The sequence below is a fragment of the Pedobacter sp. UC225_61 genome (assembly GCF_044452285.1).
Taxonomy (GTDB): domain Bacteria; phylum Bacteroidota; class Bacteroidia; order Sphingobacteriales; family Sphingobacteriaceae; genus Pedobacter.
In genome coordinates, this window is record NZ_JBIOAL010000001.1 from 3114261 (window position 1) to 3229603 (window position 115343).

Here is a 115343-nt window from a genome sequence, read left to right on the forward strand (position 1 = left end):
TTATCAAAAATAAAATTTTCAATGAAAATTAAGTTCGTACTATTTGTTCTAATCACTTTATCATTTAGTGCTTCTGCATGTGATATTTGTGGTTGTTTTATGGGCCTAACTCCTTACGATAACCAAAGTAGCGTTGGTTTATTATACCGTTATCGCTCATTTAGCGGTTATCAAGGACAAAATCATTATACATTTCCTACTGGAAGTAAATTCCTTTTTCCAAAAAATGATAGAACTGCTTCTTTAACAGAGCATAACGGTAATCCGAACGATTATGAATTATACCGAACTATAGAAATAAGAGGTCGATATTTTGTACATAAACGCATTGAACTAAACGCAATTATTGCTTATAATTCAAATAGTGAGCGCTACAATGGCAATACTTCTTCTATTTCTGGAGTTGGAGATATTAACTTATATGCTGGTTATCATTTAATTAGAAAATTAGATCAGTCCACTTTTAATCAACGTTTAATTGTTGGTGCAGGTTTAAAATTACCTAGCGGCAAGAATGATTTAAAAACTACATCTGGCATTCGATATTCTGCATTAATGCAACCAGGCACAGGAAGTACCGATGGTTTTGTATATGCTAATTATTTAATAGGTTATAGAAAATTTGGCTTAAGCATAAATAGTTCTTACAAATTTAACGGAGAAAATAATGAACAAGAAGGCATTGCAAATAGCAACACGACATTTTTAAATCTTTTTTACACTCAAAAAATTAGTAAAGATTGGCAGGTTACTCCTTCTGTTCAGTTTTTTTATGAAAAGTCGGCTGGAGAAACTTATAAAGGTGTAAAAACTGGTGAGCATGAAATGAATAATTTAATGGCTGGTATTGGTGCAGATTTATACTATAAAAACATTGCCTTAAATATCGGAATTCAGAAGAATGCGTGGGAAGCTGAAACAGACCATCCACAAAGTGCCGCCAAAATATACTTAGGTGTAACTTACAATATCAATCAATTGTATTATTTATTAAAATCTTAACAAATACATTAGCATACGTTAAACATTATTTTGTGTTTAGCGTATGTTTGTAATCAAATTCAATCATCATGATAAAATTTAAAAACATCGGTAGTATTTTAGCTGTATTATTTTTAACAATCAGTTTTACTGCCTGTACAAACGAAAAAAAGTTACCAATTTATGGTCAACGAGAAGCCAAAATAATTAAAGATAAAGATGGAACTGAAAGAGTAGATACGATTTATCAAACTATTCCTGCATTTAAATTTTTAAATCAAGATAGCACATACATTACGCAGGATATGTTTAAAGGAAAAATTTACGTAGCCGATTTCTTTTTTACTTCTTGCACTACTATTTGCCCCACCATGCATAGAAATTTAAAAACTGTGTATGAGCAATATAAAGGTAATCCTGATATCTTATTCTTATCACACACTATTGATTTTAAATACGATAAACCATCGGTATTAAAAAAATATGCTCAAAAATTAGGTGTAGATGTACCGCAATGGCAATTTGTATACGGTGGTAAAGATGAAATTTATAATTTAGCTGAAAAGAGTTATCTAACTGTTGTTAAAGAAGATAGTACAGCAACGGATGGTTATATACACCAAGGTTGGTTGGTTTTAATTGATAAAGAAAAAAGAATGCGTGGTGCTTATGATGGCACTAAAACCGAAGAAGTAGAAAAATTGAAAAAAGACATCGTAACTTTATTGGCTGAAGAAAAGAAATAATGCGCAAAATCATTTTACCTGTAGTTTTTTCATTCGCGATTTGTTCTATTATTTACTCTTGCCAAGATGCAAGTGAAATGGAACAAGCAAAATACATGACAGGCGGTAAAGATCTGTATATCGCTAATTGTCAGAATTGCCATGGTGCAAATGGTGAAGGTTTGGGAGAATTAGCTCCTCCCTTAACTGATAGTACGTTTTTGAAAGAAAATAAAGCACAATTAGCTTGCATTATTAAAAATGGTTCAAATAAAGGCGTTTTAATTAATGGGAAAAACTATCAAGGCAAAATGCCAGCATTTTCTAAATTACATGATATAGATTTAGCTCAGGTGATTGTATATGTCACTAATTCTTTTGGTAATAAACAAGGAATGTATACATATGAGCAAGTTGCTAAAGATTTAGCGAGTTGTAAATAACCTTGAGATTAAAGTCAGAAATCCAAAGTCTACTTAGTCAATCAATACTTAATACTGTACTGTAGACTTTGGACTTTTTTTAAGCGTTCAGCTTAAAAAAACTATCTTTGTGAAAAATACAAGCTGTTCTATCGCTGTTCTGCGTAAGTAGAAGAGAGGAAAGTCCGGGCAACATAGAGCATCTCGCTTCCTAACGGGAAGGCATTTGGGATTGAAGACCTGAATGACAGAAAGTGCCACAGAAAATATACCGCTCTAACGTGTTGGAGTAAGGGTGAAAACGTGAGGTAAGAGCTCACGAACTCGTTAAGCGATTAACGTTTTGGTAAACCTCGGGAGTTGAAAGACCAAATAGGCTAACGCATGTAGGGCTGCTCGCTCGATGTTAGTGGGTAGGTCGTTAGAGATAAATGGCAACGTTTATAGTAGATTAATGGTAGAATTCCGATTATCGGAAACAGAACCCGGCTTACAGGCTTGTATTTTTTTCTTTTTTATGGCTGAAAAATTTCAATAGCTGCATAAATTTCAACGATATAAATCTTATTGCATGAAAAGTTACATTTTTTTTGCGCTTAAGAAAAGTAGCACTGAAACCAAAGAGAAAATACCTTTGTTTTTTTAAATGATTAATCGCTCAAACTTTTAACTTGCTTTATGGTTTATAGCTTAACTAATTGTATAAAAAACTATACATTAAACAAAAAACGATATATTAGCACTCTATTTAAAAAACTGAATACCCTATGGCAAAATTGCTGATTATAGATGATGAGAGAGCGATAAGAAGCACGTTACGTGAGATTTTAGAATATGAAAGTTATGAAGTTGATGACATTGATAATGGTATTGATGGATTAGATTTGATTAAGAAGAACAACTACGATTTGGTATTGTGCGATATCAAAATGAATAAAATGGATGGTATGGAAGTGCTTGAGAATGCACTTATCTTAAAACCGGATCTTCCTTTTATTATGATATCTGGTCATGGGACCGTAGAAACTGCCATTGAGGCTAGTAAAAAAGGTGCATTTGATTTTGTTTCTAAACCACCAGATTTAAATAGGTTATTAATTACCGTTCGTAATGCATTAGATCGCGGAACGTTAGTTACTGAAACCAAAGTTTTAAAACGTAGAGTAAGTAAAACACGCCATATTTTAGGTGAATCGGATAGTATTACTAAAATTAAGGAAACAATTGAACGCGTTGCTCCTACTGAAGCTCGTGTGTTGGTTACCGGTGCAAATGGTAGTGGTAAAGAATTGGTTGCTCGATGGATTCATGAAAAATCGAACAGAGCTGATAGTCCTTTAATAGAAGTTAACTGTGCTGCTATTCCATCAGAATTAATTGAAAGTGAACTTTTTGGTCACGAAAAAGGCTCGTTTACATCAGCTGTTAAACAACGTATAGGAAAATTTGAATTGGCTAATGGGGGAACGTTGTTTTTAGATGAAATTGGTGACATGAGCCTTTCTGCTCAAGCAAAAGTACTTCGTGCTTTACAAGAACATAAAATTACGCGTGTTGGTGGCGAAAAAGAGTTAGATGTAAATGTTCGTGTAATTGCTGCAACAAATAAAGATTTAATGAAGGAAATTGAGGATGGAAATTTTAGGATGGACCTTTATCACCGATTAAATGTTATTAATATTCACGTACCTCATTTAACAGAACGTACAGATGACATACCAGAAATTGCACAAAACTTTTTAGAGGAAATTTGTGGAGATTACGGAATGCCTGTTAAGAAGATTAGCGATGGAGCGATGAATGCTTTAAAAGCGTTACCATGGACAGGAAATGTACGTGAATTACATAACATGATTGAACGTTTAATTATTTTGAGTGATAAAATAATAACCGAAAATGATGTGATTGCATTTGCAAATCCTTCGGGTGGGACAAATATTGGCGCTGCTAGCAGTAATGATGTAGCCGCTACAAATGGAGGAACGGCTTTGAACTATGAAAAATTCTCAAATTTTCAGGATTATAAAGATTATGCTGAAAAAGAGTTTATCAAATTTAAATTGGAAAAAAATAACTGGAATGTTTCTAAAACTGCTGATGATATAGAAATTCAACGCAGTCATTTGTATAGTAAAATTGAAAAATTCGGTTTAAAAAGAGCCGAATAAATAACTAATTTTTAGGCTGTAAGTTTTAATCTAAAGCTACAGCCTAATTTTATATTCTTATTTTCTCTTCGCAATTAACTGTCTACCTCGAACTAAAACTTTTTTGCGTTGTCTTGTAAGTGATAAATTGGCAGTCACTTCTTTGTCTTTTACTAAGTGCTGGTTATAAGCAGCTAGGATATCTTTTTGAGAAATTAATCCAATAATTTCATTGGTTATCACTGAAACAACAGGTGCATACTCTTGTTTATTCAAAAACAAAACTTCTAAAGCTCTTTTAAGTGTATCAACGTTGTTGATGAAGGGTAAATTTCTTTTAACACTCCCAGCTATAGTTTCTTGTAGATCGAGCTTTTTTGCAGTCAGATTTTGAATATTTAAAACACCGTCAAAGGATCCTTTTGCATCTTTAACCAAAAAATGATTTTGTTTAATGTGTATATCTTTAATCCTATCCAATACTTGTAAGATGGTATCTTTAGTGTTTAACACAAATTCATCCTTTTTAATAATTTGCTCTACATTTATTTTACTCAACACATCTGGCTCGTAAGAATCTGGAGTGATAATTCCTCTTCTGGCAATTTTTTCCGTCATTATTGTATTTTCCATAAAGAAAAAAGAAACTAAATATGAACCTGTACAAGCCCCCAATAAAGGTAACAGTGCGTTCGATTGCATGGTAGCTTCTAATGCAAAAGTAATACTGGTTAGGTATGCTCGTGATGCTCCTGCAAACATTGCCGACATGCCAATTAAGGCTGCCATTGGAATATTGATACCAGCATTAGGAAATACTGTTAAAATTAAACTTCCTAAAATTGCTCCAGCGGCACCACCTATGGTTAATAACGGAGCTAAAGTGCCTCCAGAAGTTCCACTTCCTAATGCAATTGACCAAGAAAGAAATTTAAAAAAACATAAACTCACCATTAAGATTAGCGTTGTTTTTCCAGATAGCATGGTTGTAATGTTATCGTAACCGACACCAAGTGTATGTGGCGAAAAGTAACCGATTATCCCTACCGCAATACCTCCAACAGCTGGCCACCATACCCAATGAATAGGAATTTTTTCAAAAGTATCTTCTATAAAGTATACAATTTTGGTTAGACCAATGGAGATAAACCCGATGATAATACCTACCAAACTGTAGATACCTAAAGCTAGGTTAGATGGTACTACTAGATCAGGCATTGAAAATACTGGCCCGGATTCAAATAATAAATGATGTCCGGCTGCTCCAGTAATACATGCCAATGCTACCGGCAATATTGCCTTTGGCGAGAACTCAAATAATAAAAGTTCAATTGCTAAAAAAATCGCAGCGATTGGGGTTCCAAAGACTGCAGACATACCTGCTGTTGCTCCAGCTGCTAATATTATTTTACGTTCGTTTGAATTTATTTTAAATAACTGGCCTAATGTAGAGCCTAAAGCGCCACCTGTTGCAATGATTGGTCCTTCTGCGCCAAAAGGTCCACCTGTTCCTATAGCAATAGCGGATGAAAGTGGTTTTAAAATTGTAATTGAAGGTTTAATTTTACTTTGATTAACTAAAATTTGTTCCATCGCTTCAGGAATACCATGGCCTCTAATTGCCTTTGAACCATAAAGCGCCATAAACCCAACCATTATTCCACCAATTATTGGGATAACAATTACCCATAATCCTAGATTATTATCTGCAGGACTATGAAAATTACCACTAAATTCACCATAGAAAGATAAGTTAGTTACGAGATTAATTAAGTAAATTAAAAACTTAGCAATTAGACTGATAAATACGGCAACTAAAATAGATAGTGCCGCAATTTTAAGTAGGCTTTTTTTGGCAATAAAAGAACGTTTAGACTCGAATACTTTATTTTCTAAATTGCCTAATCCGGTGGAAATCGGAATGCCCACATTGTTTTTGTGTTTCATAAACTAGGGTGATTATACACCTTTATAGATGTATTAACTATTTTGCAAAAGTAGAAAATGAAAAGCATTATTGCAATATAAAAACATTGTTTATACAATAAAATTAAATTATTAAAATATATAATGATTAATATTATATTGCTAATGTAATAAAATATGAATAATCATAATACTAAATTTTAATGATTAATATTGCATTTTAATATACCGAAATGAAATTGAGCTCTACAAAATGTAATCAAAGTACATGTTTTTTATGTCAGTCTGTTCTAAAAGGCTGGCAACCACTTATAAGTTTGAACAAGAAGAACTTTGAATTTAAAAAGGGGCAACAAATTTTTAAGGAAGGTGATCCTGTAAAAGGTATATACTTTATTTACGATGGTAAAGTAAAGGTGCATAAATATTGGGATGAAGAAAAAGAATTCATTGTTCGATTTGCTAATAAAGGAGATATTTTAGGTCATTTAGGACTCGGTACAGAAAATTTTTATCCAGTTTCTGCTACCGCATTAGAGAAAGTTATAGTTTGTTATTTAGAAATGGATTTTTTCGAATCCACTTTAGAAGTGAATACTAAATTGACGTATAATTTAATGCGATTTTTTGCCAACGAACTACAAAATACTGATCGGAGAATGAGAGATCTAGCACATATGTCCGTTAAAGCTCGTATTGCTCAATCTTTTATTTCTTTAAAAAATCAATTTGGAAAAGACGAAAATGACTTCATTAACCTAGAAATTACTAGGCAAGATTTATCTGCCTTTTCTGGTGTTTCTTATGAAACCTTTTTTAAAGTGATGGTAGAATTAAACGAGCAAAATGGCGTCTTAGCAATTGATAAACGCTATAAAATTATCGATGAAAACCTTTTATTAAAAATTATTCAAGATGATCAACAAAAGCAAGTGGCAAAAAGAAAATTGAAGTAGAACTAACTTTTAGACTAGGCATCAAATTTATCTAAAAGCTTCAAAAGTGTAGTAAAATCCTTCGGATAAGGTGCTTCAATATGAATATCTTGCTCATCCAAACCTTTGAAAGTGATTTCTTTAGCATGAAGTGCAAAACGTTTCATAATCGGTTGTTCCTCTTCATCTTTGGCTAAACGGTACCCTTTTTTAATGGCTGATAAAAAAACTGGTTTACCTTTATACATATGATCGCCACAAATAGCTGCACGTTGTGTAGCAAGGTGAATACGAATTTGGTGCATTCTTCCTGTAACTGGTTTACATTCTACCAAAGTATAATGCTTGTAATTTTTTATAGAATTGAAATATGTTTCAGCTCGTTTACCTTCCGCTCTATCAATTGTTACGTTTTTATTTCCGTCGTTTAATATCGGCAAGTCAACAAATAAATTATCAAATTGATATTGTCCATCCACCACTGCGTGATAAATCTTTTTAACCTTTCTTCTTTCAAATTGCATAGATAAATTACGGTATGCTTCAGGATTTTTAGCAATAACAATGGCTCCTGAGGTTTCTTTATCTAATCGATGACAAACTTGTGCATCGGCTGAATATTGTTTAGCTAAACGCAAGATATTCACTTCACCAGCTGCACCACGTTCATCTAAAGAAGCAACAAAAGGAGGTTTGTTTACTACGATATAATCATCGCTTTCAAAAATAATAAGGTCTTTAAAATTTGGGTATTTCACTCTGTGTTATTAAGTATGCTGCAAAAGTACGAAAAAAGCAACAAGGTCTTAGTGAAACACCAAGACCTTGTTAATATTTAGGTAAATGAAATATGAATTTTATTAGGAAAGTTCGAATTTATAGCCTACTCCTTTTACAGTAGCAACATAGTTTTCACCCAGTTTTTCACGTAGTTTACGAATATGTACGTCAATAGTACGATTGGTTACCACAACCGAATCCTCCCAGATATTTTTAAGAATAGATTCTCTAGTGTAAACTTTACCTGGTTTTGAAGCTAAAAGGTATAATAATTCAAATTCTTTTTTGGCTAAAACTACCTTCTCTCCATTTTGAAAAACCAAATATGCTTCTCTATCAATTACCAAATCGCCAATTTCAACTTTGTTATCAGAAACTTCTTCACCGCTCGAATTTCTACGAAGAATTGCATTAATTCGACTTACCAAAGCTCTTGGTTTAATTGGTTTTGCGATATAATCATCGGCACCTACGTTAAAGCCTGCTATTTCAGAGTATTCTTCACTTCTAGCTGTTAAAAAAACCATGAAGGTATTTTTAAACTCTGGAATAGCTCTCATTAAACGGCAAGCTTCAATTCCATCCATCTTAGGCATCATAATGTCTAAAATTATTAAATCTGGATGAACTTTCTTTGCAACCGAAATTCCATCTTGACCATTACTTGCTAAAAATACTTGATAACCCTCTTTTTTTAAGTTGTACTCAATCAGCTCTAAAATATCTGGTTCATCATCAACAATTAATATTTTTTGTTTCGCTGTACTCATCGCTTGTTTATTTGTTACGAAAGTAAGTATACTATTGCACTATTGAGTTAAAATGAAGTTAACAAATTGTTAAAACACGTAATAATTTTAACATGAAATTAGGTTTAAGGTAAGGTTTTGTTTAAGAAACTATCCAATTCCTCTCCCCTTAAATTTCTAGCTATAATTTTTCCATTGGGATCTAAAAGAAATGATGCAGGGATAGCTTCTACTTGATATAACCTAACTGTTGGCCCTTCAAAATCAGCTAATTCACTTGCATGATTCCATGTTAAGCCATCTTGTTGAATAGCCTGAGCCCAGGCGGCTTTATCTTTATCTAAGGAAATACCTAAAATTGTGAAATTTCTATTTTTAAATTTATTGTATGCTTTAACTACATTAGGATTTTCATTTCTGCATGGTCCGCACCACGAAGCCCAAAAATCTATCAGCACATATTTGCCTTTAAAGTCTTTTAAACTAATCGTTTTTCCATCAATTGAATTCATGCTAAAATCTGGCGCCTGTTGCCCAATTTGCACCGCTTTTAATTTAGAAACTTTTTCAACAAAGGTTTTTACAGCTGGATTTTTCTTCAAATCCTCATCAACTTTTTCTGCATAATTCACCATAGCTGCTTCATTTCCTGTCGGATTAACCAAGCTAATTGCATAAAAACTTACTAGTGATTTTGTATTGTCGTTTGCAAATTTGATCACCGCACCATTTAAATCCTGAATAGCTTTCATGTATTTAGGTGTAATTTCTTGAACTAATGCTTCTCTACTATCAGGATTTGCGGCTACTTTTTGTTCAAAATCATTTTTAATGGTTTCTATTTTTGCAGAATAGGAACTTTTCAACGTATTAAATTCTTCCAATTTAACAGCATCTTCAGCGCCTTTTACCTTATATTCATGATTTTTATTTGCTAAATCTGCATTAAAAATGATTTCGTCGCCATTTTTAGCAATAACCATATATTCATTCGCACCAATATTAATACGGTAAAAATCAGCTTCTGGAGAAACCCTTGAAAACTTAAATTCTCCTTTTTCAGATAAAATGGTAGAATCTAAAACAACCATATTACTGCTTGCCATTCCATATAGGTAAACTTTCTTTTCTGTTCCAGGATTTTCAATTTTCCCGTCAATCGTAAATTTCGTTTTGTCTTTACATGCTGTTGCTAATACCACAACCAAACATAAAATATAGCTTAACCTTTTCATATTTATTTTAATTTTTCTATTATTAAATCACTTATTTTCTTAGCATCCGCTTTGCCTTTTGCTAGTTTCATCACCTCGCCAACAAACAAACCTAAAACGCCTTTTTTACCTAATTTGTATGATTCTACTTGAGGTTTGTACTTGGTTAAAATTTCATCAATAAATTCGTTAATCGCATCATCGTCCTCAACTATTAATAAATTTAATTCTGTGGCTAAGTTTTCAACTGTTTTATCTTGGTTAGCAACTAAAGAAGGTAAAAGTTGCTGTAGTGCATTTTGCTGACTTATTTTTTTATTGTCTACTAAATTAATTACCTCGGCCAATTGATGAGGTTCCAATTTATAAGTTGCAATACTAATTCCTTGATCATTTAATAGCGCTCTTATTGGGCCTAAAAGCCAATTTATCAGGCTCTTTTGATTGTTTACACTCGTCTTTGCTACATTAAAATAACTAAACAGATCTGCATCCTCTCCCAACATAATCGCCTCTGTTTTGTTAATACCAATTTCTGCAACTAACTGTTTAGCAATTTCTTTAGGTAAGGTTGGCATAGCAGATTTTATTTCAGCTAACCATTCATCAGAAATAGAAATAGGTTGTAAATCGGGATCTGGAAAATAGCGGTAATCATTTGCCTCTTCTTTAGTACGCATTGGCGATGTTGTTCCTTTATCTGCATCAAAATTCAATGTACTCTGAATAATTTTTCCACCGTTTTCTATCACTTCTATTTGTCTATGAAATTCAAACTCCATCGCTCTACGTACGTTTCTTATAGAGTTTAAGTTTTTTACCTCGCAACGTGTTCCAAATTGCGTAGATTCCTTTTCTCGTATCGAAATATTGGCATCACAACGCAAAGACCCTTCTTCCATATTTCCATCGCTCACGTTTAAGTGGCGTACTAATTGTCTAATTTCAGTAAGCAAAGCCGATGCTTCTTCTGCACTGCGAATATCTGGTTCTGTTACAATTTCAATTAGTGGAACTCCAGCTCTATTTAAATCTACGTAAGAATATTTCTCATCTTGATCGTGCAAACTTTTACCAGCATCTTCTTCTAAGTGAATTCTATTGATGCCAATTCGTTTTTCTTCGCCATTGGCTAATACCACATCTAAATATCCATTTTTACAAATTGGACTATTATCTTGTGTAATTTGATATCCCTTTGGTAAATCTGCATAAAAGTAATTTTTACGATCAAAAAAGTTATACTGATTGATTTCACAATTTAAAGCTAATCCAATTCTTATCGCTTTTGCTACTACTTCTTTATTTAATTTGGGCAATGCACCAGGCAAAGCCAGTGAAACAGCCGAAATATGTTCATTGGGTTTAGCACCAAAAGTGGCACTATCAGAAGAAAATATTTTTGATTGTGTATTTAACTGTACATGTATTTCTAATCCAGAAACCAATTCGTAAGCTACACTTTCAGTTGCAGTTTTTGTACTCATTAATGGGCAATATCTATTAAAATGGTCATTTAATGTGCCTCAAATATATGCAAATATGTATCAATTCTATTGCTAAAGGGCAACAATCTACTTATGGCATAAAATTGGATTTGATATAAATACACGCAAAAATTTTAAAACTATGAAAAAGTTAATCCTTGTAGCTGTGTTAGGAATTGTAGCAGCTACTTATCAACCCGCAAAAGCCCAAGTTAGTGTTAGTTTAAACATTGGAACTCCTACTTATTATGGATATAATTCTTATTATACTCCGCCTAGAGAAGTAGTGTATGTAGAAAGACATCACAATTACTACCCAAAAAGAAATGTAGTAGTGTACAGGCCGCAACCTATAGTATATCGTTCTTATTATACCAATTACAGACCAGCACGCAGATATTATTCTGTTAAACAAGTGAATTATAAACAGTATAATAAATTTAAAGGTCATTCAAAAGGTCACGGAAGAGGAAGACATTAATTTCACAATCTAAATAACATAAAATGAAAAAGTTAATTTTAATAGCACTGCTAGGTGTGGTATCGCTAGTTCAAAATAATGCAAATGCACAAGTTAGTCTGAACGTTAATATTGGATCTCAACCATTATGGGGACCAGTGGGATACGATCATGTTGATTATTACTATTTACCAGATGTAGAAAGTTATTATTCTGTACCTAAACGTCAATTTGTTTATTTGGATAATGGAAATTGGGTTTTTAACAATTCGTTACCAGCTAGATATGGCAATTATAATTTATACAATGGCTATAAAGTAGTGGTTAATGGAGATAGACCATATTTAAATTATAAGAATGATAAAGTTAAATATGTAAAGTATAAAAACTGGGGAGGTAAACAGCTAGTCATCAAAAATAGTAATGATAGAAAATACTATGTTGTAAAAGGCCATCCGCATGGAATGCCTCCTGGACAAGCTAAAAAAATATATAGTGGTAAGGGAAATAATGGAAATGGAAAAGCCCATGGTAAAGGGAAACACTAATTAATTTCCACAAAAAAAAAGCCTCGATCAAATGATCGAGGCTTTTTTATAATATAGTATCTAAAGTATAAAATCCTTTGCTTTTTCTAGTACACTAGCCATACCTGCAATATTCTTTCCTCCTGCTGTTGCATAAAATGGTTGACCACCGCCTCCACCTTGAATTTCTTTACCCAGTTCGCGTACAATTTTTGCAGCGTTAAGGTTTTCTGAAACAATATTTTCAGAAATCATCACTGTAATTCCAGGTTTCTCATCTATTAAAGTTGTGAATACTAAATATAAATCAGGCACAAGAGCTTTTACTTCAAAAGATAAATTTTTAACAGCTTCTGCATTCGGTAAATCAACTTGTGTTGCAATAAAATTGATTCCATTAATATTTTCAGCTTTGTCAACGATAGCTTGTTTCATATCACCAGCTTTAGATAAAATGCTTTTTTCTACTTCTTTTTTTAGTTTCGCATTTTCATCTAATAAAGCTTGTACCGCAAGGCTAATATTCTGATTTCCTTTTAGTAAACCTCTTAACTGATTTAACTCTTTGCTTAGGTTCACGATAAATTGTTCTGCTTTTTCTGCCGTAATGGCTTCGATACGACGAACACCTGCAGCTACAGCACTTTCAGAAACAATTTTGAAATAACCAATTTGTCCAGTTGCTTTAACGTGTGTACCACCGCACAATTCTTTAGAGAAATGATCATCAAAAGTAATTACACGAACAAAATCACCATATTTTTCTCCAAATAAAGCGGTTACACCTGAATTAATCGCTTCATCATAAGGCACATTACGTTGTTCTTTTAGATGAATATTTTCTCTAATTTTCTGATTAACGATATGCTCAATTTGAGTCAAATCTTCTTCACTAATTTTTGCAAAGTGAGAAAAATCGAAACGTAAATTATCTGAATTAACTAAACTTCCTTTTTGATTTACATGATTACCCAATACTTTCTTTAAAGCTGCATGTAATAAGTGAGTTGCAGAATGATTATCTTCTGTTAAAACTCTTTTGTCTTCATCAATTACTGCCCAAAATTTACCATCTAAATCCGTTGGCAACGTATCTGTGTAATGAACAATTACACCATTCTCTTTTTTAGTATCGGTTATTTCTACCCAAAACTGACGGCTATGATCTTCTAAACGGCCAACATCTCCTACCTGTCCACCACTTTCTGCATAAAAAGGTGTTTTGCGTAAAACGATTTGATATTGTTCTTTCCCTTTTGCACTTACTTTACGATATTTTAAAATCTCTGTTTCAATCTCTGTTAGATCGTAACCAACAAATTCAGTATCATTATCATGATTTACGATTATCCAATCTCCAGTATCAATTGCAGTAGCAGCACGAGAACGATTTTTTTGTTCAGCCAAAGCAGAATTAAAACCCTCCATATTAACAGTTAGGCCTTTTTCACGAGCCATCAACTCTGTTAAGTCTATTGGAAAACCGAAAGTATCATATAATTCAAAGGCAAAATTTCCATCAATTACATCCTTTGCTTCATACTTCTCAAAACGCTGAATACCTGTTGCTAAAGTTCTTAGAAAGGAAACCTCTTCTTCCAATACTACTTTTTGAACAAAATCTTTTTGTAAATACAATTCATCGAAAACACCTTTAAATTGTTCCGCTAAAACCGGCACTAATTGATTTAAGAATGGTTCTTTTAAGTTTAAAAATGTATAAGCATAACGTACAGCACGGCGTAGAATACGACGAATTACATACCCAGCTTTATTATTTGAAGGTAATTGTCCATCTGCAATTACAAAGGAAATTGCTCTAATGTGATCGGCCATTACACGCATTGCGACAGCTTCGTTCCAGCCTTTATCACCCTGTTCAGCATTGCTACAATATTCAAATCCAGATTTTTCGGAAATAAACTGAATTAATGGTTGGAAAACATCTGAATCATAATTTGAAGTTTTACCTTGTAAAACACGCACCAAACGTTCAAATCCCATTCCTGTATCTACATGTTGTGCAGGTAAAGGTTTTAAAGAACCATCCTTTACTCTGTTAAACTGCATGAATACATTGTTCCAAATTTCAATTACTTGAGGATGGTCCGCATTTACCAAATCTTTTCCACTAGACGCATTTCTCTCTGCTAATGGTCTACAATCCACATGGATTTCAGAACAAGGCCCACATGGCCCTGTATCGCCCATTTCCCAGAAATTGTCCTTTTTATTTCCTAGAATAATTCGGTCTTCATCTACAAACTGTTTCCACAACTCAAAAGCTTCAGTATCTCTTGGTAAACCTTCTTTTTCATCTCCCTCAAAAATAGAAACGTACAATTGATCTTTCGGAATTTTATAAACTTCAGTTAATAATTCCCAACTCCAAGCTATGGCTTCTTTTTTAAAATAATCACCAAAACTCCAATTACCTAACATCTCAAACATGGTATGGTGATAGGTGTCAATTCCTACTTCTTCCAAATCGTTATGCTTGCCTGAAACACGTAAACAACGTTGTGTATCAGCCACACGAGGATATTTAATTGCAGCTTCGCCCAAAAACAAATCTTTAAATTGATTCATTCCCGCATTGGTAAACATTAAAGTAGGGTCGTTTTTAACCACTATTGGCGCCGATGGTACAATGTGATGCTGTTTACTTCTGAAAAAATCTAAATAGGTTTGTCTTATTTCTTTTGCTGTCATTCTGTGTAGAAAATTTGGAAGAACAAAATTAAAATTTTATTGCGGTATTCTACTAAAATCCCTTTACATTTGTTGAACACTTTAAGTAAAAGCTGCAAACAATTCATAATCAGATTAAAACATGCCATACAAAGACAGGGATATTAACAAAATGTATTATACTATGGGCGAGGTTACCGAAATGTTTGGCGTAAACGCCTCACAAATTAGGTTTTATGAAAAGGAATTTGATGTATTACAGCCAAAGAAAAATAAGAAAGGAAATCGTCTTTTTACTCCTGAAGATATCGAAAACTTAAAGATTATTTTTCACCTTGTAGATGATAAAGGCTTTACACTAAAAGGTGCAAAAGACCATTTAAAAAACAACAATAGTGAAGTTAAAGAAAATCAAAAAGTTATTGCTTCGTTAGAAAAATTGAAAGATTTTTTATTAAAATTAAACCAAGAAATTTAATTCTTGGTTTAATTAGACTTGTATTTTAGTCTCTTGCACTTAGAATAGTCATTTTATTAGTATTAACTATTGCATTATTTGCATAAAATTGATTGCTTTTAAAGATCAAATTCATGTTAAGATTTACTTCATTATTGTTTGAAAGAGAAGCTAAAGCAAAATTTGGCTCTTTATGATATTCACTTAATTTTATTGATTTACGACCAGTCAATGTAATGCTTTCGTCGCTATTCATTACAAAACTAAATTCTAAATCAGTTCTACTCGTTACACCCCCAATATTTAAAATCCCAACTGCATGAATCATTTTCATCATTGGTAAAATCATTACATGAGTAAGTTTAAAACTTATCTCATCTTTATTCACTTTTTGGTTTGAGTTGCCTGAAGTGTTAGCAATGGGTAAAGCAAGTTCGAAAGAATTAATTTCATCTAACACACCATCTTTAACTATAAAATTACCTTCAGCAACCAACGTAGTTAATACATTCTGATTTGAATCAACTGATATCTTTATCTGCGAATCTCCTTCAACTTTGTAAGGAGTTTGTGCTTTTACACTTTGTGTAAATAGTAAACCTGTTAAAACAAGGAAAAATAAAGTAATGCTTTTGTAACTGGTTACATTTGATGCGGCATTGTAGTAGTTCTTCATCTCTTTAATGTTAAGTAATAAGTTTTCAATTGTGTTAGTTTTGAACAGAAGAAAAATGAAATTTATATTTTTCCTATGCCATAAATCTAATATACCGTAAATATTTTATTAATTCACAAATTTAAATTGAAATATTTTCTTAAAAAATTTCAATTTAAGCTAAAAACAAACCAAATTAGCTCATTATAAGTAAATTATAAAAAATAAAAATGTTGAAAAATATTTTAAAATTAAAAAAATAAATAAATCAATTTACATAGACTGCGTGGCATTAATTACCCAAAATGGGGAAATTAAATCTAAAATAGGGGAAATTTATCCACATAAAATTAATGCAAAATTAACTTAAACAACAAATGCGTAGAATTATTCTACGCATTTGTAATTATTTAAATATCGACTTAGTTATTAATGTTTTGTAGTGTCAGGACGTTTTGTTGTATCTGGGATAACTTTGGTGGAATCACGCATTAGACTATCTCTACTTGCGCTATCAATTGCTGTCGAATCCATTGTTCCATTACTATTTTTACTTGAACTGCATCCTGCTATTGCCATACCAGCAACCACAAGGACTAATAAGAATTTCAATTTCATTGTTTTTTATTAAGGTTAAATGTTTACTGCGTCAATTTTTACTCAATGACCATATAGTAAATATCTTTTTAGTAAAAAAAGTTTTAACATTTTAAAAAAAAACAAACTAATAGCCTGTTAATAAAGCATTTGAAGTACTTTCTAGATTAGTAGCATAAAATCTACGCTCTATAAATTTCCCTATATCTTCGATAAATTCATTAGACATTTCTCTTCCACCAATTTGCTCCCAACCGTTGGTTACTTTTTTTATAGTTCCAACTAATTGTTCGCCAATGCAAATACAAAAAACATCATTTACGTCAATTTGTAATAAGGTATAGAGGTACGGGAGCTGATTTTCGAACAATTCGCATAAATAATCAATTTTCACCATGGTACACTGTAAATTAATTTTCCATTGAATAACCTATTTATCAATAACCCAAATCTGATTTAATTGTTTGTAAAACGATTCAAAATTATCTACTCTACTCCTTTTACCAACATAGGCAAAGTATAAATAGAATTACCTGCAGTGATAAATAATATATTTCTCTTTTTTCCGCCAAAGCAGAGGTTAGATGTACGTGCAGTAGAAATATTGATGTATGCTATTTGTGTTCCTTCTTTATTAAAAACAGTCACACCGTTTCCTGTTAAATAAATATTACCTTGCTCATCTAAAGTCATTCCATCTGAACCTTGATTAATAAGCAATATTTTATTTTTTAATGTGCCATCTGGCTGAATAGTATATTGATATGTTTTACCAGCTTTTGCATCCGCAACATAAAGTAATTTACCATTTGAAGTTCCAACTATCCCATTAGGTCTTTGTAAATTATCTTCAACAATTTTTATAGTAGATTCTTTAGCAGTTTTATGGGGCAAATAATATACTTTTTCACCAACAATCGATGGAGCTTTTCTTATCCAATAATTTCTTTGATAATATGGATCAGTAAAGTAAATGCCACCTTTTTTATCTATCCATAAATCATTTGGCCCATTTAAATCATTTTCTTTATCATTCTTATAAACGGATGTCGGTATCGCATTTTTATCGAACGATAAGATTTGAAAATTTTCATCTGCACAAGCAAGTAAATTTCCTTTTTTATCGAAATAAGTACCATTAGCTCTTCCTGCTTTATCTGTAAAGAGTGTTAGTTTCCCATTTACACTATACTTCCAAATGGTGTTGTTAGGTTGGTCGGTGAAAAATACATTTCCTTTTTTATCTACTGATGCGCCTTCTGTAAATTTAAATTGAGATGAAATTAGTTTTAAGCTATCTGGATTAAATAATGGTTTATTAACATTTTGCGCATGTACTATAAATGGGAATAATAAACAAACCAAAAAGAGCTTAATAAAGAAACTAAAACTTATCCTTTCCATGTACCGCTTTTCTTTAAATAACGAATGGAAAGGTAATAAATAGCCAATACAATTGCAGCAGCAATGCCGATTTTATTTCTTAATTCTTCATCACCCTGTGTTAATTGTGGATAATAAAAAAGTAGAATTATTATAATACCTGCCAACCAAACGGTTTGCGTATTGTATTCTTTAATTAGCCATCTTTTTCCATTAAATGCCATATTATTTATGGTTTTTCCAAGACCATTAAAGTTTATCCACCATCGGTTTACACGAGCACAGTAGGCATTAAATTGTTCGCCGAATTTTTTTCTTAAAAAGTTTTCTTCTGCAAATACAATTGCTTGATAAATAAACAAAAACAGAGGAATAAATATAATAATGAACAATAGGGAATTAATTAAAATGCCTACACCAACTAGCATTAATATATTGCCCACATATAATGGATTACGACAATGGTTAAAAAATCCTTCGACTACTAAATGATCTGCATAAACATTTTTATCTTTTCCACCCCTAACGATATAAGCTAAAGCAATGGCAATACCTCGAATTAATTGTCCTAAAATAGTAATGAACAACCCTATAATTAAAGGGTATAGATAATAATTTGGCCCAAATGTGCTTTCTTTAAACAGTTGTGGAGAAGGAATAAACAAAGCGAGGTATAAGAAAATAAATAAGAAATTCCTGTACTTAAAAAAGAAGTTACCGATTGCGATCATTTTAGTTTTTTACTGCGATAAAGCCTGTGAAATTATACCATTTAAAAAAGGTTTCGGTATGCGGAAAACCTGCTTCTTTAAGCATTTTAAAGTTTTCACTCAGCTTATACGGGATTAACACATTTTCTAAAGCTTCTCTTTTTTGTGAAATTTCCATTTCACTATAGTTATTACGACGTTTATAATCGTAATAGTACTTAATAAAATTTCTGTTAAAGAGACTATCTTCTGCCAATATTTTCTCTGAAATGATCAATACTCCTCCAGGTACCAAGCCATTATATATTCTCTTTAATAGCTTTTCACGGAAAATAGGACGAACAAATTGTAACGTTAAACATAATATAACCACAGACGCATTTTCGATTTTAATATCTTCATGTAAATCGGCCTGCACTAGTTCATAGTTTCTTTTAAAATCTGCTTGTTTTAGTTTAACATCACATTTTTTTAGCATTTCTGCTGAATCATCTACCCCAATAAACTTTATATTTTCGGCTACATAAGGATTTAGTCCAATCATGGTTGTACCTGTTGAACATCCTAAGTCTATTACATTTGTATTTGGCAATGCATGTTCTATTGCTAATTCTATAATCATCCGTTGTATTTCGTTATAGAAAGGCACTGAACGTTCTACCATGTCATCAAAAGCATTGGCAACTGTAGCGCCGAACTTGAAATCCGATGGCTTTTTTATTTCCTCTTTAAAAACATTATCTAGGCTATCCTTTTTATCCATCAGTATATTAATGAGTATTACTCGTTTGCAGTAAATCTAACCATGTTTTATGGTAAAACTTATTGGCAACATAAATGGTTAAATTATGTTAACTTTCATTTAACACTCAAGGCATTCAGTTTGTTCTTGAGTTTTTATTTTAGGTTATCAAGGATGAAATTTTTAATTGATAACCTATTGCGATAATTTAGAAGGAATTGAAAAGCTTAACTCTGCTTAAACACATTAATTGATGAAGTTTTCCAAGGGATATAGTTTAATAAAGCACAAATGTTTGCAACTTCTGCCTCAACAAAGCTAGGCACATCGTTTACAATTCTCCAGCGGATGGTATATTTTGGATTATAACTTATATAAATTACAATATCTTCAGATAAGGGCTTAAGTGAAGTAAAACTTTTTAAATGAACGTTTTGTAATTCAGCGGCTAAACGAATTAATCGTTCCTTCATTACTTTAGCTAAAGAAGCGTTGTGATTAAATTCATCAAATATAGCAAGGACAGTAACATTCATATCAGGACAATAAAAATACTATTATTTTTAGCAAATGTAGTTAAATATTTTTATCGAACTACAAGAAAATGTCAAAAATTAATCAGAATGATAAGTTTTTGGGTTCAATCTTATTATTCGTAATTTCAAAAAAACTACAGTTACGTATACTTAAACTCCATCCCTATCCAAAAATTACATTAACTTCTTTATTTAAAATAAGTCTAAATAAAATTTGTGTTTTTAAATTCTCATTCTATCTTTGCGGTAATTTAGAATTAATCCAAATAAATACATGCTTAAATTATTTACAAAATCTCTCAGTTTACTTGCTCTTTCTATTTTTCTTTTTGGAGTAGTAAAAGCACAAAATAAAGTAGGAACAGTAACAGGAACAATAAAAACAAGCGATGGTTTGCCTGTAGCTTATGCAAGTGTTGGATTAAAAAACACTAGTAAAGTTTCTCAAACTAATGAAAATGGTATTTTCTCAATCAAGAATGTAGCACCTGGAAATTATATCATTAAAATTTCTGCAGTAGGCTTAGTTTCTCAAGAGAAAGCAGTTGTTGTAACCGAAGGACAAGTGACCGAAATAAATTTTACAACTACAGAATCAGCCTCTCAATTAGCCGAAGTAGCTGTTACAGGTTATAAAACTCCCAATAAAAAACCAGTAAACTTAGGTAAAATTGCTATCGCACCCATTGATTTACCTCAATCTGTTCAGATTATTGGAAATCAAATAATTACTGATCAACAAGCTAATCGGTTAAGTGATGTCTTAAAGAACGTAAATGGCGTGGCTTATGGTGAGAATCGTGGTTCGGTAAGTGGTGAAACTTTTTTTGCGAGGGGATACAGTTTAGGTACTAATAATGTATTTAAAAATGGCGCTCGTGCAAACAGTGGTGGTATGCCAGAAGCTAGCACATTAGAATCCGTTGAAGTATTAAAAGGTAGTGCGGCTTTATTATATGGTGGCGTTACTGGTGGTGCAGTTGTAAACCTAGTTACTAAAAAACCGAAATTCGAATATGGTGGCGAAGTAGCTATGCGTAGTGGTAGTTATGATTTTTACAAACCAACCGGTGACATTTATGGTCCTATTACAAAAAACTTAGCTTTTCGTGTGATTGGTACTTTTGAAGATGCTGGTAGTTTTAGAAAAAACGTAAATACAAAAAGGACCTATGTAAATCCATCTTTATTATATAAAATAGGCGAAAAAACAGATATTTTGCTTCAAGGAGATTACTTAAAAAGTGACTACACTCCTGATTTTGGTATCGGTTCTATAGATAATAAAATTGTTAACATTGGTAGAAGTACTTATTTGAATGCGCCAGGAGCTTATAACAAAACGAATACGACTACTACTCAATTAAATGTAAATCATAAATTTAATGACAACTGGAAATTAAATGTAATTGCTGGTTTACAGTCCTACAATAGAAATTATTATAGTGCTGAGCGTCCTTTTGCAAATGCTGCAGGAGTTGCTGCAAGAAATCTTACTCGTTCTAAAACAGAAGAATTCACCTACAATCAGCAGATTAACTTAAATGGTAAATTTAAAACGGGTAGCATTATACATTCCTTATTAATTGGTGCTGATGCAGATCAATCTAGAGTAACTTCAAATGCTTTTGCTTACCCAGGTGGTGTTACTACTTATAATTATGGTAATATTAATTTGTTAAATCCTACTAGTTTTAATAATACAGCAGCTTTACCAGCAACAACTGCCATTTCTGAAATATTTGCTCCGGTTTACCGTATGGGAACTTTTGTACAAGATTTAGTTTCTTTAACAGAACAATTTAAAGTATTAGCAGGAGTTCGTTATACTTTCCAAAAAACACCTAGAACTATAACTACTTCATATATTACAGGCGCTAAGACTCTAAGTAATAATATTATTGGAAAATCTAAAGTTGAAACTGCTTTTTCTCCAAAATTTGGATTGATTTATCAACCCTTAAAAACAACTTCACTTTACGTAAGTTATGCAAGTAATTTTATCTCTAATACTGGAATGGATATTTATAGCGCACCATTAGATCCTTCAATCGTTGATCAATATGAAGCTGGTATTAAAAATGATTTATTAGGAGGTAAGTTATCTGCAAACTTAACTGTATACAGAATTACCAATAATAAATTTGCACAACAGGCCTTACTTAAAGCTGATGGCACACCAAATGGCGACACAAATGTTAAAGAATTAAGTGGAAAAACTTCAAGTGATGGTATTGAGTTTGATTTAACAGGAACAATTGTTAAAGGCTTAAACTTCATTGCAGGTTATAGCTACAATTACATCCGTTATACAAAAACATTAGATAAAACAACAATTACTGTGGGTACAACTACCACAACAATTGGTGGTATTGTGGAAGGACAGCGCTTGGTTGGTTCTACCAAAAACACAGCAAATGGAACCTTATTCTATACCTTTCAAAATGGTGGTGTTAAAGGTTTAAAACTAGGTGCGTCTGTTTATTATACTGGCAAACGCAATGGTGGCTATAACGATAGTAAAACCGGAACTCCGAGTAGATTAATTCCTTTAAATGATTTTACAACATTCGATTTATCTGCAGGTTATGCATGGAGAAAACTTTCTTTATTAGGTAAAGTCTCAAACATTACAAATGAGCTAAATTATTTTGTTCATGAGAATTATAGCGTAAACCCTATCCCACCTCGTCAGTTTATAACTACACTTTCTTACAAGTTCTAAATTATACACTAAAAAGCCCCGACCATTTTGAATGGTCGGGGCTTTTTTATTTAATTAAATTAATACAGAAAAAACCAATCATAAATCCTAAAAATTAGCTCGAATTATCCAAATATTCAGCAATATTGGCATTAATATGAAAGATAATATAATTATGCTGTATATTTAATTGACCAATTATAAACCACTGTACTAACATGAAACCTCAATTATTAAAAGTTTCAACTGGCCCTGCCCAGTCATTTAGCGTAAGAAGAGATTTAGTTCCTTACATGAATAATAAATGGCATTATCATCCAGAAGTAGAACTAATCCATTTAAAAAAAGGTGTCGGGACTCAATTTATAGGCGATAGCATTAAAGGCTTTCGCTCAGGCGACATTGTTTTAGTAGGCGCACATCTAGCCCATTATTGGAGATTTGACGACATGTACTTCAATGATCAATCGAAAGCTTGTGCCGATGTAAGAGTTGCGCATTTTAGCGAAAACTTTTGGGGTGATCAATTTTTAAATCTTCCAGAAAATAAAGCTATTAAATCATTATTAGAGAATAGCAGAAGAGGTTTACAAGTAAACGGCAAAGTGAAAATTAAAGTTGCCGATTTACTAGAGCAAATGTTAACCGCGGAAGGAACTCAGCGCATTGTTTTACTAATAGAAGCACTTTCCCTTATTGCCAACTGCAATCAAACGGTAAAACTATCTTCTATTGGATTTAAACAAGATTACGACGAATCAGAAAATATCCGCATTAATGCCATTTACGATTATACCTTAAGTAATTTTAGAAGAAAAATTCATTTAGAAGAAATCGCGAATGTGGCAGTAATTAGTCCAAATTCTTTCTGCAGATATTTTAAATCTAAAACACGTAAAACCTATTCAAGATTTTTAACAGAAATTAAAGTAGGTCATGCCTGCAAGCTGTTAATGGAAAACAAATTAAACATTAAGCAATTGTGCTACGAAAGTGGTTTTAACAATTTGGCGAGCTTCCATAAATATTTTAAAATAACTACTGGTAAAAGCCCTTTAAACTATCAAAAAGAATTTATTTCACATCACAGCAATTAATAGAGATAAAAAATTCTTTTAATTGCTCTAAATCCTAGCTCTTGCCATTTTTATGAAGGTTGCCCTTTTTATTCCGTGTTATGTAGATCAGTTTTATCCGCAAGTTGCTATTGCTACTTTAGAGCTATTAGAGAATTTAGGTATTGATGTAAGTTATCCAACTTCACAAACGTGTTGCGGACAACCAATGGCTAATTCTGGTTTTGAGCATTTAGCTGGCGGATGCAATTCACTTTTTGTTAAAAATTTTAGCGGTTTCGATTATATCGTTGCACCATCTGGTAGTTGCGTTTTACATATTAGGGAACACCTTCACGATGACGACGAGCCTGGATTAGCTAAACAAATTGCAGAAAGAACTTACGAACTAACTTCTTTTTTAACTGATGTATTAAAAATAGATACATTAAAAAGTAGTTTTCCTCATAAAGTTGGAATGCACCAAAGTTGCCACGGACAACGAGGTTTAAAACTTTCACAGATGACTGAACTAAACGCTCCTGATTTTTCGAAGCCAGGACAACTTTTAAATTTGGTGAAAGATATAGAATTAGTAGAATTAGATCGTAAAGATGAATGCTGTGGTTTTGGTGGTACTTTCTGTGTAGCTGAAGAAGCTGTTTCTGTTAAAATGGGAAAAGATCGAGTAAATGATCATGCTAAACACAATGTAGAATACATTACAGGAGTAGATATGTCGTGTTTAATGCACATGGAAGGAATTTTAAATCGACAACAAAGTCCTATCAAAATTATTCATATTGCTGAAATTTTAAACGGAGTGAAAGCATGAAAATTCTAGATCATGCTGAAAGAGCGGACATCTTTAACGAAGATGAAAAGAGAGTAGATTGGCACGATGAAACTCTATGGTGGATTAGACAAAAAAGAGATAAATCTGCACATCAAATTCCAGAATGGGAAAATTTGCGCAATGCAGCATCAGCCATTAAATCAAATACCCTTTCTAATTTATATGACTATTTACTAGAGTTTGAAAAAAATGCATTGCAAAATGGCGTAATCATACATTGGGCTGAAGATGCAAAAAAACACAATGAAATTGTGTATCGTCTATTAAAAGAAAAAGGCATCAATAAAATGGTGAAGAGTAAGTCGATGTTGACTGAAGAATGCCATTTAAATGAATACTTAGAACACCAAGGAATAGAAGTAATTGATTCTGATTTGGGAGAACGCATTGTACAACTCGCAAAAGAACCACCAAGTCATATTGTTTTGCCTTGTATCCATAAAAAGAAAGAAGAAATAGGTGAATTATTTCATGAACATTTAGGTACACCAAAAGGAAATGCGGACCCTCAATTATTAACGGAAGCTGCTCGTGTACATTTAAGAAATACTTTTTTAACACGACGAGCTGCATTAACAGGTGTTAATTTTGCAGTAGCAGAAACTGGAGAAATTGTAATCTGTACCAACGAAGGCAATGCCGATATGGGCGCACATTTAGCCGATATCCATATTGCTTGTATGGGGATAGAAAAGATTATCCCAAAGCGTGAACATCTTTCTGTGTTTTTAAGGTTATTAGCTAGAAGTGCAACTGGACAACCAATTACCACTTACTCTAGTCATTTTGCTAAACCAAGAGATGGAAAAGAGTTGCATATTATTTTAGTAGATAATGGCAGAACTCGTCAATTAGGTAGAGAAGAATTTAGAAATTCATTAAAATGCATTCGTTGCGGCGCTTGCATGAACACTTGCCCTGTATATAGACGTAGTGGCGGACATAGTTACCACAATGCTATAGCAGGGCCAATTGGGGCTATTTTAGCACCGAATTTAGACATGAAACAATATGCAGATCTACCTTTTGCATCTACTTTGTGCGGTTCATGTTCTAATGTTTGTCCGGTTAAAATTGATATTCACGATCAACTGTACAAATGGCGACAAGTGTTGGTAAAAGAAGGTTATACTACCACGGCAAAGCAAGTTGCAATGAAAACAATGGCAACTACCCTATCGTCGCCTACACTTTATAAACTAGCAGGAAGGGCTGCAAGAACAACGCTTAAATATGCCCCATTTATGGTGAATAATAAGTTTAATGTTTGGTATTTGCAAAGAGATATGCCAAAAGTACCAAAAAGTTCATTTGGCGAATGGTATAAAATCAACAGAAAGAACAATGAACAGTAGAGACCAGATTTTAGCCGCCGTAAAAGCAAATCAACCTGAGTTAACTCCATTGCCAGAACTTGATTCCTTTTTCCAAGGACAAGAAACAGCTTTAATTGAAAAATTCTCTCAAGTTTTAAATGGAATAGGAGGAAAAGTGACTGTTGTAGCTAATACTGAAGAAATCATCTCTTTATTAAAAGCTAATTACCCAACAGACCAAATCAGAGTGATTTCCCCTCTATCGAGTATGCAAGAAATTGCCAATAATAATATTAACAACCATAACCCACATGAGCTAGAAAATGTAGAGCTTGCTATATTACCAGCTCATTTTGTAGTAGCAGAAAATGGAGCATGTTGGGTAGATGAATCAATTCTACTTGATAGAGTTTTGCCTTTTATTACACAAAACTTAATTTTGGTAGTGAACAAAGTTGATGTTTTACCAACTATGCATCACGCCTACGAAAAAATTGGAAATAAGCAATACGGCTATGGCGCTTTTATCGCTGGGCCATCTAAAACTGCCGATATAGAACAGAGTTTAGTACTTGGTGCACATGGTGCGAGGTCGCTTTGGGTATTTTTGATTAATTGAACCTTTTAGAATTATTTAGTTTATATCAGAACCATATTATATGAAATCTAAAATTATACTTTTTACTATTTCTTTATTTTGCTCATCCTTTTTATGGGCGCAAAATCGTAGTCCGATTGTTATCGAAACTCAAAATACCAGTTTAGTTTTTGCTGGCGATGAAGGAGGAAAATTGTACCAACGATATTTTGGAAAAACGTTATCAAAAGAAACCTATGCTAAATTAAGAAACGGCATGGAAGCATACATTGGTGCTGGCATGGAAGATGTTTTTGAGCCAGCCATTCGTATGGTACATACAGATGGAAATCCATCTTTAGATTTACGTTTCACTAAAGCAGAAACCAAAAAGTTAGATGCAGACATCACTCAAACTGATATCTATTTAAAAGACCCAGTATATCAAACCGAAGTTATTTTACATTTCAAGGCTGCCTTTAAATCGAATGTACTAAGTAGTTCTACAGAAATTATCAATAAAGAAAAAGGCGGTGTTATTTTAAGTAATTACGCTTCTTCTATGTTACATTTTGATGCTTCAAATTATTTCCTAACGCAGTTTCATGGCGATTGGGCACGTGAAATGGATCAACAAGAAAGTCAATTAACAAGCGGTATTAAAATTATTGATAGCAAATTAGGCAGTAGAGCAAACATGTACCAAAGTCCAGTATTTTTTTTAGCACCTAATAAAACTGCGACTGAAACTGAGGGTGAAGTAATTGCTGGAACAATTGCATGGACAGGCAACTTTCAATTTGTATTTGAAGTAGATAGAACGAATAAGTTAAGGGTAATTTCTGGTATTAATCCGTACGCTTCTACCCTAACCTTAAAAACTGGTGAACATTTTACAACTCCAGAATTTATATTCACCTATAGTGCAAATGGTAAAGGTCAAGCGAGTAGAAATTTACATACTTGGGCTCGAGTGTATGGAGTTTTAGATGGTTTAAAACCCCGAATGACGTTATTAAACAATTGGGAAGCCACACACGTGAAGTTTGATCAAGAGAAATTAGTCGAACTATTTGATGGTTCAAAAAAATTAGGACTTGATTTATTCTTACTAGACGATGGTTGGTTTGGAAATAAATATCCTAGAAATGATGATAAAGCGGGCTTAGGCGATTGGCAAGAAGATCGTAAAAAACTACCTGATGGAATTGGTTACTTAGTGAAAGAAGCGACTAAAAAGGGAATAAAATTCGGAATTTGGTTAGAACCAGAAATGGTAAACCAAAAAAGTGAATTGTACGAAAAACATCCAGATTGGGTTTTAAAACTTCCAAATAGAGCTGAAAACTATCAGCGTAACCAATTGATTTTAGATTTAATCAATCCGAAAGTGCAAGATTTCGTTTTTAATTTGGTAGATAAAATGATGACCGAAAATCCTGGCTTGGCATATATCAAATGGGATAACAATCGATTTATGTCAAACACCTATTCACCTTACCTAGGAAAAGATCAATCGAGGTTATTTATAGATTATACACAGAGTTTTTATAAAGTGATGCAGCGCATTAGAGCTAAATATCCTCATTTAGGCATTATGTTGTGCTCTGGTGGCGGTGGTAGAACAGATTATGGTGCGCTTAAATATTTCGATTCATTTTGGCCAAGTGATAATACTGATGCTGCTGAACGTGTATTTATACAATGGGGATATTCTTATTTCTTCCCATCAAATACTATTTCTAGTCACGTAACTTCTATGGGTAAACAAACCCTTAAGTTTAGAACAGACGTAGCCATGATGGATAAATTGGGTTATGATATTAGTGTAGATAAAATGACGCCTGATGAAATTAGCTTCAGTAGTGCTGCTATTGCAAATTACAATCGATTAAATCCTATCATTTGGTATGGTGATTTATACCGCTTGGTTTCTCCTTATGATGAAGACAGAGCTGTTTTAATGTATACTGATTCTACAAAAAACAAAGCTGTTTTATTTAGCTACAATTTAAATCTAAGAAAAAAACAGATTTTCGGTAAAGTAAAACTTCAAGGTTTAAATCCTGACAATGAATACACCATTACAGAAACTAATCTAATCCCTGGAGCAGCAGCAGAAAGCCCTGAAAATGGTAAAGTTTATACAGGAAGCTATTTAATGGAGATTGGTTTAAATGTTTCCCCTGCTAAATTAAGACCATTGAGTAGTATAGTTTTGGAGATAACAAGTAAGTAAAAAGTATTACGTCATTGCGAGGTACGAAGCAATTTTAAAGCGGTAGCTAACCAATAGTTGTAAGATTGCTTCGTACCTCGCAATGAAGATAACTCTAATAAAACATAGGTGAGTTAGTTTATGTGACCTATGTTTCTATGTGGTTATTTATTAAACTTATTGACAAACCGCATCATCTTCGGCAATGCAAAAATCAGCAAATCGTACCGCTTCATCTCTTATGTATGATTTATTATTCAAACTCCTATATATCCCCCATTTTGGGCGACAAAAAGTAGTTCCAGTTCGCCATAAATCGATATTAGCATTTGCATAACTTAATAATAAAGCACCATCACTTACATTTTTAATGCTAATCTCAAACGTACCGTTGGTTCCGTATTTAATTTTCTCGATTACTTCAACCCAATTCCCTTTAAATGGTGCAAGGTTTACTGTTTTTAATTTCCCTAAGCTAGTTGCAGAAGAACCTGCAGTATGAATAATCTCTAGCTGATCTGGGTTACCGTATCGTGGAGTAATCGTAATTAAAGGCGAACCATCGTCACCGTCTCCAGCTTTAATTTGGTGAATGTGTGTAAAACTTGGCGAGGGCTTAAATCCTGCATCGAGTTTAAATTTCCATCTATACGTTACCGTTTCTCCTATTGTTCCCTTTACATTATCTGGAGATGGTCCATAACTTTTAATTTCATTTCGTTGTCTATCTGTCGATCCGTTGCATCGGTCATCATCAGGTGTAACGTGGATATAAAACTCGAATACGTTTTTCTTCAATATATCATCGTATACTTCTGCAATATGGCGACCAAAAGCAGCATGTCCACAGTCGGGGGTCTCTTCGGCCTCGCCACCTAATTTACCATTAATCAATTCGTACGTATTACCTGGCCCATCTGCTTGTAGCGTTACGCCTAATTTGGGCGCAGTAACAGGTGGTTTTACAACTTCGGGTTCAGGTTGTATAGTTGTTTTCTTTTTACAGTAAACTATTGAAAAAGAGCCTAAAATCAACAGGAGAATTACTTTTTCTTTCATTACAATACTACTTTACAAGTAGCTCCGTCTTTAATTAAATACGTTTTAATTTTCTTCCCAGCTTGGTTTACAGTTACTTTTAATTGATTTGAACCTGCTCTTTGTATCGATAAATCAAATTCACCACCAAAAGCATTAATCTTATTCAATGCCATTTCTTTCCAATCTTTGGGCAAACGTGGTGTACAATCAAACGCATTAAAACCAGTTGGGCGCATACCAAATAAACCTTCGGTATAAATGCGACAATATAATCCACTTTCAGCAGATAAATGTCTTTGATTTCCTTCTGGATAAGCTTCAACAGCGTAAGGAACATGTTCACCCAATAACCTTCTTTGAGAATAATATTTTAAGAAATCCATTGCTTTTTCTGTTTCGCCAGCGGCAAAAACACCACGTAAAGCATAAAGTGTAGATCTATCCCAAAACGTAATTTTACCAGCTTCAGTAGCTAAACCATCTGCAGTCCATAAACGCGGAGAAAATAAAGCATCAATAGTTCCTTTTTTTCTGTCGAAGATCCCAACAGTTAGCGGCATACAAATCCAAGCACGCAACGTAGTATTGGTTTCATAATATTTATAAGTATCAAAACCTTCCACATTAGCCCCAAAATACTTTTCCATATTTGCTTTTAAATCGTCTGCCTGTTTGGTGTAGGTAGTTGTCTGACTTGCTGGCTTATTCAATAATCTACCCAATAATGCTGCAGAGCGAAGTGCATCGTAATACAAACTATTGGTAGATAAATTTGCTTTACCTGCCGGGAAACGATTTTCCAACTCATCTGCATCAGAATTTACAACGCCATCTGCATTTAACTTTCTATGACTATATTCCAAACACCATTCTATTAAAGGCCATAATACTTTAGCCGAATCAATGTTTCCATAGGTTAAAGCATACCGAGAAGCACCATAAGCAATCATCGCTTGATCTCCCCTATCACCAGCTCCTTTCCAAACTGCATCGCCCTCGGCAACAATTGAACTTGGGATTGGCTTATAATCTGGGTTCATATACTTTGCAAACCATCGATAAGCGTTCATGGCAGATTGATTTCCCACCTTATCGCCCAAAAAAGCAAAAAACGGATTTACATATTCAGCCTGATCATTCGCCCAAATTGCAGCATAATACGCTAATCCACCTGGACCATGCATGTAACCACCTTTAGTTTTATAAATACTTTCTGTGGCTCTAATCTTTGCAAAATCGAATGTCGTATTTAAAATTTTATCCGGAGTTACCAATTGTAATCTGTCCATTAAACCTGCAACACGCTTCATTCTGGCAGTTTCTTCAGCCTCCGGTTTTATGTTTAATGACTGACTAGGATTATCTGTAGCCATGTAATAAACAGTAAATGTTACCGATTTACCTGGTGCTACAACTTTACTTCCAGCGCCAACTGTACCTGTCACAATACTATGTTGTTTACCTTTACTTCTAACACTATCCGTTCTAATTTCCTTTCTCAAATATTCCATTGCAAAGGTTACGTCTTTATCCGTTACGTTGGTAAAAACGAATTTCTCAAATGCCATAGGTTCATTTACCGAAGGATAAAATTTGCGTTGTATGTGCGCTAAGACTGGAGTTCCAGATTCAGCGTTAACTGTCATTACACTTTTTTGGGTAATGTCTGTTATTTTATAAGATAAATCTCCCGACTTACCACTTTTGGCCAAATTTGTTTTCAGTAATCTGTTGTTGATGTAAAAACGTGGCAAATCGTTATCGGTGAACGAATATGAAATGTGAGTCCTCGTGCCGTCTGGCAACATTCTAAACGTAGGGAAAACAATAGTTCTGTTAATGGTTGATTTACCTACGCTATCTACCCCATATTCTACCCACATTGATACCTTTTCACCACTCATTTCTATATGGTCGGTATGTGGCAATCGTTTATCTAACTTCCAATTTATACTACCGTCAGGTTGGATCGTCCAACGATCTTGCTGTGGCAAAAGTTTTACTTGAGCAGAAGCCGGTGCACAAAATCCTACAAAAAAACAAAAGGAAACAACAGTTAATAATCTCATGCTAGATTAAATTGATATAAAAATTAGTTCATTAATGCTGCAGCTGTCCATAAAATTGGCGCCTGACCATGTAAATCACCAACAATTCTTTTTCTATCTAAATAATATTGCTTATCATTTTTCTTGTTGGTTCCTTCACAAACATCTTTCACATCCGCATTTTCATCTATATAAGAAACTAAGCCCAACCAAGCTTTACGAGCAGCCGGAGTATATGTTTTTTTATCTAACCATCCTTTTTTAACTCCTACAACCATAGCGTATGTAAACATCCCAGTCGATGAACTTTCTTCCCAAGCTGTTGGCTCATCAATTAATTGTCTCCATAAGCCAGATGGTGCTTGATATTTTAACAAAGAAGCCATCATCGTTTTATAGCCTTTCATAATACGAGCACGATTAGGATTGTTCTCTGGTAAAGAGCTTAAAATCTCTGCCATCCCTGCAGCCATCCATCCATCTCCTCTGCCCCAAAAGAAAGGAACATCAGGTGCGTGGTAAAATAAACCATTTGGTTTTTGTAGCGAATCTAAATACAACACCATTTCATTAGCTGCTCTATTAATGTATTTTGCATCTCCAGTAGCTCTATATGCCTGAGTTTGCAAAGCAGTAATCATAAACATATCATCTATCCACATGCGGGTATGCCAAGAATATCCTTTTGCGAATGCTTCCATTTGCTCTGGTTTTACTTTTGCTTTTGCTTTTTCATCAGGCGCAGCCCATTGTTTGTCTGCAATATCTTGTCCTAATTCTAAATATCTTTTATCCTTAGTTTGTATGTATAATTGCAATGGAACTGAGCCAAAAACAGCCCAATCAACATTTGTAACTGGCGGAATTAGTTTAGCTTCAGTAGTAAACATTGGCTCAAATCTTTTAATCAAATCATTTTTCAAAGCATCATTATTTGTTGCTTTTGCAAATTTTAATGCGCCATACCAAGCACAGGTTTCAGGATAAGTAATTACCGAAGGGGGCGTAGGTCTGTTAAAGTTAGTGTGCGGGGTGGCTACAAATCTAGCTGCAACTCTTTTGCCTACTTCTTCTGGTGAAGTCCCTTTTGGCCATGTAGTTAAATTTGCGGATTGAGCAAAACTTGCGCATGAGCAAGCGAATAGTAAACCTAAAATTACAGGCGATTTTTTCATAATTTATTTAATTTGGTTAATGCAATAAACAAAAATTGACGATACAGATTGTTTACTGGATTGGCTACTCATTCAGCAATTTTAGCATCAAAAGCATCGCCATAGCTAAAGATTTGTATTTGCGATTGAATTTTAACTAGAAAGATAAAATCACTTACTTTATTGCCAATATTTGCCTAGCATTTATAGCTCATTCTCCCTACATTTAGCTTTAGCCAATTATAAAATAATGAAGAAAATACTCTTATTAAGCGCCGCTGTTATCCTACTCGTATCCTTTAAACCTGTATTTAAAAAATTATGGGAGTCAAAATACATCAAAGTAAATGCAGATGGATCTCTAAAATATATTCCAGATGCTAAAGGAAATATTATTCCCGACTTTAGTCATGTAGGCTATTACCAAGGTGATAAAGAAATTGCAGATGTTCCAGTTGTAAAAACCGTTAACGCCAACGAAAATGGCGATAGTCAAGAGCTTTTACAAAATGTAATTGATGAGGTAGCTAAATTGCCACTAAATAAAGCTGGATTTAGAGGAACTATTCTGCTGAAAAAAGGAGTTTATAAAATACCAGGCACAATTAACATTACTAAAAGTGGAATTGTGTTAAGAGGCGAAGGAGAAAATGCAACTAAATTAATTGCTATTGGTAAAGGGCAACGTTCTTTAATCATTTTTAGTGGTGATGGAAATTTAAAAGAAACTGCAGGAACCAGGGTACAACTACAAGATAAATTTGTGCCTGTTGGTACATTTTCATTTTTGGTAACTGATGCGAGTAAATTTAAAGCTGGAGATGACATTGTGGTGTATAGACCCGGAACAACACAATGGATTAAAGATTTGCAAATGGATCAGATTGAAGCTAGGGATGGAACCAAACAATGGCAACCTAGCGAATATAACCTTCAATTTGAAAGACAGATTACCAAAATAGAAGGTAACAAAATTACAATTGATAATCCTATTGTAATGGAAATGGAACAGAAGTATGGTGGCGCCGAAATTTTTAAAGCTTCATTTGAGGGAAGAATTAATGATGTTGGAATTGAAAACATGTTTATCGAATCGGAATATGCAACTGATATTGACGAAGACCACGGTTGGGTTGCAGTAGAGTTTAATAAGGTAAAAAACGCATGGGTTAGAAATATAACGACTAGATATTTTGGCTATGCTGCCGTGAGTATTAAATCGAATTCAAAGCAGATTACAGTTAAAGACTCGAAATGTTTAGATGCTAAATCTGTAATTACTGGCGGAAGAAGATATTCATTTAACAACGATGGGCAACTTAATTTATTTATGAATTTAGAATTTACAGAAGCTAGACATGATTATGTAACTGGAGCTAAAACCTTAGGACCAAACGTTTTTTATAATTGTAAAGCAACTAAAACCCATGCAGATATTGGTCCGCACCACCGTTGGGCAGTAGGCACCTTATTTGACAACATTACTACCGATGGAGAAATTAACGTACAAGATAGAGGTAACTGGGGCAGCGGACATGGTTGGGCTGGTGTAACTCAGGTTTTATGGAACTGTAAAGTTAAAAGAGCGGCAGTTCAAAACCCTTGGGTTGGTGGTCAGAATTATAGTTTCGGTACACAAGGTGAAAAATCTGAAGGTCGTTTAAAAGGTAGACCTGATGGGATTTGGGAGAATCAAAACCAATCAGGTATTCAGCCGAAATCCTTGTATTTAGCACAACTGCAAAGCAGAAAGAAGAACGGTAAATAATCTTCTTACCACAACTCGATTGTGTCATTCCTAACTTGATCCGATAGCTATCGGATGGGAATCGTAATGCAATAAGAGGCTTTTTTTACGCATTAAGATTCCCGTTTTCACAGGAATGACGAGCAAATAGTTAACAAACTCTTCCTTGCGAAGGAGGTTCTTCACCGATTGTGGCAATCTCCTTCTTGCAAAAAAAATAGCATACGCAAATAAACTACAATCCCATACTATCAAATTAGCACCTGCAACTTTTAAAATAACACCTGCAACTTTTAAGATAACACCTGCAACTTTTAAGATAACACCTGCAACTTTTAAGATGACACCTGCAACTTTTAAGATAGCACCTGCAACTTTTAAGATAACACCTGCAACTTCTAATATGCCATCCGCCTTAAGTAAAATCTGTTAATCTCTGGCAAAAACATCATCTAAAATCAGTGAACTACCCTTAATACCAAGTAAATCATGTTAATCTGCGGCAAAAGCACCATGTATAATGTATTTATGAACCTTGATTGATTCAAAACACTTCCTTGATACAGATGCTTCGACAAGCTCAGCATGACAAATGCAAAAAAAATGATGTTATTAATTGCAGGGTTTGCTTAAATAGATGTTACTGAAATTACTTTCCAAGATAAAAACCAAAAAACTATAATTTAAAAGCCGCAGATGCGAAGATTACGTTTTATCTTAATCTGCGCATCTGCGGCTAATACTATTTTTATAAAATATGAATTGAATGGAGCTTAATCTATAGCGCCAGTTTTCATTTTCTCTTTACCACTCTCACCAAACCAAGTTTGCATGTTGCCTTTTACTTCAACCTTAATTACACTCGCTACTGCATTTGGGGCTGTGGTTGGCAATTTAAGCGTTACTTGATCTGCTGTTTTATTGAAACCTACTTTGCTTCCATTATTTAATAATTGAGCGGAAATCACCTGGTTAGCTAAACCTTTTACAACCAGTTCGCCATTTTTTGGCCATTCGAAAACAGAAAGATATAAGGTAGTAGTACCATTTGCATGATCTTTTCGTGTTACTCTGCCCCAAGTTTGTGCAGGAATTGGACTTGCATGCGTAGCGTAAATGGCTTCATTGTATGTTTTCATCCAAGTACCTAAATCTTTTAAACGTTCTACACTTGCTTCTGGAAAAGAACCATCAGGTTTTGGACCAACATTTAATAAGTAATTACCTCCTTTTGAAGCAATATCTACCAAATTACGAATTAAGGTTGTAGATGATTTCCAATTGGTATCTGAATTTCTAAAGCCCCAAGTTCCATTCATGGTCATGCAGGTTTCCCAGTCTTTACCATCTAACTCACTTAAGTTTGGTATTTTTTGTTCAGGGGTTTTAGTATCTCCCGGAAAATTAGGACGTTTTAAACGATCATTGGTAATGATATTTGGTTGTGTTTTTAAAGCAGCCTGTAATTTTAACGCTGCTGCATCTGTCATATTAGTTGGCGTATCCCACCATAATACTGCAACATCACCATAATTAGTCATTAATTCTTTTACCTGCGGTACTGCTACTCTATCAATATATTGATCAAAAGTTGAAGTTTCTTGCGCTGGATCCCAATGCCCTTTGTGTGCTTCGGTATAGGTATTAATTTTAGTACTATCTGGATTTGGCCAACCTTCTGCCATCACTTTTCTAGCAACTGAGCCACCAGCATTTCCCCAATCTTGTGCTTGAGAGTAGTAAAACCCTAGTTTAATGCCGTACTTTTTACAGGCTGCTGCTAAAGGTTTTAAAATGTCTTTTTTATACGGCGTTGCGTCTGCAATATCCCAATCGCTTGCTTTCGAATTAAACAATGCAAAACCATCGTGATGTTTAGCGGTAATGATTAGGTATTTCATTCCGGCATCTTTTGCCATTCTTACCCATTCATCTGCATTGAATTTTACAGGATTAAATTGTTTGGCAATGGATTTATATTCTGCTACAGGCACTTTCATTCTATTCATAATCCATTCTGCACCACCTCTCGCCTGCTGATGTCCATTATATTCACCTGCCATTTGCGCATACACACCGAAATGGATAAACATGCCAAAACGGGCTTCTCGCCACCACTCCATTTTTTTATCATGTGCAGTTTGCTGAGCATTACTTAAGCTGTAAACACCGCATAATAGTAATGCGAGAAATATTTTTTTTGGTTTCATGTGGTTGGTGTTTTAATTATTTGGTTATCAGTTTAATGTTGTATCTAAAGCTTTAAGATTGCTTCGTGCCTCGCAATGACGAGGAGGTTAATATTATTTGGTTGATTTATAGTTTTTGTAGCGCAGCAAGGCTTCTAAGTAATAATAATCGGCATAATTAAGTGGAACATCAACTTCACTATTTGATGGTTTTGAACCTGTACTATGCAATAAAATGAAACCTTTTGCTGTGCCAACTGGAGCGATGTATGTGGTGCTTAAACTGTTTAGTATCTGATTTGCTTTTTTATAGTAATCGCCACCTTGTTTGCTGTATTTGCTTAGTTCGTACAATCCAGAGGCAATTACAGCAGCAGCTGATGCATCTCTCGGTTCATTAGGTATTTGAGGTGCATTAAAATCCCAATACGGCACCAAATCTTTCGGCATGTTGGGGTTATTGAAGATAAACTTTGCAATATTTTCTGCTTGTTTTAAATAAACAGGGTTCTTAGTATAGCGGTAACACATGGTGTATCCGTATAAACCCCAAGCTTGTCCACGTGCCCAAGCAGATGAATTGCTATATCCTTGATGTGTTGTTTTCTTTAATATTTCACCTGTTTTAGGATCGTAATCTACTACGTGATACGAACTAAAATCTTCTCGGAAATGGTTTTTCATGGTGGTATTGGCATGACTAACTGCAATTTTATAGAATGATGAATCGCCAGTTAACTTAGTTGCTTCAAATAGCAATTCTAAATTCATCATGTTATCGATAATTACAGGGTTTACCCATTTATCTCTACTATGATCCCATGATAATATTACACCAGTTTTAGGGTTAAAACGGGTAGCTAATGTTTTTGCTGCCTCGATAATTACTTCTTTATCGTGTGCATTTCCTGTTAAACGGAATGCATTACCTACACTACAAAAAACTTTGAAACCCATATCGTGTGTAGTTCCATTTGTTTTTTCTTTTTCCATGTAGGTAGTGAATTTTTGAGCAGCAGCTTTCCACTGATCAGTTTTGTAATACTCCTCTAAATACCACAATACACCGGGGAAAAATCCACTTGTCCAATCTCTGGTAGCCACTAATTTCAGTTTCCCATTATCTAATGTTCTTGGTGAAATTAGTTCTGGCTTATTAGGATCGGCAGATTTTTCTACTTCTTGCAATAAGAGTTTTGTTTGTGCAGCTGCATGTTGAAATGCTTTTTTAACGTTTACTTCTTGTGCGAAAACGGTAGTTTGTACTGCTAATAAAGCAATTGTGATGATACTATATTTTACTTTCTTCATACTTAATTTATAGGGATTAACTGGACTTCTAAAAGTTTCATTAATTCTGTTTTCGAAATGGTAGTTGGCGTAATGGTAATATGATGTGTGCCTTTAGCTACTAGTATGTCGCCAATGTTTTGTGTAACTACTTTTGCATCGCCAATTTGTACATCTTGTTTTATTTCTTGTTGATCAATTTTAAACGTATAGCTTCCACCAGCATCTTTACCTGCTAAATATTTGATCGCGATTTTAAATTTTTGTGGTGAGGTTGTTCTAAAATTCCATTTCACTTCTTGCTCCTTTTTTCCCCATCCTTCTACGTAAAAGCGATCCGTTTTTCCATCACCAAACCCAAAACCTTTGCTTAGTTCTGCATCGAAAGCTAATAATCTGGTTAAACCAGTATTTGTGCTTACATAACGCAAATTATCAGTTTTAAGTTGTCCTTTTAAAGGTAATACGAGTACGGTATTAGCAGTGTCAGGGGCATTTTTTGGTACGTTGATATAAAAATCGCCATCACCAATTGACTGAATTGATAATTTGGTTTTTTTAGAGTCAGTTAGCAAATACGCATTATCCAATTTAGATTTTAAACCACCAACGTATAATTTTCCATCTTTAGGCCAATTAAATACATGTAAATACAGTTTATTATCGCTTTGTGTGGTTACACCCCAACTTTGTAATGGCAAACTTGTTTTATGCGCTTTGTAAATACTTTCAGAATTTTTACTCACCCACTTTTCAATTCCACTTAATATTTTCGAATCTCTTGTATCAAAAGATCCATCTCCTTTTGGACCTATATTTAACAAGAGATTTCCATTTCTTGAAGCTGCTTTGGCTAAAAGCTGAATAAAAAACCCTGGAGATTTATGTGAATCATCGTATTTGCTATATCCGTATGATTCATTTGTGGTTGGAATAGCTTCCCAATCTCCTTCAACTGGATAAAATTCAGCTGGTCGGTCTGCTGTGTTTTTATAATCGCCGAAATTAGCATTGGCGTTTCTTACCAATCGGCCATTTACTACTACATTAGGATCAGTTTCCCTAATTGCTTTTAAAATTCTGATGTTTTCTGAAAGTGGTAATTTTTGTGGTGTATCAAACCATAAAATGTCTGGATGATATTTAGTTAGCAGTTCTATAATCTGCGGAATTGCTTTTTCGTCTACATATTTAACAGCTTTTGGTAATAACTCTGGATGTTCTGCATACCAATTTACACCGCCATGTAAACCTAAATCTCCCCCTGGATTTTTATATTCCCAATCATTTCCAGGTGCATCTGGATGCTCCCAATCAAAAGCATGAGAGTAATAAAACCCGAATTTCATTCCGTGTCTTTTTGCAGCGGCGGCTAACTCTGCCATTGGATCTCTTTTAAATGGAGTTTGAGCCATGATATTGAAATCGGAAACTTTAGAATCATACATTGCAAAGCCATCGTGGTGTTTTGCAGTGATGATAAAGTAATTCATTCCTGCTTTTTTAGCATCTAAAATCCATTTATCTGCATCGAAAAGAACTGGATTAAATTGATGGGCTACGTCCAAATAATCTTTACGAGTTATTTTCTCTTTACGCATCAAGTGTTCAGCATAACCGCCTACTTTTTTACCTTTCCATTCTCCGGCAGGTAAAGAATAAATACCCCAATGTATAAACATGCCGAATTTAGCATCTCGCCACCACTGGATCCGCTGTTCGTGTGTTTTCATGGAAGCTGTCCACCATGATTTTACCGCTTCATCAATTGCTGTTTGATCGCGTTTTTTAGATTGGTTAAACATCTCTTTGTCTTCATCGCCATTTACTTGGCTAAAAGCAACAAAATTAACCGACAACAAGATTAGGAGAATAACTAGTTTTTTTATTATAGCCATATCAATGGATTTCTAATTGGTAAGTTTCGTATTACTTCTTCAACTTTTGGTTGATGATCTAATTTTTTCCATGTTGCTAACCAAGTATCATTTTGAAATTGTTTAGCGCCAAATACTAAGAAAGGTTGTGCTACAGGCCAATAATCCCAATACATTACATCTTTAGGCAAGGGCCATGTTGATTTATCGGCAACAAAAGGATACATATATTCAATTCCTTTTTTCATGGTTCTGCCATCGGTTAGTTTAAAAGCCCATAAATTATTTTCTTTATCAGCCAATATTTGACAAAGCGTGGTCATGGCATCTAAATTAAATAGCGAATAGCCGTAAGGTTTTGTGCGCTTTAATTCTCTTGGGAAACTACCATCTGCTGCCATTTGGTTTGGCAAAAGCACCGTTTTAAATCGTTCTCTACAAAAATTAAGCAGGTCTTTGTTTCCAGTAAGTTTGGCAAATGATGCCACTTGCATCGTCCAACATGTACCATGATTATTCTCTGCATTCATTTCATCTTTACCATATTGGTGGGTAGTTAACCATGTTAAATAGCTAGCAAACCACTTCTTAATTTCTGCAAGAGCAGCTTTATTTGCAGCTTTTGAATGTTGCATTACAAACACTCCTTGTGCAACTTCCATTAATTGAATGGTATCTATAATTCCAATTCCTCTTCCGGTAAATCTTCCTTGTATAGCTTGTGCAAATAATAGATTAGGATTCATCAGGGTTTCTGAATTTACAAACCACGCTTTTAAATGTACAAATGCATGTTTAACGTATTTTTCATCGCCTGTAATTTTATAAGCTGATGCTAATGCGCCAATAATTTTACTAAAACGGATCATCGCTAAACGATGCGCCACAAAATTATCTGGATTGGTTAATCCATCTTTTTGAATATAAGGTCCTTTTGGATTGCTTGGATCTGGCCACCAATAATCTCCTTCTGAAAAGAAATCGTGTTTAGTCCCTGCACTTCTTGGCGAACTTTGCGCAGTAACGGTTATTGGGGCTTGGGTTAATGCCCAATTCGCTTCTGCTAAAATTTGTTTTCTTAGTACCTTAGTTACTTCAGCAGTATATTTATCATTTTTCTGATCCGCTTTAGCTTGAAAAGCAAAAACGACAAATAATAGCAGCAAATAGTTAATTTTTAGTTTCATGTTATTTCGTCATAAATGTGAAACTTACTTTGCCAATGGTATTTGGTTTACCTTTTTCTGCTTGAGAGATACTTCCTTTTAATTGACCATTTTTTAAGCGTTCCACTTTAATTTTTCGCCAAGATAATTGTCCTTTCTCAAAATCAAAAGTTTCTCCATCATCGTCATATAAATTATACTCATTTGCTTTTTCGCCATAATGACGAATTTCTAAATCTACCTTTTCTCCTAATTTCGGAGCATGCAATAAAGCAGGCATCATTGGAATAATACCACCATCTTTAACATAAACAGGTATTTTATCTAAACGAGGTGTTACAGTAATTACTTTTCCATCGCCTACAAAAGCGCCGGTGTAAAAATCATACCATTTTCCTTTTGGTAAAATTACTTTACGTTGTGTCTGTCCGGTAAACATTGGGGCAACCAATAAATATTCGCCGGCCATGTATTGGTCTTTTATTTCTTTAGAAACTGCTTCTGCGTACGGGTTTTCTTCTAAATTCACATTACCCGCTTCTACTTTTACTTCTTGTTTAAAACCATCTTCTAAACTCATTGCTCTAAATGGCGGAGTACCTTCAAAATGATATTTTGCAAATTCGGTGTACCAATAGGGCATCATTCTCATTCTTAATAACGCATATTCCTTAACTTGTTTTTCTACATCAGGATAGGTCCAAGGTTTAGTACCGCTTGCCCAAGCATTAATCATCGCCATTGGCGAAAAAAACATTCGATTGAAATCTTCTCAACCATTCTTCTCCAGTTTTCGAAGCCCTAACTTCAGGGGTCCACAGTACGCCAGCGAAACCGCTGTTAATGAGTGCTGTGATAAAATCTTCATGATTATAATAATCGTTGTAGATTACATAAGGAAATGAAGTACCCCCGCCGTTAGACGCTCTTACTAAACCAAAAGTGCGTTTATTACTATTTTTGAACATCTCTGCAGAGTAACGCTGCATTAATAATCCATACGTTTGCCTCATTTGTTCGGCGTTAATCCCCGATGGGAAAGTCGCTACATCTGGCCATAAATAATGGTCGTACCCATCAACTTCATCAATTTTATAGCCACTTATACCAATATCAACTTGATCTTTTTTCAACTGACCGAAGAAAAGATTTTGTGCTTTAGGTATGGTGAAATCTGGAACTGCGCCCAACCAAACCGTATGCGAGCCTGTTAATGGTCTAATATCTTTATAAAAAGGAGCATCTGGAGATACATAAGGATTGATCCAAAGATTTAAACGAATGCCTTTTGCTAACATGCTTTTTACGAAACTAGCAGGTTCTGAAAATCTATTTCTATCCCATGAAAAAGTACCTGGATAGGCTTTACTTTGCCACCCTGGTTCTAATCCTACAAAATCTAACGGATATCCTTTTTCTTTAAAACTGTTTACTTCTTTTTCTACATCATCTGCTGTTGAACGGGTCATTACTCGTTGAGTAAAGCCCAATCCCCATCTTGGAGGCAAATAACCTCCCCCATTAAATAAATTATATCTCTTTATAGCGTCTAAAGGTTTTGGCCCTCCAAAAACGTAAAATTCTATTCCGGCAGCAGGAACTAAAATTTCCACTTCATCGCCATTGTTGCGAGACGACCACGTTTTATCAGAGTTTCTATCTTTTGGTGTTGGAAAGTTTTTGCTGTCTTTTCGCATTCCGGTACCTGTCCAAACTTTAAGGTATCTGGCTGAGTTGATAAAAACACCATATCCGTTAGAAGAAATATAAAAAGGTGTTGGGGCATGTGTTCTCCCGTTATCTTTCCCTCCGTAATGGTCTACATGTAATTCTAATATTTTACCCCGTTGGTGTACGGTTTGAAAATTTAATCCAAAACCATATAACTGTTCGGTTTTATCTAATGGAATTCTTAAATACGTTCTACCATCGATTAGTTGAGCTACAATTGGATGATTAGCAAAAGGAAATGCAGCTGAACCTAATTTATTCAACGATTCATGATTTGGTGTAGCACCTGATGCTTTCAATAAATCATATGACTCTGGTGTACCAAATACGCCTTTCCATACACCAGGCTCTACCTAAGTCCATGCTATTTCTTGTGCACTTGAATTAAATAGTGTTGCGAAAAAAAGTATACAGTATAGCAGTACAATTTTAGATTTCATCACAGGCTTATACATTTGGTTGTTCAACTAAAGATAAGCAAGTAAAGAATTTTTACCCTCTTTTCATTCCATCAACTATACACTTTATTCAATTATATTGGCATTAATAAAAGATGAATTTAAAATTATAGGAGTATATAGTTGAATAGCCTCACCTCCAACCCCTCTCCAAAAGAGAGGGGAGCTCGTGATGTAAATTAAAGTTGCAGAAGCTAGGTTTGTTTTAGCAGGTGGCATAAATCTTTTTATAAGCTCGCCGCTGCTGTGGCTCGTTCTTTTCTCTTGATAGAAAAGAACCAAAAGATCAAGGCTGTCTATCATTTTTTCGACAGTGTGTATTGTCTTTGTCCTCAAGAGCACTTCGTGGTTCTCGGATTAAGCATTAAACTTTTAGGGCAACAAGCAGCAGGTTCGATGAAGAATCGAACTGGCTCATTGTTTTGGCTTGTGGTTTCTGAAGTATTCGCAAAAGTTTTAATGCTTTCTCCTTCGTGATGCTACAAGGCCGGTCATCGTTCTTGGGGTGGGTTGTGGTTTAGGAAAGGTGATGTATTACTACAACGGCACAATTGTATAAGACTTACCTTTAACCGTACTAAAATCAATTACATAACTTTTAGCAATAGGTAAGTCTAATAGTTTTGCATCCCCGTTCTTTTTAAATTCTTCTGCTTTTGCTACGCTATTTAATTGATTTGAATTAATGCCTGTTGCCTTACGAGCCATTGTTTCTACAACTTTTACGGGGATGTTGGTTCTTAACCTACAATTGCCACCAACATTCGAAACAATAACAGCTTTAGTTAATTTATTGTCTTTCCAATTTATATTAACGGTAAAATTACCCCTAGCTTTAATCCCATTAATTGAACCCACGGCCCATTCTTTTGGTAAAGCTGGCAATAAATAAAGTTCGCCATTTTGACTTTGCAATAGCATTTCGGTAATGCCGGCAGTTGCGCCAAAATTACCATCAATTTGAAATGGTGGATGCGCATCAAATAAGTTTGGATAAGTTCCTCCTCCGGTCATGGCTACTTCTGTACTTTTAACAGGATCTATCATAGTTAATCCTGTTTTTAAAATCTTTAATGCATGGTCGCCATCAAAAAGTCGAGCCCACCAATTAATTTTCCAGGCCATAGACCATCCTGTACTTACATCACCTCTATGTACTAAAGATTGCTTAGCAGCAGCTGCTAATTCTGGTGTTCTTAACGGATTAATTTGCTGACCAGGATATAAACCGAATAAATGTGATAAATGTCTGTGCGTATCTTTCGGATTATCCACATCATTAAACCATTCTTGCAGTTGTCCGTATTGGCCGATATGAAAAGGATATAATTTTGCTTTTGCCTTAATTAATCGATCAGTAAACTCTTTATCAATCCCTAAAGCTTTCGCTGATGAAATACAGTCTGCAAAAAGTTCTCTAATGATACTCATATCCATGGTTGTAGCCATGCTTATTTCAAAGTCTTTTCCGTTTAGATTAAAAACATTTTCAGGAGAAGTTGAAGGATTGGTAACCAAATAGCCATTTTTATCTTCTACTAACCAATTGAGCATAAATTCTGCTGCGCCTTTCATTAAAGGATATCCTTTCTCTTTTAAAAAAGCCTTATCTCCTGTAAAAAGGTAATGCTCATATAAATGGGTACTCAACCAAGCGCCACCCATCGGCCATGCCGACCATCTAGCTGCTGATTTTGGGTCCCAATCGTAGCCACCACTTGGCGATGTTTTAGCCCAAATATCACTATTGTGATGTACAACCCATCCATTAGTTATCCCATAATTTACTTTTGCTGTTATTGCTCCATTCTTAGCTAGACGGGAAATAAAATCAAATAATGGTTGATGCAATTCAGATAGATTCGTGTTTTCGGCCAACCAATAATTCATTTGCGTATTGGCATTTACGGTATAATTACTTCCCCAAGGTGGTTGAACAGCATCATTCCAAATACCTTGTAAGTTTGTCGCTTGCCCTCCTTGCCTAGAACTGGCAATCATTAAATATCTTCCAAATTGATAATAAAGTGTTTGTAACCCTTGATCATTTCCTGCCTGCCCTTGTTTTGATAAACGAACATTTGTAGGTAGCTTGATAAAATCTGAATTTGCATTCAGACTAAAATTTACTCTATTAAAAAGTTTTTGGTAATCTGCCAAGTGTGCAACTTTTATAGTTGAAAAAGATTTTATTTCAGCTTTTTTTAAGTTTGCTTTTGCTTCAATTGATGGGTTTACTCCTGCTAAACCAGGTGATTTATCGAAACCATTAAAACTGGTTCCATTTGTTAAATAAATAGTAACTGCATTTGCTTTCGAAACCTTGATGTCATTACCTGCTGGGGCAACAGTCCCACCTTCATTTTTAATTTTAACATGCACTTCAAAAGTCATTCCCTCTTTATCATCGTACACAATTTGTTGAGGTTCGGTAGCTCTGTGTGCTACATGTTTAGGTGCTTTTCCTTTTAAAACGAGATAATTTGGTTGGACAGCATAAGTTTGGTAACGCAGTTTACTGGTCAAGCTTGTTGTAAAACTGATTGCATTTTTTCGATCGGCAGTAATTCTAATGGCTAGTACACGATCTGGGTAACTAACCAAGGTTTCTCTTTTATAGTTTACCCCATTAATTTGATAGGTTACCGTATGAACTGCAGTGTTTAAATCTAATGTTCGCTTATAATTTGTTGCTGTAGAGTCTTTTAAACCAAAATCTAAAAATAGGTCAGCCATGGTTAAATATCGTGCAGAATATGTTCCTTGCATATTTTTCCAATACGCAGCGGCTTGACCATAATCACCATCGGTGACTGCCTGACGAACTTTTGATAAAAATTCTTTTCCTTTTGGATTATTACCTCCATCGGGATAACCAGACCAAAGTGTTGCATTATTTAACTGAATTCTTTCTTTATTCACTCGTCCAAAAACCATAGCTCCAGTTTTTCCATTCCCTAAAGCCAACGCTTCTTCCCAAACTCTGGCAGGTGCAGTATACCATAATTTAAGTGGGTCTTTCACTTGAGCTGAAGTAGAAAATGCAAAGAATGTGATAATAAGAAAAAGGTATCGTTTCATGTTAAAAATTAAAAGTATACGTTTTACCAGCTACAGTTTGTAAATCGTAGTCAGTTGATTTAGGAATAAGTACTTTATTTAGTTTAGCTTCTTTTGAAATTAACGGTGCTTTAATTTGCGGCATTTCATAAAAAGCATTCGAATTCTTATTCTTCGCTAATTTAAATGGAATTTTACTTTTATCTAGTTGGGAATCATTTAACCGTAATCGGCAATTACCTCCCAATTTCGATTTGATTTTTAATTGAGCAATCTTCCCATTTTTCCAAGCAATCGCAATTTCAAAACCACCACGAGCTATTAAGCCAGTAATTTCTCCATTCGCCCATACATCTGGCAAAGCAGGTAAAATATATACTGCCCCATCATGAGATTGTAGTAGCATTTCGGCAATACCTGCGGTACAACCAAAATTTCCATCAATTTGAAAAGGAGGATGTGCATCTAACATGTTTGGATAAGTACCCCCACCCTTTGTGTTTACGGTATCGAGCTTACTACCAACCAATCTCAATTGATCTGCAATAAGTTTATACGCATGATTTCCATCTAAAAATCGTGCCCATAAATTCACTTTCCAGCCCATCGACCAGCCTGTTGCCGGATCTCCTCGGTATATTAAAGAGGTTTTTGCAGCATCGAATAATTCTGGTGTACGGTTTGGCGAAATCTGATTACTTGGATACACACCATATAGATGGGATACGTGACGGTGTTTATCATCAACACGATCTAAATCAGTTAGCCATTCTTGTAGCTGACCGTACTTTCCAATTTGCATTGGTGCTAATCTTGCTATTGTAGTACTTAATTTCTTTCTAAAATCAGCATCTAAATTTAGAATTGATGCCGCTTTACTGGTTTTTGTAAACAAGTCAAATAGCAATTGATTATCCATCGTCGTTCCAGCAGAGATAGACACTCTTTTACCTTCTACATAGGTATTTTCAGGTGAAACTGATGGTACAACTACTAACCATTTATGTGAAGGTTCTTCTTGTAATACATCCAAATAAAATTCACAGGCGCCTTTTAATACTGGATAATATTGTTTTAAGAAATTTTTATCGCCAGTAAATTGGTAATGATCCCATAAATGTTGGCTTAACCAATTGCCTCCCATTGGCCATAAACCAGGGAAAACGCGATCAACAGGTCCTGTAATTCTAAATAAGTCAGTATTATGGTGAGTAACCCAGCCTTTAGCACCGTACATTACTTTTGCCGTTTCTTTTCCGGTAATGGATAAATCTTTTACCATTTTAAATAAAGGATCATGCAGTTCGGTCAAATTAGTAACCTCTGCAGGCCAATAATTCATTTCTGTATTGATATTAATGGTGTATTTACTATCCCATGGGGGAAGTAATTTATCATTCCAAATTCCTTGTAATGTTGCTGGTTGAGTGCCTGGTTGTGAACTTGAAATCAATAAATACCTTCCATATTGAAAGTAAAGAGCAGCTAGATGTGGATCATTTGATTTTGCAAATTCTAAAATTCGTTGATCAGTTGGTTTATTTACCGCATCTGAAATACCTAATTGTAATTTTACTCTGTTAAAATAGTTGCGGTAGAATTGAATGTGTTCTTTTAAAGCTACATCATAGTTTTTGAGCACAGCTTTGTCTAAGAATTTCGCTGCTTTTTCTGCTGCGTTTCCACTGAGATCGTTATACTTTTTAAAATTAGTGGCAATGGAAACATAAACAATAGCGGAGTTTGCATTTTTTACTTCGTAGGTATTATTTTCAGCTGTAAGTGTACCACCTTGGTTAACAACTTTGGTTTGCGATTCGAATTTAATCTGACCTTTTTCTCCTTCATGATCAGATGTAATTCCGTTTAAAATCAATTTGCCTTTGCTTATTTTTTGTTCGCTTTTTTGTGGTGAAACCATAGATGTCGTGAAGGAGATTTGGCCAGGTTTACTCGCAGTTAATCGTATAACCATTACTTGATCTACAAATGAAGAGAATATTTCTCTTTTATAGTGTACGCCATTTAAATCATAGGTAACTGTTGCTACTGCCTTTTCGATATTTAAATCGCGATAATAGTTCGTAGCTTTTTCATGTCCATTAAAATCAAGAAATAAATCACCTACAGTTTGGTAAACCATTCCGCTATTCTTTTTGGGAAACATTTTTACATCAGCAATTGCTTGAGCTTCTTCAAATTTTCCATCAAAAATCAATTTTCTCAATTCGGGGATTGCTGCTCCAGACTCTGCGGTAATATTTTGATTAGGGCCACCAGACCACACTGTTTCTTCATTCAATTGCAATTGTTCTTTAGCGGGGTTACCAAAAACCATGGCACCCAATCGACCATTACCAATAGGCAATGCTTCGTTCCAATTTGCGGCGGGTGCTGCATAACATAATTTTAAGGTAGCATCATTTTTCTTCTGCTGCGCAAAAACAGAGGCAGAAAGGTAAAAGCAGATTATAAAAACTAAGATCTTTTTTAACATGTTAACTTATTTTTGAGCATGTAATCCCCAATAATTGTTGTTATTATCATTTACAGTAATAGCATTCATTACGAAAGACGTAGGTTTAGTTCCGGTATACAAAATCACTTCCTCTCCTTTTTTCAAATCTATTGTAATTACGCCATTATCTTTTGGTGTTACTTTAAATACACGTTTTCCGGAAGCTTTTACTGGAGCAGTCCAATCTGTTTTTACCAAAAGTGGTTGACCAGCTAAGCTTTTAATTTTAACAAATTGAGTTTTACCATTGCTTCTTACTGCACTTACTTCAAATGCTCCTTTAGCTAACAATTTATCAAAAGAAGCGGCTTTCCAATCGTCTGGCACAGCTGGAAAAATTCTCAAAATTCCATTCCAGCTTTGTAATAACATTTCGTTAATGGTGGTTACAGCCGATAAAGGCGTTTCTATTACAGGGCCAGCTTCTGTGTACATGGTATTTGGTTTAATGCTAAATCGTCCTTTCATCATTTCATTTAGCAATTGATGCGTTTTATTTCCATTACCCATCATGGCGTAAATTGATCCAGAACCAGTATAAGAATAACCACGCCAAGCGCCGCTATTTTTCTCCCATTGATCTAGTGATTGTTTAATGAGTGTCCTGTTTTCTAGCTGATCCCAATTGATATCGTAAATTGGATACACTTGTAGCAAGTGCGAATAATGACGATGAGAAAGTGAAAAATCTGCATCTCTGCCAATTCTAAAACCTAATTTATCTTGTGGATATGGCACTAAATTATCAATCATATCTTGCCACTTTGGCGCTAATTCATCTTTTAGTTGCAATTCTTTATTCATGTAAAGCAAAGTTTTCGCTCCCCATTTTAATACCGCTAAATCGTAGTTCGCATCTCTGGTAATCCCCTTTGGATATTCTGGCGAATAAGTATACGGTAAATGATATTTCCCATCACTTTGCTTATCCATTACGTTGATGTAATAGTTAATCGAACGTTTCAAAATTGGATAAAGTAATTTTAAATTCTCTTTATCCATAGTGTATTCGTAAGATTGATAAGCGACATGTAATAACCAAGTTAAATTTCCTAACTCTAAAGATGCCGCACTATTGCCAATACTATCATTTCCCTTCACAACTTTTACTCCACCTGTCATTGCATAAGGCCCTGAACGACCAATGGCTGCCGAGTTATGCTGATAAGGTTGTGGTGCATTTTTAGAAAGATTTGGCAAATTATCTCTTAGCATAATCAACAATGGTTTTGCTAAATCAATGTGATTTGAACTAAAGAAAGGATAATACGTTAATTGAATATTTAAATTCCACCAATATTTTGGCCAAGGCGATGCTTTGTACCATGGCCCCATTAAATCTATCGGATAAGCACCAACTCTAGTTGCCGATGCCATTTTATATTGTTGAATCCACCAGAAACTCTGTAAACGACTATCTGGTATTGAAATAAAGCTCTTTTGATAAAATTGATGCCAGTAATTTCTATGGCTAGCTGTTAAAGTAGCTATGCTTTCTACTTTAAGTGGAGTTAAAATAGCCTGCGCTTTTTGTTTTGATGTATTTTGAGGATAGGTATTTGCAATGGTAATTAGTAAAGTATTGTCATTAGTATTACCTAATTTCTTCCAAGCTGTAGTGTAACTTCCACCAGCTAACAATGGCTGAACAGTATAATTGATATTGTTTTGTGTTGAGGTGCTATAAGTTGGATTTGCAGGGTATTTTGCTGCACTATCTTTACCTAATGTTAAATATGGGCTAATTGACTTTTCGGGTTTCCAATCCCATTGGTAAATAAGGTTTTTATTTGAAGCATTTGTTTTCAGGACAATCACATCATTTTTTGCTGCAACCAGACCTTTAAATTGAACTACGCCTTCGGTAGTCGTAATTGTGCCTCGAAGTTCTGCATTCCATAAATCTAGTCGGAGGTTTATTTTTTGTATTTTACCTTTAAAACGTAATACAAATTTTCCGATAGGCATTCTTGCTCTTCCAATAGACGGGTTAATGCCTTCACGATGATCTACTACGTCGGTTCTACCTAAATCAAAACGAATGGCATTTTCATCTTCTTTATAAACCATAACGCCTAATAATCCATTCCCTAAAAAAGCACCTTCTTCCCATTTGGTAGATAGAGAATCAAAAACGAGATCTTGTTTTGCAAAAAAAGATGTATAATTTATTGCATTTCTATATTGCGCAAAAGCGGAAGAACTACAAGCAAGCAATAAAAGGAAAAGTATTTTTTTGAATACTGAATGTCGAAATTGATTTTTCATGTAAATGATTAATAAGGAATTAACAAAAAATACGAATTGGCAGTTAACAAAAAGGCCACCTAATGGGCGGCCTTTCTGCTGAAAATAGTTAATTTAAAACAGATAGCCTAATGAAAAGCCAGCTACTCTATTGTGTGATTTAAAATTATCATTATTGCTAATGTTGGCTAAACCAAAGCCGTAATTTAGATCAATGAACATTCCGTTTTTCAATCTGAAACCTGCTACACCATTAAGTCCGTAATCTCCAGATTTTAACTCGGTTGGTTGATCACCAAATTCTATACTTTCTGCACTACCTCTTTTAATGTAGATGTTTCTTTTATCGATTGATCTAATTCTACCGCCAATAGCATACGCACCGTAAACTCCACCACCAATGTAGGCTGTTCCTAATTCAATTTCTTTATTATAAAGCAAATTAATAGGAAGCTCTAGATAAGTAAGATTGATGTTACGTTCTGTAGTGTATGGAACTGGATAACCGAAAGAGATACTGTTGTGTTGTTCCACCGATTTATTTCCTTTTACTGAAAAATTTAAACCAGTTTGTAAAGTTGTTGCTTTACCAACAGGTGTAGTTGTAAAAACTCCAAGTAAAAATTTAGCACTTATTTTATATTCTGAACTTGGACTAAAACTAGTTCTTGGTTGTAACGACGGGAAATTTAAACCCGCTCGCACGCCAAACTTAGTCTTTTGAGCCATTAAGCTATTGCTAGCTATTAGTATGGTTATGAGGATTAAAAGTCTTTTCATATTATTTTATAATTAAAATGAATTATCTAGATGGACGAACTGTAACTCCCCAAACATGTATAGTACCATTAGTACACTTATAGTTAGATGATCTTACGATTAAACCTCCGTTAAAAAACAATTTAGAATCTGCTGTATTGGAAACTTTTAAATTAAACTTTCCTTCTGGATCAAAACCTGTTGGTGCTGTTCCAGTACCAGTATAATTAAAAGCGAATACAGCAGGAGTACCTGTACTGGCTGTTGTAAAACCTGGTGTTGTAGATGGTGTAACCATATAGCCTAGTCGCGTTTCTTTTGTTGCAACGCTACCAGCTGGCAATAACGATTGAATATCTACACCTGCTGGTGTTAAATTATCATAATTATAATCTCCTAACCCAATTAAATACAATAGATATTTTCTTACCGTTTCCTTATCGTAATCTTTCCAGCTTTTAGTACCTGCTGAAGTAGTCGGAATTCCAGATGTAGGTGTAGTGAACTTAATAGATCCATCTGGATTTTTTACGATTGTAGGGTAATCAATAAAAAAGCAGTTCGATTGCAAAGTTTGTGAACCATTTACTCTTCTAATGGCATCGTTATGCAGAAAAATATAGGTTCTATTTGGTTTTGTATACTCTAATGTATCAATTCCAGAATAATCAATTGCTTTTTTCATCCATCTAAAAACGGTATCATTTGGATTATTTCCATCCGCTCTTTGTTTTAAATAAGCCCATGCAGTCATGTTTACATTTTCTTGTAAGATTGATTTTTTATAATCATAATCTTCTTGAAGGTCTAAACCAAACACACTACATCCTGAGATAAATAAGCTAATGGCCATCAGTACCAATAGTCCATTAAGTTTTGTTTTTATTTTTTTCATCATTATATTTTTTAATGGTGATGAAACTATCATGAGCGTTTAAAGATTTGCTCATGATGGTTTCACGATATAAATTTCTTAATCTGTATATGGTGCGTTTTGAGTTAATAAAGAATTTGAGTTTAGCACATTTCTGTTTAATGGCCATAGGTATTTTCTCTTATCCGTACCAAAACCTGTAGCATCTGCAGGTAATACTCCAGCTCTAACTTGACGAGCTTTGATAATTGGATCCATTATCTGAATTACTCTATCAGTACGCACTAAATCAAACCATCTTTTACCTTCTCCAAAAAGCTCATATTGTCTTTCTTGAATAATTGCATCCTCTAATTTAGTTTCGTCTAAAACCCCAGGTGTTACCGAAACTTCTGGACTAGTAGTTGTATAATTAGCTATACCAGCTCTTGTACGAATGAAGTTTAAATATTTTAAAGAATTAGTTTTATCTCCTGTTTTATTTAATAATTCTGCATACAATAAATACATATCCGCTAATCTATACATAGGCAGGTATACGACAGAAGTGTTGGCATCTCTATCTGCTGCTGCAACTGTATAAGTAGTTGTACCTATGGTACCAGTTCCTTTATAATATTTCCAAAGGCGATCTCTTGCATCAGTTTTAGTAATATCATACGTAGCTCTTAGTCTAATATCATTTGGATATTTTAATGGCCAATCGTAGAAAATACCAAAATCAATTACCAAAGGTGTATTATTCGGTGTTGCCGAAACTCCAGCCATACAAGGACAACCATTTACAACATTATCCCAATGAATATTCCAGATAGCTTCAATACTGTTTGATGGATCAGTAAACATTTTATTCCAGTTAGCAGTAGGTTCTAAATCTGTAATTGCAGTACCGCCATACGTAGCTTTTGCAGGTGCTTTAGTAGCTCCTAATAAAGTAAACCATTTTTTGGCATTTACATAATCTTTACGCCACATGTACACATCCATTAAGGCTGCGCAAGCTGCTCCTCTGCTAAACTTAAAAACACTATAATTTGCAGTATTAACGTTATTGTACGCAAATTCTAAATCAGGAATAATTACAGTATCAAAAATTTTATCAACAGGGTCTCTAGCCTGTTTTGCATCTAAATTAGCATCTTCATATGGTGCTAATTTAATTGGCGCATCACCCCAAGTTCTCACAATATAAAAGTAAGCCATTGCTCTAAGCGCTCTACTTTGCGCTAAATTATCTGTAATAATTAATGGTGTAACTAATGCTGGGTTAATCTCTGTTTTTGCAATACCAGGCAAATATTTAAGGTTTAAATTCGCAATGTTAATTACCTTATACATACTAGACCAATCTGAAAACGGATTACCAGCAGTTAATCCATTTAACTGCAACTCTGAATAGGTAGAATTAGAGTTACCCCCTCTTTCATAATTATCCGAACGAGCTTCACCCCACATCGTGTATTTATTGTTAAACTGAGATTCTCCAACCATTGCTTGTTGAAAATTGCCATATAATGAGGCCATCGCACCAGTCATATCCTTGGCAGATTTATAAAAATCTTCTGCTCTAATGGCAGTTACAGGTGGAACTTCTAAAAACTTTTTACAGCTTCCTAACGTAATTAGTACCGTTAAGCAAGCAATACTTAATATCTTTTTCATATCTATTCTTTATAAGCTAATGTTTATACCAAAACCAAATTCTCTACGCTTAGGGTATTTACCACCGTCGGTTCCAGGTGTTAACGGATTATCGTTACTAAATTCTGGATCAAAACCTGAGTAATTTGTCCATGTCAACAAGTTGGTTCCATAAACAAAAACCGATAATCCTTTCAACTTAAATTTATTAATTAATGCAGGTTGGAATGAGTAATTAAATCTTGCACTAGATAACCTTACAAATGAGGCATCTTCTAAATAATAGCTATTTACACCTCTTTTTTGATTTCCATTATTGTCTTTTGTAGGGAAATATGGATAAATCGCAATATCACCTTCTTTTCTCCATGCACCATATATAGCTTCAGGGAAGGCAGTTCCATTAGTAGATCCAAAAGTCGAGAAACTCTCTTTAAATGAATTATAGATTTGTCCACCAATGGTAGCGTTTATCATCACATTCAAAGAAAATCTTTTATAAGAAAATGTGTTAGCTAAACCAAGATAAAAATCAGGTGTTGCATTACCAATTATCGAACGATCTGCATCATCAATAAGACCGTCTTTATTTACATCTAACCATTCTGTATCTCCACCTTTAAGGAAACCTGCAGGACCACTTACTTTTTGAATAGTACCATTGTATCTTTGTCCATTTAAAGTGTAGTATTCTGCCGATTGGCCATCTGGAGCAACATTTACTGGCTCTAATCTTGTCCAATCTGAAGAATAAGCATTAGATGCTGTCCATCTATAAATACCTAACTGTTTATAACCATAAAAGTCTCCTAATCTACCACCTGGGCTAATCAAATATCTAGTCCCTGTAATAAATGGTTCATTTTTGAATAAACTTTTCACTCTTCCTTGTTCAAAAGAGATATTCGCATTTACAAACCATGTAAAATTAGGTTTCGCAACTGGTGTACCAGAAAGTGAAAATTCAGCTCCATTGGTGTACAAATCACCAGCGTTCACACGCACCGTTTGGAAACCCGTTTCTTTAGGTAACAAGTTATCCATTAACAATTTGTTAGTTGCTTTATGATAATAATCTACTACCAAGAGTAATCTTCCACCAAACATACTGATATCAGTTCCTATATTGGATTGAACTGTACTTTCCCATTGGATTTTTGGATTACCTAATCTATTTGAGATTACAGCACCTGCATCGCCTAAATAACTTACATCTCCAAAACTTACTAAAGTAGCATCTTCATTATCGCCAATACCATTATTACCTTGTTGACCAATACTTACTCTTATTTTTGCATCGTTTAATACTTTTCCTTTAGCCCATGCCATGAATTTCTCATCAGATAAGCGCCATGCTAATGAACCAGATATGAAATTACCCCATTTATTTTCTGGACCAAACTTTGATGAGCCATCTCTTCTAAATGTACTATTTACAATGTAACGACCTTTGTAATTATAGCCTAAACGGGCAAATAATGAAGCCAAAGAGTTTCCACCACCACCAGAATTACTATTTCTGATATCAATATTACTTAAGTTAAAATTGGTTACTTGCTCATTCACAAAAGAACCTGGCAAAGCTTGTAATTTTAAAGATCTAGAACTATTCTTTGAAGATTCAACCCCTAATGTTGCATTGAATTTATGTTCTTTTCCAATAGTTTTATCGTAGTTAAAATAAGACTGCAGTATCCAATTGAAATTTATTGAAGAACTTTGATTTCCTCTATTCTCATTTCCATTATCATCTAAAAACTCTGGTTGAAAATACTTGTTATTATTATTATTTAAAGTTCCACTTGCAACAGCAGTAAACCTAAGATCTTTAATGATATTGTATTGAAGGTTATTTGTAAAAGCTGCACCATAACCATCTGTAATGTTGGTTTCTAGTAAGGCATTTGCAATTGGATTACGCTTACTTGAAGTGTAACTTGTTAAGGTACCATCTGGTAAATAAATTCTTAAGTTGTTCGGTCTATCAAAAACTGGGTTTAAAGAACCACCTGTACTCCAAGTAGATTTCTTGTTCCAGTTAAAGCTAATATTTGTATTATTCTTAAGTTTAGGACTAACTTGAAAATCAATATTCATCCTTCCTTGTAAACGTTTTGCCCACGTATTTAAAACACTACCCTTATCATCTAAATAATTTAAACTCGAGTAAAAGGTTAAACCTTTTTGTCCACCGCTAACACTTAATTTTACATCATTTAAAATAGCTGTATTATCTAATAACATTTCTTCTAAATAGTTATCAGCATTGTAAGCTACGTTTAATGAGTCTGTATTACTTCCTGAAGTTGGATTGTTATTGTTTTGGATTTGTCTCCACAAACGCAAATCTTTTGAGTTTGCTTGTTGTATAGTGTGCGCAATGTTACCTATTTTACGACCGTAGGAAACATCAACTCTAGGTTTTCCTACTTGACCTCTTTTGGTAGTTACCAAAACAACCCCATTTGCTGCTCTAGATCCATAAATAGAAGTTGATGCAGCATCTTTTAAAATTTCAAGATTTTGGATATCATTTGGGTTAATATTAGCAATACTTTCGCCAATTACACCATCAATAACGTACAACGGGCTATTTCCGGAGCCAAAACCAGATGCTCCACGAATTTGAATAGTTCCTTCTCCGCCTGGCTCTCCATTATCGTTAACTACCAATACTCCAGATGCCTGTCCTTGTATGGCATCATAAATAGTAGTCGGTTGACGTTCGGCAATTTGAGCTGCATTAATAGAAACTGTCGATCCCGTTAAGTCTGATTTTTTTGAAGTACCACCATATCCTTGAATTACAACCTCGGTTAATGCACCTACGTTTTCTTGTAATACAATAGAAAGTACTTTTCTATCGCCTACCAGCTCTTCATAAGGGTTATAGCCAATATAGCTGAATATCAATCTCGCTTTTTGGTCTGGAACTTTAATGGAGAATTTTCCATCATTATCAGTTAGTGCAGTAGTTGTTCCATCTTTCACTTTAATACCTACTCCCGGAATTGTTTCTCCTTTGTTGTCTTTAACAGTACCTGTAACGGTAATTGTTTGTGCAAAAGAAGCAATTGGAGACATAAGCAGTAGGAAAACCAATGTTTTCCAAATGTTAGGGTTAATGAGTTTTGTAAATGTCTTGTCCATATAATGAATATTTGTTAGGTTAAATTTTGATTTTTTTGATTTGATCAAAATTAATTCATGTTGGATAAGCACTTAAAGATGCGATTAAACGCATGCTTTTGCGGTTTGGTGTCATAGCTGAATAGTTTATAATTGGTTATACAATAGAAAGAAATTCTCAACTTCCTTTAGTGAATGTTTTTAGCGTATTAATCAGTTATTTTGGCATCGCTTAAATAAATATCAAACTAAACATGCTTAAAAAGTTGACAACATTTTTGAATAAAACGCAATTATTTATCCAATCACTTTAAGATTCAATAGCGCAAATACACGTGATAAATTGGTATTTTAGTATGTTTTTAATAAAAATTCTGAATTTTCATTAAAGATCAATCAGTAAGTTTCTACTCACAATTAGCTTACTTTTTTTGCTAGATTTTCGGTCATTTATTAAGTTAAAAAGAAAGAATATCTCTTTCTTATGCCAATTTTATTGCATAAAAAGCCAATTGTTACCAATTATGACTTCTAGTATACGCTAGATTTGATATACCGATTTTTATTTCTCAATCTTAGATCACATGTATATTAAACGTATTCTTTTGTTAGCCCTATGTTTAGCAAACGTAAAAAATGCTCAAAGCCAGCAATCCTATTCAATAACTAAAATTAGTGAGGATGCCAATATCAGATCAGACCAAAGACCTATTTCAATTGGCTTTTATGATAAAAGTATAAACAAAACTTTTATTACTTGGATGGGAGAAAAAAGTAAAACCATCGTAAAAGCTTATGATCATACCGCTAAAAAATGGAGTGATGATAAAATTGTAGGAACCCCTACATTTATAGATAAGCATAATTACCCAGGTATGTTGAAAGGTGCAGATAATCGCTTGTATATCTTTTACGGATGTCACAATTCTACCATGCGAATGACTATTTCTCCTAAACCACTGAGCATTGATGGGAGCTGGGAAGATCAATTTATTCCAATAGCCGAAAAAGCATCTTATCCAGCACCAATTATTACGTCCGATGGTACTTTTTATGTTTTTTATAGAGAAACAAGGCAAACCAATAAATTCTCAGATGATAGACCCTATCAATTTGTAAAATCTACTGACAATGGTAAAACCTGGACTAAACAAATGGCAATTGACCCTTTTCCGAGAGTAACAGATAATATGTGTGAGGTTTACAATGGCAAAGTAACTTATCAACCCGCCATGAACGGAAATAAAGCTAAAATTCACTTAGCATGGACGATTGCAGGTGAGAAATTAGGCAAGCATGCACATGCTACTTATGGCCGAAATGTTTATTACGCTTATTTAGATCCAAGTAATGATCACCTATATAGTATAAAAGGTAAAGATTTAGGGAAAACTATTGAAGCTAAAGAGTTAGATGAATTTTGTCAAGTTTTAGATACTGGTATTCCAGAAACTGGGCATTTAGCAGGATTACAAGTGTCAGTTCATTATCGTGATAATGGGCTTCCTCTGATTTATTTTGACAATCAAGTTGGTGGTGGGCCAGGTTCGGCAACTTGGGATGGAAACAAATGGATTTTTGCTAGTATCGAAACACCCGGTAATAGCATTAGGGATTTAAGAGACCCGAGAGAATTAGAAAAATTTGGTGCAGATTCTTTTAGAGTTTACAAACCATCTGAAGATTCAATAAAAGTATATATCACTACTAACGGAGGAAAAAGCTGGCAATTTGAAAATAGTATAAAGGTAGGTCAAAAAGTAGATCGGGTTCATACTATAGATAATGCACATCCAAGCATCAAATTAATGATTACCGAGGCAGGTGATAATACTTTAGATGTGGCGAAAAGAGATGTTTTTATTGGAAGTATTAAAAAATAAATAGAAATTAAACGATTAAAATTATAATTCAAAAGCAAATGAGAAAAAATACGATTCTCCCAATCTTTATTGCATGTCTTTTATTCATAGGCACATTGTTCTCTTTCATGAATAAGCATGCTAATGAAATTACACCATTTAAGGCAGACGCTGATAATGCTGGTTTAAAATTACTAGATGGCTTTGGCGCCACTAAAATTGCAGATAACTTAGGTAGAGCGAGGCATATAATTGTAACCAAAGACGGTAGTGTATATATTAAATTGATGAGAGTGGTTAACGGAAAAGGTATTCTATATCTTCAGGATAATGATAAAGATGGAAAATATGAAACGCAGCTGGCATTTGGTGATTATTTAGGAACGGGAATTACAATCAAAAAAGGTTATTTATATGCTTCATCTGATAAAGAAGTTTTTCGATATAAATTAGACGATGCAGAAAAAGTAATTGACCCGCTAAAGCCTGAGAAAATCGTAACTGGATTAATTGCGGGAAGACAACATCAAACCAAATCTATTGTATTAGATAATGACGATAATATCTACGTAAATATTGGCTCTCCTTCTAACTCTTGTCAAGAAATGGATCGTGGTCTAGAATCAAAAGGTAAGGCTGGTTGTCCAATTTTAGATTCTGCGGGTGGAATTTGGCAATTTAAAGCAGACAAATTAAATCAAACCTATGTTGATGGAGTAAAATATGCTACTGGATTAAGAAATGTAATGGGCTTAGATTGGAATACCCAAAACAATACATTGTATGTAATGCAACACGGTAGGGATAATTTAAGCTCATCATGGCCTAAATTATATACCGATAAACAATCTGCAGAATTACCTGCTGAAGTGATGTATATGTTGAAAAAAGGAGATAATGCAGGTTGGCCTTATACCTATTATGATCCTTTCTTAAACAAAAAAATTCTTGCTCCAGAGTATGGTGGCGATGGTAAAAAAGAAGGTAGCAAAGAATTTATAGATCCAATAGTTGCTTTTCCGGCACACATGGCACCTAACGGATTGTTATTTTATACTGGAAATATGTTTCCAGAAAAATATAAAAATGGTGCTTTTGTTGCGTTCCACGGTTCTTGGAATAGAGCACCAGAAAAACAAGCCGGATATTTTATGGTCTTTGTTCCATTTAAAGATGGTAAACCTGCTGGTAAATGGGAAGTATTTGCTGATGGCTTTTCTGGGGTAAATGAAGTAATTGTTCCAAAAGAAGCACAGCATAGACCGTGCGGACTGGCTCAAGGTCCAGATGGTTCTTTATTTGTAACTGACGATGTAAAAGGAACTGTTTATAGAATTGGATACACTAAAAAATAAGATATGAAGAGAATAATTTTCGCAGCACTTTTATCAATTGGATTTTCGGTGAATTTAAGTGCTCAAACCAAAAAAATCCAAACCAAAGCTAAACCTGTTGTTCCTGCACCATCTATTGTAAATGGTAAATTGGTTTACACTAAATACTGTATGGTTTGTCATCAAATAGATGGCGGTGGTGTAATGGGCTTAAATCCTCCTTTAAGTAAAACTGAATATGTTTTAGGAGACCAAAAAAGATTAATTACTATTGTTTTAAAGGGTTTCAACAAAGAAATTGAGATAGATGGTGAAACCTATGCTAACCCAATGCCTGGATTAGGACATTTAAGTGACCAGCAAGTTGCAGATGTGTTGAGCTTTGTTCGGAATAGCTTTGGAAATAAAGCAAGTTTAATTACTCCTGCTCAAGTTAAAGCAGTTAGAGCTTCTAAATAAAAATAGTTGGTTTTCTAATAAAAAGAGAGGTTGCTTAAAAAAAGCAGCCTCTCTTTTTATTTTGGAGAACCTAACACTTATTGAATTGTATGAAGTACTATAATAACAACTCAGAGCAGTAGAATAAACAACTCAGAGCAGTAGAATAAACAACTCACAGTAGTGGAACGACAACTCAGAGTAGTAAAATGACAACTCAGAGTAATAGAATGGCAACTCAGAGTAGTGGAACGACAACTCAGAGTAGTGGAACGACAACTCAGAGCAGTGGAACGACAACTCAGAGTAGTGAAACGACAACTCAGAGCAGTGAAACGACAACTCAGAGCAGTGAAACGACAACTCAGAGTAGTAAACGACAACTCAGAGTAGTAGAATACTACATATAAACTAGAGAAAATTTCGTCATGAGAGGAACGAAGACAACCGACAAAGTGAGCTCATGAATACCAATAAAACTATATGAACTTATGAATAATCTTAAAGCGATAATCTATAATACTTTGTCTGCAATGCAGAATTACTTCCTTCAGAAATTACCTCATAACTTAAACCCTAATTTTTATAGATTTAATTGTTGCTCCATTTTCAAAAACAACTGTTTTGGTTGCTTTTCTTAAATCACCCCCATCTAGCATTAATCCTGCGTTAGTTTTTCCATCTATTTTTAAAAAAGCATTTGCTGGAGTTAATAATCTGGCCGAAGAAATCATTACATCTTTAGAATTTGTAAATCTTAACGTACAATCTGCAGTTTTACTTCCTTTTACAGCTAAACCTGTGATCGTGCAATCGTGTACATTATCAAAGATTAGAGCAGGTCTAGCATCAGCCTGATCAAATTCAAGTCGTACATTTTGTAATGTTAGGCCTTTTACATTTCTAGCATACATTCCATACGCTGGTGGACCAGATGGTGCTGGATCCCATACCGTAAAATATTCTTGAGCAGTTTGTGGAATATCTTTTTTTGATGCTAATTCTTTTGATCCACCACCAGCATAACTTACATGAATATCGGTAAAGCTTACATTTTCGATAAAGTTATTTCCTAATGCATTGAGTGTAATACAGCTAAAATGCTCCCCTAGATATACTTTTACATCAAAAGGAATATCTGGATGATTTACAGGAACTGGTACAACCGTAGCTCTAATTCCGTTAAAAACAATATTTCTAACAAATGTTGGCTGTGTAGTGGCTTGTGAAGCATCATTTGTTCCTCTTTTAGATGGTCCGCTAAATCCAATTCCAATAGGGCCAGTTACATTTCTCATAATAATGTTTGAAAAAGTAAGATTTTCTAATCTCGCATTACCTGAACTAATTTTTATTGGGCAGCCATAGGTATCGTAAATTAAACAATTTGATATGGCTATATTTTGAGCATCACCACTGCCAAATCTAAAAATAGACCAACGTGTGCTAAAAGAACTATTGGTTACGGTTACAAATTGGTTACTTCCAAATAAAGCACATGCATCATCCTGACAACGAACATCGCAATTTATAATGTGCACATATTTACAGTTGTTAAAATGAAAGCCATCGTTGTTTTTATTAACGCGATTATAAATCTTTACGCCATCGATATTAACCTGCTCACAGTTTAAAATTCTAAAACAGTGATAAGCACTTTTGGTATAAAACGAATCGCGTAAAAGCAGATTATAACATTTATAAAAGATCAATAAATGCGGTCGATCAAAATAACCTCCACCTTGTGAATTTGGCCCCGTATTATCACCTTGTCCGGTAAAAAATGCTGATCCATTGCCATCAATTGTTCCCCTACCCTGTATTGAAACATTTTCTGCATTGGCAGCGTAAATCATAACGATATTTCCATTTCCAGCAGGCACTCCTTTTCCAGCTGTATAGTCTTCTTTTCTAGGACTTCCTAGCAATTTGCCTTGATTTGAAAGATGTAAGGTTACATTGCTTTTCAGTTCAATCGTACCGATCACAAAATCACCTGCAGGTACCAGCACTGTCCCGCCTTTTTCTTGATAACACAAATCTATCGCTGCCTGTACTGCCGTTGTATTTAGAGTTTTTCCATCGCCTTTGGCTCCAAAATCTTTGATATTATAAATTTGAGCACCAAACATTTTTTCATCTGTAGCATTACCTTCTTTTGCTTGTGCCGAATTACCAATAAAACTTGCGCCAATAACTGCAGCAGCAGGAATTGAAACACTTTTCAACCATTTTCTTCTCGAAAAAGCGCTTTCATTTTCTATTTGATCCATGTTAGAAATTATTGCGAATGAATTATTTGATTTCTTTTGGCACATACTTATTAACTGGATTTACTTCAATCCACGATTTCTCACTACCATCTTTCGCTTGGGTTAAACAGGAAGTGAAAAATGCAGTCACTTGTTCCTTATCATTTACAAAAACAAATGGCCTTTCTCTCCTTCTAAAAGTTTGTTCAGTCCCATCATCATAAGTTACCGTTTTCGTATAAACAGATTCTTTAGAAACCAATGTATAGTTAATTCCATCTTTAGAAGCATATTGTGCACCGTTTTTACCTATACCAGTAGCATCACCCCTAAAGTCACTCAATACCACGTTATATTGATTTTTTGCCCACCATATCGTTGGGTCTTCCAATTGATTTTTATCGGGCAATAAATTATACTGATTACTCACTAAGCTATAATTTCCATTAAAAGAAGGTGCCTGATATCCCTGAGCGATGCGGATATTATCAACAGATTTTCTTCCAAAAACATACACACTTCCATCTTTTCTCACTAACGGAGCAGGATTAGAAAAAGGCATGGCTACTTTATCAGTGCGTGTCCAAGGCCCAGTAATCGATTTACTATAGGCATAACCCGTTTCATTTGCTGATGAAATATAGTACAACACATACGTATCTCCTGCCTTTACAATTTTCGGATTATGCGCTCTGTCATTATCCCAGAAATCTGGTCTTTTTTGGATAACAACTTCTTGAAACTCATAAGGACCATATAAGCTTTTAGAAGTCGCTCTAACGACTTCCGAATAAGTTGTCCAACCACCTAAACCATATTTATCTGGCCAGCGAGATGCAAACATATGGTAAGTATCTCCTACTTTTATCACCGATGGGCACCATAGAATATAGCCTTCCATTTTAAACCCGCCATTTTTAACAGCTGGTTGCATTGCATCTTTAAGCGTTTGTGCTTTGGTGGTATAGTTAAACAGCAAGCAAATTAAAAATGCAGCTGTAGTGATTATTTTCTTCATATCTTATTTAACAGGTTCTAGTATAACTGATTTTAATTTAAATAGCTCTTTTCCATTTTGTAATGGATGAATTGCAATGTGATATATTCCTGGTTTTGAAAAAGTAGTGGTTGCAACAGTGTGTTTAATAAATAGCAATGGCGAACTTTTATCAAATTCTGATGTACGTAAGGTTCTAAATAGAAATTCTTGATGATTAATGCTCAAACTCCCTTCTAATTTTACGCTTTCTTGCGGACAACTGTACTCTGCTTTAACATGGTAGTCTCCAGGCTCGGTTACATTTATGGTAAATGTAACTTGGTCTGTGCTATCTTTCATATTGGTGATGCAAGTGGTATGTTTCCAATCGCCATAGTAATGACTATAGGTTAAGGATTGAATTTTTGCATTACCAGTAGTTTGAGCAAAAACAGCATCAACATTGTTTTCATCAAATTGAGCTGATACTGTAATAGGTGTTTGTAAGCTATAATCGGCAACAGTTCCCGAATACTCAACCACAAAAACTGTGTTTACCGCATCCTGACCAAATAAAGGTAAATTAATCAACAATTGTTTCCCTATCTTTTTAAAGGTCAGTGCTTTTTTATCGGTTAATGCATACACCTTTTTTACGTTTTCATTAAAATCAGGAATTAATAGTTTGCCATTTTTTGGTCTGGTTATCACATGTAAATATTGTTTTCCAGGTTTTGAAGTACTTACTCCCCAAGGTTGAGCAGCAATTAAACCATACGTAGTTCCATAAATACTCTCGCCATTTAACTTAAGCCATTTACCTGTTTGTTGCAAAAACTTAACTGAGTATTCTGGGATTTTTCCATTTCCATCTGGCCCAACATTTAACATTAAATTACCACCTTTAGAAGCTACATTGGCAAGTAGTTGAATAATTTCTTTACTACTTTTAAAGTTCATGTCGTGTTTAATGTAGCCCCATGAATCGTTATGTGTATAAATTGATTCCCAAGCTCCTTTTATTGGTATATTTGGCACTTCAAAATCTCCAAAATCTCTATAATCCCCTAAACCTTGCCCAACCCTACTGCTAAACAATGTTTTGGGTTGCAATACTCTTAGTTCGTTTACAAATGATTGAGTTTGTTCTTTAGTCATTCCGCCAGGTGTATCGAACCAAACTATGCCCAACGGACCATAATTTGTTAATAGCTCTTTTAACTGAGGAATTGCTTTTTCTTTATAATACACTTGATAATCTTTTTTCAATTCATCAAAATCCCAGGTATTTCTGCCTCCATTAGGTTCGTGCCAATCTTGAAACTGTGAATAATAAAAACCGAATTGAATACCGCGTTTACGATTGGCTTCTGCCAATGCTTTCATCGGATCTTTTTTATAAGGCGTAGCGTCAACGATGTTAAAATTGCTCACTTTAGATTTGTACATGGCAAAACCTTCGTGGTGTTTAGCGGTTATCACCATGTATTTGATACCAGCATCTGCTGCTAATTGTGCCCATTCATCTGCATTAAAACCAGTTGGATTAAAAGTTGAAGCTACTTTATCGTAATCAGCAACTTTAATTTTAGCTTGGTTCATTATCCATTCGCCACTACCATAATAGCGTTTCCCATTCCATTCTCCAGCTAGTTTTGAATACAACCCCCAATGAATAAATAGGCCAAATTTTGCATCTTTAAACCATTGTAAGTTCGGGTTTTCTTTACCTGAAACATTACTATCCCACATCTGATCCATAGTTTGAGCAAAGCTATATTTTGGCAATTGCAGGATCGCTAACAGAATCAATATATAAAAAGTCTTCTTCATTAATTTTTAGTTATGGTTGTCCAATTATCTGTTCTAAAAGGTGAAGCCGGTAAACCTGCGGCATTGTATAAGTTCGGTCGACAAAAGTTTTTCCAAGCAAAACGAACAGCAGCTGGATTTTTAATAGATAAACTAGAAACCCAAATTTCATCGCCTTTAATAACAGCTGTTGCAGGTACAAATTGCTGATCGTTATTTGCTATCGTAAATTCAGTTAATGAATCGCCTTTGACTTGTAAACCTTCCCCATGTTTAAATTTTAGGATAATGGTATTTCCTTCAGTTTTCATCGACTGATAAATTGGTCCGGAATAAACCAAATCACTTTTACCGTAGGTTTTAGCCAATGCCCAAAGTGCCAAACGCTTTCCAGGAACTTCTTTATTTTGTGGATGAATGTTTAATGAATCACCAACATCGCTAATTACAGCCATACCCGTTTGCGGAGTAGATTGCATGGTGAATAATTGTGCTTCTCTAAGTTCTGGAAGTTGTTGGTAATGCATAGCGATTTGCACAAAATAAAATGGAAAATCAGTTTTCCAGTCTGCCCGCCAAGAATTAATTAGCGCTGGAAATAGTTTTCTATATTCATATGCCCTACCCGAATTCGATTCTCCTTGATACCAAATTACGCCTTTAATGGTGAATGGAATAAGCGGCGCAATCATCCCATTGTACAGTTTTGTTGCTGATTTTGAGCTTTGAGTAGGTTCAACAGGTTTTTTTGGTGCAGTATTGGCTACTGAGTTTCCACTTTTTTTCCACTTTTCTAAAGCAGTTTGATAATTGGCCTCTACCGATGTATAATTTTGTACATCTTTTTCATAATTTGTTAAAATGGATGAAAGCTCTTCATCTTTTTCTAAAACTTCCTTTTTAACCCAGGATTCAGCTGGTGTACCACCCCAAGATGAATGAATCAAGCCAATAGGGCAATTCAAGGACTTGGTTAATTCAACACCAAAATAATAGGCTACTGCAGAAAATCCTCCAGCAGTTTCTGGACTACATACCTCCCATTTTCCCTTTACATCTTTTTGAGGTTCTTGTGCTACGGTTTGCTTTACCGTAAACATTCTCATTTTGGGATAATTAGCTTTGGCTACTTCACTTTCATAGTTAAAAATACCTGTTTTCCATGTTGGTGTTGTTTTGTGTAAAGGAAACTCCATATTTGATTGACCTGAGCATAACCAAACTTCGCCAATAAGTACATTTTTAATTTCAATTTTATTAGTTCCATTAATTGAAATGGTATATGGGCCACCAGCTACGGGAGTTTTTAATTTCAACAACCACTCACCATTCGTATTGGTAGTAACTTCTGCTTTTTGATTCCAATTTGCTAAAACCGTTACTTTTTCACCAGGATTTGCCCATCCCCATAATGAAATTGAAGATTTTTGTTGTAAAACCATACCATCCGCAATTAGCGATGGTAATTTCACATCCGCCCATACGGTAAAGGGCAAGGACAGTAAAACGATAATCCAGATTTTACTTTTTATTTTTTTCATCACTATTCACTAAAAAATGTACAATTCTGCATGCATTGCCTAAAGATTTCTCATTATGATTTGGAGTAATTTGTATGTTCAAAACATGTTGACCAGCTGAGAGTTCATCCCCCAATACTAAATACCAAGGCAAATGAAGGTTTTTACTCCACTGCGTATAAAGATCTATCGTTTTTGGATTTTTTCCATCAATAGTATAACTGATGATCACAGCATCTGGTCCGGCCAAAATGGCAATTCCAACGGCATTACCCTTAAATGTAAATGAAAGTTCTGCACCGGCAGTGGTACCCAATAAGACTGGAACATTTACAAAACCCGGTCTGGTATTCACTTTATCTTTGGGTTTCCAAGACGGATCTAGTATAAAATCTTTTTTAATCATCGCCTTTGCTACATCAACATAATCACCTTTGGTATAAGCAAATTTTTGAAGTATAGCGGGCAATTTAAAGGCCTCCAGCTGTGGAGCTGAATTATCCTTTATGCTTTTCCGAATTAAGGTTTTGATTTCAGAAAAATAAATTTCCTGACCAAATGGCGATGGATGAAGATTTTTAAAATCACCACTCCAAGTAAACTCTCCTGCCTCAATGCGTTTGCTTACTGCTTCGGCTAAATTTATAAATGGAATTTGATAGTGTTTAGCAATATCTTGATGCACTTTTACCTCTATTGGAATTTTGTTTACTTTATAATCTGAGATCTTGTCTTCATCAACAAAAGCCATCATCACCATGTTCACATTCGGATTAACTTGATAAGCATGTCGAACAATACCTTCTAATGCTTTCCTTTGTTGTTGCTCTGAAGTTCCATTTCCATGATCGTTTACTGCAGATTCGATAAACAGTAAATCGATGCGTCCTTTGTCCAATACATCATTCTTCAACCTAAAAACATGAGGGACACTGCCTAAGGATGGAATACCAGCATTAATAAAGGTAAAATCTGTTTCGGGGTATAATTCTTTTAAATAGGTTGATACTTTATCACGCCAACCTTTCATATTGGTAATTGATCCACCCAAAAAAGCAACTGTTGCTTTCTTTTCTTTTTTTATGCGATAAGCGATATTAGTAAGCCGACCAAATTCTTCTATAAAATCTTCATCTTTTAACTGATGAACAACAGGCATGCTATTTTGATAAATAAATTCAGCCAGTTTTTCTGGTTGTTCAATTGGGAAATGATGACCACTCAGCGTTTGCTTTCCTCTTGTCATCGGTATTATAGTGGCTGGTCCACCCTTATTAAGGTAATTTTCAACCAAAATAGTCGTGTTTTCTTTTGGCGGAGCAAGGCTATCTTGTAAGCCAATTACGTTTAAAATAGGAACTTTATAAGCAGCTAAACCATCAAGCCCATTAATGGGTAAATCATCATATTTTAAAGCTTCTTCCTCTGTAAAATGATAAACCTCTAGAAGTTTAGCCCAATCTTTAGGTGAACCTTTTCCCGTTCCTTTTCCTCCTGGCCAGCTTTTAAAATCAAATACTGGTGTTTCTGTGTAAATGCAACTTACCTTGGCAGGATTTCTTTTTGCCCAGCCTAATACATATAATCCGCCTCTGCTTACCCCTTCTAAAGCAACTTTTGGTGCGAAACCTTTCTCCTTAACTAAATAAGTATAAAAATCATCCCAAATCATCATTGCCTTTGGATGTCCAAATAAATCATTTGTGTTGATATAAGCCATGTAAAACCCACGTTCTAATAAAACGCTATCTATCTCGGTGTGCCAGTTTGGAAAATGTGCATTCCATATCCAAGGGTTACCTTTGGCAGCTACTAATGGTTTAACGTACCACGCTTCTATCCCATTGAATTTGAAGCTTACTTTTTCGAACTTTTTCCAAGGAGTTGTCTTCTCTTCGGTGATAGTAGCTTGCGCAAAAGCACTATGGCTAAACAAGAATAGCAGAAATAGTTGAATAAGTTTCTTCATTGATTAATAACCTATATTTTTTACTGCACTTGAACCTAATCTTTCTGAAAGTTGAGTTAAATAAAGGCTTTTTGGCGTAACCTGATGTTGATATGAATCATAAATTCCTTCTGGTAAATCGGGTTTAGTGTCGAAAGGAATAGCTCTTTTTTGCTGTTCTCCTTTACCACCAATTACCCAATTGGCTGCTCCTGGAGGTTGTTGATTTAAAAAGCTCTTCGCCGAAGAATTCCATGCTACGGCCCAACCAATAGTCCAGCCATGCCCAGAACCCATTGATCCTCTATTCATAAAATCTATTCCTCCATCTGGAACTTCACAATTATCCACTAATAAACCTGTTGCCCATCTTTGGTGAGGTTGAATCCATCCGTTGCCTTTAAACACACAGTTGAGTAAAACAACAGGACCAGTAACTTTTGCGCCTGTACCAAAGAAGAATAAATTATCACCCTGTATCGTACATTTATTAAATAGAATTTGTTGTCCACTTCCATTTAAATCAGCAGGCTTAGCAGCCCCAATGGTTGGTAAATTGTGTACAATGTTTACGTTTTCTACGGTAATTCGTTTACCCGTGACACTCACGCTATTTACGGTATTAAAGACATCAATGTTTTTTGCCCAAGCATCAGTAACGCCACTCAATGTAAAAGCTTTATTGCTCCCTTCGGTTATGGTTACCGATTGTGGAGCAGAAATAATCCTAAAATTTTCAATCCCAATTTGGTACAGCATACCATTGCTGTTAATTTTTGTAACTGTTACACCAGGATTAAGGTATTTCAGATCATAATTATCAGTAAGAGGAACATCAACTGTAATTTTGTTTTTATCGATTTGAGTGATGATGCGATCGGTAGTAATCTCACCATTCATCCAGGTTTGTTTTTTACCATCTCTTACCATTTTATCCATTTGCATAAACGCAATCCAAGCCTCGGTTACAGGCTTACTAATCCGGATGGTATCGCCAACTTTAAACCCATCCACCTTGTTTACGTTAAAAGATAATGTACCAGATGGTACATACCCATCGGCAAAAGTCGAAGTAATTGAAGTAGCTTTTACGCTTACATCTCCCCTAACCAAAAGTGCTAAATGTGGCTTGCCTGTTAGGTTTATAATCGTACCATTTTCTCCTGCACCACTTCCTCTTAAAACTACACCACTTGTAGTAATGCTAATTTGTTTTTCGCAGTTATACGTACCAGCTTCCAATAAAACTGCTCCTCTAAAACCGTTCACTAACTTCATTGCAGAAACTGTATTTATCGCATTCTGAATAGTTTCTGAATTATCGCCCGCCGAAGGTTTCAACGTTATTTTTACATCGAGATTTGGTAAACTTACACCACCACCTTTATATCCGGCATATGAAAAATCCATGATTTTATCGCCAGTTGGCAATGCCTTGTAAGTTAATTTACTGTTTACATCAGCATACACCCATTGGCTTTTTGGCGCATTCGTTTGGGCTTGGCTATTAATCGATAAAAAACCAAGAATTAGTACAGCTAGTGCTATTCTCATGTTAACTTATTTTATGTTTTCTACTTCTTTTTTGATGGATGAAGCATTGTTTTTAGCGACTTTAATCGATGCACTTTTTGCTCCTTCTACTCTTACTAAAGCTTGTGCTTCGCCTTTTACGGTTATTCCATTAACACTTGCACCAATCACATTTTCTAAACGTATAATCGCTTCTGCTCCTTTTGTTTCTGGCAAAGTCCAGTTATTTACTGTGATATCCTTGCCATCTTCGCAAACCAGTGCAGGACGTACATCGTTAGTGCCTAAATTAAATTTCACGTTAATTAACTTTAGACCTTTTACATGTCTAGCCCAAACACCATACGCTGGAATTTTTGGACCAAAAGTTTTTACTTCTGGATATTGATCAATCGCTTCTGGAACTACCTTACGTGAATCTTCTGCCGTACCACCACCAGCTAAAGTAATTTCGATATTCTCTAACGTTAAGTTGGTAATATCATGCCCAGGTACCCCTGTAATTAGAATGCCAGATGGCGGCGTTAATTGAGCCTGATCTGCTGCTTTCGCTTTCACATTTCTAATCACAACATTTTCGAAAGTGCCTGTTGGTTTTTTAGTCTCCGTATTTTTTCTGAAAACATTTAATCGTGAACCTAAGCGAAATAACATGGGAGTTTTTACTTCATCCATGGTAATGTCTGAAATCAACACATTTCTTAGGTGCGCACCATCAACCGTTAGCAATTTAATTCCACCGTTTTTTGTATCGTAAATATGGCAGTTGGTAATTTTTATATTTTCGAAATCGGCAATAAATTCTGTGCCAATTTTTATACCAGCCTGACTACTTTTTAGCCTTAAACCTGATACTTCAATATCTTTACATGCCATTAAGCTCGATGTTGTTTTAAATACCAATGCATCATCTCCACTTACCACATCGCAATCTTTAATGCGTACTTGCTGACAACCATCAATCCCAATTCCATCGTTATGTGCAACGCCTACACTTTGAATTTTTACATTCTCAATTAAAATCTGTTTGCTTTGGAAATAATGTGATGTCCATGCTCCTGCATATTTTAAGGTTACACCTTTTACTGTAACTCCAGTACATCTTACAATTCGAACTAAAAAAGGGCGTAATCCCCAACGTTGTCCCTCTGGGCGAGTATCTGTTAAAATATGTTTTGCTTTTATAGCCGATCCTTGCCCATCAATGGTTCCTTCTCCTTCAATACCAATATTTTTCACGTCAACCGCAACCAATAAAGCCCAACCCACATCAATGCCTAAACCTTCTGTAAATGGATCTAAATTTTGATAATCTTTTAAATCTATGCTCCCCAATAAAACAGCATCTTTTTGTAGGTAAAGCGTAACGTTATCTTTTAGGGCAATAGTACCTGATAAAAACTTACCTGCTGGGATAATTACTTTGCCTCCGCCACTTTTGTAACAGGCGTCAATCGCTTTTTGGATCGCTTGCGAATTCAACGTTGTTCCATCCCCAATTGCACCATATTTGGTGATATCAAAATCAGCCGCTTTTACATGGGCTAAAATAAATAGGAAAGCTATTAGTGCACCTAATTTTTTCATACAGTATACTCTAAAATGAAAGAATTGAACCGGTTGGTCGTTTATATTTGTTTATGCAACTACGTGATAATTCGTTAAGTTTTACGCAATTGAATTAGCTGTTTATTCAACAATTTTGACATCAGGAGGTGTAGTTTTCGCTTTTTAACGTATATCGAATTGAAATTATATCCTTCTTAATTTACCATTAGTGTATAGCGAAGCATGCGGAAATTTCGTTTTTCCCATCACGCAAAGAGCTTTTCCCGTTACGCAAAGGACTTTTCCCGTTACGCAAAGGACATTTCCCATCACGAAAAGGACATTTCCTATCACGCAAAGGACTTTTCCCGTTAAGCAAAGGACATTTCCCATCACGCAAAGACCTTTTCCCGTTACGCAAAGCCTTTCGACTTCAACGCAAAGCCCTTAGACCTTTACGCGAAGAAGATTTAATGCAAGAAAAAACCTACGGATCAGAAATCGTCCTTTCAAGCATAGCCGAGAAGTATTTGAACTTTACAATAAATAGGAAGATTTCTCCGTTTCGCTGCGCTCCAGTCGAAAGGATGGGATTGAGAGGTTGTCCCTTGATGCATAGTTAAAAACTATTTAGCAGCTCTTAAACTAATCATAACTACGCCATGTTGCTCAACATCTGTCTTAAATTCTCCTTCAAAAACTCCTAAATCTTTCTGACGCCATAAGTCGCGGACAGTGTATTTGCCTTTAATCTTTAAGTCTTCCCATTTTAAAATTACTGCCTGGGTTCCGTTATCACCAGGATTAAACAAACCAGCAACCTTTGTTCCATCGGCTAAAGTTTTTGCCATTACACCTGCCTCTCCTTGTCTTGAAATCACAGTAGCTTGTTTTCCAGATTCATCTTGATTTATAGCTAAAATTTCATCATTAGTTAATAGGCTAATCGTAAAATCATCTAATTTGGTTAAATCATTTCCTAATAATAAAGGTACCGACATTAAACACCATGCACTTACATGAGTATATTGTTCATTGGCTGTTAATCGGGTTGGTTTTGGTGTTTTGCCCCATCCAACCCAGCCCACAATCATCATATCTGGATCATTCCAATGACCCGGACGAGCATAAGGTGCCCATTTATCTTGTGTAAATAACCTACTTTTTAAACTAGACCAAACATCTTTAATATCACCACCGGTACGCCACGCATTAGATACTGTAGATAGCTCTTTGATTGATGCAAAAGGTGTACTGTTTGATAAGCTAAAAACAAGATCTCTTCCACTGTTGCGTAAGGTAGTATACATCAATTTAGTTTCAGGATATTCTATTGGATTCCAATCGTATTTTAAGTAATCAAAGCCCCATTTTGCCCATTGTTTTACATCATTATCAACAAAAACATAGCTTCCTATGGCGTACGGCACTTTCTTTATACGATGATCAACTTTTTCGGTAGTTGGAGCAAAAGTACCTTCAGCATTCATAGCCGAGCCACCAATTCTTTTGGCATAAGTTTCTATCCAAGGAGAAGAATAAATTCCAATCTTTAAACCCAAATCATGAGCTTGTTTTACTAAAGCTAACATATTGGGAAAGGTAATAGGATCAGGTTGAATAGCGTTAAACTCTCCTCCTCTTTTTCCTTGCCAAGCATCATCAATATTCATATACGACCAACCATGATTAATTAGACCCGAACTTGCCATTGCCTTTATATTTGCAGCAACTAATTCTTAAGTCACTTTATTACCATAGATGTTCCAGCTATTCCAACCCATTGGTGGTGTTAATGCAATTTCTTCGCCTACAATAATCTTAAAATCCCTATTTGCTTTACCTAGCTTATTTTTTGCTTCTAGCGCAATGATATACGTTCCTGCTGTTGCAATGCTTCCAGATAATTTCCCTGTTTCACTATCTAATTTTACTCCATTTGGAAGGGATTTAGCTGAGAATGTCATTGGCCTATCGCCAGATACTGGTACAGTGAACACAATAGGATGACTTGGCCTTACACCAAAAACTTTTGGACCATTTATTCTCGGTGTTGCGGCTGGCTTAGGTGTTAAAATAGCTTTAGTAAGCGAGTCTTTATCTTGAGCCTTTACGGTTTTCCAATTAAAAAAGCTGATTACAAAAGCAAAAAATAATATGCTGTAAAAGCGACGGGTATGTTGAAGAATATTCATATTATTTTGCAGCTCTTAAACTAATCATTACTACACCATGCTGATTTACATCAGTCTTAAATTCTTTATCAAAAACACCTAAATCTTTCTGACGCCATAAATCGCGAACAATGTATTTACCTTTGATTTTTAAATCCTCCCACTTCAAAATCACAGATTGTGTTCCGTTGTCTGAAAGATTAAATAAACCAGCGGCTTTTGTACCATCTTCTAAATCTTTTGCCATTACACCAATATCTTCATTTTGTGAGATGATGGTAGCTTGTTTACCTAATGGATCTTGATTTACATCCAACACTTCCTGATTGGTTAATAGACTAAAGGTAAATTCATCCAGTTTAGAAATATCATTTCCCAACAATAAAGGCACAGACATTAAGCACCAAGCAGTCATGTGGGTATATTGTTCATCTGCTGTTAGCTTAGATGGCCATTTTTCGGCAGCATTCCATCCAACAACACCTAAAATCATCATATCTGGATCATTCCAATGGCCAGGGCGAGCATAAGGTGCCCATTTATCCTGTGTAAAAATCCTGCTCTTTAAACTTTTCCAATTGTCTTTAATGTCACCACCAGTACGCCATGCATTAGATACAGTTGATAAATCTTTTATTGTTGCGAAAGGTGTACTATTAGAAAGGCTAAAAACTATATCCCTACCGCTTTTTCTTAGCGCATCGAACATCTCTTTTGTTTCCGGCATCTCTATCGGATTCCAATCGTATTTTAAGTAATCAAACCCCCATTCTGCAATTTGTTTGGCATCATTGTTCCAAAAATGATAGGTTCCAATCGCAAAAGGAATTAGTTTTTTATTTCTGGCAACAGTTTCTTTGGTGCGCTCAAAAGTTCCTTCTGGGTTCATTGCCGATCCACCAACTCTATGTCCATAAGACTCGATCCAAGGTGTAGAATATGTTCCTATTTTCAATCCCAAATCATGTACTTCATTTACCAAAGCCTGCATATTCGGGAAACGAGCGCTGTCGGGTAAAATTGCAAAGTTTTTACCTCCACGTTTACCTTGCCATCCGTCATCAATATTTAAATACGACCATCCATAATTGATTAAACCCGTACTCGCCATCGCTTTTGCTTGGGTAAGTACTTGCTCTTGCGTAATTCGAGTTCCATAAATATTGTAATGGTTCCAGCCCATTGGCGGTGTTAACGCAATTTCTTCTCCTACTACCAACTTAAACTCTTTAGTAGCTTTTCCGAGCGAGTTGCTTGCTTCTAGTACTATTTTATAGGTGCCTTTTTGAGCAACTGATCCAGCTATTTTCCCAGTTTTCTGATCTACAGTAACTCCCTTAGGAAGATTTTTAGCAGAAAAAGTCATTGGTCTTTTGCCAGATGCTGGTATAGTATATAAAATAGGATGATTTGGTCGTACACCAAAAATCTTCGCTCCGTTTATTTTGGGTTCAGGCCCTGCCTTTGGCGTTAAAATTGCATCGGCGCTAATGCTTTGAGCACTTGCTATGAATTGAGCTCCAAGCAGTACAAATCCTGTTAATAAGATTTTAAAAATATTTTTATTCATAATTACGTATGCTATTTAACAAAGTATAGTCCAAAGCTCTTTAAAGCCGGATAATCATTAAACTTACTAATGGTCAATTTCACTTTCCAAGCTACTATACTTGGAAACTTTACGGTCTTATCTACTCCAATAGTAGTGCCCTTATCTACCAAAATCCATTTACTATCTAACTGAACTTCTACTTTGTATTCTTCTATTCTTTGTCCTAATGCCTCACTCATTTTTAATGCATTAATTAATACTGGTCCTTCCATATCCACCTCAAATGTGGCTTCTTTTAAACCATCATTAACTGCCCAATAGGTTTTTCCATTCCCATCCAACGCTCTTTCCCCACCAAATTCTCGTGTGGTACCTCTCACATTATTTGTATTTACAGGACGTTCGTAGGCTAAGTTTACTCCTAATTTAGGATCTCTTTCTGGATTAAATGGAGTTAAGGTTACTGCTTTGTTCGTAAATTCGGTAATATCATTCGACTGATAACCAATATTCTTTAACCCTGTTTTGCCCAATCTTTCTTGTAGCTGTGCTAAATATAAACTCTGAATAGCCACAGGTTTACCATGCGAATCAAAAGTTCCATCAGGTATAATTGGGCTGCTATCAAATAATCTAGCTGTTTGTTCTCGTTCTCCGATACAACCAATTGCCCAGTTTACAGTTCCAGGTGGGTTTTGAATGATATAACTTTTCGCAATACAATTCCAAGCAACAGCCCAAGCCATTGTCCAACCATGACCAGAACCTGCAATACCTCTATTCATAAAATCTATATTGCCATCGGCAATGGTACAATTATCGGTTAATAACCCTGTAGCCCAGCGTTGATGTGGTTGTATGCGACTTCCTATGCCTTTAAAGGTAGAATTTAGCACTACATTTGGACCAGTTATTAAACTTGATGTCCATACAAAATAGGTATTCCCGCCAGTAGCTTCGCAACGGTCTATTAAATTCTGACTACCTTCTAAACTAAAATCTGCAGGTTTAGATGCACCTAAGTTGGCATAGGTATGTTTAATTTTTACGCGTTGCATCGTAATTCGATCTCCTGCCAAAACCGTAGTGTTCATGGTTTCTTCTGCAAAAACATTTTTAACCCAACAATCATCACCACCCACTCTAATACCTGCATAAGGAGCATTTCCATAAGACGATTCTAAGGGTTCACATTGGATGTGTACATCTTCTACGCCAACATTTGTTACCCTATTCAGCACTTTTATCTTCGCCACTTTTACCCCCATTGGCAGTAAAAACTTTGCATCATACGAATCTGCCAAAGGCACATCAATTGTTAACCGATTACCTGCAATCGCCTTAATTATTCGTTTTGAAATCTCTTGTCTGCCTGCTCCCACCCAAGTTTGCTTTTTTCCCTCTCTGTACATGTTATCCATTTCCATAAAATGAATCCAAGCATCGGTTGTAGGTCTATAAATTGCAATCGTATCTCCGATTTTAAAACCTTTTGCATCGGCAACATTAAAAGATTTAGCTCCAAATGGAACGTATGAATCAACAAAACGAGTGGTGACTTGCTCCACTTGTTCATTTGCTTCTACTGCACCTAAAGCCACTTTAGTATTGCCTTTGCCTATTACAATAGCTGTATGTGGCGCTCCGCTCATTTTAATCGTAGTTCCATTTTGATCACTTCCTTTACCACGTAAAACGATACCACTCTCTGAAATGATAATTGAACTAGCACAATTAAATACACCTGCAGAAAGTTCTACTGCTCCACGAAATCCATTTTGTAAAGGCATTTTTGCAACCTGATCTATTGCAGCTTGAATTACTTTGGTATCATCTCCAGTTCCAGATGGTTTTACAACGATTGTTGTTGTTATTGTTGGCAAAGCTACTCCACCACCCTTATATCCCGCATGGGAAAAATCCATGATCTGATCTCCGGCAGGTGTAGTTTTGTAAACTAATTTTCCATTTTGATCGTAGTTAACCCATTCTGTTTTGCCACTATTTTGTGCGAATATGCTATTAATCCCCAAAAAGATAAAAATCAGAAAAAGAGCTGTGCTTAGTTTATTCATTACGGTTTAGCTAAATAACCAACTTGGTTTGGTGATAAAACAACTACTTTATTTGCAGCCTTAACAACTGGGTATTGACCAATTGTATTGTTAATTAATGGGTTGTTTGCTGGTAATTGAAAAATACCTGAAGCATCTTTTACCAATTTAGGATCATTTTCTTGATAAGATCCTGCTGGTAAATCTCCGGCGCCTGCTGTTTTAAAAATGATGTTTCCTTGCCATTTGGCTTGTGTCATTGGGCCAGATATCTTAGTTGCAACACCTCCACCTTGTATAATGTTATTAGCAACCGTAACATAAGTTGCTCCTATGCCATCCTTTCTTGGGGTTTGAACAATGTTTTCTTTATTATTTACTAGTGTATTAAATACAATCAAAATTCTATCGGGCCTATCATGAGACGTTAAAGGCGCACCATCTGCAACTTCTGCACCGCCATTCCCAATGGTAATTGCTGGTTTACACTCTTCAAAATAATTACTGAAAATTTGATGGTCATCGCCAAAAATTCGTAAGCCTGGTGTGTTTTTAAAATAATTGCCATACACCAAATTTTTATTTCCATGACGTAAGGTAAACTGTGCCGGACAATCTCTAATGGTATTGTATCTTAACGTTACTCCACCAACTTTTACCGAAATCAGTTCGTTCTCTCCTTCGCACTTTTCAAACAAGTTATACTCTACTATGCTATTGCTCAACGACATGCTAAAGCCACTTAAACCAAACTGAAAGGCTTCTGCTCCGTTTTTACCGCCTTGACTTGCTGCTGTGTTGAAATAGTTATGGTGAATGTGTAAGCGTTCGGCAATTTGTTTTCCTTCTCCTCTAATGGCCACAAATCTGCCCATTGCATTTTTATTCTGAAATGTATTGTAATCTATTTCTTGATCGGAACCTGCAACAGTTAAGTCCTCTCCATCGCCTGGTGTTTCGAAAATATTTTGTGTAAAGCGGCAAAAGCTAGTTCCATTACCTGTTTTAGCTTTTGAGGCAAGATGTGTGAATTTAAATCCTCTGATGATGACATATTTTGCCGGACTTACTACGTTAAACCCTCCTTTACCAGTTATTTCTGTTTCACCAATTTTCTCTGCTGCAATGGTAATGGGTTGTTGCGCTGAGCCTTGTTTATTCACTACTATATCTTCTGTAGTAGTATAAGTTCCGCTTTTCAGTACAATCACATCGCCCGGTTGGGCTTTATTAATTGCAGTTTGCAACTCTGCTATCGATGCAACAGTAATTGTTTTAGCAAATAGTGTAGCTGAAGTTAATAAAGTGATTAAAAAAGCACATAACATGGTCTTTTTTAATTTAAGTGATGGAGTAGATTTCATCTTATCAAAAATATAATTCAATGCCTAACGTAGTTATAAAATTATAGAATGTTATAAGGAACATTAGCTTTTAAATCAGATATTTTGGCGCTTAGTTTTTTCTTTAAACAGTCGTCTTTGCGAGCGCAGCGAAGCAATCTCCTAATAGGTTTCCATGCAGGAGATTGCCGCAGTCGGTGAAGAACCTCCTTCGCAAAGACGAGCAAGGAGGTCTAGCATCATGTTCGTCTTTGCGAGCGCAGCGAAGCAATCTTAAAGCGATGAATATCTGATGCTGTTGTAAGATTGCTTCGTACCTCTCAATGACGGAAATATGCTATTTAACCACCGTAAACTCTTTTTTCAATTTAATATCTTCTGATGAATTACCTATCATGACCACAAACTTACCAGGCTCTACTGTCCATTTCATACTTTTATCTAATAGCGCTAAATCAGCTGGCTTTAGGGTGAATTTTACGGTTTTCGTTTCGCCTGGGGCTAAACTTACTCTTTCAAATCCTCTTAAAACAGATTCGTAAGTAGTTACACTGCTAACCACATCCTTAAGATACAATTGTACTACTTGATCTCCTTTGCGACTACCTGTATTTTTAACATCTACTGCTATAGTGATATCACCTTGCTGACGAATTTCTTGAGCACTTAATTTCAGGTTAGTAAACTCGAAAGTGGTATAGCTTAATCCATAACCAAAAGGATATAGCGCACCAAGCACTCTGGTTTTGCCCGTTCCATTTGGATCATCGCTTTTACTCTGACCAGCTTGAGAACCTGGCTTAAATGGAAAATTCAGCTCAATTTGACCAATAGACTTTGGATACGTCATGGTGAGTTTACCACCAGGATTATTATCTCCAAACAAAGTTTCGGCAACCACTGTACCTGCAGAGGGACCTGGAAAACCTGCCTGAAGAATTGCAGGAAGGTAACGGTTTTCCCAATTAATAGTTAACGGACGACCGTTTAACATGACCATGACTACAGGTTTACCTGTAGCATACAATGCTTGTAGCAATGTTAATTGACGACCAGGTAAGTTTAAACTTGTTCTTGATTTACTTTCACCTACTTGGTTATCCGTTTCGCCTACTACCGCGATTACGATATCAGATTTATTTGCCGCAGCCACCGCCTCATTTATTTGCGCTTGCTCTTCTGCAGTTAATGGAGTAGTGATAATTTCACTTTCTGGCCAAGAGGCATCAATCACATCACACCCTTTACTGTACGTTACGTTTGCAGATTTGCTGGCGTAGGCTTTAATTCCATCTAAAATAGAAACAATTGGATTGTTTGATGGTCCGTATCTACTCGTGGTATAATTTACTTCGGCTGCTAATGGACCAGTCACTAAAATATTTTTGTATTGCTTTACATTTAACGGAAGCAGGTTTTTATCGTTCTTTAACAACACCATCGATTCGCGATTCAATTGTACAGCCAATTCTTCATCTGCAGTGGTGTGGACTTTTTTATCGGAAGCATCAGGGTCATTTACATAAGGGCTATCGAATAAACCTAATTTAAATTTCACCCTCAACACATCTGCCACACGTTCATCTAGTGTTTTCATCGCTACTTTACCTTCTTTAACTAATTCACGTAGTGGAAGGATAAAGTTTTCGGGCATGGTAAAATGAGTACGTACATTTAGTCCAGCATCTATGGCTTGTTTGATACCCTCTTTATAATCTGCTGCAACATGATGTTTGCTTGCAATAAATTCTACAGCTTCACTATCTGATACTACGTACCCTGTAAAACCATATTGTTTGCGAAGGAGTTCGGTTAAGAAATAAGAGCTACTAGATACAGGCTCGCCATCCCAATCGTTGTAACTACTCATTACACCCATAGGCTTGGCTTCTTGTATTACTCTTCTAAAAGGATAAAGGAACATTTGGTGTAATTCTCTAGGTGCCACATGTGGATCGGTACGAGCTTGTCCATCTCTACCACCTTTGGGTACGCTGTATACTGCATAATGTTTTAAAGTTGCCGCTACACCTTGGTTTTGAATACCTAGTGTCATTTGTTTACCGAGTTCGGCAATTAAAAAAGGATCTTCTGCATAACATTCTACTACTCTACCCCAACGTTGGTCTCTGGCTACATCGAGTATGGGTGCATATACGTTGGTATAACCTAACGCTTTTGCTTCTCGACCAACGGTAGTTCCTGCTCTGTATACTAAGTTTTTATTCCAGGTTGCACCGATATTAATTGGAGCAGGAAATGGTGTAGCTCTATCGTGGCAAAGTCCGTGGATGCCTTCGTTGGTAAAATCGACTGGAATACCTAAACGTGTTTCTTCTATAAACCACTTTTGTACCGTATTAATAGCATTAGCATGTTTGCTAAAAGGAAAGGAATATTGGGTTACTGCTTTCTTGTTATACGGTAAGCTATTTAATTCTTCATCTATATTGGCAATGCCGTCTTTCCAAATTTGTGTTTTCCATTCGGCGGTTGGCATTTCGTCTTTAAGTACTCTGCCGTAACCATAAAGTGTGGCGGTCTGACACGTCTTTTCATTCAGGTTCATTTGGCTCAATAGATCTTTCACTCTACTTTCTATCGGTTTAGCTGCATCTTCAAATACATCCATTTTTCCGTTCTTGTTAAAATCTATCCAGCCTTTATGGTAAATTTTATCCTTTTGAGCTTGCGTAGTTATTGCCAATACGGTGAAGGCAATAGAAAAGGTTATGGTTTTATACTTAATCATTTGTACTGTTTTGGATTTTTTCCTTTTTCGTCGTCGTAGTAAACTATGTTATCGGTTTTTAATTGAGATGCATTTTTTAATCCGATTAAGATAGGATTATCTGTTGGTTTTACCATCTTCAACTCTGAAAGCTGTGCACCTATTACATCATCTAAATAAATCACATAACGACTATCTCTTTTCTCGTAATTGAATGAACTTTTTTGAACGGTTAATCCCTTCACATGGCGAGCCCATAACCCATAGGATGGTTGTGTTTTTAGATTGGAAACATTATACTGCCCTACGCCTAATTCTGGAGATGTTTGTAAAGTATCTGCAACTGGATTACCCCCTTTTACTAAAATATTTACATCCGTAAAGGATACATTTTTGATGTAACCGGTATGTAGTCCGTTTGGAAGTTTAAAGTTTAACCCACCTTCTACAGTTTCATTATCTGGCAATTTATACCCTGCAATAATAGGACTTGATTTGCGCTGTTTGCCATCGTAAGGTTTCCAACGGTTGGTAGCATCTCCATAAGAACTTCCTCCATACACTTCGGCAATATCAACACCATTGATGATGATGTTTTCTACTACACCGATGTTTACATTCTTCACTAATAGCTCACTGTGTTTTTCACCGTTATCAGTAAAGTTGTATTTACCTACATCTGCGCCCAAAATTCTACCTCGATTAGAGATAGAGATAAAGAACGGTGTGGTGGTACGAAACATTTGAGACCTTGAATGTAGTATTCCTGTATGGCCACAGTTTAAATGGATGTTTTTAATGTGCGCACCATCATTGGTTGAGATGGAGAAACCCGCTTTATTTGCACCCAACACATAAATATTATCTACACAGATGTCTGTAATATCGTCGGCAGTTTCTGAGCCAATTTGAAAGAGGTTACAATTTGTATCGCCTATAATGTTTCGAACTTTATAATTATGGACAGGTCTGGTAAAACCTAAAGAACAATCTGAACCTGGTTTAACGATATCATCTGAACTTACTTTACAATAGATATTGGTTACAGTTACTTCGTTGCATTGCATAAAATCGTAAATATCACGAACGTTCGATGTACTGTTTTTTCCGAAATAGGTGTTGTGAACATTGATAGAATCGGTACCCGTTGCTAACAATGCAAAATGCCCTGCTCTATCTATATTCAACATATTTTCTATGTTAACATCTTTACTACCATCTTTGGCGATATAGTAAGGCTCATCTTTAGCAGGGTCGTACCATAAATCTTCGGCTTTAGGCAAACCTCCTATTTCTAAGTTAGTACACAGTTTTAGTGTAAACATTTTATCAGCTCGATTATCGGCTGCATTATTCATTACATTATCGCCATTTACTAAATTGCCATCGCCAGTAATTCTTCCGTTTCCAATGATTTTTACATTATCTAATCGTTCGCCAAAAAACATGGTGTTCCTAAAATAATGATGTCCCACATCTTGTTTGGTCATGTAATTTTCTGGGTCAGCATAAGGACCAATAGCTGTTGGAGACAATCCTGAGCGATATTTTTTATCGCTAAACCATGTGCTTTCAGGGGCATCGGCTCCTTTTATGGCTTTTATGGTAGCGTCTTTATCAATAAACAAATAGACATTACTTTGTAGATGAACTGTTTTAACTAAGTATGTTCCTTTAGTAAATGCTAATGTACCACCGCCAATTTTATTTAAATACGCTAAGGCTTCGTTTATTTTTTGGGTATCATCCAATTGATCATCGGCATTCACACCGAACTTTTTCACATCCATTTTGCCAGTATAAAACTGAGCCTCGTTTGAATAACCCTTTTTTTCTCCGTCTTTTACGAGTAACCTAAAACTGTACAATAAATGAGGTGATAGGTTATTCACTTTCGCTGTACCACTTTTGGCATCTAGTACCGCAGCAACAACCGACCATGTTTTACCATTGTTTGTAGACGATTGTAATTGGATATGTTTAGCATCACTAACAAAAGGCCATTTAAAGCTTGCTGAAGTATAGGTATTCGGTTTTTCTTGGTAAGCCATGCTACGATCAACTAGGCGTACAAAATCTGAAATGGTTTTGGTTACTTTCAACGTCGCAGTTTCATTTCCTGTACCTGCACTAGTTAAAACACTTGGCTGCGATGTGGTGTAGATGGCTTTAAACGTGAGGTTCCCTAGTGTTTTTAAGTTTACATTGTTTATTTTGATCACTACATCGGCACCGTTTGCTGGTCTGAAATCTAAATGATTAAGGGTAATGATTGCTGCACCGTTTGATGATTTAGTTAAGGTAACCACTCCCACTTTTGAATACGAATAGAGTGAGCCTACCGACCAATAGATTGATTGTTTAATTCACTTAGTTTTACAAATCCTCTTCCAATTACATTTACGCTGGTATTGTTTAAAGTTGGCTCTATTCCTACTGGCAAAAATAATTGAACTCTTGCATTTGGACTTCTTTGCCCTGCAGTATACGAAAGTGTAATACTCTGATTGGTATTTTGAGTGATTTGATTTTGCGCTAAAGTTAGCTTTCCGCTCAATGCCATTGATTTGAAAGTAATGGTATACTTTTTTGTGGTTTTTCCATCTTGAGCAGTCACTTGTAAAATGTCGCCTTCGGCTATAACTCCCGTAGTCTTTGCCGTTCCATTACTAGCTATAAGTTGATAGTATTGTTTGGAGCCGTCTGTCGACGCAATTTCGCTGATTAACTCTTCAACGGTAGCTTGTGTACTCACTAAACCATAGTCTTCGGGCGTATCAACTGTAAAACTATAGGTGGTTCCAGTTACTAAAACCAATTGATTTTTGTTTATTTGAGCGATATGCGAACTTTTATCGCCATACGTAATGGCAGTAGTTGAGCTTGCAGGTTTTGCAAAAGCTGAATACGTAACTAAGTGCGCAAGTAAAACAAAGACTATCTGTTTATTCATTTCAATTTTATTTAATATCAACAGTTATTTCTTGTGCCTTTTGATCTCTAAAAACAGTCATCGTAGTTGTCTTTTTTGACGTAATTTTTAAACGTGCATCAAACAGGTCTTTAATGTTATTTATCTTTTGATCTGCGAAGGATAAAATAACATCATTTTCTTTCACCAATGGATAGAGTATACTTTTCAAATTGCTTTTGGTCACTAAAACTCCATTTTTATCGGGCATTCCTGTTGCCGATTGCTCTGCTAAGGTTTGTAGGTTTTTAACTTTTAAATTGAAAAAATCAACTTCTTTATCTTCTTCAATTTTCAAGTTGACCAGTGTTGGTATGGCTACTTTCTTAGCTAGTTTTTTTAAACGTGGAGAAACCACTCCAAAATTCATGTCAATAGATTTTATTCCTAAGCTTAAAGCTGGAGATGTAGCTTTTAAAGCAAAATTACCATTAGCTGCATCTGTAAATAAAGCATCACCATAGGTAGAATTACCATCTGTTTTTTGCAAACGAGCTTTATCCAATGATGCTTGATCTGGAAAGAAATTATAATCGATACGCGTTCCCCAATCTGAAACTCGGATAGGTTGATATGCAGAGCCAACAATATTGTGTTCAAATTGATCATGGCTATTCTTAAACCACACATGTGGATGAAAAGAATTATTGATCATAATGTTGTTTTCGACCACTCTATTAAAGCCTTCACGCAATTTGATACCACCGTTTAAGCACACATTATTTTTAATAATGTAGTTCGATGATCCATCGTCTAAATCTATATCCCACCCATTATCACATCTAAATCGGTTATTGAATAAGGTGGTGGGTTCAATCGCATCTAATAAAATTAACTCAGGATGGCTTTTTACTAAGCTATCCATGGTTTCACGTTTAGGATGCCAAAATCGATCTCTACCCCAAGAGTTAAATGCACCATGATCGCCAGTTTCTAAAACGGTATTAAATACATCGTTGTACGCAATATAATGCCCACCCCATGTACCTTCGTTGCAATTAATCCCAGCTCTTGGTACATCATAAATGGTATTGTGTATCACTTCAATATTTCTCGACATAGAGATTTGCACACCTGCAGTTTGCTTTTCTACTTCTCCAATTTGATGGATAAGGTTATCTGAAATCTTACAAAATCGTGGATAATTATCTCCCTTTGGACCTTTAATTCGATCTATATCTTTTAACGCTACAAAATCTTGGTATTTAAAACTTGGTGAACGTACTACAGCAGGATCGCCAACAAATGAAATTCCACTTGCCCCTACATTTTTTAGATGACAACCCGATACGGTATTGTATTGATTAAATTTACTAAACAGTATTGCATTCCCTCCTAGAAACTGTAAATCACAATTTGTGATGTTAAGATGTGCCGTATGTTCGGCAAATATTGCAGCGCCTCTGTGCATCGTCCAATCGCTTCGTAGTAAAGGTTCGTTGGTTTTCATGAACGTACGTAGCGTATGCGTTAAGGTTAAGCCCTCAATCGTAATGTATTCCACAGGTGTATCAACTGTTCCATTAAACGTAATTAAGCTTTCTAATTGAGGTGCTTGGATCAATGCAGTTGATACATTCAATCCTTTTTCAGGAATGAGATACAATTGATGGGTTTGATTATCGTAATACCATTCATTTTCATGGTCTAACTCTTCCCTCACATTTTCTACAAATCTGTATTTAGCATGCATAGCCGATGGTCTATTGTTTTGCCACCCTCCTTCTGTTATCAATTTGCCCGAATTATCTTTTCCTGTTACCTTATAACTTAAATCTCCCCAAAGGCTATTGTGCATGGCATGAATAAATGCACCTGCAGGGTTTTTCCATTTGGCAATTCTTTCAGGAGCAATGGCATCAGCGGCAGCTCCACCATATGGAAGTACACCATCCGTATAATTTGGATAGCGAGCCATTACCATCCGTTTACCATTGATAAAGAGTTGATCAAATTTTAGATTAGCATCTTTTACAGTCGCATAATAAACACCGTTTTCTCCTACTTTCCAATCTAGTTTAAGAACCTTAGCACTACTTAAAACTGGAATTTCTTTCGCATAGGCCTTAATGGTTAAGGGGCCATTCTTTTTACGACTATCAATTGCGGTAAAGGTTAAGGGTTTTGATAGGTAGTAATTCCCACCACGCACAAATATCACCGATTGCTCAGGATATTTTCTAGCCATTGCTATTGCTTTCTGTATGCTCGCAAATGGTTTCGCTAGTGTACCAGGATTTGTATCATTGCCATTTACAGCAACATAAAAATCTTTTGCATGAGCAGTACATGAAGTCGCTACAAAAAGCAACGTATAAATTATTTTTCTCATCGATTGCTATACCCTTGCTCTTTTTGCTTTTCTAACAGCGATTTCAATTCTTTAACAATTTCTGGATATTTAGTATACAGGTTGGTTGTTTCACGTTCGTCTTTTTCCATATCGTACAACTGCCCATCAGGATCTTCTGGTTTACCTGTTTTCATAGACCAGCCACCGCTTCCTTTACCATCAATAAATTTCCATTTTCCTTTTCTTATAGCAAACATCCCATCAATAGAATGATGAATAATGCTTTCTCTAGCAGGTTTATTATCCCCCATTAATGCAGGTTGTAAATTAAAACTATCGGGTCCAGCACCTGCTGGAAGTTTTTGATTCGTAATCCCTGCAAAGGTTGCCATTAAATCGGTAAGACATGTAATTTGCGGAATAGTTCGGTTGGCTTTAACCGCAGCTGGCCATCGTACAATTAATGGAACATGATGTCCACCCTCCCAAATATCAGATTTATCTCCTCTAAAAATATAATTTGCACGATGTAAAGGGTATTCCTTCTCATCACCAGGTTTCCAATCGGCACCATTATCTGATGTAAAAATAACTAGGGTATTTTTCGCAATACCTAAGCTATCTAATGTTTTTAAAATCCGACCAACTGCATCGTCGGTGTGTTGCACAAAATCTCCATAAATACCAGCTTTAGACGTGTTTTTAAATTTATCGGAAGGTAACCACGGTGTATGCGGACTAGTTAAAGGAAGATAAAGGAAAAAAGGTTCTTTTTTTGCACTCGCTTTTACCACATAATCTTGTGCTTTAGCTATAAAAACATCGAGTGTTTTTTCAATTACAAAATCTTGTGATGCTGGACCAGCTCTCCAAAAAACACCTCTTGGCGAGTTTTGACCTTTAAACGGCACTAACGGTAAGCTGGTAGATTTTCCATTTTCTAAATAGGTATAAGGCGGCATATCTAAAGAAGCTGGAATGATATAGCTGTAATCAAAGCCATTTTGATTTGGGCCAGTTTTTAGTGGCACTTGGTAATTTACATTGCTTAAATCAGGTTTGTATTGATCTTCTCCAGGTGTAATTGCTTTTTTAGTCGCATCTAGTGGAGTCCAATCAAAGCCTAAATGCCATTTACCAATAATTGCAGTTTGATAGCCTGCCGCCTTTGCCAAACTAGCTACTGTATACCTACTTTCTTCTATAAGCGCTGGAGAATAACCATTTAACACTCCTTTTTTAAGGCTTGATCTAAACGCATATCTGCCTGTTAAAATTCCGTATCGGGTTGGCGTACACACTGCAGAGCCTGAATGTGCATTGGTAAAAACAGCACCTTCGTTAATTAAGCGATCTAAATTGGGTGTACTTACCTGCGCATCAGCATTTAATTTTTTGATATCACCATACCCCATGTCATCTGCCAAAATGTAGATTACATTAGGTTTTTGCTGATTACCTTGTGCTAAACAAGTAAAACTTGCCAGCATTAAAAATAAACCTACATAAAGCTGTCTTTTCATATTATTCTTCAGTTTTAAATCTACGGTCTTTTAGCCATAATAACCTGGCTGTAATTTGTGGTGAAGTGGCTACTTTCCTTGTTGAAAGCTCGATGTTGCCAACAGTTTCGTATTTCTCTGGTCTAATTGCTGCTAAATAAATGTATTCGTCTCTTACATAATTATCACCACCAGCATGACCTTTACCAGTAGTTCCATCAACATTACCAGCAAAACGGCCATCATGTATAGTACCTAATACCACATCAAAATAGGTATTGACCATTGCCATCATATCTGCTTTGGTTACACCATATTTTCCTGCGTCGTAGGCTAACCACATGCCTTCACTTTCATAAGCAAAATGATTGGTATCTTCAATTCTCGATACCAATGCATAGTCAAACTTCCAAGCCGTTGTACCCAATTGAGATTTGTAAAATTTTACATTTTGTTTAAACAAGTTGATGTTAATTGTAACTAACTCATCATACCCCTTTACTTTTTCTGGTGCATCGTTAAGTAATGTATGGCATTGCGATAAGAGAATTAGCCCATTGGTTAGCATAAATAACTGATTCCATGGAGCAGCTTCATTTGGTTTATACGCATTTGGAGCACCTGGGAAGTAAAACTTCTTATCTTTTCTTACAAAGTTGGGAAGTATCCAATTCTCAATGACAACATCTGCCTGTTTAACGTAGGTTAAAGCTCTTTCTTTATAGGTTAATCCAAAACCTTTTGGATCTCCGGTAGTTACTTTTTTATTCCAGAGAGCTGGATTTGATAAAATCAATTTAGCTCCATACAAAATATGTGCAAGTACACTCCCTTGTTCTACACCAGCACCTGCTGGAGAAACAGTAGCTTTTGAAGGTGGCCATACCGGTTCAATTTTCCCTGTCCATACCACTCTTTGTCCGCCATTGGTTGCAGGCGCTAAATCATTACGACCAGCTAATGCATTATCACAATAATAGATCATTCTATCTAAAATTTCTTGGTCGTTTGTTGCTTCATACATCAAGCCGCAAGCTTCTATAATTTTACCAGGATTGCCATATACATACACATTTCCATCAGCCAATGCTGGAGCTTTAACATCTCGTATGTGTGCTTTAAAAGCAGCGATTTCGTTTTTGGTAACCGCTCCTTTCAAATCTTCTACCACTAATTTAGCACCTAATGATGGCTTTTCAGTTTCTTGTACTCTATTTTCTTGAGCAAATGAAGATAGGCTCAGCAGCAATACGGTTAGTGTAAAAATTGGCTTTCGCATGGATGTAAATTAAAATTACTAAAACAAGGATATTTAAAAACAACGGTATTATAGTTCATTAAATAAGCATACTATTCTTCAATTTTAGCATACAACTTAACTATGTACTCAAATGGTTGAATATTTAGTTGATAAAGCTGAATTATTGATTTCTCAAAGCAACTATATTGGTTAGCACCTAATTAATCATTAAAAATGAAAAAGAAAACTATACTGCTTCTTAGCTTTCTATTGTTTGTTTTCAATCAAAACAAAGCACAGCAAATGCTAGTAGAGAATTTACAAGGTCCGATAACAGCCAATGAATTAACTGCCTTTAAGAAATTTGCTAAAGCTTTTGTGCCAGCTAAAAGCAATCTTGGCAATGCTTGGGTGTATGGCACTTCAGGTTCAGCTATGGAAGCTATCGGAGTTATGTATGAAGCTACTCATGATAATGAATTATTGGATATCCTAATTCAATTAGCTGATAAAGCATTACTCGCTCGAAACAATCCTGTTAATGGTCGTGTGTTATGGAATGGAAAGCGTGAGTTATGCTGGCCAAACAAGAGCAATACTGTTATTGATTCTCTTTATTCGGGTTCAGAGAATGGAGATATTGTCGCTCATATTGCGTATTGTGCCAAACTAATCATCAAAAATAAATCGCTTTGGAATACAAAAGTAACAACTGGCGATCCCAACCAATTTGGTGAAACTTATATTAAAAGAGCTAACACTTATCTAACAGAAATGGATAAAACTTTACAAACTTATATCATTCCTTATTTTGTACAAAAAGAAAGCTTAAAGTTTTATTGGCCAGATTTACCAGCTTGGAAAGCTATTGGTCCGAGATATGCTGGCGATGGCAATAAACCAATTCCGTGGAACCAGCAAGCGATGTTAACTGGTGGTTTTCAACGCATGGCGGAATGTTATGACTTATTAAATCAGCAACCTAAAAAAGTAGCACTATACGATCAGATTGTTAAAACCTCGGTTGATTGGTTTATCAGTCAGTTGGTACCCTACAAAAGTGCAGCTGGTTTTGATTGTTACAAATGGAGCTATCCTGTTAATGATTTCGCTGGAAAATATATAGAAGATGTGCCACATGCTGGATATGATGTTTTGGGTATCACTAGAAATTATACAAGAGCCGCGTATGCTATCCCTAAGAAAGTGATGGTAGGTTTGGCTAATACAGCACAGTATGTGATTTATAATGAAAAGGAAAAATCTTTTTCGGCAAGGGTAGATGGATTAAATGGCGCTAAACAATCTAGAAAAAGTATAGGCGCTTATTTCCTTTATCTTTCTGCTTTTAATCCAGAATTATACACTATTATAGCGAATGCCACTATAGAAAATGCTAAAACAAAAATGGAAGATTGTGCAATGATTTTGACATTAAAGCCTGAAAAATAAAAAAAGAGAGGCAGTTATGATTGCCTCTCTTCTTACTAGTAGTATCCTCTACTTTTATTTAAAGCCAAATAAAAACGGAAATATAAAGGTTACTATAATTGCCCATATTAAATAAACAGGTAAGTAATAGGCAATGGTTTTACCTACTGCGCTAATATTCACTTTTCTTTGAGCCGCTTTGTACAATTGGAACGTTACCAATAAAAGGTTAATTAAGATTAAGGCGTTACTTCCTAAAACTGCGGCTCTATTTGGTGTAACTCCCCATTGTACAATTCGGAATATAATAGCGGAGAACGCTACACCATTTACGATTATGGTTACGATGGAAAGTAAAAATAAAATCCAGATTTGGGTATTACTTTTACTGGATTGATTTGTTTCTGCAATAGAGAAGAAAATAAGCGCCATTACGCCAACTAAAAGTGCATTAAAAATGAGCAAGAACTCACGATCATTGTACGGGTTTTTAGCCGAATATATAATGGCTACTAGATACACCACCAACATTACTAAAACCAGTGGACTGAATAATTTAGCGATTACTGGCGAAATTTTACCTACTAACTGTGGATTGGTTTGAATAAGATAAGTGGCTACTAAAGGTGCAGCACAAGCGGCAAAAACTCCAATGTAATTAAAGTAAAATGTTTCTATATGCAATCCAATTAATAGAAATAGATTGATGGTAAGGGCTGTCATTATTCCGCCTGCAATACCAATTAAGCCTGTCATGACTACCAAATCGCCTAGGTATTTTAAAAAGCCAAGTCGTTTATTCTCGATGTTTCTATAATCCCCAACAAATGAAAAACAAAGTATTGAACCCAGAAACAATACCAAGTGAATACATGATAAAATCAAGGTATCGCTGGTTTTTACATGAGGTAAGTAGTTGATGAAGACTACACTCCCTAGGATTGCACATGCAATAAAAGCAATTTTACCACTAGCTAGTTTGTTTTTCCAAGCAAAGTAAGCTGTTAAAGCAGGAAAAACGATAAAACCAATATTTCTAGGATAGAAATAATCTTCGCTAATGTTTAGCAACGCTGGCAACTTTGCAATAAGACCTGCCACAAGGGAAGCAATAATTACAAATACCAATTCCTTACCTGTTCCCCAGTTAACGGCTTCACTTTCGTAATTCAGTCTTTCATCCCAAAAATCTGCTACCGTGTTTCCTTTAAGCTCTGGATACAATTCATTAAAGGATTGTTTAAACTGCGATTTATTAGTTCGATACAGTTTTTCGAGTTGTTTAGGATCGTTAATGTAGGTTACAATTTGATCTTTCATTGGAGTATAATTTGTTTTTATGGTAATGAAGCTATCATGAGCATTCCTATTTGTAAGCAGTCTGCTCATGATGGTTTCATTGGAGTATAATTTAAACTGTTAAATCTTAAAAATTAATTCCACAATGTGCCATTCAGGCCTAATACCGTACCTAACCAAAGTGAAATTATAAATCCTACGATGCTAATGATTACCGCTATTATTTTACTCCACCCACCTTGATAACCTAGTATATATTCCATAAAGTAAGTACCTAAACCACCTCCAGCTGCAACTAATGGCGTAATTAGTAAAGGTTTAATCATCCAAAATTGCCCCCATTCTGGTTTAGGGTTTTTAGTTGCTGTTATTAAAAATAAAATGATGGCTAAACCAATTCCTGCTCCTACCAGCATTCTAGTGATTAATGAACGTGTATCAATTGGTCGTGATGTAAAGTTGTTTTGAAGTGTCATGATGATTTGATGATATAAGTTATGAATAATTTTTTACTTGTTTTCTTAATTTTCTTTGGTGAAAACTCGTTCTCCACCGTTTCTTTTTACAATGAGCTGCCCTTTTTCAGCATTAAATTCAAAAGCGACTGCGTTGTTGCCTTCTATCTTAAATTTATCTTGTGCAGTTGCTACCAATGGTGCAGCAGCTTGTCCTCCTGGGGGTTGTATGTAAAGTGTTGCTCCGTTTCTGGTCACAGTGAATTTCACAGGTGCAGCAGTAGTCGAGTAAACACCAACATATGTATCTAGGATTGTTGTACTTACTACCATCGATTCGAAGGTTGGAATCTCTACCGATCTATTGTAATAAATGTCCATGCTTGTTTTTAGGATATCTCCTACAGGATGTACTTTTGCATTTGTGGTATAAGCGACTGCTAGTTTTTCTTCAGGTTGATACATGAGCCAAGCGCCGTAATTATCACCACCTCCAGTGTGACCGTAAAAAGTTTTCTCTGCAAATTGAAAAGGTTCCATACCTGATCCATCCTCATCTTTCATCGTTTTCATGATGTCTAAATGTTCTTTAGTGATGAGTTTCAACTCGAACAAAGCATGAATAAATTTGACCATGTCGTTTGGTGTCGAAATAATTGAGCCGCCACCGAAGAGAATGCTTGGATGTGTTTCGGCATCTTGTTTCCAACCATCGCTATATTTATACGTAAGGCTTTCATTTTTATTTACGTCGATGTTTCCTGTTGCAACATAGGTATCGTTAAGGGCTAGCTTTGTTGCGATGTTAGTTTTCAGCACTTCAGCATAAGTTTTCCCTGTTAGTTTTTCTATGATTAAGCCTAATAGTGCATAGCCAGAATTGCTATACGCATGTTTTGTACCAGGTTCGAAATCAGATTTGCCTTTAGCAATAATGTCGACTAATTCATTTTTAGTAATGGAAGTTGTTTTAGTCTGAGGACGCAAATTTGGATCTATCAATGCGTCGTGAATTCCGCTATGGTGCGCTAAAATTTGAGCGATAGTAATTTTATCAGCATTAGCAATTTGTGGGAAGAACTTTGCAAGTGGATCTGTGAGTTTTAATTTGCCTTTCTCCACTAATTGAAAAATCAATACAGCTGTGTACATTTTAGTAACGGAAGCAATTCGGTATCTGTTAGCAGCAGTAAGTAGCGTCTTTTTGGTTTCATTAATCTGACTGTAACCGATAGAACGTGTGTAAACTACTTTGCCATCTTTAGCAATCACTAGTGTACCCATTGCTTTATTCTTTTCAGCTAGCTTGTCAAAATACTGATCTAGCTTTGCTGTGTTATTCGTTTGTGCGTAGCTGGTGTTGCCAAGTGCTAGCATGAATAGGCTTAGGGTTATTAATTTTATGTTCATCATTAGGATGATTTGGTTAGTTACTATTATTTTGCACAAAAGTACTTTGTACTACAAAGTTAAGTAAAAGCACTTTGTATTTCAAAGCAAATTGAAAAATAAATTAAATTTATTTCTAATTTATGCGTTGAATGCTATTTAAATGCAGTTTTTATTAAAGGTGACATACTTGCATTTAGTATACCTCATGATGTGATAACAGCTAATGTAGTTTTAAGTGCACTACTTCCAACAGTTGAGATTGAATCATAATTAACTTAAAGTTAATTTTAGAGGATAGCTGTTGCTCTATTTTCTATTTTTTAAGACTGCTTTTACAGGGTATTAACAAGGTCATAACAGGGTAGTAACAGGGTCGTTATTAGGTCAAAGACCTTGTTAACTATTAGTTAACTACTAGTAAGTAATTTTTTATATCATCAGTAATTCACTACCCGTCTTTGCGAAGGAGGTTCTTCACCGACTGTGGCAATCTCATTGTTGTTTTACTGATTTATTGGAGTAAATTGGTTCTAGATATCTGTTTTCATAATCGTCAGCATAGCTTAAAAATAAGATTAATATAGCACAAACGTTTGTAATCTATAAATATACCCTATTAGTTTCCACTTAAATCCGCAATTGCTTGTTCGTTTAATCGTTTGTTATACACTTTTAGGTCTGAAATTAAGTTGTACACTTCGTTTTTGGTATCTCCTACTTCATTTAAAGGAAACACCAAAGTTTGCATGCGACTTATTTTATCTTTTGTGTTTGGAAAACTTAGTTTTTTATCTTCCATTTTATGTGCTAATTTTCCATCTACATATAACCAAGTGCCTTTTTCATTTCCTGTAAGCACAATTTTATAGGTTTTATCTGGTTCAAATACAAAATCGAAAAGATCAATATAGTTCTCTCTACTGAAACCTAATTTTAATCCGTCATTATGTAAAAGGAATACTCGGGCATTTTCGGAGGTAAATAAAGTGATATCATTTTTGCTTCCAATAGTTGGCTGCATGGTGAAGGCAACAGAATACGGATAGCCGATTTCTTTTATGGGTAAGTGAATTGATTTTGTTGTTGTAGTACGCAACTCATTTTTTAGCACTAGCGAATCGGTTGTGGTAGACTTCACCATCGCTCGCATATTTAATCCAGGCCCCTCGCCTATTTTAGTGCTGTTTTTAGCAAAGTCATCCCAGTTAGCTAACGTTGTTTTTCCTGTCCACATTTTTTCTGCTAACACTTGTAGCGCTGGGAAAACCCGTTGATGCACATCTTTCATGGTAATGCCATTACCCACATGGTCGTTCCATACGGCAAACATGCCCCCTCTTATTTTTGGATGCCCCATTGGGAAAACTACATTTCCGATTTGATTAGGTTCCCAACTTTGATATAGCCGTTTTACATTGAGAAAATCGTAATAATAACCGGCAGCAGGCACAATGTATAACCATCCATCTGGTGTACTAATTTGGTCGTAGCCCAAGCGCACCATTTCTTTAGGTTCTGCGTAGCCGTTGTACCATGCATTCATCGTTACTCCTTTTACAGTTACAGGTGTTTGACCTTGTGCATGGGTTAACGCACCCCATAGGCGTACTTTTTTACCAAAGCTTTGTACAAAACGGATATAATGGTCAGTAAATGCTCTAAAGCCTTCGGCTTCTTTTTTGGCATATTCATCGGTACCGATATGCACTTCTGGATCTACAAATACAGGATCCTTACCGCCTATGTATTCTTTAAACACATAGTCTATAATCTCATAAGTTTTAGGGTTATTGATATCCAAATGATCCATTCCGTACGCTTTGCTGCCTATTTCTGGAAACGCTTTAGTAAATGCCAATGCGTGTGCAGGCACGTCAATCTCAGGTATAATACGTATACCGTATAATTTGGCAGTTTGTTGCAGTTCTTTAAATGCTGCTTTGGTGTAATGTCCGTCTGTAGCTGTTAATTGAGGATAGGTAGTACTTTCTAACCTAAAGGCAGAATAGGTTTTGCTCCAATCGCCATCAAAAAACTGTTTAAATCCATTATCGTTTAAATGAATGTGGAAATCGCCCATTTTGTAATAGGCCATCATTTTTACGTAGTGTTTTAGAAAGTCGAGCGTAAAAAATTTACGACCTACATCGAGTACTAAACCCCTCACTTCATACTTCGGGTAATCGTGTGTTTTACCTTTAACAATTTGAACATGTGTAGGATCTTGCTCTAGGAGTTGTAAAATGGTTCTCGTTGCCCAAAAAGTCCCTTTATAATAGGGTGCTTTGATATGCACGGTTTGATCAATATCGATGGTATAGCCTTCATCACCCAAGTTTTTTTCTGTAGGATTTAAACTTAAAACGATGTCTCCAGGTTTTGCTTTACCACTAGCAATGCTTAAGCCAGTATAACCAGTAAGCTGTTTTAGGTCTTTTAAAAAGATTTCGGCTGCTGGCTGCAACACTTTTTTAGCTGTTGGGTTAACGATAATTCTACTGGTTTTAAGTAAGTTGAAATGACCACTTCCACCCTTCCATTCTTGCAAAGCAGGAATTACAAAGGGTTGTTTGTTTATACCCGACTGCGGACGAAATTGTCCTGTTACTTGTATGGTTTGTGGAAATTCGTAGGCCTTGTTGTTTTGTGTATTCTTTAACTTAAACACCAATTGTACTTCACAATCTGTTAAGGGTTGGTACACTTTTCCATCGGTATGTATAACTGGTTTTCTACTTGATCCATACAAAAAGAGTTGATATCCTGTTGGTGGTTTTGGAAGCACCAATTGTCGAGTATTCGGTGCCAGCTTACTAGGGAAAGATAATTGTGAAATTACTGCTTTAAAAGCTGCTGAATCAGCACCATCTAGTTTTTCTTCTTGTGCGTACGCATTGTTGAATTGAATACTTAACAGGGCAAGTCCGATGATGAACAGTTTATTTTTTAAAGACATGATGTTTGGTTAGTGATGTTTTGATTAAGCGATTGCTCTAAACTAGACATATTTGAAGTAAAGGAAGAGTTTAATGCTACACAAACGTTTGAAATGGTATGCTGTAATGTAGCTCATAAAAAAGAATGCTTTTCGTCAAACGTTCCATTAACTTTAGTTGTTATTTTAGAGTGTTTATTCTTATCTGATGGATTATATTGATTACTATAAAGTTTTAGGCATTAACAAGAATGCAACTGCTGATGAAATTAAAAAGGCATATAGAAAACTTGCCCGACAGCACCATCCTGACTTAAATCCTAATAATGCACAGACTGAAAAGCTATTTCAGCAAATTAATGAGGCAAATGAAGTATTGAGCGATCCTGAGAAGAGGAAAAAATACGATCAGTATGGAAATGATTGGAAACATGCAGATCAATTTGAGGAAGCCCGTAAGCAGCAACAAACATCTGGACGCAATGGAGGTGGAAATCCGTTTGGTGCGGGCGGCAATCCTTTTGGAGGCGGATCTTTTACTGGGGATGATGGTGATTTCTCAGATTTCTTTTCTTCCATGTTTGGCAATCGTGGTGGTGGTGGCAGACAAGCCAAATTTAGAGGACAGGATTTCCGTGCATCAGTTCAGTTGAATTTATCAGAAGTATACGAAACTCATAAAAAAACTTTTACGATCAATGGAAAAAATATCCGGATTACGGTACCTGCCGGGATTGAAAATGGACAAGAGATAAAGATTGCAGGTTACGGTGGACCTGGTTCTAACGGTGGACCTAACGGTGATTTATATCTTTCTTTTGAAATTAAAAATGATACTTCATTTATCCGTAAGGGAAATGATTTGTATAAAGATGTTACTATAAATCTCTATAAAGCGGTGCTAGGTGGCGAGGAAATGATCGATACGTTATCTGGAAAGGTAAAAATGAAAATTACTCCGGAAACTCAGAATGGTACTAAAGTGCGTTTAAAGGGAAAAGGGTTTCCTGTGTATAAAAAGGAAGGTTCTTTTGGTGATCTCTACCTTAGCTATCATATAGATATACCAACTCAACTTACAACGAAAGAAAAAGAATTATTTGAGCAGTTAGCTAAAGAGCGTTCCTGATTTACAACTCAATAAGATTACATGCAATGAAAAATAGTCTAGAAAAAGCAGAAAAAATAGCAGTTGAAGATTATTGCGTTTACTATAGCATTGAAACAAAATTTGTACACCAATTGAATGAACATGGTTTGATTGAGCTCAGTCGCTCGGGTGAAAAATTGTTTATTAGCTATGAACAGTTACCTGATTTAGAAAAGTATATGCGCTTGCATTATGATTTAGAGATTAATATGGCAGGTATAGAAACCATTCGTCATCTGTTAAATCGGATGCAAGAGTTGCAACAAGCACTAAAAAATCTGCAGGGTTAATTCATAGCTTCCTTAATAAGGGATGATGATTAATCTTTTTTTGTGGTTTGTTTTAATAACCAGCTTGAGATATCATTTGCTGCTTTATCGTTCTCGTATTTAGCAGGCAATCTTCCATTTACATATTCATTGTATAACCATGGATCGCCAACGGCTAACACTGTTCCTTTTCCGTATTTAACACTTACCATTACATTCTTTCCATCTATTGTTTTTAAGATAGGTTTGGCTGAATTACTAATTGCAATTGAAGATGCGTCTTTAATAAAAATGGTCTTTGCAGTTTTTAGAATAGGATTATTTTCAATGTTTAATTCTCCATCTGCAAAATGCTGATCGTCTATAACGTGAAGGATCAAATCTTTATTAAAGGTGAAACCGAATTTAGTGGTTAATAGATTTAAGTGCTCTAAATCGGCATTCACTTCGTCGTTTGCCATGATTAACAACACACCACCTTCTTTTACCCATTTTGCAATTGCTGTTGCTTCTGTTTCTGTTACATAATTAGGTTTCGGGTTATCTTTTAAATTATCTGGATCTACAATGATAAAAATGTCAGTTCCTTTTAATTTAGCTTCAGTTGGTGCTGTACTTAAAGTTTTTAGTTCTTTTGCTCCATTTCTTTTAAAGGCTTCGCCGAAAATTGAAAAACCTGATGATGCTTTTTCATCCCATAGGTAATGAAAACTAATCCTATTCCCTATTTTGTCTTCTTTTGTTTCTTGATTGTAGTAATTATCTAAGGTAACGGTTTGTGCATTTGCTTTTAATCCGACGAAGATGATAAGGGTTATGATCCAGGTTTTTGAAATGTTGCGTATCATGATATAGGGTTGTTTTATTTAACAAATATATAATTTCAAATTGCTGTTTAGTATTGCTTTTTATCAATGTCATCAACTGTTTACACGTTAAGTTGATAGGTTCTCTTGGTTAGCAGTTAACTACTCGTCTTTGCGAAGCTGATTTCATCAGCTATAGCAATCTCATTAATGCTTTGTTTGGTAAAGTTCAGCGTACTTGCTTTTCTCGGCTCTGAATAGGCGAAGATCAAATTACTTTTCCTTAATTGTTATAAAGATGCCAGCGCATAGGCTTGCCTCGGTTCGCCGCCACCGAAGGGGCTCTAAACTTTTTCTTGATAAAAAGTTTAACAAAAATCAAGTCAGGAACGATGCTTCCACGCTCTAGGCTCACGCATGGCCCGCCGTTCCTGTCGGCCCTACGCTCTTTGAGACAGTATGAAATGAATGATTAGTGCTAAAAAACCAAGAATGCTCTTAGAAGACGACATATTTAAGTCTAATTACAAAGCCAAACAGTAAATTAATTACCTATTCTTCGTTTTTCTTCATCGTTACTTTGTTCGATTTTTTTGTTGCTGAATTTTTTACCTGAGCTAAAGGTGTAATTTAAGGAGAAGTTGATGGTTCTAGTTTGTCTCTTTTGATAAAAATCTATGCTAGTTCCTAAATATTCGGTATAGCTCTTTTCTCTTGCTGTGTTAAAGATGTCGGCAAAATAGGTACGGACTTGTAGCTTTTTATTAAATAGACGCTTGGTAAGTCCAGCATCGATGTTAAATTGATCTGAGGATTTTGTGTTGGCATTTACAGAAGGTGAACGGTAATAACCGTATACATCTAAATCAACAATATTTTTAATCGTCACGGTATGTTGAAGGGAGGCAAAAAAAGTAGATTGCGAAATTTGGTAGCTATCTAAATTATACCTCAAATTATATCCTGCCAAGGACGTATTCATTGTCCACCACTTAAAGAATTTAATCGGTGCATAGATCGAAAAACCGTATTCTTTACTGCTGCTAAAATTGCGATTTTGGTATTCGATTACATTGCCTGCGCCTGGTTGGGCCAATTGCGCCACTCGATCTGTGGTAACTGAATAATATACATCTGCAGCAACCTCTTTCCAAAAATAACTTCCCACTTCAAATTTATGAGTGTATTCTGGAGTAAGGTCTGGGTTTCCTATTTGAGCAAGGTAATCATCGAACTGCAAACGATATGGGTTTAAATCTGCAAAAGAAGGTCGTTGTAATCTCCTTGAATAACTAAAATAAATGGCACTTCCTTTTTCTTCATCTAACTTTTGGTTTACAAATACAGAAGGGAAAAGTCCGAGATAGTTTCGCGTAAACTGCTTATTCAATGTAATTGAATTTCCATTCATGTGCGTATGTTCTGCTCTTAACCCTGCTTTAATGCTCAGTTTTTTCCAACTCTTTTCAATAGAGCCATACGCCATGGAAAGATCTTCTTTATAGATGAACTGATTACTGAGGTTGGTATTTAATACCCATGTGCCTCCACTGTAATTTTCGTTAATTACTTCATTATCTCGTGTGGTGGACGCAAACTTTAAACCCGCCTTTATAGAAATTTGTTGCTTTAATACTTTTGTATAATCGGTTTGAAGACTATACACGTTCGTAGTATTTGGGGTATTATTGCGGTAGGTAGAATTTTTTGAAGGTACATCGTATACCGAAGAAAAATTATTTACTTCCTTTCTTTTACTGTAGATGTAATCACCTATCACTTTAAAACTTGAGCCTAAGCTATCGAGTTTCAATACATAATTTATAGTAGTTCCGCTAAGAATAGGTCTTCTGAACCATTCTGATCTTGCTGTGCCCGAAAGTGGCTGAGCACCGACAAAGTTATTGTAGGTATTGAAATACTGGTTTAATCGGGTACCGGTTTGCACGGTTTGAATGCCAATGGATTGATTTTTACCTAAGTCGTAGCCTGCGCTAAATTGATATTTAGCAGCATTATTGTTATTGTAACGATCTGTATTGCTCGAATAAGAATCCTGATTATGGTAAGTCACTTTGTTTGTGGCTATGGATTCGCTCTTTTCATTTCCAGCTGATACACTACCAAAGAGATATAAATTTTTCACTTTGTAATTAAGTGATAGTCCAGCACCATAGCCAAAACGATTTTCAATTTTACGGTATTGGGTATTCACACTTCCCACCAATCCGTCACTTCTTGATTTTTTAAGAATGATATGGATAATTCCTCCAGATCCTGATGCTTCAAACTCTGATGGTGGACTAGAAATGATCTCAATTTTGCTGATATCTTCTGATTTTATCGTACGCAGGTAATCTGCAAGATCATTTCCCGACATGCGTTGAACCACATCGTTAATCATGACCATTACAGATTGATTTCCTCTTATTTTAATGCTGCCATTGTTATCCACCCAAATCCCTGGCGACCGTTGTAATACTTCAAGTCCATTGTTTCCATTTGCCAAGAAACTTCCTTCAACGTTTACAATATAACGATCTGTTTTTCTTTCCATTAAGGGTTTGGTTCCTGTTACATTTACAGTTTTAAGTGCTAGCTGATCATCGCCTAGTACAATTTGCTTTGCAGCAAGTGTATCTGGATAGGTAAAATCAATTTCCTTTGATTTAAATCCAACCGATGTGATTTTTAAACGGTAGGTATAATTTGGTAAAAAGTTAAATGCCAATTGATAATTCCCGGTTTCGTTACTAATGCTACCTCCTAACAGTACATTATCATCAAATAATCCTATAGAGGCAAATGGAACTCCTTTTCCTTTAAGATCTACTATTTTACCATTTAATGCTGTTTTATACATTGACTTTTCTTTACCTAATTGATTTCTACTGCCAATTGCAATTAGTCTGTTAGTAATCATCTGATGATACAACTTTTGTTCGGGCAGTATTTTTGTCAACACTTCATTAACCGACATATTAGTCACATTTAACGACACTCTCATGGTATCTGAAACCACATCGTCACTATAAATGAAACTATATCTGCTCTGCTCTTCGATTTGTTTAAAAAGCAAACCAATAAATTGTTTATTAAGGTTAAGGCTCACTACTCGATCTTGAGCACAAAGCAGAATTGGCAAACTAAGCGCAATAAGTACTAGTATTATTTTCCTCATCTTCTTAATCTTTAATAATTACCAGCTTGTTGCTAATGGTATAGGTTAATGGATAAGAAAGTTTTAGTGCATCTAAAACCTGTTTAATGGTTTCTGTGGTAAATGTTCCACTAAATCGACGCTCTTTTAAGTGTGCACTTTGGATCTCAATTTTCAATTCATATTTCTTTTCCAACTGTATAACCAAATCTTTTAGTTTCTCCTTACGGAAAATCAATGTATCAGAGGTCCATTTGGTTTCATTGAGTAAGGCTATGGTATTAATTGGTTCTATAGTGAATTTTGATGTGCCATTCACCACAGCATTAGGGATGGTCAGTTTTTGATTGGGTTTAAGCAACACAATATTTTTGGAATCTTTTTCATGACTTACTTGAATTAAACCTCTAATTAAAGCTACCTGAATATAGGATTTATCGGTATACGCATTTACATTAAACGCTGTACCTTTTACTTCGATAGTGATATTTCCAGCATGGATAAATAAGGGAATCGCTGAGTTTTTCACGACATCAAAATACGCTTCTCCTTTAAGGGAAATTTCACGTTTTTCTTTCCCAAATGAACTATTGTAACTTAGGACAGAGTTTTTATTTAACCAGATTTTTGTACCATCAGCTAGTAATTTGAAAGATTTAGTGGTGGTCGTACTGATGGTTTCACTCTCCTGCTGATTACGTTTTTGTAAGGTATAAACAAGTATGGTAGATGCTAATACTACAATAAGTACTGCGGCAATTTTAATAATAGTGGTATTGAATTTATGTTTTGGTGTTGTATAATCAAATGTTCCTTCTAAATTTTCTTCTTCGGCTTTAGCAATCATAGCCCAAGTAGCCCTTAATTTATCTGTTTTTGAGTTTCTTGTTTTCCTTTGATTAAAATACTTCGTGAGCTTTTCTGCTAGTTGCTTATATTCATCATTAGTGTGAATTGCTATAATTAAAAGCTCATTTTCCTCCAAGGAAATATCATTGCTTAGCTTTTTGGATAACAAGAATAGGAACTTATCTTTTTTCATCATTTAATTTTGTTTCTTCATCCTTTTCAGAAATAAAGCTGTTATTAATTTAGCTTCTATAGTATAAGGACACCTGAGTTTTAATTTATACCTATCTGCTTACTAAAAGAATAAAGACGTGATTAAGGAAAGCTTTTGTGTTTTGGTCATTTTTTTCCGTGGATCATACCCTAAATAACCACTAATCGCTTCTGCAAGGGTGATGATGGCTTTATGCAATTGATTTTCTACGGTCCTAATAGAAATACCCATTATTTCGGCCACTTCATGACGTTTCATGCCTTGTTCCTTAATCAGTTTAAATATCATTCGACGTTGATCTGGTAATTTAGCTACGATTAAGTCTAAGATCCTTGAAAGTTCCTTTTCTTCGGTGAGGCTAGTTTGATATAGCGAAACTATATCCAAAGGTTGTTCATCTGAGGAAATAGCAACCAATTGGCTTTTTCTATGAGTAGATCTGAGCCAATTTAAGCTGGCATTTTTAATCGATATAAAGAGATAAACTTCGGGATTGATGATGTTAGAGAGCATAGCCCGTTTAACCCATAACTTTACAAAAAGCTCAGAAGTAATTTCTTCAGCACTTTCTAGTTGTTTTACATATTGAAGTGCAAATGCCAATAATTTATCGTGGTACCGCAAAAAAAGCTCATCAAATGCATGTGTATTTCCACATTGAATTTCCTTAAATAACACAATAAGGTGGTCTTTTTTCTCGGGCATTAATGAGGTTTTTATATAGCTGATGGATTGGTTTTACTAAAAGACACAAAAAATCAAAGTTGTACTCACTCAAAGGTAAAATTTAAGAGCAATTTATTAAGAGGGAGATCGTTGTTTGCTTCTTTTTGTTATTGCAGGACTTTTTTCAAGGAAAAAACATCATTGTAGAGCAAATGTAGGGGTAGCATCAGGTCGGTATGCAACAATAAGCTTATAAATTCGAAGACCTTGAAACCATTAGGTCGTAGCTAGCTAAACCGAATATAATATGCGTACTAAACAATCATTTCTTTCAGTAACCATTATGCTATTTATCCTTTTTTTAGGATGTAAGAAAGCAGAATCAAAAGTTGAACTTCTCGATACGGCTGTTAAAAAGTTTAATGTAATCGCTTTTTATAACGGCACTTGGGATGCTGCCCATATCAACTTTGTTAAAGAAGCTAATGAGTGGTTTCCGAAAATAGCCGAGGAAAATGGATTCACGTATACATCAACCAACGATTGGAGTAAACTGAATGAGACTTTCCTTTCTAACTATCAAGTAGTTCTTTTTCTTGATGATTCTCCGCCAAAAGACAGACAAGCCGCTTTCCAAGCTTACATGGATAAAGGGGGTGCATGGATGGGATTCCATGTGTGTGCATTCAATACAGATCCATCAAAATGGGATTGGTATTATAACAAATTTTTAGGTGTTGGCAGTTTTAAAAACAATACTTGGTTTCCTACAACAGCAGTGCTGAAGTGTGAAGATCAAAAACATCCGTCTACTTTACGACTTCCTGAAACATTTACTTCTTCTGTGAGTGAATGGTATAGTTGGAACAAGGACTTACGTCAAAATCCAGATATAAAAATACTTTGTGCTGTACATGAAAGCAGCTTCCCTTTAGGTACAGATCCTAAACAAAGCTGGTACAGTGGGTATTATCCTATTGTTTGGACCAACAAAAATTACAAAATGCTGTATGCAAATTTTGGGCACAATGCAATGGATTACAAAGCGAACATTGGTAAGTCATCTACTTTTGGAAGTGAAATTCAGAATAAGTTCATCATCGACGGCTTATTATGGCTTGGAAGAGGGAAAATAGTTAACTAATGAAAAAAATTGTCATATCCCTAATCTATGTGCTTACAGTTTGTAGCGCAATAAATGCAATAGCTCAAGACCCAAAGCCGAAGTTTAAAGTTTTTGCACTTGCTGAAGTTGGCGGTGCCCATCGCTTGTTTGATGATGCTGCAAAATCTTGGCTGAAAAAACTTGCCGAAGAAAACAATTTCACAATCGATTATGCAAGTGATACAAAAAAGATTAATAAAGAATTTTTAAAGCAATACCAACTCTTTATCCAATTAGATTATCCTCCTTATCCATGGGAGAAAGAAGCACAAGAAGCGTTTGAAGATTACATAGAAAATGGAAAAGGGGGTTGGATCGGTTTTCATCATCCTACTCTTTTAGGCGTGTTTGATAATTATCCAATGTGGCAGTGGTACTCCAATTTTATGGGTGGAATAGAATTTAAACGGCACATACCGGGTGGTACATCTGCTACACTTACAGTAGAAAATCAAAATCATCCAGTAATGAAAGGTGTTTATTCATCCTTTACCACAAGAGACGAATGGTATATTTATAACAAAAGTCCTCGTTCTAATGTGCGTGTACTAGCCAGTATAGATGAATCTACGTATAATCCTATCAAAAATGTTAAAATGGGAGATCATCCAGTAATATGGACGAATGAACACGTTAAAGCAAAAAATGTTTACATCGCCATGGGGCATTTTCCAGAGCTCATGGAGGATAAGAACTTTATTAACTTATTTCGCAATGCGATTTTCTGGACTATGAAACGTTAAGTAACATGTATGTTAATACTTGACAACATTGCATTTTTTTTCTAAGCAACTTATTTTTTATATAAAAATGTTAGTTAAATTACGGCTTAATCAAGCTGTTTAGATTCGCTCACTAATCATTAATGAAAAAAAACCTTTTAGTATTTCTAATTTGTAATGCCTTTATCAGCACTTTATTTGCGCAGCCAAAGCTTGGTACACCTGCTATTAAAAATTATACAACAGCTGATTATAATGCTGGAAGCGGGATATGGGATATTAAACAAGACCGAAATGGAATTTTGTATTTTGCCAATAATGATGGGCTAGTCACCTTTGATGGTAGTTATTGGAAAACCTATGTCCTACCTAATAAAAGCGCTATCAAATCGCTTGCAATAGATCCCTCGGGAAAAATATATGTTGGTGGACAAGATGAGATTGGTTATTTTTTTCCTAATGAGTTCGGTACTTTAAAGTTTCATTCCCTAAAGCATCTTATGCCACAAAGTGCCAGACAGTTTGCGGACATTTGGGACATTGTGTTTTATAAAAATGAAGTTTTTTTTAGAACTATAGAATGTATTTTTGAACTCAAGGATAACAAAATTTATACATTTGATGCACCAGGAGGTTGGATTGATTTAAATGCTGTTGGTTCTCAATTATTCGCCTCAGATAAAGATGCTGGATTTTCAATTTTCAAAGATTCCAAATGGCAACCGTATAATCCTGGTCAAAAAGCAGGTCAGCTAAAAACCTCTACACTTAAAATTACAGGAATTACACCTTTCGGAAAAAATTCATTATTAATTACTAGCCGAAAACATGGGCTTTTTTTAATGACGCCTACCGTGTTTAAGAAAATGACCACAGCTGCAGATGGCATTTTTAATACCGATCTAATTAATGCCACTGTAAAAATAGCTGAGAATAGGTTTGCTATTTGTACAACTTCTAATGGACTGCTTATCATTAATGCACAGGGCAAATTGCTTGAGCAGTTTTCTAACAAGCATGGCCTGCAAAACAACAATATTAACAGCATCCTGCTTGATAATAATAAAAATTTATGGTTAGGATTAGAAAATGGAATAGATTTCATTAATTATAACACCTCTATCAAACACATTTACCCAAGCAGAGAAAATCATGTAAAAGGTAATGCTGTAGCTATATTTGACAACAGATTATATATAGGAACTTCTAGCAGTTTATACAGTGCTCCTATTAACAATCAGCAAAAGGACATTAGTACAGGTACAGGTTTATTTACGGAAGTAAAAAATACAAAAGGTTCAGTACTCAGCTTAGCGAACATAAATAATCATTTACTGATGGGGCATACGGATGGCGTGATGTCTGTTGCTGGCAATGAAGCCAAATTAATCACCAATGGTCCTGGTGCCGCAATGGTGATGGGCTTAACACCTTCTACTGATGTTATTGCTGGTACATATACAGGTTTTCAACTCTTAAAGTATATAAATGGTGGTTTTGTAAATAATGGAAGGATCAATGGAATTTATGAATCCTTAGGCAATTTAGCTCGAGATAATCAGGATAATATATGGGCTACACACCCACATCGAGGAATTTTTAAAGCCAAATTGTCTGCAGATAGAAAAAACATCTCGACTTTTAATGTTTATACGCAAAAAGATGGTTTGCCATCTATTTTAAATAATCATGTCTATTTTATAAAGAAAAAGCTCATTGCCGCTACAGAGAGCGGTGTATACGAATACGATATAAAGCAGAATAAATTTAAACCCTCTGCTTTCTTCAAACCTATATTCGGCAATAATTCTGTTGAGCATTTAACAGAAGATAGTGAAGGAAATTTATGGTTTGTTAGCAATCAGCACGTTGGTGTTGTAGATTTTAACACTACAAAAGGTCAATTTAAAATGATTTATTTCCCTGAACTTACAGGGCAAACGGTTAAAGGGGATGCACATATTTTTCCTTTCGATATGGAAAACATCTTTATCGGCTCTAATGATGGAGTTTTTCATCTTAATTACAATCAATATGTATCCTCAGAAAGCAAGCTTAACGTATTACTTACCTCAGTTAAAGCAATTGGCGAAAAAGACAGTGTGATTTTTGGTGGTTATTTCATGAATAATAATCAGATTTCTGCTACACAGGATTTAAAAAACATTGCAAGTCTTTCAAAGAACCTTAACTCTTTTCATTTTGAATATTCTTCAACTCTTTTCGCTCAAAAAGGCAATGAGGAGTTTTCTTATAAGCTCATCGGCTTCGACAATGACTGGTCAAAGTGGTCTGTAAAAACTGAGAAAGACTATACCAATCTTCCAGCTGGTAAATATACTTTCTCGGTAAAAGTTCGTAATAATTTAGGGAATGCTTCTACACCTGTAAACTATACTTTTGTAGTAGAACCAGCTTGGTACCAAACTATTTGGGCTTTCTTATTTTACGTTCTTATCTTGGCTTATGGTGTTTATTACATCGTTAAAGAACAGCGCAAAAGGTTTCAAATTCACCAACAAAAGCACGAAGAAGAGCAAAAAAGACTAAGCTATTTACATGGACTTGAATTGGATCGCAATGAGAAAGAAATCGTTACTTTAAAAAATAACAACCTTGAAACGGAACTAAATTATAAGAACAAAGAGCTTGCAACGCTTACCATGCATCTGGTAGATCGCGGTAAACTATTGCTCAATATTAAAGAAGAATTGATGACGCTGATCCATAAATTAAATATTCCAGATCCAGCTTATCAGTTCCGTAGTGTTTTTAAATTATTAAGTGATACGGATAAGAATGAGGAAGATTGGGATCACTTTGCCATATATTTTGATCAGGTATATAACAACTACTTGTCAACCATGAAAACTAAGTTTCCCAATTTAAGTTCTACAGACCTAAAACTATGCGCTTACTTGAGACTGAACCTTTCTTCAAAAGAAACCGCTCAACTGCTTAACATTTCCCTAAAAGGAGTTGAAATTAGTCGGTATCGCTTGCGTAAAAAATTACAGCTAGCAAGAGAAGTTAATCTGTATGATTTTTTAATTGAAGTTACTAAATAGGATTGTTCATTGGTTCATTTAGCGTTTTGCATAGATACGTTGCCAAATGAACCTGTGAACCAATGAACTAATATCTACTTCTTTCCTACTGCCCAGAAAATAGCATTTTTAAAAAGTGTGGTGTAGTCTTTACTTTCGAATAAGATTGGAGAATGCCCCATAAAAATATACACATTCCTTGATGTATAAGCTGGGTTAGTCCATACCACCGGATGATCTCCCATCGTGATGCCGTCTTTAGGTTCATAAGTGCCTTCGTCTACAGAAGCAAGTACTTTTACATTTGGGCGTGGGCTTTTATCATAGGTGTACCACTCTTCTTTTTCTACCCAGAACGAAGGAGATACGCCTTTCATAATTGGATGTTTATGATCTTCTACGTTAACTTTTCCCTTAGCAAATTTAGCGATGTAATTTTTGAATTTAATTTGCCCCATAAATTTGTAGAACCATGGCCATAAACCATATCCATCAAATTCACCTAATAATGTAGCATGATGAAATCCAATCCATCCACCCTTACCATTATCTACATAGTTTTCAAAAGCTTTTACAGCTTTATCTTTCCATGCATACGGCGGATAATCCAATTGGATAAATAATTGATAGTTTGACAAAAATGCGCTGTCAATCTTATCTGTATTCTGAATATAATCGATTGCAAAATTGTTCTCTTCAGCTTGCTTGTTTAGCCACACAACCGCAGCTTTTGAATAGTCAAGATGGTGACCACCATTTTCATACAGTGCAATCACTTTAAATTTAGATACTTTTTGGGCTCTTAACGTACTTAAACTACAAAGAATAATAGCAATTAATAAGGTTATCTTTTTTATTGATGTAATGATGTTTTGCATTGTAAATTATTTAGTTCTATTCGTATTAGCTAAATCAAACCCTGTCAATGAATATTTAATGACCTTCATTTCGCCACTAGACATTCAAAGGCAGGGTTTATAGGATTGATATCATTTGTCATGAATTGCATCAGCATAAAAATAAGTTCATCTCTATATAAATGATTAAAAAAACATCCTTCCTCAAAAGTAATCTATACAAATCTTCATAAAAATTTTTACACTACTACATTAGCACTACCTACAACAAGTACTAGAAATTAGTTTGTAGTGGAGTTGTAGTGGTAATAAAATAGCAATTAAATAAAGTTTGGTTGATAATTGTAGACATAAAAATATAACCAAATTAAACCTCTTACACAACATATTCTTAACAGGATATGCTGTATGTAAAAAATTAAGTAGAACTAGCCATTTCATGGAGGATAACGTAAACACACGAAAGTTCTTGATTGCAACACACGGTACTCTTGCCTCTGGAGTAAAATCATCATTAGATATTATTACTGGAGCAAACGATAATCTATTTCTAATTCAGGCTTATCTAGAAGAAAATAAATCCTTAGAAGAAGAAATCTTAGCCATTCTTGAACAGGTTGACGACAATGAAGAGCTAATTGTTTTCTCTGACCTATTGGGTGGTAGTGTGACCAATCAAATTCTTCAATATGGTTTAAGACCAAACGTGCATATCGTTTCAGGCTTTAACCTAGCATTAGTAATTGAAATTCTTCTTGCTGATACTAAAATTGATATTGAACAAGTGATAAAGGAATCGATAGAAAACGCAAAGGAACAAATGGTATATGTAAACAAGCTTTTAACCACTCAACATAACAACAATGATTAAGTTAACCCGTATAGATGATAGACTTGTACATGGGCAGGTTGCTTTTACATGGACCCCTTCTCTTGGCATTGATTGCCTTCTTGTTGCAAACGATAAAGTTGCTAAGGATGAATTTCAGAAAATGACCCTCAACCTTGGTAAGCCTTCAGGAACTAAATTGCTGATTAAATCGGTAGCAGATGCAGCAACTTTCTTAAACGACGAGAGAAGTAAATCATTTAAAATTCTTGTATTAGTTAACAATGTAAAAGATGCCGCTACTCTAACAGAATTAGTGTCTGAAATCACTTCAATTAATCTGGGAGGTTTAAGAACTAAAGACGGTTCAAAGCTTATTTCGAAGGCTTTTGCTGTAAACGAGGAAGACATTTCGATTATTCGTGAGTTGATAGAAAAAGGAATTGAATTGGAAGTAAGACAAGTGCCTACAGACACTAAGCAACTAGTTAAAGAATTGATATAGCTATCCTATTCCTATAGAAAACAAATTATTTTACATAAACCAAAACTATATTGTCATTAGTATATCTGCTCATCGCACTCATTGCGATGTTTGGCCACTCAGAAGATTTTATGGGTACGACGTTACTCAGTCGACCGTTGGTATTAGGTCCGCTTGTTGGCTTGGTGCTTGGTGATGTAACTCAAGGCATCATTATCGGTGCAACCCTCGAACTCATTTTTATGGGAAATATTAAAGTGGGTGCTGCTATTCCTCCTGATGTGATTACTGGAGGCGTTCTTGGAACGGCGTTCGCTATTATATCTGGAAAAGGTCCTGCAATCGCATTGGCCATTGCTGTGCCTATTTCAATACTTGCAGAAATGGTTATCAGCGGTCTTTTTGTATTGCGCCCTATATTCAATAAAAAATTTAATCAATATGCAGAGGAAGGTAATTATAAGGGCATTCAGCAACTTCACATCTTCTCTGGTATCCTAAAACCCTTACTTATGGGCATTATTGTATTCCTTGCTTTACAGCTTGGTAGTACAGCCATGAAATCATTTTTAGATCTCATTCCTAATTGGGTTCAATCTGGATTACAGGTGGCAGGAAATATGCTTCCAGCACTAGGTTTTGCCTTGCTAATGAACTTAATGTTTAATAAAACTGTTGCTCCTTATTTCTTTTTAGGATTTATACTAGCCAGTTATTTAAAATTGCCAATGATAGCTATTGGTGGATTTGGTGTTATTATCGCATTAATTGTTACTCAAGTTAGTCCTAATCAAGAAATCAACGATGAGGATGATTTCGAAGCAGAAACAGCAGATTCGGAGACAGCAGCACTTCCAACTAATCTTAAGCTAAATAAAAAAGACATTAGGTCTTTGTTTTGGCGTTCAATGGCACTTGAGGCCAATTTCAACTTTGAAACTTGGCAAAATACAGGTTTCGCATTTGCGATGATTCCAGTACTAAAAAGGCTTTATACTACCAAACAAGCAATGGCAGTAGCCCTAAAAAGGCACCTGCAATTTTTCAATACTAGTCCATACGGCTCTACTTTAATTCTTGGAATCACAGCAGCTATGGAAGTCCAAAAAAGTGAGGATAAAGATTTTGATGTTGAATCTATCAATTCTGTAAAATTAGGGTTAATGGGACCATTAGCAGGAGTTTTCGATTCTTTATTCTGGGGAACGTTCAAAGTTATAGCAGCAGGAGTTGGTACTTCTTTAGCCATCAAAGGCAGCATTATGGGACCACTATTGTTCTTACTTATCTTTAACATTCCACACTTATCATTACGCTATAACCTAACTTTCATCGGTTATAAAGCAGGCACAACATTTCTTCAAAATTTGGCCAAAAACAATGTAATGGACAGGTTGACAAAAGGAGCTGCCATATTGGGGTTAATGGTTGTTGGTGCAATGCCAGCTACCTTAATGAATATTACTACTCCACTAATTATAGGTAGCAACAATGCAATTGGAGTACAGGGTGTTTTAGACCAGATTATGCCATCGATTATCCCTTTGGGGCTAACATTCTTGGTGTATCACTTTGTGAAAAAGAATGTAAAAACTACCTATTTATTACTAGGGCTACTAACGCTAGGGTTTGTAGGTAGCATTATCCACTTATTTGCTTAAAGAATAATGATTAACGGAATTGGCGTTTCACCTGGTATTTCTATAGGCAAAGCCTTTGTTATAAAAACCGCTCAGAATATAGCGAATGCTATTACATTAAGTAGTGAAGATGAGATTTTAGTTGAAATTAGCCGTTTTAATAGTGCAATTGAGCTTGCAATTCATGAAATTGAACAACTTAAGGTTGATAAAACATTAGCACTCCATAAAGAAGATTTTGAGATTCTAGAAACGCAAATAGCTTTAATCAGCGATCCACAAATCAAAGAAGATGTGGTGAAAAAGATTAGAGCAGAAAAAGTTACTGCAAATGATGCTTTATTACATGTAATTGAAGCAGTGGTACAACTGTTCGAAAAAATGGATAATGATTACATGCAAGCACGTTCAGCAGATGTGAAAGATATCGGTAATCGCATTTTCAAACACTTAAATAAGGATAAAGCAGCACTAAATACATATAAAACTAATACCATTATTATCGCCGAAGACCTTGCTCCTTCTCATACCATTACACTAGATATCGCCTATATAACTGGCTTTGCTACACAAGCAGGCAGCAAAACTTCACATACCGCCATTATCGCTAAATCGAAAGGAATTCCAGCAGTAATTAACTGCGGTGAACAGCTCCACAAAATCAAGGATAATGATGTAATTATTTTGGATGGAACAAAAGGGATTCTATACGTGAATCCTGATGAGAATACGCTTCATAAATATCAGGCATTAAAGACCGAATATCAAAACCAAACTGAGAAATTAAAGTTACTAAAAGAGCTGAAAGCAGTTACTACAGATGGCAAAAAGATAGTATTATCTGCCAATATTGCTAACGCTGAAGACTTGGAGTCAGCGTTCAACAGTGGTGCTGAAGGTTCAGGTTTATTCCGTACTGAAATGCTATTCATGGATCGCGACAGTTTCCCTGATGAAAATGAGCAGTTTGAATTTTATAAAGACGTAGCTTTAAATTCCAAAGGGAAACCAATAGTTATACGAACAATTGATATAGGAGGCGATAAACACTTGCCTTATTTTAATTTACCTGTAGAATTAAATCCATTTCTTGGTTACCGTGCCATCC

General features: G+C 35.2%; 85 protein-coding genes and 1 other RNA gene (2 of these 86 cut by a window edge). 30 read left to right on the forward strand and 56 right to left on the reverse strand.

Features of this window, described 5'->3' with window-relative positions; translation table 11 throughout:
• From ACHMWN_RS14220 to ACHMWN_RS14245, 6 genes are all read left to right on the forward strand, one after another.
• Window positions 1-32: the end of a cytochrome-c peroxidase gene (locus ACHMWN_RS14220; RefSeq protein ID WP_397302326.1), read on the forward strand. The gene continues 1012 nt to the left of window position 1, outside the view; only the last 32 of its 1044 coding nucleotides appear in the window; its start codon lies off the left edge, out of view; it ends in the stop codon at window positions 30-32.
• On the forward strand, window positions 22-1002 hold the full coding sequence (locus tag ACHMWN_RS14225) for a hypothetical protein (protein ID WP_397302329.1): 981 nt from the start codon (window positions 22-24) through the stop codon (window positions 1000-1002). The genes ACHMWN_RS14220 and ACHMWN_RS14225 overlap by 11 nt, the downstream gene beginning before the upstream one ends.
• Window positions 1003-1070: 68 nt before the next feature.
• On the forward strand, window positions 1071-1727 hold the full coding sequence (locus ACHMWN_RS14230; protein ID WP_397302332.1) for an SCO family protein: 657 nt from the start codon (window positions 1071-1073) through the stop codon (window positions 1725-1727).
• On the forward strand, window positions 1727-2149 hold the full coding sequence (locus ACHMWN_RS14235; RefSeq protein ID WP_397302334.1) for a c-type cytochrome: 423 nt from the start codon (window positions 1727-1729) through the stop codon (window positions 2147-2149). The genes ACHMWN_RS14230 and ACHMWN_RS14235 overlap by 1 nt, the downstream gene beginning before the upstream one ends.
• Before the next feature lie 115 nt (window positions 2150-2264).
• Window positions 2265-2637, forward strand: an RNA gene (rnpB, locus tag ACHMWN_RS14240) — RNase P RNA component class A.
• A gap of 258 nt (window positions 2638-2895) precedes the next feature.
• On the forward strand, window positions 2896-4296 hold the full coding sequence (locus ACHMWN_RS14245; protein WP_397302336.1) for a sigma-54-dependent transcriptional regulator: 1401 nt from the start codon (window positions 2896-2898) through the stop codon (window positions 4294-4296).
• Window positions 4297-4353: 57 nt separating this feature from the next.
• Here ACHMWN_RS14245 and ACHMWN_RS14250 read toward each other — a convergent pair whose 3' ends face one another.
• Window positions 4354-6222 (reverse strand): chloride channel protein, encoded by a 1869-nt coding sequence (locus tag ACHMWN_RS14250; protein ID WP_397302338.1) that lies wholly within the window; start codon window positions 6220-6222, stop codon window positions 4354-4356.
• 212 nt (window positions 6223-6434) lie between these two features.
• On the opposite strand from ACHMWN_RS14250, the gene ACHMWN_RS14255 reads away from it, so the two are divergent.
• Window positions 6435-7157, forward strand: a complete 723-nt coding sequence (locus ACHMWN_RS14255; RefSeq protein ID WP_397302340.1) for a Crp/Fnr family transcriptional regulator — start codon at window positions 6435-6437, stop codon at window positions 7155-7157.
• A 14-nt stretch (window positions 7158-7171) separates the two neighbouring features.
• Here the strand turns inward: ACHMWN_RS14255 and ACHMWN_RS14260 are convergent, their stop codons facing one another.
• From ACHMWN_RS14260 to gatB, 4 genes are all read right to left on the reverse strand, one after another.
• Window positions 7172-7894, reverse strand: coding sequence for an RluA family pseudouridine synthase (locus ACHMWN_RS14260; protein ID WP_397302342.1), 723 nt, complete (start codon window positions 7892-7894; stop codon window positions 7172-7174).
• 102 nt (window positions 7895-7996) lie between these two features.
• Window positions 7997-8686: a response regulator transcription factor gene (locus ACHMWN_RS14265; protein ID WP_372820015.1), complete on the reverse strand. Its 690-nt coding sequence runs from the start codon at window positions 8684-8686 to the stop codon at window positions 7997-7999.
• 104 nt (window positions 8687-8790) lie between these two features.
• Window positions 8791-9900: a redoxin domain-containing protein gene (locus ACHMWN_RS14270; RefSeq protein ID WP_397302345.1), complete on the reverse strand. Its 1110-nt coding sequence runs from the start codon at window positions 9898-9900 to the stop codon at window positions 8791-8793.
• Between the two features lie 2 nt (window positions 9901-9902).
• Window positions 9903-11366, reverse strand: a complete 1464-nt coding sequence (gene gatB, locus ACHMWN_RS14275; RefSeq protein ID WP_397302348.1) for an Asp-tRNA(Asn)/Glu-tRNA(Gln) amidotransferase subunit GatB — start codon at window positions 11364-11366, stop codon at window positions 9903-9905.
• 142 nt (window positions 11367-11508) lie between these two features.
• On the opposite strand from gatB, the gene ACHMWN_RS14280 reads away from it, so the two are divergent.
• Complete coding sequence (locus ACHMWN_RS14280) at window positions 11509-11847, forward strand: hypothetical protein (protein WP_397302349.1); 339 nt, start codon at window positions 11509-11511, stop codon at window positions 11845-11847.
• Between the two features lie 23 nt (window positions 11848-11870).
• Window positions 11871-12374, forward strand: coding sequence for a hypothetical protein (locus tag ACHMWN_RS14285; RefSeq protein ID WP_397302352.1), 504 nt, complete (start codon window positions 11871-11873; stop codon window positions 12372-12374).
• 60 nt (window positions 12375-12434) lie between these two features.
• On the opposite strand, the gene alaS is transcribed toward ACHMWN_RS14285, so the two are convergent.
• On the reverse strand, window positions 12435-15065 hold the full coding sequence (gene alaS / locus ACHMWN_RS14290; RefSeq protein WP_397302355.1) for an alanine--tRNA ligase: 2631 nt from the start codon (window positions 15063-15065) through the stop codon (window positions 12435-12437).
• A 121-nt stretch (window positions 15066-15186) separates the two neighbouring features.
• Here alaS and ACHMWN_RS14295 point away from each other — a divergent pair, with 121 nt between their 5' ends.
• Window positions 15187-15522: a MerR family transcriptional regulator gene (locus tag ACHMWN_RS14295; protein ID WP_397302357.1), complete on the forward strand. Its 336-nt coding sequence runs from the start codon at window positions 15187-15189 to the stop codon at window positions 15520-15522.
• Window positions 15523-15547: 25 nt separating this feature from the next.
• Here ACHMWN_RS14295 and ACHMWN_RS14300 read toward each other — a convergent pair whose 3' ends face one another.
• The 7 genes from ACHMWN_RS14300 to ACHMWN_RS14330 form a co-directional block, all read right to left on the reverse strand.
• On the reverse strand, window positions 15548-16177 hold the full coding sequence (locus tag ACHMWN_RS14300) for a hypothetical protein (RefSeq protein WP_397302359.1): 630 nt from the start codon (window positions 16175-16177) through the stop codon (window positions 15548-15550).
• Window positions 16178-16585: 408 nt separating this feature from the next.
• A complete protein-coding gene (locus tag ACHMWN_RS14305) occupies window positions 16586-16774 on the reverse strand; it encodes a hypothetical protein (protein WP_397302362.1) in 189 nt (62 codons plus the stop codon).
• Between the two features lie 106 nt (window positions 16775-16880).
• Window positions 16881-17150: a hypothetical protein gene (locus ACHMWN_RS14310; RefSeq protein ID WP_397302364.1), complete on the reverse strand. Its 270-nt coding sequence runs from the start codon at window positions 17148-17150 to the stop codon at window positions 16881-16883.
• A gap of 89 nt (window positions 17151-17239) precedes the next feature.
• A complete protein-coding gene (locus tag ACHMWN_RS14315; protein ID WP_397302366.1) occupies window positions 17240-18157 on the reverse strand; it encodes an SMP-30/gluconolactonase/LRE family protein in 918 nt (305 codons plus the stop codon).
• Window positions 18145-18867, reverse strand: a complete 723-nt coding sequence (locus ACHMWN_RS14320) for a methyltransferase family protein (protein ID WP_397302369.1) — start codon at window positions 18865-18867, stop codon at window positions 18145-18147. Before ACHMWN_RS14320 ends, ACHMWN_RS14315 begins: the two co-directional genes overlap by 13 nt.
• A 1-nt stretch (window position 18868) precedes the next feature.
• Window positions 18869-19609 carry a carboxy-S-adenosyl-L-methionine synthase CmoA gene (cmoA, locus tag ACHMWN_RS14325; protein WP_397302372.1) on the reverse strand — a complete coding sequence of 247 codons (741 nt, stop codon included), beginning with the start codon at window positions 19607-19609 and terminating at the stop codon, window positions 18869-18871.
• A gap of 206 nt (window positions 19610-19815) precedes the next feature.
• Window positions 19816-20124: a hypothetical protein gene (locus ACHMWN_RS14330; RefSeq protein WP_397302374.1), complete on the reverse strand. Its 309-nt coding sequence runs from the start codon at window positions 20122-20124 to the stop codon at window positions 19816-19818.
• 274 nt (window positions 20125-20398) lie between these two features.
• Here ACHMWN_RS14330 and ACHMWN_RS14335 point away from each other — a divergent pair, with 274 nt between their 5' ends.
• The 6 genes from ACHMWN_RS14335 to ACHMWN_RS14360 all read left to right on the forward strand — a co-directional run bounded on the left by ACHMWN_RS14335 (window position 20399) and on the right by ACHMWN_RS14360 (window position 28871).
• Window positions 20399-22849, forward strand: a complete 2451-nt coding sequence (locus tag ACHMWN_RS14335; protein ID WP_397302377.1) for a TonB-dependent siderophore receptor — start codon at window positions 20399-20401, stop codon at window positions 22847-22849.
• A 197-nt stretch (window positions 22850-23046) separates the two neighbouring features.
• Window positions 23047-23925, forward strand: a complete 879-nt coding sequence (locus ACHMWN_RS14340) for an AraC family transcriptional regulator (protein ID WP_397302379.1) — start codon at window positions 23047-23049, stop codon at window positions 23923-23925.
• 52 nt (window positions 23926-23977) lie between these two features.
• The gene (locus tag ACHMWN_RS14345) at window positions 23978-24718 is read left to right on the forward strand and encodes a (Fe-S)-binding protein (protein ID WP_397302382.1); all 741 of its coding nucleotides are present in this window, start codon (window positions 23978-23980) and stop codon (window positions 24716-24718) included.
• Complete coding sequence (locus tag ACHMWN_RS14350) at window positions 24715-26094, forward strand: lactate utilization protein B (RefSeq protein WP_397302385.1); 1380 nt, start codon at window positions 24715-24717, stop codon at window positions 26092-26094. Before ACHMWN_RS14345 ends, ACHMWN_RS14350 begins: the two co-directional genes overlap by 4 nt.
• Window positions 26084-26674, forward strand: a complete 591-nt coding sequence (locus ACHMWN_RS14355; RefSeq protein ID WP_397302386.1) for a lactate utilization protein C — start codon at window positions 26084-26086, stop codon at window positions 26672-26674. The genes ACHMWN_RS14350 and ACHMWN_RS14355 overlap by 11 nt, the downstream gene beginning before the upstream one ends.
• Before the next feature lie 40 nt (window positions 26675-26714).
• Entirely contained in the window at window positions 26715-28871 is a 2157-nt protein-coding gene (locus ACHMWN_RS14360) for an alpha-galactosidase (RefSeq protein WP_397302389.1), read from the forward strand.
• A 156-nt stretch (window positions 28872-29027) separates the two neighbouring features.
• On the opposite strand, the gene ACHMWN_RS14365 is transcribed toward ACHMWN_RS14360, so the two are convergent.
• The 3 genes from ACHMWN_RS14365 to ACHMWN_RS14375 are packed head-to-tail and all read right to left on the reverse strand — an operon-like array spanning window position 29028 to window position 33114.
• Window positions 29028-29909, reverse strand: a complete 882-nt coding sequence (locus ACHMWN_RS14365) for a heparin lyase I family protein (protein WP_397302391.1) — start codon at window positions 29907-29909, stop codon at window positions 29028-29030.
• The gene (locus ACHMWN_RS14370) at window positions 29909-31960 is read right to left on the reverse strand and encodes a hypothetical protein (protein ID WP_397302394.1); all 2052 of its coding nucleotides are present in this window, start codon (window positions 31958-31960) and stop codon (window positions 29909-29911) included. The genes ACHMWN_RS14365 and ACHMWN_RS14370 overlap by 1 nt, the downstream gene beginning before the upstream one ends.
• Before the next feature lie 23 nt (window positions 31961-31983).
• Window positions 31984-33114, reverse strand: coding sequence for a glycoside hydrolase family 105 protein (locus ACHMWN_RS14375; RefSeq protein ID WP_397302397.1), 1131 nt, complete (start codon window positions 33112-33114; stop codon window positions 31984-31986).
• 229 nt (window positions 33115-33343) lie between these two features.
• Between ACHMWN_RS14375 and ACHMWN_RS14380 the strand changes: the two genes are divergently transcribed.
• Window positions 33344-34861, forward strand: a complete 1518-nt coding sequence (locus tag ACHMWN_RS14380) for a hypothetical protein (RefSeq protein ID WP_397302399.1) — start codon at window positions 33344-33346, stop codon at window positions 34859-34861.
• A gap of 752 nt (window positions 34862-35613) precedes the next feature.
• Here ACHMWN_RS14380 and ACHMWN_RS14385 read toward each other — a convergent pair.
• The 13 genes from ACHMWN_RS14385 to ACHMWN_RS14445 form a co-directional block, all read right to left on the reverse strand.
• A complete protein-coding gene (locus ACHMWN_RS14385) occupies window positions 35614-37050 on the reverse strand; it encodes an alpha-L-fucosidase (protein ID WP_397302402.1) in 1437 nt (478 codons plus the stop codon).
• A gap of 93 nt (window positions 37051-37143) precedes the next feature.
• A complete protein-coding gene (locus ACHMWN_RS14390) occupies window positions 37144-38340 on the reverse strand; it encodes a glycoside hydrolase family 88 protein (RefSeq protein ID WP_397302404.1) in 1197 nt (398 codons plus the stop codon).
• Window positions 38341-38342: 2 nt separating this feature from the next.
• The gene (locus ACHMWN_RS14395; protein WP_397302406.1) at window positions 38343-40217 is read right to left on the reverse strand and encodes an alpha-L-fucosidase; all 1875 of its coding nucleotides are present in this window, start codon (window positions 40215-40217) and stop codon (window positions 38343-38345) included.
• Window positions 40208-41383, reverse strand: a complete 1176-nt coding sequence (locus ACHMWN_RS14400) for an alginate lyase family protein (RefSeq protein ID WP_397302408.1) — start codon at window positions 41381-41383, stop codon at window positions 40208-40210. Before ACHMWN_RS14400 ends, ACHMWN_RS14395 begins: the two co-directional genes overlap by 10 nt.
• A 1-nt stretch (window position 41384) precedes the next feature.
• Window positions 41385-42119 carry a DUF5110 domain-containing protein gene (locus ACHMWN_RS14405; protein ID WP_397302411.1) on the reverse strand — a complete coding sequence of 245 codons (735 nt, stop codon included), beginning with the start codon at window positions 42117-42119 and terminating at the stop codon, window positions 41385-41387.
• Window positions 42091-43392: a TIM-barrel domain-containing protein gene (locus ACHMWN_RS14410; RefSeq protein WP_397302414.1), complete on the reverse strand. Its 1302-nt coding sequence runs from the start codon at window positions 43390-43392 to the stop codon at window positions 42091-42093. The genes ACHMWN_RS14405 and ACHMWN_RS14410 overlap by 29 nt, the downstream gene beginning before the upstream one ends.
• A 696-nt stretch (window positions 43393-44088) precedes the next feature.
• Window positions 44089-46632: a glycosyl hydrolase family 95 catalytic domain-containing protein gene (locus ACHMWN_RS14415; RefSeq protein ID WP_397302417.1), complete on the reverse strand. Its 2544-nt coding sequence runs from the start codon at window positions 46630-46632 to the stop codon at window positions 44089-44091.
• 1 nt (window position 46633) lies between these two features.
• Complete coding sequence (locus tag ACHMWN_RS14420; protein ID WP_397302420.1) at window positions 46634-49108, reverse strand: glycosyl hydrolase family 95 catalytic domain-containing protein; 2475 nt, start codon at window positions 49106-49108, stop codon at window positions 46634-46636.
• A gap of 6 nt (window positions 49109-49114) precedes the next feature.
• Window positions 49115-51397, reverse strand: a complete 2283-nt coding sequence (locus tag ACHMWN_RS14425) for a glycosyl hydrolase family 95 catalytic domain-containing protein (RefSeq protein ID WP_397302423.1) — start codon at window positions 51395-51397, stop codon at window positions 49115-49117.
• 93 nt (window positions 51398-51490) lie between these two features.
• Window positions 51491-52156 (reverse strand): outer membrane beta-barrel protein, encoded by a 666-nt coding sequence (locus tag ACHMWN_RS14430; protein WP_397302426.1) that lies wholly within the window; start codon window positions 52154-52156, stop codon window positions 51491-51493.
• A 22-nt stretch (window positions 52157-52178) separates the two neighbouring features.
• Window positions 52179-53030: a hypothetical protein gene (locus ACHMWN_RS14435; RefSeq protein WP_397302429.1), complete on the reverse strand. Its 852-nt coding sequence runs from the start codon at window positions 53028-53030 to the stop codon at window positions 52179-52181.
• A gap of 78 nt (window positions 53031-53108) precedes the next feature.
• Window positions 53109-54671 carry a RagB/SusD family nutrient uptake outer membrane protein gene (locus ACHMWN_RS14440; RefSeq protein WP_397302431.1) on the reverse strand — a complete coding sequence of 521 codons (1563 nt, stop codon included), beginning with the start codon at window positions 54669-54671 and terminating at the stop codon, window positions 53109-53111.
• Between the two features lie 9 nt (window positions 54672-54680).
• Complete coding sequence (locus tag ACHMWN_RS14445) at window positions 54681-57800, reverse strand: SusC/RagA family TonB-linked outer membrane protein (RefSeq protein ID WP_397302434.1); 3120 nt, start codon at window positions 57798-57800, stop codon at window positions 54681-54683.
• A gap of 563 nt (window positions 57801-58363) precedes the next feature.
• Here ACHMWN_RS14445 and ACHMWN_RS14450 point away from each other — a divergent pair.
• Genes ACHMWN_RS14450 through ACHMWN_RS14460 form a run of 3 tightly spaced genes read left to right on the forward strand, consistent with a single transcriptional unit; the run spans window position 58364 to window position 61434 of the window.
• Entirely contained in the window at window positions 58364-59662 is a 1299-nt protein-coding gene (locus tag ACHMWN_RS14450; RefSeq protein WP_397302437.1) for a BNR-4 repeat-containing protein, read from the forward strand.
• Window positions 59663-59700: 38 nt separating this feature from the next.
• Window positions 59701-60996 (forward strand): PQQ-dependent sugar dehydrogenase, encoded by a 1296-nt coding sequence (locus tag ACHMWN_RS14455; RefSeq protein WP_397302440.1) that lies wholly within the window; start codon window positions 59701-59703, stop codon window positions 60994-60996.
• 3 nt (window positions 60997-60999) lie between these two features.
• A complete protein-coding gene (locus ACHMWN_RS14460; RefSeq protein ID WP_397302443.1) occupies window positions 61000-61434 on the forward strand; it encodes a c-type cytochrome in 435 nt (144 codons plus the stop codon).
• A gap of 548 nt (window positions 61435-61982) precedes the next feature.
• On the opposite strand, the gene ACHMWN_RS14465 is transcribed toward ACHMWN_RS14460, so the two are convergent.
• The 18 genes from ACHMWN_RS14465 to ACHMWN_RS14550 all read right to left on the reverse strand — a co-directional run bounded on the left by ACHMWN_RS14465 (window position 61983) and on the right by ACHMWN_RS14550 (window position 90904).
• Window positions 61983-63686: a glycoside hydrolase family 28 protein gene (locus ACHMWN_RS14465; protein WP_397302446.1), complete on the reverse strand. Its 1704-nt coding sequence runs from the start codon at window positions 63684-63686 to the stop codon at window positions 61983-61985.
• A gap of 22 nt (window positions 63687-63708) precedes the next feature.
• Window positions 63709-64683, reverse strand: coding sequence for a glycoside hydrolase family protein (locus ACHMWN_RS14470; protein ID WP_397302449.1), 975 nt, complete (start codon window positions 64681-64683; stop codon window positions 63709-63711).
• A gap of 3 nt (window positions 64684-64686) precedes the next feature.
• Window positions 64687-66477 (reverse strand): alpha-L-fucosidase, encoded by a 1791-nt coding sequence (locus tag ACHMWN_RS14475; RefSeq protein ID WP_397302451.1) that lies wholly within the window; start codon window positions 66475-66477, stop codon window positions 64687-64689.
• Window positions 66477-67997 carry a sialate O-acetylesterase gene (locus tag ACHMWN_RS14480; RefSeq protein ID WP_397302454.1) on the reverse strand — a complete coding sequence of 507 codons (1521 nt, stop codon included), beginning with the start codon at window positions 67995-67997 and terminating at the stop codon, window positions 66477-66479. The genes ACHMWN_RS14475 and ACHMWN_RS14480 overlap by 1 nt, the downstream gene beginning before the upstream one ends.
• Window positions 67978-69945: a GDSL-type esterase/lipase family protein gene (locus ACHMWN_RS14485; RefSeq protein WP_397302457.1), complete on the reverse strand. Its 1968-nt coding sequence runs from the start codon at window positions 69943-69945 to the stop codon at window positions 67978-67980. Before ACHMWN_RS14485 ends, ACHMWN_RS14480 begins: the two co-directional genes overlap by 20 nt.
• Before the next feature lie 3 nt (window positions 69946-69948).
• Window positions 69949-71478 (reverse strand): hypothetical protein, encoded by a 1530-nt coding sequence (locus ACHMWN_RS14490; protein ID WP_397302460.1) that lies wholly within the window; start codon window positions 71476-71478, stop codon window positions 69949-69951.
• A 6-nt stretch (window positions 71479-71484) separates the two neighbouring features.
• Window positions 71485-73044: a glycoside hydrolase family 28 protein gene (locus ACHMWN_RS14495; protein WP_397302463.1), complete on the reverse strand. Its 1560-nt coding sequence runs from the start codon at window positions 73042-73044 to the stop codon at window positions 71485-71487.
• A 587-nt stretch (window positions 73045-73631) separates the two neighbouring features.
• Window positions 73632-74717, reverse strand: a complete 1086-nt coding sequence (locus ACHMWN_RS14500) for a glycoside hydrolase family 27 protein (RefSeq protein WP_397302465.1) — start codon at window positions 74715-74717, stop codon at window positions 73632-73634.
• A 27-nt stretch (window positions 74718-74744) separates the two neighbouring features.
• Window positions 74745-75200 (reverse strand): putative Ig domain-containing protein, encoded by a 456-nt coding sequence (locus tag ACHMWN_RS14505; RefSeq protein ID WP_397302468.1) that lies wholly within the window; start codon window positions 75198-75200, stop codon window positions 74745-74747.
• Between the two features lies 1 nt (window position 75201).
• The gene (locus ACHMWN_RS14510; RefSeq protein ID WP_397302471.1) at window positions 75202-76749 is read right to left on the reverse strand and encodes a putative Ig domain-containing protein; all 1548 of its coding nucleotides are present in this window, start codon (window positions 76747-76749) and stop codon (window positions 75202-75204) included.
• A gap of 11 nt (window positions 76750-76760) precedes the next feature.
• Entirely contained in the window at window positions 76761-78806 is a 2046-nt protein-coding gene (locus ACHMWN_RS14515; protein ID WP_397302473.1) for a discoidin domain-containing protein, read from the reverse strand.
• On the reverse strand, window positions 78806-80149 hold the full coding sequence (locus ACHMWN_RS14520) for a polysaccharide lyase 6 family protein (protein ID WP_397302476.1): 1344 nt from the start codon (window positions 80147-80149) through the stop codon (window positions 78806-78808). Before ACHMWN_RS14520 ends, ACHMWN_RS14515 begins: the two co-directional genes overlap by 1 nt.
• A gap of 316 nt (window positions 80150-80465) precedes the next feature.
• Complete coding sequence (locus tag ACHMWN_RS14525) at window positions 80466-82880, reverse strand: glycoside hydrolase family 3 N-terminal domain-containing protein (RefSeq protein WP_397302478.1); 2415 nt, start codon at window positions 82878-82880, stop codon at window positions 80466-80468.
• The gene (locus tag ACHMWN_RS14530) at window positions 82877-85174 is read right to left on the reverse strand and encodes an endopygalactorunase (RefSeq protein WP_397302481.1); all 2298 of its coding nucleotides are present in this window, start codon (window positions 85172-85174) and stop codon (window positions 82877-82879) included. Before ACHMWN_RS14530 ends, ACHMWN_RS14525 begins: the two co-directional genes overlap by 4 nt.
• 23 nt (window positions 85175-85197) lie before the next feature.
• Window positions 85198-85812: a hypothetical protein gene (locus tag ACHMWN_RS14535; protein ID WP_397302484.1), complete on the reverse strand. Its 615-nt coding sequence runs from the start codon at window positions 85810-85812 to the stop codon at window positions 85198-85200.
• 7 nt (window positions 85813-85819) lie between these two features.
• Window positions 85820-88162: a DUF1565 domain-containing protein gene (locus tag ACHMWN_RS14540; RefSeq protein WP_397302485.1), complete on the reverse strand. Its 2343-nt coding sequence runs from the start codon at window positions 88160-88162 to the stop codon at window positions 85820-85822.
• Window positions 88159-89646: an arylsulfatase gene (locus ACHMWN_RS14545; protein WP_397302487.1), complete on the reverse strand. Its 1488-nt coding sequence runs from the start codon at window positions 89644-89646 to the stop codon at window positions 88159-88161. Before ACHMWN_RS14545 ends, ACHMWN_RS14540 begins: the two co-directional genes overlap by 4 nt.
• Window position 89647: 1 nt before the next feature.
• Entirely contained in the window at window positions 89648-90904 is a 1257-nt protein-coding gene (locus ACHMWN_RS14550; RefSeq protein ID WP_397302489.1) for an alpha-1,2-mannosidase, read from the reverse strand.
• A 195-nt stretch (window positions 90905-91099) separates the two neighbouring features.
• Here ACHMWN_RS14550 and ACHMWN_RS14555 point away from each other — a divergent pair, with 195 nt between their 5' ends.
• Entirely contained in the window at window positions 91100-92317 is a 1218-nt protein-coding gene (locus tag ACHMWN_RS14555) for a hypothetical protein (RefSeq protein WP_397302490.1), read from the forward strand.
• Window positions 92318-92371: 54 nt separating this feature from the next.
• On the opposite strand, the gene ACHMWN_RS14560 is transcribed toward ACHMWN_RS14555, so the two are convergent.
• The 4 genes from ACHMWN_RS14560 to ACHMWN_RS14575 all read right to left on the reverse strand — a co-directional run bounded on the left by ACHMWN_RS14560 (window position 92372) and on the right by ACHMWN_RS14575 (window position 98398).
• A complete protein-coding gene (locus ACHMWN_RS14560) occupies window positions 92372-93685 on the reverse strand; it encodes a hypothetical protein (RefSeq protein WP_397302493.1) in 1314 nt (437 codons plus the stop codon).
• A gap of 44 nt (window positions 93686-93729) precedes the next feature.
• Window positions 93730-94071 carry a hypothetical protein gene (locus ACHMWN_RS14565; protein ID WP_397302495.1) on the reverse strand — a complete coding sequence of 114 codons (342 nt, stop codon included), beginning with the start codon at window positions 94069-94071 and terminating at the stop codon, window positions 93730-93732.
• Between the two features lie 45 nt (window positions 94072-94116).
• Window positions 94117-95460 (reverse strand): serine hydrolase domain-containing protein, encoded by a 1344-nt coding sequence (locus tag ACHMWN_RS14570; RefSeq protein WP_397302498.1) that lies wholly within the window; start codon window positions 95458-95460, stop codon window positions 94117-94119.
• Between the two features lie 598 nt (window positions 95461-96058).
• Entirely contained in the window at window positions 96059-98398 is a 2340-nt protein-coding gene (locus ACHMWN_RS14575; RefSeq protein WP_397302500.1) for a family 20 glycosylhydrolase, read from the reverse strand.
• A 187-nt stretch (window positions 98399-98585) separates the two neighbouring features.
• Between ACHMWN_RS14575 and ACHMWN_RS14580 the strand changes: the two genes are divergently transcribed.
• Window positions 98586-99506: a DnaJ C-terminal domain-containing protein gene (locus tag ACHMWN_RS14580; protein ID WP_397302502.1), complete on the forward strand. Its 921-nt coding sequence runs from the start codon at window positions 98586-98588 to the stop codon at window positions 99504-99506.
• 26 nt (window positions 99507-99532) lie between these two features.
• On the forward strand, window positions 99533-99817 hold the full coding sequence (locus ACHMWN_RS14585; RefSeq protein ID WP_397302505.1) for a chaperone modulator CbpM: 285 nt from the start codon (window positions 99533-99535) through the stop codon (window positions 99815-99817).
• Between the two features lie 29 nt (window positions 99818-99846).
• Here ACHMWN_RS14585 and ACHMWN_RS14590 read toward each other — a convergent pair whose 3' ends face one another.
• From ACHMWN_RS14590 to ACHMWN_RS14605, 4 genes are all read right to left on the reverse strand, one after another.
• Entirely contained in the window at window positions 99847-100644 is a 798-nt protein-coding gene (locus ACHMWN_RS14590) for a hypothetical protein (protein ID WP_397302508.1), read from the reverse strand.
• Window positions 100645-101146: 502 nt separating this feature from the next.
• Window positions 101147-103783 (reverse strand): TonB-dependent receptor domain-containing protein, encoded by a 2637-nt coding sequence (locus tag ACHMWN_RS14595; protein WP_397302511.1) that lies wholly within the window; start codon window positions 103781-103783, stop codon window positions 101147-101149.
• A gap of 4 nt (window positions 103784-103787) precedes the next feature.
• Window positions 103788-104804, reverse strand: coding sequence for a FecR family protein (locus tag ACHMWN_RS14600; protein ID WP_397302514.1), 1017 nt, complete (start codon window positions 104802-104804; stop codon window positions 103788-103790).
• A 102-nt stretch (window positions 104805-104906) separates the two neighbouring features.
• Complete coding sequence (locus ACHMWN_RS14605) at window positions 104907-105530, reverse strand: RNA polymerase sigma-70 factor (RefSeq protein WP_397302517.1); 624 nt, start codon at window positions 105528-105530, stop codon at window positions 104907-104909.
• A 268-nt stretch (window positions 105531-105798) separates the two neighbouring features.
• On the opposite strand from ACHMWN_RS14605, the gene ACHMWN_RS14610 reads away from it, so the two are divergent.
• From ACHMWN_RS14610 to ACHMWN_RS14620, 3 genes are all read left to right on the forward strand, one after another.
• Complete coding sequence (locus ACHMWN_RS14610; RefSeq protein WP_397302520.1) at window positions 105799-106635, forward strand: ThuA domain-containing protein; 837 nt, start codon at window positions 105799-105801, stop codon at window positions 106633-106635.
• Window positions 106635-107399, forward strand: a complete 765-nt coding sequence (locus tag ACHMWN_RS14615; RefSeq protein ID WP_397302522.1) for a ThuA domain-containing protein — start codon at window positions 106635-106637, stop codon at window positions 107397-107399. The genes ACHMWN_RS14610 and ACHMWN_RS14615 overlap by 1 nt, the downstream gene beginning before the upstream one ends.
• A gap of 122 nt (window positions 107400-107521) precedes the next feature.
• Window positions 107522-110446 carry a two-component regulator propeller domain-containing protein gene (locus tag ACHMWN_RS14620; RefSeq protein WP_397302525.1) on the forward strand — a complete coding sequence of 975 codons (2925 nt, stop codon included), beginning with the start codon at window positions 107522-107524 and terminating at the stop codon, window positions 110444-110446.
• A gap of 74 nt (window positions 110447-110520) precedes the next feature.
• Here ACHMWN_RS14620 and ACHMWN_RS14625 read toward each other — a convergent pair whose 3' ends face one another.
• Window positions 110521-111303 (reverse strand): ThuA domain-containing protein, encoded by a 783-nt coding sequence (locus tag ACHMWN_RS14625; protein ID WP_397302527.1) that lies wholly within the window; start codon window positions 111301-111303, stop codon window positions 110521-110523.
• A gap of 418 nt (window positions 111304-111721) precedes the next feature.
• On the opposite strand from ACHMWN_RS14625, the gene ACHMWN_RS14630 reads away from it, so the two are divergent.
• The 4 genes in view from ACHMWN_RS14630 to ptsP are tightly spaced (at most 50 nt apart) and all read left to right on the forward strand, a layout consistent with a single transcriptional unit that may run on beyond the window.
• Window positions 111722-112153 carry a PTS sugar transporter subunit IIA gene (locus ACHMWN_RS14630; RefSeq protein ID WP_397302529.1) on the forward strand — a complete coding sequence of 144 codons (432 nt, stop codon included), beginning with the start codon at window positions 111722-111724 and terminating at the stop codon, window positions 112151-112153.
• A complete protein-coding gene (locus ACHMWN_RS14635; RefSeq protein ID WP_397302532.1) occupies window positions 112146-112616 on the forward strand; it encodes a PTS sugar transporter subunit IIB in 471 nt (156 codons plus the stop codon). The genes ACHMWN_RS14630 and ACHMWN_RS14635 overlap by 8 nt, the downstream gene beginning before the upstream one ends.
• Before the next feature lie 50 nt (window positions 112617-112666).
• A complete protein-coding gene (locus tag ACHMWN_RS14640) occupies window positions 112667-114256 on the forward strand; it encodes a PTS system mannose/fructose/sorbose family transporter subunit IID (RefSeq protein WP_397302533.1) in 1590 nt (529 codons plus the stop codon).
• A gap of 6 nt (window positions 114257-114262) precedes the next feature.
• Window positions 114263-115343, forward strand: partial view of a phosphoenolpyruvate--protein phosphotransferase gene (ptsP, locus tag ACHMWN_RS14645; RefSeq protein WP_397302536.1) — the 5' portion only. Its footprint extends 629 nt past the window's final position; only the first 1081 of its 1710 coding nucleotides appear in the window; it begins with the start codon at window positions 114263-114265; its stop codon lies beyond the right edge, outside the window.

Coding starts and splice junctions, on each gene's coding strand:
- alaS (WP_397302355.1), bottom strand. CDS start 15,065: ATGACAGCAAAAGAAATAAGACAAACCTATTTAGATTTTTTCAGAAGT.
- ACHMWN_RS14355 (WP_397302386.1), top strand. CDS start 26,084: ATGAACAGTAGAGACCAGATTTTAGCCGCCGTAAAAGCAAATCAACCT.
- ACHMWN_RS14620 (WP_397302525.1), top strand. CDS start 107,522: ATGAAAAAAAACCTTTTAGTATTTCTAATTTGTAATGCCTTTATCAGC.
- ACHMWN_RS14615 (WP_397302522.1), top strand. CDS start 106,635: ATGAAAAAAATTGTCATATCCCTAATCTATGTGCTTACAGTTTGTAGC.
- ACHMWN_RS14535 (WP_397302484.1), bottom strand. CDS start 85,812: ATGAATAAACAGATAGTCTTTGTTTTACTTGCGCACTTAGTTACGTAT.
- ACHMWN_RS14250 (WP_397302338.1), bottom strand. CDS start 6,222: ATGAAACACAAAAACAATGTGGGCATTCCGATTTCCACCGGATTAGGC.
- ACHMWN_RS14600 (WP_397302514.1), bottom strand. CDS start 104,804: ATGAAAAAAGATAAGTTCCTATTCTTGTTATCCAAAAAGCTAAGCAAT.
- ACHMWN_RS14500 (WP_397302465.1), bottom strand. CDS start 74,717: ATGGCAAGTTCGGGTCTAATTAATCATGGTTGGTCGTATATGAATATT.
- ACHMWN_RS14395 (WP_397302406.1), bottom strand. CDS start 40,217: ATGGCTATAATAAAAAAACTAGTTATTCTCCTAATCTTGTTGTCGGTT.
- ACHMWN_RS14555 (WP_397302490.1), top strand. CDS start 91,100: ATGAAAAAGAAAACTATACTGCTTCTTAGCTTTCTATTGTTTGTTTTC.
- ACHMWN_RS14285 (WP_397302352.1), top strand. CDS start 11,871: ATGAAAAAGTTAATTTTAATAGCACTGCTAGGTGTGGTATCGCTAGTT.
- ACHMWN_RS14425 (WP_397302423.1), bottom strand. CDS start 51,397: ATGAAAAATCAATTTCGACATTCAGTATTCAAAAAAATACTTTTCCTT.
- ACHMWN_RS14580 (WP_397302502.1), top strand. CDS start 98,586: ATGGATTATATTGATTACTATAAAGTTTTAGGCATTAACAAGAATGCA.
- ACHMWN_RS14440 (WP_397302431.1), bottom strand. CDS start 54,671: ATGAAAAAGATATTAAGTATTGCTTGCTTAACGGTACTAATTACGTTA.
- ACHMWN_RS14270 (WP_397302345.1), bottom strand. CDS start 9,900: ATGAAAAGGTTAAGCTATATTTTATGTTTGGTTGTGGTATTAGCAACA.
- ACHMWN_RS14430 (WP_397302426.1), bottom strand. CDS start 52,156: ATGAAAAGACTTTTAATCCTCATAACCATACTAATAGCTAGCAATAGC.
- ACHMWN_RS14515 (WP_397302473.1), bottom strand. CDS start 78,806: ATGAATAAACTAAGCACAGCTCTTTTTCTGATTTTTATCTTTTTGGGG.
- ACHMWN_RS14445 (WP_397302434.1), bottom strand. CDS start 57,800: ATGGACAAGACATTTACAAAACTCATTAACCCTAACATTTGGAAAACA.
- ACHMWN_RS14310 (WP_397302364.1), bottom strand. CDS start 17,150: ATGGTGAAAATTGATTATTTATGCGAATTGTTCGAAAATCAGCTCCCG.
- ACHMWN_RS14630 (WP_397302529.1), top strand. CDS start 111,722: ATGGAGGATAACGTAAACACACGAAAGTTCTTGATTGCAACACACGGT.
- ACHMWN_RS14385 (WP_397302402.1), bottom strand. CDS start 37,050: ATGAAACCAAAAAAAATATTTCTCGCATTACTATTATGCGGTGTTTAC.
- ACHMWN_RS14520 (WP_397302476.1), bottom strand. CDS start 80,149: ATGAAATCTACTCCATCACTTAAATTAAAAAAGACCATGTTATGTGCT.
- ACHMWN_RS14525 (WP_397302478.1), bottom strand. CDS start 82,880: ATGATTAAGTATAAAACCATAACCTTTTCTATTGCCTTCACCGTATTG.
- ACHMWN_RS14225 (WP_397302329.1), top strand. CDS start 22: ATGAAAATTAAGTTCGTACTATTTGTTCTAATCACTTTATCATTTAGT.
- ACHMWN_RS14625 (WP_397302527.1), bottom strand. CDS start 111,303: ATGCAAAACATCATTACATCAATAAAAAAGATAACCTTATTAATTGCT.
- ACHMWN_RS14460 (WP_397302443.1), top strand. CDS start 61,000: ATGAAGAGAATAATTTTCGCAGCACTTTTATCAATTGGATTTTCGGTG.
- ACHMWN_RS14475 (WP_397302451.1), bottom strand. CDS start 66,477: ATGAAGAAGACTTTTTATATATTGATTCTGTTAGCGATCCTGCAATTG.
- ACHMWN_RS14280 (WP_397302349.1), top strand. CDS start 11,509: ATGAAAAAGTTAATCCTTGTAGCTGTGTTAGGAATTGTAGCAGCTACT.
- ACHMWN_RS14405 (WP_397302411.1), bottom strand. CDS start 42,119: ATGTTTTTTTCGCCAATGGCGATGATTAATGCTTGGGCAAGCGGTACT.
- ACHMWN_RS14360 (WP_397302389.1), top strand. CDS start 26,715: ATGAAATCTAAAATTATACTTTTTACTATTTCTTTATTTTGCTCATCC.
- ACHMWN_RS14375 (WP_397302397.1), bottom strand. CDS start 33,114: ATGAAAAAATCGCCTGTAATTTTAGGTTTACTATTCGCTTGCTCATGC.
- ACHMWN_RS14265 (WP_372820015.1), bottom strand. CDS start 8,686: ATGAGTACAGCGAAACAAAAAATATTAATTGTTGATGATGAACCAGAT.
- ACHMWN_RS14585 (WP_397302505.1), top strand. CDS start 99,533: ATGAAAAATAGTCTAGAAAAAGCAGAAAAAATAGCAGTTGAAGATTAT.
- ACHMWN_RS14490 (WP_397302460.1), bottom strand. CDS start 71,478: ATGAGAATAGCACTAGCTGTACTAATTCTTGGTTTTTTATCGATTAAT.
- ACHMWN_RS14505 (WP_397302468.1), bottom strand. CDS start 75,200: ATGAATATTCTTCAACATACCCGTCGCTTTTACAGCATATTATTTTTT.
- ACHMWN_RS14400 (WP_397302408.1), bottom strand. CDS start 41,383: ATGAAACTAAAAATTAACTATTTGCTGCTATTATTTGTCGTTTTTGCT.
- ACHMWN_RS14365 (WP_397302391.1), bottom strand. CDS start 29,909: ATGAAAGAAAAAGTAATTCTCCTGTTGATTTTAGGCTCTTTTTCAATA.
- ACHMWN_RS14605 (WP_397302517.1), bottom strand. CDS start 105,530: ATGCCCGAGAAAAAAGACCACCTTATTGTGTTATTTAAGGAAATTCAA.
- ACHMWN_RS14370 (WP_397302394.1), bottom strand. CDS start 31,960: ATGAGATTATTAACTGTTGTTTCCTTTTGTTTTTTTGTAGGATTTTGT.
- ACHMWN_RS14495 (WP_397302463.1), bottom strand. CDS start 73,044: ATGAAAAAATTAGGTGCACTAATAGCTTTCCTATTTATTTTAGCCCAT.
- ACHMWN_RS14485 (WP_397302457.1), bottom strand. CDS start 69,945: ATGAAGAAACTTATTCAACTATTTCTGCTATTCTTGTTTAGCCATAGT.
- gatB (WP_397302348.1), bottom strand. CDS start 11,366: ATGAGTACAAAAACTGCAACTGAAAGTGTAGCTTACGAATTGGTTTCT.
- ACHMWN_RS14335 (WP_397302377.1), top strand. CDS start 20,399: ATGCTTAAATTATTTACAAAATCTCTCAGTTTACTTGCTCTTTCTATT.
- ACHMWN_RS14455 (WP_397302440.1), top strand. CDS start 59,701: ATGAGAAAAAATACGATTCTCCCAATCTTTATTGCATGTCTTTTATTC.
- ACHMWN_RS14420 (WP_397302420.1), bottom strand. CDS start 49,108: ATGTTAAAAAAGATCTTAGTTTTTATAATCTGCTTTTACCTTTCTGCC.
- ACHMWN_RS14300 (WP_397302359.1), bottom strand. CDS start 16,177: ATGAAGAACTACTACAATGCCGCATCAAATGTAACCAGTTACAAAAGC.
- ACHMWN_RS14305 (WP_397302362.1), bottom strand. CDS start 16,774: ATGAAATTGAAATTCTTATTAGTCCTTGTGGTTGCTGGTATGGCAATA.
- ACHMWN_RS14350 (WP_397302385.1), top strand. CDS start 24,715: ATGAAAATTCTAGATCATGCTGAAAGAGCGGACATCTTTAACGAAGAT.
- ACHMWN_RS14345 (WP_397302382.1), top strand. CDS start 23,978: ATGAAGGTTGCCCTTTTTATTCCGTGTTATGTAGATCAGTTTTATCCG.
- ACHMWN_RS14480 (WP_397302454.1), bottom strand. CDS start 67,997: ATGAAAAAAATAAAAAGTAAAATCTGGATTATCGTTTTACTGTCCTTG.
- ACHMWN_RS14635 (WP_397302532.1), top strand. CDS start 112,146: ATGATTAAGTTAACCCGTATAGATGATAGACTTGTACATGGGCAGGTT.
- ACHMWN_RS14540 (WP_397302485.1), bottom strand. CDS start 88,162: ATGAGAAAAATAATTTATACGTTGCTTTTTGTAGCGACTTCATGTACT.
- ACHMWN_RS14435 (WP_397302429.1), bottom strand. CDS start 53,030: ATGAAAAAAATAAAAACAAAACTTAATGGACTATTGGTACTGATGGCC.
- ACHMWN_RS14415 (WP_397302417.1), bottom strand. CDS start 46,632: ATGAAACGATACCTTTTTCTTATTATCACATTCTTTGCATTTTCTACT.
- ACHMWN_RS14295 (WP_397302357.1), top strand. CDS start 15,187: ATGCCATACAAAGACAGGGATATTAACAAAATGTATTATACTATGGGC.
- ACHMWN_RS14510 (WP_397302471.1), bottom strand. CDS start 76,749: ATGAATAAAAATATTTTTAAAATCTTATTAACAGGATTTGTACTGCTT.
- ACHMWN_RS14610 (WP_397302520.1), top strand. CDS start 105,799: ATGCGTACTAAACAATCATTTCTTTCAGTAACCATTATGCTATTTATC.
- ACHMWN_RS14545 (WP_397302487.1), bottom strand. CDS start 89,646: ATGAAAAGACAGCTTTATGTAGGTTTATTTTTAATGCTGGCAAGTTTT.
- ACHMWN_RS14450 (WP_397302437.1), top strand. CDS start 58,364: ATGTATATTAAACGTATTCTTTTGTTAGCCCTATGTTTAGCAAACGTA.
- ACHMWN_RS14340 (WP_397302379.1), top strand. CDS start 23,047: ATGAAACCTCAATTATTAAAAGTTTCAACTGGCCCTGCCCAGTCATTT.
- ACHMWN_RS14575 (WP_397302500.1), bottom strand. CDS start 98,398: ATGTCTTTAAAAAATAAACTGTTCATCATCGGACTTGCCCTGTTAAGT.
- ACHMWN_RS14390 (WP_397302404.1), bottom strand. CDS start 38,340: ATGAAGAAAGTAAAATATAGTATCATCACAATTGCTTTATTAGCAGTA.
- ACHMWN_RS14560 (WP_397302493.1), bottom strand. CDS start 93,685: ATGAGCAGACTGCTTACAAATAGGAATGCTCATGATAGCTTCATTACC.
- ACHMWN_RS14235 (WP_397302334.1), top strand. CDS start 1,727: ATGCGCAAAATCATTTTACCTGTAGTTTTTTCATTCGCGATTTGTTCT.
- ACHMWN_RS14330 (WP_397302374.1), bottom strand. CDS start 20,124: ATGAATGTTACTGTCCTTGCTATATTTGATGAATTTAATCACAACGCT.
- cmoA (WP_397302372.1), bottom strand. CDS start 19,609: ATGGATAAAAAGGATAGCCTAGATAATGTTTTTAAAGAGGAAATAAAA.
- ACHMWN_RS14550 (WP_397302489.1), bottom strand. CDS start 90,904: ATGCGAAAGCCAATTTTTACACTAACCGTATTGCTGCTGAGCCTATCT.
- ACHMWN_RS14590 (WP_397302508.1), bottom strand. CDS start 100,644: ATGATACGCAACATTTCAAAAACCTGGATCATAACCCTTATCATCTTC.
- ACHMWN_RS14465 (WP_397302446.1), bottom strand. CDS start 63,686: ATGGATCAAATAGAAAATGAAAGCGCTTTTTCGAGAAGAAAATGGTTG.
- ACHMWN_RS14255 (WP_397302340.1), top strand. CDS start 6,435: ATGAAATTGAGCTCTACAAAATGTAATCAAAGTACATGTTTTTTATGT.
- ACHMWN_RS14595 (WP_397302511.1), bottom strand. CDS start 103,783: ATGAGGAAAATAATACTAGTACTTATTGCGCTTAGTTTGCCAATTCTG.
- ACHMWN_RS14565 (WP_397302495.1), bottom strand. CDS start 94,071: ATGACACTTCAAAACAACTTTACATCACGACCAATTGATACACGTTCA.
- ACHMWN_RS14245 (WP_397302336.1), top strand. CDS start 2,896: ATGGCAAAATTGCTGATTATAGATGATGAGAGAGCGATAAGAAGCACG.
- ACHMWN_RS14570 (WP_397302498.1), bottom strand. CDS start 95,460: ATGAACATAAAATTAATAACCCTAAGCCTATTCATGCTAGCACTTGGC.
- ACHMWN_RS14470 (WP_397302449.1), bottom strand. CDS start 64,683: ATGAAGAAAATAATCACTACAGCTGCATTTTTAATTTGCTTGCTGTTT.
- ACHMWN_RS14230 (WP_397302332.1), top strand. CDS start 1,071: ATGATAAAATTTAAAAACATCGGTAGTATTTTAGCTGTATTATTTTTA.
- ACHMWN_RS14320 (WP_397302369.1), bottom strand. CDS start 18,867: ATGATCGCAATCGGTAACTTCTTTTTTAAGTACAGGAATTTCTTATTT.
- ACHMWN_RS14315 (WP_397302366.1), bottom strand. CDS start 18,157: ATGGAAAGGATAAGTTTTAGTTTCTTTATTAAGCTCTTTTTGGTTTGT.
- ACHMWN_RS14380 (WP_397302399.1), top strand. CDS start 33,344: ATGAAGAAAATACTCTTATTAAGCGCCGCTGTTATCCTACTCGTATCC.